Raw genomic sequence first — 115,343 nt, forward strand, 5'->3', positions numbered from 1 at the left:
GGGCGGGCGGCCCCGGCTGCTGGTGCTGTCGGTCGCCGACGACCCGACCGGCACCGTGGCCCCGCCCGAGTTGCTGCACCAGGTGGTGGAGGCCGCCGCAGGCGAGGGCCTGCACCTGGTCAGCGACGAGACCTGGCGGGACACCCTGCACCCCGCCGACGACGCCGACGATGCCGACGAGACCGGCGCGTCCGCCCCCGTCCTGCTCAGCCCCGCCGAGATGCTGCCCGAGCGGGTCACCGTCGTCACCGATCTGGCCGGGGCGCTGCTGCCGCCCGCCTGGCCCGCCGCCGTCGCCCGCTTCCCCACCGGGCCCGACGGTACGGTCCTGCACGCGCGCGTCCTCGACGTGCTGACCGCGCTGGGCGCCCCACCGGCCGGCCCGGTCGCCGCCGCCGCGGGCTACGCGCTCAGCGAGCCCGCCCCGGTCACCGCCCGCGTCGCCGCCGCCGCCCGACTGCACGCGCGCGTGGCACGGGCCCTGCACGGCACCCTGGTGGACGCCGGGGCCCTGGCCCTGCCCCCGCGCGCGGGGCGCCAGCTCTACGCCGACCTGGGCCCGCTGCGGCCCGCGCTCGCCGCCCGGGGCGTCGGGGACGCCCAGGACCTGGAGGACCATCTCACCCACCGGCTCGGCATGCCCGCGCCGGGCGGCCACCGCTTCGGCGACGACCTCGGCGCGCTCCGGGTCCGGCTGGCCACCGGACCGCTGCTCGGCACGACCGACGCCGAACGCACGGAATGCCTCGCGTCCCCCGAGCCGTTGGAACTGCCCCAAGTGCACCGGGCGTTGAGCGATCTGAGAGCGGTCCTCGACGAACTCCGCAGCCCTCCCGGCGAGGATCTCCGTGACGACGGCGCCCGGCGAAGGGAGTCCCCTCGATGACGCAGCAGTCCGAGTCCGCCGCGGGCGCGAGCACGGCCCCGAGGTCCCCCGGCGCGGGCCCGGCGCCCTGGCCGCCGCTGGCCGAACCCCGCCCGCTGGCCGAGCACCGGGTGTGGCCGCGCGCCTTCCACGACCGGCTGACCGCGCCCCTGCCCGGCATCAGGGCCATGACCCGCTTCGCCCGCGAGGGCGCCGTCCGCCCCGGCCGCGAGGGCCTCGCCGGCATCCCCCGGCTGCCGTACGCCCCCGGCCCGCTGCCCCGGGCCGACGCCCGCACCCTCGCCGTCACCTGGGCCGGGCACGCCAGTTGGGTGCTGAGCGTCGGCGGGCTGACCGTGCTCACCGACCCGGTCTGGTCCCGCCGGATCCTCGGCACACCCGCGCGGATCACCCCGGTCGGGGTGGCCTGGGAGGCCCTGCCGCCGGTCGACGCGGTCGTCATCAGCCACAACCACTACGACCACCTCGACGCCCCCACCCTGCGCCGCCTCCCGCGCGCCACCCCCGTGTTCGCCCCCGCCGGGCTCGCCCCCTGGTTCCGCCGCCGGGGCTTCACCACCGTCACCGAGCTGGACTGGTGGGAGGCGTCCGAACTGCGCGGCGTCCGCTTCGACTTCGTCCCCGCCCACCACTGGTCCAAGCGCTCCCTGACCGACACCTGCCGCACCCTGTGGGGCGGCTGGGTCCTCACCGCCCCCGACGGCCACCGCGTCTACTTCGCCGGTGACACCGGCTACGGCCACTGGTTCACCCGCATCGGCCGCCGCTACCCCGGGATCGACCTCGCCCTGCTCCCGATCGGCGCCTACGCCCCGCGCTGGTGGCTCAGCGATGTCCACTGCGACCCGGAGGAGGCGGTACGCGCGGCCCAGGACGTGGGCGCGACCCGCATGGCCCCCATGCACTGGGCCACCTTCATCCTCTCCGCGGAACCGGTCCTGGAGCCGCTGACCCGCGTGAGAGCCGCCTGGCGGACAGCGGGCCTCCCCAGAGAGAACCTCTGGGACCTCCCGGTAGGAGCCTCAAGAGCCGTGCACGACGAACGCGGGTGACTGCACGCCCTCAGGGGCGCTGGGGAACCCCCTCCGGGGGAGGAACCGCGCGCCCGGCCCCCACCGAACCCGCACAGGCCCTCGAACCGTCACCGCCCCCGAACCCGCCGCCAAACCCCCGGCACCGCACTGATCGCCAACGTCAACCCCACCGCCGCCGCCACCCCCTCCCACGGCTCACTGAACAACGACCCCCCGGCCACCCCGATCAACCCGTACGTCACCGCCCACGCCAGACACGCCGGCACATCCCCCCGCGCGAACCTCCGCAACGGCCACTCCGCCAGCAGACACGCCAGCATCACCGGCAACCGCCCCGCGGGCACCAGCCGGGACAGCACCAGCACCGCCACCCCGTGCTCCCGGAGCTTGGTCTGCGCCTGTTCCAGCCGGTCCTCCGGCGCCCGCGCCCGTATCGCCTCCAGCCAGCGCGACCCGTTGCGGGAGCCCATCCCGCGCCGCCCCAGCCAGTACAGCGCCAGATCACCGAGGAACGCCGCCAGCGACGCCGTCACGAACACCAGCGCCATCGAGAACGGCGCCGTCTGATGGAACGCCACCACCGCCGCCGAACTCACCAGCGCCCCGGTCGGCACCACCGGCACCAGCGCCCCCAGCAGCACCAGCACGAACAGCGTGGGATAGCCGATCGCCTGCTGGGTGCTCTCCGGCGGCACACTGTCCGCAGCCGCCGCCAGCCAGTTCACCGGGCGACCTCCGGCCGCACCCGCTCGCCGTGCCCCAGCTTGTGCACCGCCGCCCCGGGTGCCCGCTCCGCCGCCAGCCGCACGAACTCGTCACCCGGCGCGTGGAATTCATGCGGGCGCACGGCGTCCATACCGATCGGCCAGAACGTGCCGTAGTGCACCGGCACCGCGCTGTGCGCCCCCAGCCGGGCCAGCGCCTCGGCCGCCCGCCCCGCGTCGAGATGCTCCTCGCCGAGATACGGGCCCCAGCCGCCGACCGGCAGCAGCGCCACATCGACCGGCCCGACCTCCTCGGCCATGGACGCGAACAGCCCGGTGTCCCCGGCGAAGTACGTCCGCGCCTCGCCCTCCACCACATAGCCGAGCGCGGGCGCCCGGTGCGGACCGACCGGCAGCCGCCGCCCGTCGTGCCGCGCGGGCACCGCCCGCACCACGACCTCCCCGACCCGGACCGTGTCGCCCGGCGCGACCTCCTCGATCCGCAGCCCGGACAGCCGCCGCAGACCCGGCACGGCCCGCCGCGCGCCCCGGGGCACCAGCACCCGCGTGCCCGGCGCCAGGGCGGCCAGGGAGGGCACATGGAGATGGTCGGCATGCAGATGCGAGACCAGGGCGACCTCCGCGCGCCGGGCGTCGTCCGGGGGTACGTCACCGCGCCGGCGGCGCAGATGCGCGAGCCGGCGGGCGAACAGGGGATCGGTGAGGACGCGTACGTCCGAATCCTCGACCGTGCAGGTGGCGTGACCCCACCAGGTGATCTCCACCGGCACCCCTTTGCCTCCTTCGCGCGACTCCCCCGAAGCGTACGCGCAGCGGTAGGGTCGGCGGCGAAACCCGGAGGTGAGGGGAGCTCCATGGGAGAGCAGAGCGGTGCCTCCGGCACGCGGGTCACGACGATCGCCAGTCTGACGCCGCTGGAGGAGCTGGACACCGATCCGTTCCTCGTGGACGCGCGCAGCCAGCACGCCATGTGCGCCCGCTGGGCGGCGGAGCGCGGATACGTCGTCACCCGGCAGTTACTGGTCTCCGGTCTGCGTCCGGACCACGGCATCCTGTGGGACGACGTCCGGCCGGGGCACGATGTGTTCGTCGCGCCGAGCAGAAGGGTCCTGGAGAGCGCGCTGGCCTCCGTCGAGGAGTTCACCGAGGAGTGCGCGCGGCGCGGGGTGCGGGTGGAGACCGTCGGCCGCGAGGAGCCCTCGTACGACGCCGGGATGAAGGCCCGGGTCCATCGCCGGCTCTCGATGCCGACGGCCGGGTACGACGGGCGGTGACCGCCGCCCGGTACCGCTCGGTGACCGGCCGATATCTCACGGTGACGAATCGATTCCCCCCGGCGTTGTGACAGGGTGGAGGGCAGGCCCGTGTCCGGAACCGCGGGCCGGGACGTGAGGTGCGGGGAACGTGCGCGGTGGTCGCCTGCGAACAGTGCTGAGCCAACTGGGGCGGAGCGCCACGGTATGGGCGGTCAGCACGCTCACCATGCTGATCCTCGCCGGTGCCCTGCCCGACTTCCAGCTCCAGTCCGCCGACGGCGACAGCGCCACCCGGATCGCGATCACCGCCGCCCTCGGCGCGGGCGGCTTCGGCCTCCTCTCGGCGCTGGTCTGGCCGCTGATGGTGCGCTTCCTGCTGCTGGTCCCCGCCCTCGTCCTCGGCCTCCTGGTGTTCTTCCTCAACGGGGCCCTGCTGCTCATCGCGCTCCGGCTGAACCCGGCCGCCCGCGGCGACGCCTCCCCGGAGACCGCCGTGGTCGTCGCCGCCGTGATGTCCGCCGTGGCCTCCGCGACCGGCGCCGCCCTCGCCGTACGGGACGACGACGCCTACCGCCGCCGTCTCTACCGGCTCGCCGACCGCCGCCGCCGCGCCCCGCTGCCCGGCCCGGTCACCCACGGCACCCTCTTCCTCCAGCTCGACGGCGTCGGCCACGACGTGCTGGAGCGGGCCGTCCGCAAGGGCCTGATGCCCACCGTCGCCCGCTGGCTCGCCGCCGGGGAGGATGCCCCCCGGGGAGGCACGGTCCGGGGAGACGACCCCCGGGGAGGCACGGCCCGGGGAGGCACGGCCCGTGGCGGCATGGGCCGGGGTGGCATGGGCCGGGGCGACCGGGAGCCCACCCATCGGCTCACCCCCTGGCGCACCGACTGGTCCAGCCAGACCGGCGCCAGCCAGCTCGGCATCCTGCACGGCTCCACCTTCGACGTCCCCGCCTTCCGCTGGTACGAGAAGGACCAGCGCGAGGTCATGGTCAGCAACCGCCCCACCAGCGCCGCCGAACTCCAGCGCCGGGCCGTCGAGCGCACCGGCGACGGCGGACTGCTCACCGCCGACGGCGCCAGCCGGGGCAATCTCTTCAGCGGTGGCGCCGACGAGCAGGCGCTGGTGCTGTCCATCGCCACCAAGCGCCGCTCCCGCGAGAACCGCTCCCGCGCCGGGTACTTCGCCTACTTCTCCGACCCCGCCAACGCCGTCCGCACCGCCCTGTCCTTCGTCGCCGAGGCAGGCCGGGAGATCGGCCAGTCCACCCGGGCCCGGCTGCGCGGCGACCGCCCCCGGGTCTCCCGAGGCGGCCTCTACCCCCTGATCCGCGCCTTCGCCACCGTCGTCGAGCGCGATGTCGTGGTGGCCGCCGTGATGGGCGACATCCTCGCCGGACGCACCTCCGTCTATGCCGACCTGGTCGCCTACGACGAGGTCGCCCACCACTCCGGACCGCACAGCCGGGACGCCGAGAAGGTGCTCGCCCGGCTCGACCGCTCGCTCGCGCTGATCGAGAAGTGCGCCGAGCACGCGCCCCGCCCCTACCGGATCGTGGTCCTCTCCGACCACGGGCAGAGCCCCGGCGAGACCTTCCGCGCCCGCTACGGGCTCACCCTGGGCGATCTGGTGCGGGCCGGATGCGGGCTGCCCGTGCCGCGCCGCGCCGGGCGTACCCGCAGCGGCGCCGAGGCCCGCGCGGCGGTCCGGGCCGCGCTGCGCCGCCCGGTCGAGGAGAGCGGCGAGCAGCACCGCCCCGACCGCCGCTCCGAGCCCATCGTCCTCGCCTCCGGCAACCTCGGCCTGGTCTCCTTCCCGGACGTCGGGCACCGGATGTCCAAGGAGGAGATCGACGCCCGCCACCCCGCCCTGCTGCCGACCCTCGCCAACCATCCCGGCATCGGCTTCCTGCTGGTGCGCAGCGAGGAGCACGGGGGAGTGGTGCTGGGCGCCTACGGGGCCGAGATCCCGGTCGCCGAACTGGCCGACGGGGCCCGCGGGCCGCTCGCCCCGTTCGGTCCCGGCGCCGCCGACGCCGTACGCCGCACGCACTCCTTCCCGCACACCGCGGACATCATGGTCAACTCCTTCCACGATCCGGCGGACGGGGAGGTGCTGGCGTTCGAGGAGCAGATCGGGTCGCACGGGGGGCTCGGCGGCTGCCAGGGCAAGCCGTTCCTGCTGTCGCCCCTCGACCTGTCCGAGCCGGTCGCCGACGGCGGTGCCCTGGTGGGCGCGGAGCGGGTGCACCGGGTGCTGCGGCGCTGGCTGCGCGAGTGCCACGGCCCGCAGGTGCCGGTCGGGACGACGGAGCGCGCGGACGACGCCGGGGAGGGCACGGCGGCGGTCGACGCGCCGCGATAGCCCACGCCGGGCGGGGGCGGCGCAGCGGGCGGTAAATGGGCTGCGCCGCCACCCGTACCGCCCGCAGACTGGGGCGCACCGGAACGCGTTCGGCGTCCCCGCCTTCCCGCCTTCCCGCCTTCCTCCCTCCCCCCTCTCAGCCAGGAGCCCCTTCTTGCAGGCAGCCGTCACCGTCACGCCCGCCCGGATACCCGAACTCCTCCTCGGTCTGGCGACCGTACGGCCGGTGTTCCTGTGGGGGGCGCCCGGCATCGGGAAGTCGTCCCTGGTGCGGGAGTTCGCCGAATCGCTGGGTCTGGAGTGCGTCTCCCTGCTCGGTACGCAGCTCGCGCCCGAGGACCTGATCGGCGTGCCGCAGATCCGCGACGGCCGCTCGGTGTTCTGCCCGCCCGAGGCCATCGCCCGCGACGAGCCCTACTGCCTTTTCCTGGACGAGCTGAACGCGGCCACCCCCGACGTCCAGAAGGCGTTCTACTCCCTGATCCTGGACCGCCGCATCGGCGACTACGAGCTGCCCGCCGGGTCGATCGTGATCGGCGCCGGGAACCGCGCCACCGACAACGCGCTCGCCCGCCCCATCGCCTCCGCCCTGGTCAACCGGCTCGCCCATGTCCATCTGGAGGCGTCCCCCAAGGACTGGCTGGACTGGGCCGGGGCCAACGGCATCCACCCCTGGATCCAGGACCACCTCACCGACCGGCCCGACCACCTCTGGTCCAAGCCGCCCAAGACCGAGGAGCCCTTCTCCACCCCCCGCTCCTGGCACATGCTCTCCGACGCCCTGCACTCCTTCGGCCCGGACCTGGACGAGGAGACCCTGCGGGTGCTCGCCCACGGCATGCTCACCCCGGTCCACGCCACCGCGTTCTGCGGCTACGTCAAGATCGTGCGCAGCCGGTTCGGCATCGAGGCGATCGTCAAGGGCGACGCCCGCTGGCCGCACCGGATCGAGGACCGCGATCTGCTGTACTACCTCGCCGACTCGTTCCGCGGCCGGCTCGTCAAGGAACTGCCCGTCAGCAAGGAGCACATGTCGGCGGCCGGGCGGCAGACCGCGTACCGGGCCAAGTCGCTGCTGGTGCAGTTGGCCGAGATCTCCGTGGAGGTCGCGCAGACCGTCATCGCCGCCGACGCCGACGGCCACCCCGTGCTGCCCTCGTGGTTCCTGATCGAGGCGGCCCGGGACATGCCCCGGCTGGTGGAGGCCCGCAAGTGAGCCGGGGCCGCAGCCCCGCGCAGCGCAAACGGGAGCTGGCCGGGGAGGCGTTCGCCGAGGGCATGCGGCTGGTCGCGGCCAACCCCGCGCTGCGCGCCCTCGACTTCGGCACCTGCCGCGACGAGCGCTGCGACCTCGCCCCCCGCGACGGACTGATCAGCGTCGACTCCGCGGGCTGTCTGCACTCCCACCCCGACCGGCTCGCCGACCCCGAGGACTGGGCCTGGGCCATCGCCCACGCCGCCATCCATCTCGGCTTCGGCCATGTGCCCGCCGCCCAGGGGGAGCGCGAGCAGCCCGACCGGGCGGACCTCGCCGCCCGCTGCGCGGTCGTCAACCGCTTCCTGCTCACCTTCCCGGTCGGCCGCACCCCCGGGGAACTCCCCGCCGCCTACCCCGACGGCGACGAGGAGCGCATCGCGGCCCGCTGGCGCCGCGACGGCGTCCCGCACGCCTACGAGCGGCTCGGCACCGCGGGCCCCGCCCCGGACCAGGTGCTGGTCGGCTGGAACTCCTGGCTCGGACAGCCCCCCGACTGGCAGCTCGCCTTCGCCGACGCCCTCACCCGCACCATGTCCGCCGCCCTGGACCTCGCCGGTGGCCGCCGCTCCGCCCTGGACGGCGAACTCGCCCCGCAGCGGCCCTGGGAACGCGCCCTGAGCTGGTTCGTCTCCTCCTACCCGCTGCTCGGCGGCATCGCCTCCGGCATCAAGCTGATCGCCGACCCCGAACTGGCCCGCGCCCACGGCATCTCCGTCGCCGCCGTCAACGCCGAGGCGGGCGAGATCTACCTCAATCCGTTCCAGCGACTGGACGACGAGGAGTGGCGGTTCGTCCTCGCCCACGAGATGCTGCACGCCGCCCTGCGCCACGGCGACCGCTGCGGCACCCGCGACCCGTACCTCTTCAACGTCGCCGCCGACTACGTCATCAACGGCTGGCTCGCCGAGATGCAGGTCGGCGCCATGCCCGAGGGCCTGCTCCACGACCCGGCGCTCGCCGGGCTGTCCGCCGAGGAGGTCTACGACCGGATCGCCGGGGACCTGCGCCGGATGCGGCGGCTGTCCACCCTGCGCGGCAAGGGCACCGGTGACATCCTCGGCGGCCCGCTGGGCGCGCCCGGCGCCTATGCCGACCTCGACGCGTTCTACCGGCGCGGCCTCACCCAGGGCCTGGAACTGCACGGCGTCCAGGACCGCGGCTTCCTGCCCGGCGGCCTGATCGAGGAGATCCGCGCCCTCAGCCAGCCCCCGCTGCCCTGGGACGCCCGGCTCGCCCGCTGGTTCGACGAGTTCGTGCCCCGCCCCGAACCGCTCCGCTCCTACGCCCGCCCCTCCCGCCGCCAGGCCGCCACCCCCGACATTCCCCGCGCCGGCCGGTACTTCCCGCCCGAGGAGATCCCCCGCTGCACCTTCGGGGTGGTCCTGGACACCTCCGGCTCCATGGACCGCACCCTGCTCGGCAAGGCCCTCGGCGCCATCGCCTCCTACGCCGCCGCCCGGGACGTCCCGGCCGCCCGGGTCGTCTTCTGCGACGCCGCCCCGCACGATGCCGGATACCTCCCCGTCACCGAGATCGCCGGCCGCGTGAAGGTCCGGGGCCGCGGCGGTACGGTCCTCCAGCCCGGGATCGATCTGCTGCACCGCGCCGACGACTTCCCGCCGGGCGCGCCGGTCCTGGTGATCACGGACGGCTGGTGCGATGTCCTGCGGGTGCGGCGCGAGCACGCCTATCTGATCCCGCAGGGCGCCCGCCTGCCCTTCGGTGCACGGGGGCCGGTGTTCCACGTGCGATGAGCCGGAATGTGATCGGATAGGGGGCGCGTACGCGCAGTCGGCGTATCGCGCGCAGTCTTTGTTGTGAGTACCTGCGACTCGTATCGCGAAAGGAAACACCGTGGCCACCACGCGCTCCGCACACACTGTCTGGGAAGGCAACCTCCTCCAGGGCAGCGGCGTCGTCACCTTCGACTCCTCCGGCATCGGCACGCAGCCGGTGTCGTGGCCGTCGCGCGCCGAGGCGGCGAACGGCAAGACCAGCCCGGAGGAGCTGATCGCCGCCGCCCATTCGAGCTGCTTCTCCATGGCCCTCTCGCACGGCCTGACCGGGGCCGGCACCCCGCCCACCCGTCTCACCACCTCGGCGGACGTCACCTTCCAGCCGGGTACCGGTATCACCGGGATCCATCTGACCGTCGAGGGCGAGGTGCCCGGCCTGGACGAGGCGGCGTTCGTCTCCGCGGCGGAGGACGCCAAGGCGAACTGCCCGGTCAGCCAGGCGCTGGCGGGGACGACGATCACGCTGTCGGCGAAACTGGGCTGACGTGACCCGTCCGGGGGGTTAGGCGGTGCCGCATCTCTGTGATGGGGGGTGCGGCACTGTTGTTCGCGGGGGAGGGGGTGGGGGGTGGGGTTGTGTGCCGGGTGCGGGTGGGGGGTGGCTGGGTGCGCAGTTCCCCGCGCCCCTTGAGGGCGTTGTCGTGGGCGGGGTTCTAGTGGTGGGTGCGGTATTTGTGGAGGATTTGCTTGGTTCGGGTGGCTGACGCGGCGTGTGCGGTCAGGTTGTCCAGTACCTCCAGGTGTGCGGACACCTCGTCGCGCGAGTCCAGATAGAGCGCCCCGGTCAGATACTCCGTGAACACCATGTCCGGCAGCTCCGGCTCCGCGAACCGGAACAGGGAGAACGGGGCGTAGGTCGCCGGATGCGGGCCCGCCTCGAACTCGGCGACCTGGAGCGTGATCCGCTCCGAATCGGCGTGCGCCAGCAGCCGGTCGATCTGCTCCCGCATCACCCCGGGATCCGCGGCCACCGGCCGCGCCAGCACCGTCTCGTCCATGATCACCCACAGATGGGGCGGACTCGGCTCCTGGAGCAGCTTCTGCCGGGTCATCCGCAGCGCCACATGCCGCTCCACGCTCTCCGGACCGCTCTGCCCTATCGTGCCTGCGTCCAGCACCGAACGGGCGTAGTCCTCGGTCTGGAGCAGCCCCGGCACGAAATGCGGCTCATAGGCGCGGATCATCCGGGCCGCGCCCTCCAGGCTGACGTACAGACTGAACCAGTCCGGCAGCACATCGTGGAACCGCTGCCACCAGCCCGGCTTGTTCGCCTCCTCGGCCAGTGCCACGAACGCCGCGGCCTCGCCCGCCGGTACCCCGTACGCCTCCAGCAGGATCTGGACGTACGGGATCCGCAGTGAGACCTCGGCCATCTCCATCCGGCGTACGGTCGCCGGGGCCACCCGCAGAATCCGGGCCGCCTCCTCGCGCCGCAGACCGGCCGCCTCCCGCAGTTCCTGAAGCCGTTTGCCGAGCACCACCTGGCCGACGGTCGGCGCGGGCCGCCGCTCACTCACGCCACGCCTCCCCTACGCGCCGAAAGAACGCGAGCAGTCTGTCATGTCCCGGTGGCCGAATCACCAGTGCGGCAGGAGATGCTCGCCACCTTCTGCGGGTCAAGCGAGGCTGCGGTCAAGGCCGTTGCCCCGCCCATTACCTCTCGCGTAATCGACCCCTGACCCGGGGCGGGCGATCGTAGGGGCACCGGGTTCCGGGGCGGCGCACTCCGCTCCGGAACCCGGGGTTCCCACCGCCCCCGCACCGCCTCCACCTCGACGAAGGGTGACCAGCCATGTCCGCGACCACACTCGCCGCGCTCGCCCGCACCTCCGACCCCAACCCCATGCTGCGCCGCTTCCTCGCCCTCGACGCGCTGGTCACCGGCGCCAACGGCGTCGCCTACCTGGCCGCCGCCGGACCCCTCGGCCGGTTCCTCGGCGCCGGTTCCGGGCTGCTGCTCACCCTTGGCGCGATCCTGACGGCCTACGGCGCCGTGGTCGGGGTACTCGCCACCCGGCCCCGCCCGGCGGTGCTGCCCGTCAGGGCCGTCGTGGAGATCAACCTCGCCTGGACCGCGCTCAGTTTCGTCGCCCTGGCGCTCTGGCTGACCCCGACCACCGCCGGAGCCGTCTGGACCGTCCTCCAGGCGTTCGCCGTCGGCGGCTTCGCCACCCTCCAGTGGGCGGCCCTGCGCCACCGTCAGGCCATCAGCGAGTGAAGGTACTTGACCGTCGCCGGGTCGGCCGGGAGCAGCGTCTCGATGGCCAGCTCGGCGACCGTCACATCCATCGGCGTGTTGAACGTCGAGATCGACGACACGAACGACAGGGTGTGCCCCGCGTGCTCCAGCACCATCGGCAGCGCGATGTACGGCACCGGGGCCCGCTCCTCGGGGTGGTACGCGGGGGCGTCCGGCACCGGATAGGCCGCGACCTCCTCGTACAGCTTCCGCAGCTCCGGCGAGCGGCGCAGCGCGATCTGGCCCCGCATCTGGTGCAGCAGATGCCCCCGCCACTCCGCCAGATTCCGGATCCGCGGCGCGAGCCCCTCCGGGTGCAGGGTGATCCGTACGGCGTTCACGGGCGGGGTCAGCAGATGCTCCGGCAGCCCGTCCAGGATCATCGCGATGCCCCGGTTGGCCGCCACCACCGTGTAGTGCGCGTCCACCACCAGCGCCGGATACGGCTCGAACCCCTGGATCAGCCGCTCGATGCCCTCCCGCAGCGGGCCCATCGCCGGGTCGTCGAGCGGGGTCTCCGGGAAACGGGGCGCGTAACCGGCGGCCAGCAGCAGCGCGTTGCGCTCCCGCATCGGCACGTCCAGATGCTCCGCCAGCCGCAGCACCATCTCCTCGCTCGGCCGGGACCGCCCCGTCTCGATGAAGCTGATGTGCCGCGCCGACGAGTCCGCCCGCAGCGACAGCTCCAACTGGCTCACCCGCCGCTCCTCCCGCCAGGCCCGCAGCAGCGGACCGACGCCCTGACCTGCGGGGGTGACGGGCGGGGGTGCGGGGGCGCGGGTGCTCATGTCCCCGACGGTAACCGAGGCGGCGCCGAGGGACGAACGACTATGCGCTCGACCGCGTACGGACTGCCGGACTGCCGACCGCTGGGGCGGTGCCGGGCATCGGTCGCCGCGGCGTGGCACGCTGAAGTGGAGAGAGCCTTTCCCCGGAGGGAGTCCCCGTCATGGGCGCTGAAGCGCTGTCACCGCAGGACGTCGAGGCGCGGCTCGCCGCGCTGCCGGGCTGGACCCTGGACGGCGACCGCATCGGCCGCACCTACCGGCTCGCCTCGCATCCGGCCGCGACCGCGCTGGTCGTGCACATCGCCCAGGTGCAGGAGGAGCTGAACCACCACTCCGACCTCGCCCTCGGCTACAACACCGTGACCCTCACCGTGCACACCCACAGCGCGGGCGGCGCGCTCACCGCGAAGGACTTCGAGCTGGCCGCCCGGGTCCAGGCCCTGGCCCCCGCGCACGGCGCCGAGTGAGCCCGCCGTGCTCGACTACCGGCAGGAGGCGGCCCGCTACGACGCCCTGCGCGGCGGCGAGCCCCGGGCCGAGGCGGCGGCCGAGGGCGTACTGAGCCTGATACCGCCGGACGCGCGCGGGCTGCTCGACGTGGCCTGCGGCACCGGGATCGTCACCCGGCGGCTCGCCGCCGCCCGCCCCGCGACACGGGTGACCGGCGCCGACCTCACCCCCGAGATGGCCCGGCACGCCGTCGCCCGGCTGCCCGGCGCGGTGGTCCTCGCCGACAGCGGGCGACTGCCGTTCCGGGACGGCGCCTTCGACGCGGTGAGCAGTGTCTGGCTGCTGCATCTGCTGGGCGGCCCGGCGGAGGTCGCCGCGGTCGTCGCCGAGTGCGCGCGGGTGCTGCGGCCCGGCGGGGTGTATGTCACGACGGTCGACAAGGCGGCCTCCCACAACGTCGGCAGCGACATCGACGCCGTGCTGGCCACCCGGCCGCGCAGTCCCGCCCACGACGCCTCGGACGCGGTCGCCGGGCACGCGGCCGGGGCGGGGCTGGTCCCGGCGGGCCGCACCCGCTTCGCCGGTCGCGGCCAGGGCCGCAGCCCCCGGCGGGCGGTCACCGATCTGCGCCGGGGGTGGTTCATGACGCTCCCTCCGGGCGACCCGCGCGCGGACGGCTACGCGACCCGGCTCGCGGCCCTGCCGGACCAGGACCGGGACCGGCCGGAGCCGTGGTTCACGCTGCGGGCGTTTCGGAAGGTGGGGCAGGACGTCCGGTGACGGGGCGCGGCCGAAGGGGGTGCGCGACCCGGCTGGTTTGCCGGTACGGCAAAGGTATTTGCTTGCCCATGCGGCACGGGGCACGCTGACAGCATCCCGAGGCGAGGAGAGACGGCCCCATGGCGCACGGCGACCACGGCAACGGCCACGGCAAGGACGGCCACCATCACGGAGACGGGCACGGGCACGGGCATGGAGAGGGGCACGGGCACGGGCACAGCGACAGTGACATCGACTGGTCCGCCATGGCCCCGCACCTGGAGGCGCAGGCAGAGCTGTTCGCGCCGCTCAACGAGCGGGCCGTGGCCTGGCTCGGCAAACGGCAGACCGCGCCGGGACTGATCGTCGACGCGGGCAGCGGACCCGGCGTCATCTCCTGTCTGTTCGCCGAGACGTTCCCCGGCGCCCGGGTGGTCGCCGTCGACGGGGCCGCACCCCTGCTGGAGCGGGCGCGGGCGCGGGCGGCGCGGCTCGGGGTGGCCGACCGGTTCAGCACCCTGACGGGAGAGCTGCCGGACGCGCTGGCCGACCTCGACTACCCCGTCGACCTCCTCTGGGCCAGCCGCAGCCTGCATCACCTCGGCGACCAGCGGGCGGCGCTCGCCGCGTTCGCCCGGCACCTCGCGCCGGGCGGCACCCTGGCGCTGATGGAGGGCGGCCTTTCGGCCCGCTTCCTCCCCCGTGACCTCGGTATCGGCCGCCCCGGTCTCCAGGCCCGGCTGGACGCGCTGCACGAGGAGCGGTTCGCCGAGATGCGCGCGACACTGCCGGGCGCGGTCCACGAGGCCGAGGACTGGCAGGCGCCGCTGACCGCCGCCGGGCTGAAGCCGACCGGCACCCGCAGCTTCCTCCTGGACCTGCCCGCCCCGGCCCCCGACCGGGCGCGCGCCTATGTCGCCCAGACCCTCGGCCGGCTGCGCGAGGGCTTCGCCGACCAGCTCGACACCACCGACCGCGCCACCCTCGACCGTCTCCTCGACCCCGAGGACCCGGCGGGCGTCCACCGCCGCCCGGACGTCTTCCTCCTGGAGGCACAGACCGTCCACACGGCGACCCGCACGCTGGAGCCGTAGGCAGGCGTCCGGCATCCGCCGCCCCCGACCCCCGCCCGCCGACATCCCTCAACGCCCCCTCAACACCCCCCCACCCGCACGAACAACACCACCCGCACCCCCCGCAACTCCCACTCCCCGCACGGCTCGAAAGCCGTCGCCAGGATCTCCCGTTTGGCGCGTTCCGTCGGGGTCCGGTCCAGGGGCTGGTCCGCCGGGTCGCCCACGGCGAGGACGCGGGGGGTGGCGAGCAGACGGGCGCGGAGGGTGGCGGGGTCCGTCTCCGTGCCGTAGAGGGTGCGGGAGTCGGCCGGGGCGGCGGACAGGGCGAGATCCCGCAGGCCCGCCACCGAGGACGGGTCGGCCAGCGTCCAGACCCGGCGCCGCCCGGGGAGGTACACCACACCGTCCGCCGTCCGGCCCGCCGCGCGGAGGGTCTCGGAGATCGCCGTCACATCGTCCAGACGGCTGTCCGGGGTCCGCAGATGCAGTGAGTAGGGCACCAGCGCCAGCACCGCCGCCCCGGCCACCAGCAGCACCCGGGGCCGGGCCCGGCCCAGGACCGTGCCGATCAGCAGGGCCGCGCCCGCCTGGGAGTACAGCACGTACCGGTCCACGTACAGCGGCTTGGCCAGGGACGCGAGCAGCAGCACCGCGGGCGGGACCACGAGCAGGGCGAGGGACAGGGCCGGGAGGCGGCCGGGGGAGGGGTGTCCCCGGCGCAGCAGCGCCGCGCAGAGCAGCCCCGTCGCCGACATGCCGACGAAGCCCGCCACCGCGCTGCCCTCGATCCCCCCGATCCACGCCACCTGCCCCGACTGCCCCATGCTCAGCAGCACCAGCGGGCTCAGGAGCGCGCACACCGGCAGCGCGGCCGTCAGCCAGGCCCGGCGGGCGGACGCCGGGACCGCCACCGCGTGCGCCAGGAGCACCAGCACCGCGAACTCGTGCAGCAGACAGGCCGTCAGGAGCACCGCCCCGTAACCGGCCCAGATCCGGCGGGACGCTGTGTCCACCGCCCGGACCAGGAGATACGTCGCCCAGATCACCAGCGCGCAGACCAGCGCGTACGACCTGCCCTCCTGGGCGTAGCGCTGGACCGGGGGCAGGAGGGCGAAGACGAGACCGGCCGCCAGGGCCGCCCGGGGGCCCGCGAGGCGCAGGGCGAGCAGGGCGAGGGTGCCGCAGGCGACGGCGGTCGCCAGGACCGACGGCAGCCGCATCACCAGCAGCGGGTCACCGCCGTCGCCGGTCAGCCGGAACAGGGCGTGCATCAGCAGGTAGTACAGGCCGTGCACCGCGTCCGCCCCGCCGAGCGTGCCCCACAGGTCCGGCAGCGCCCGCCGGGCCATGTCGTAGGTCACCGCCTCGTCCCGCCACAGGCTGCCGCCCCGCCGGACGCCCCACAGGCCGAGGGCGAGGGAGACGGCGGCCGGGACGAGGACCGCCACCCGGGCGGCGGCCCGGGACCGGCCCCGGGCGGGCGGGACGGGGCGGGTGCCGGTGGTGGCGCGGGGGTGCTGAAGCGTGGCGATGAGGGGCTCCGGTGCGAGGCGTCGGCAGGGACAGATGCCGAGTCCAGGCGCCGGACGATTGATGGGCAGCCCCCTTCCGGAGCGCCGATCAATCGGCGGGGGCGGATTGCTAGCGTGGGAACCGCTGGTGAGGGGGAGGGACAGGGGCCGTCCGGCGGAGCCGAGTCGCTCCCCGGGGGGATCCGCTGGTGAGGGGGATGAGGGGCCGTCGGGTGGAGCCGAGACCGCTGGTGAGGGGGATGAGGGGCCGTCGGGTGGAGCCGAGACCGCTGGTGAGGGGGACGAGGGGCCGTCCGGTGGAGCCGAGACCGCTGGTGTGACGGGGGACGAGGGGCCGTCGGGTGGAGCTGAGCCGTTCCCCCCCGGGGGGAACCGCTGGTGACGGGGGATGAGGGAGATGGGCCGCAAGGAGAAACCGCTCGATCCGGCCGCGGGCGCCGTCCAGCGCTTCGCCTTCGAGCTGCGCAAGCTGCGCGAGGAGGCGGGCGCCCCGACCTACCGGGCGATGGCCGCCCGCGCGGGCTACTCCGGCCCGACCCTGTCCGCCGCCGCGGCCGGGGAACGGCTGCCGACCCTGCCGGTGCTCCTCGCCTACGTCCGCGCCTGCGGCGGCGACGCGGCCGACGAGGCCGACTGGACCGCGCGCCTGCTGGCCGCCGTCGCCGAGTCCGCCGAACCGGCCGCCCCCGACGGCAGCGACAGCGCCGACAGCCCCTACCCCGGCCTCGCCCGCTTCGAGACCGGCGACGGCGACCACTTCCACGGCCGGGACGACCTGATCGCCGAACTCCTCGCCCTCACCGCCCGCCGCCGCGTCCTGGCGGTGGTCGGCGCCTCCGGCAGCGGCAAGTCCTCGCTGCTGCGCGCCGGACTCGTCCCCGCCCTGCGCGGCCCCCGCACCCCGGACGGGCCCGCCGCCATCCGGGTCGTCACCCCCGGAGCCCACCCCGCCCGCACCCACGCCGAGCGCTTCGCCCCGCATCCCGGTGCCGGTGACGGGGACACCCTCGTCGTGGTCGACCAGTTCGAGGAGACCTTCGCGCTGTGCCGGGACCCGGCCGAGCGGGAGCGGTTCATCGCGCTGCTGCTGTCCGCCCTGGACCCCGCGAACCGGCTGCGCGTCCTGATCGCCGTACGCGCCGACTTCTACGGGCGGTGCGCCGAGCACGGGCCGCTCGCGGCGGCGCTGCGCGACTCCACCCTCCTGGTCGGCCCGATGGCGGCACCGCGGTTGCGGGAGGCCGTGGTCCGGCCGGCGGGCGCCCGGCGGCTGATCGTCGAACGCGCCCTCACCGCCCGGATCGTGGCCGATGTCGAGGGGCAGCCCGGCGGACTGCCGCTGATGGCGCACGCCCTGCGCGAGGTCTGGCGCCGCCGCACCGGCAAGACCCTCACCCTGACCGCCTACGAGGCCATCGGCGGCGTCGACGGGGCCGTCGCGCACACCGCCGAGACCCTCTACGCCCGGCTCGGGCCCGCCGAGCGGACCGCCCTGCGCCGGCTGCTGCTGCGGCTGGTCACCCCGGGCGACGGCACCGCCGACACCCGCCGCCCCGCCGACCGGTCCGAACTCGGCGCCGACCCCGTCACCGCCGAGGTCCTGGAACACCTGGTGCGGGCCCGGCTGCTGACCGTCGACGGCGACACCGTCGACCTCGCCCATGAGGCGCTGCTCGTCGCCTGGCCCCGGCTCGGCGGCTGGCTCACCGAGGACCGGGAACGGCTGCGCGCCCACCGCAGGCTCACCCAGGCCGCCGAGGCGTGGCACGCACTCGGCCGCGACGACGGCGCCCTGTACCGGGGCGTCCGGCTCGCCGAGGCCCGGGAGCTGTTCGGGGCACCGGCCGGTGCCGGGCCCGCCGAGCTGACCGGGCCGGAGGCCGCGTTCCTCACCGCCAGCACCGCCGCCGCCGACCGCGCCCGGCGCGCCGCGACCCGGGCCGCGCGCCGCACCCGCGCCCTGCTGGCCGGGCTCGCCGCCCTGCTCTGCCTGGCCGCCGTCGCCGGACTGACCGCCTGGCGGCAGAACGAGGTCGGCGACCGCCGCGCGCGGGAGACCGAGGCCCGCCGCATCGCCGCCCTCGCCGAGACCCTGCGCACCGGTGAGCCCCGTACCGCGATGCGGCTCGCCCTCGCCGCCTGGCACACCGCCGATCTGCCCGAGACCCGGCGCGCCCTGCGCTCGGCGGCGGCCCAGAGCGACCAGGACGCGTTCACCCGGCCGGAGGGCGGATCGCCCTACGCCAACGAGCCGAGCTGGCTCAGCCGGGACGGGCGGACCCTGACCTATGTGGCGTACGACGACCGGGTGGTGCGCTGGAATGTGCCCAGCGGACGGCGGTTGGGGGAGACCGTTCTGCCGGGGGTCACCGAGGGCGTGTTCGGGGTCGGCCCCGACGGGCGGCTCCTCGCCCACCGGGGCGCGAACGGCAGGGAACTGCTGATCACCGACCTCGCCGCGGGCACCACCCGGAGCATCACCACCGACACCGGCGCGGACACGGATGTGGAGTTCGGCCCCGACGGGGATTCCCTGCTGCTGCGCCGGACCCTGCCGGGCACGGAGGGGCGGGCCGAGCTGGAGGTGTGGGACCTGACCCGGCGGCGGCTCGTGCTGCGCCACCACAACGCCGAGGGGAGCGGGCCGGGTCCGGTGCTGGGGCCGGGTGACAGGCGGCTGGCCTGGTGCGCGCACGACGATCAGCGACTGCGGGTGCTCGATCTGACGACCGGACGGATCCTGCCCCAGGACATGCCCCGCGCGACCGAGAGACTGCTGTGCGCGGCGGACGAACGGGTCTTCACCCCCGACGGCCACGCGCTCGCCGCGGCCACCGCCGAGGGCGTGGTCACCTGGGACCTCGACGCCCGGCGCGAACGGCCCCGCCTGCCGGTCGAGGGCGGGGCGCTGGAGGTGACCTTCGCCGGGCCCTACGCCCTGACCTCGCGGACCGGGGAGCTGGCCCTGTGGCGCACCGACACCCCCGCCCCGCCGGACGGCGCCCCGCGCGAACCGGTGTTCACCCAGCCCCTCGCCGGGGCGGCGGTCGGCGATCTCCGGCTGGACCTGCCCGGCGGGGTGCTGCGCCATCGCGCCGGGGGCCAGACCGAGGTGATCCGGACGGTCTCCCTCCAGGGGCTGACGGGATCGTCCTGGCACCCGGAGCGCGCGGAGCCCGAGCAGCCCGGGGAGGTGGTCGCCGTCCAGCCCGGCACCGGCCGCGAACTCACCCCCGAGGGCGATCTCGTGGGCGGCGGCATCGACGTCCCCCGGCGGGTGGTCTCCGGTGAGGATCTGCTGGAGACGGGCGCCTTCAGCGCCGATGGGGGACTGCTCGCGGTCAGTGACATCCAGGGGCGGCTGACGCTGTGGGACATCTCCAACGGGCGGCGGCTCGCCGTGCTCCGGATCATGGACAGCCGCAATCTGTACCGCCGGGCCCTGGCGTTCTCCCCGGACGGCGCTCTGCTCGCGGCGAGCGCGGCCGACGGGTCCGTCCTGGTGTGGGAGACCGCCTCACCCGAGCTGGCCCCGGCCGTGCTCCCGGTCGGCGACGGCCCGGTCCGCGCGCTGCGCGTCGACCGGCACGGCCGGCTGACCGTCGACACCCCCCATCTCACCGCCCGCACCCGGGAACTGACCCCCGAACGCGCCGCCGCCCGCCTCTGCACCCGGGCCGGGGGCGGCCCCGACCAGACCGAGTGGTCGGAGTACCTCCCCGGCTCGGGACCCCACCGGGACCTCTGCGCGGACGCGGAAGCGGAAGCGGGCGGTGGCTGAGGTGACCCTCGGGCCTGGCGTCAGCCGACGTTGAACGTCGACGGGTCGGCGCCCGTGCGGCGGTCCTCGTTGAGGGCGCTGATCGCCGCCAGGTCCTCGGTGTCCAGGGTGAAGTCGAAGACGTCGATGTTCTCCCGGATCCGGGACGGGGTCACGGACTTGGGGATGACCACATGGCCCAGTTGGAGGTGCCAGCGCAGCACGATCTGGGCCGGGGTGCGGTTGTGCTTCTGCCCGATCGCCACCAGCGCCGGGACCTCCAGCAGGCCCTTGCCGGAGCCGAGCGGCGACCACGCCTCCGTGGCGATGCCCTGCTCCGCGTGGTACTCGCGGGCCGCGCGCTGCTGGAGCCGCGGGTGCAGTTCGATCTGGTCGACGGCGGGGATGACCGAGGTCTCGGTGATCAGCCGCTCCAGGTGCTCCGGCTCGAAGTTGGACACGCCGATCGCCTTCACCCGGCCGTCGGCGTACAGCTTCTCGAACGCCCGGTAGGTGTCCAGGTAGCGGTCCTTGGCGGGGGCCGGCCAGTGGATCAGATACAGGTCCACATAGTCCAGGCCCAGCTTGGCCAGCGAGGTGTCGAACGCCCGGAGGGTGGTGTCGTAGCCCTGGTCGCTGTTCCAGAGCTTGGTGGTGACGAAGAGTTCCTCGCGGGGGATGCCGGAGGCGGCGACGGCCCGGCCGGTGCCCTCCTCGTTGCCGTAGATCGCGGCGGTGTCGATGCTGCGGTAGCCGGCCTCCAGCGCGGTGGCCACGGCCCGCTCGGCCTCCGCGTCCGGCACCTGCCACACGCCGAAACCGAGCTGGGGCATCTCGACGCCGTTGTTGAGGATGATCGGGGGGACCTTGCTGCTCACGCGCTCTCGATCCTTCGAAGTCGTTGTCCGGTGATCTCCCATCGTCAACGATCGAAGGCGGTCCCGCATTCCTGACGTCACAAACCGGCCGCCGACTGACCGGCGCACGCCCCTTAGCGGGCCGTCACGACCGGTACAGCGCCTCCACCTCGTCGGCGTAGACGCGCATGATCGCCCTGCGCTTCGGCTTCAGCGACGGTGTGAGCAGGCCCTGTTCCTCGGTGAACGGGCGGGCGAGGATGCGGAAGGCGCGGATCGACTCGGCCTGCGAGACCAGGGTGTTGGCGGCCAGCACCGCGCGCCGCACCTCCGCCTCCAGCTCCGCGTCCCGCACCAGCCGCTCCGGCCCCGGCTGCGGTCTGCCGCGGAGCTGGAGCCAGTGCGCGACCGCCTCCGGGTCCAGGGTGATCAGGGCGGCGACGAACGGCCGGTCGTCACCGACCACCAGGCACTGGCTGACCAGCGGATGGTCCCGGACCCGGGCCTCCAGCGGCGCCGGTGACAGGCTCTTGCCGCCGGCCGTCACCACGATCTCCTTCTTGCGGCCGGTCAGGGTGAGATAGCCGTCGTCGTCCAGCGTGCCCAGATCGCCGGTGGCGAGCCAGCCGTCACGCAGGGCCTCCCGGGTGGCCTCGGGGTCGTTGAGATAGCCCCGGAAGACGGTGCCGCCGCGCAGCCAGACCTCGCCGTCGTCGGCGATGCGCACGGCGACGCCGGGGATGGGGCGGCCGACCGTGCCGTAGCGGGTGCGGCCGGGCGGGTTGGCGGTGGCGGCGGCGGTCGACTCGGTCAGCCCGTAGCCCTCGTAGATCCGGACGCCCGCGCCCGCGAAGAACAGGCCCAGGCGGCGGTTCATGGCGGCGCCGCCGGACATGGCGGTGCGCAGCCGCCCGCCCAGCGCCGCGCGCACCTTGGCGTACACCAGCCGGTCGAAGACCTGGTGCTGCATCCGCAGTGCCGCCGAGGGGCCCGGTCCGGTGCCCCAGGCGCGGGCCTCCACCGCGTCGGCGTGGCGCACCGCCACCTCCACGGCCCGCTCGAACGGCCCCGCGCGACCCTCGCGCTCCGCCTTGCGGCGGGCCGCCTGGAACACCTTCTCGAAGACGTACGGCACGGCCAGCACGAACGTCGGCCGGAACACCGCCAGGTCGGGCAGCAGGGCGGTGGCGGTCAGCTCCGGCTGGTGCCCGAACCGCACCCCGTGCCGGACCGCGGCGACCTGCACCATCCGCCCGAAGACATGCGCCAGGGGAAGGAACAGCAGGGTGGCCGCCTCCTCGCCCCGGCGGGAGCTGAACACCGGATCCCAGTGCGCGGTGAGCGTGTCCGCCTCGTGCATGAAGTTGCCGTGGGTGAGGACACAGCCCTTGGGGCGGCCGGTGGTGCCGGAGGTGTAGAGGACGGTGGCGACCGTGTCGGGGGTGACGGCCCACCGGTGGCGGTGCACCACGTCGTCGTCGATCGCCGCGCCCGCGTCGGACAGTTCGCGCACCGCGCCGAGGTCGAGCTGCCACAGATGGCGCAGCGCCGGGAGCCGGCCGATGACGGTGGCGAGGGTCATCGCGTGGTCCTCGTGCTCGACGACCACCGCGCTCACCTCGGCGTCGGAGAGTATCCAGGAGCACTGCTCGGCCGACGAGGTGGGGTAGACGGGCACCACCTGGGCGCCGATCGTCCACAGGGCGTAGTCGAAGAGGGTCCACTCGTAGCGGGTGCGGGACATCAGCGCGACCCGGTCGCCGAACCGGACGCCCTCGGCGAGGAGCCCCTTGGCGAGGGCGAGGACCTCGTCGCGGAAGACGGCGGCGGTGACGTCGTACCACCGCCCGTCGGCGTCCTTGCGGCCCAGCGTGCGGTGCCCGGGATCGTCCAGGGCGCGCTGGAAGACCGTGTCGGCCAGACCGCCCACCTGCGGTGCCGACGCGAGCGAAGGATTGGTGAACTCGCGCAAACCCGCTCCCTGATGACCGTGCCGCTCCTCACAGGGCGTGAAAGTTACCCCACAGTCGGGACAGGGGGGAGGGGGGTGCGCGGCGCGGAATGCGCTGGACGGGGTGGGGTGAATCGTGTGCAAGGGGAGATGTCGGGCGCATATCTGACGGCGGAGTAAGGTTCGGCTGCGTAATCTCCACCGAATCTGTACGCCCCGATGACCCGCTCAGGGCCGCGGGGACGGGCCGCGGTGCAGTCCGGCGCCCGCCGCCAGGATCGCCCCGGCCAGCGCGTCGGCGGCGCCCGCCGAGGCGGGCGCGCGGCGCCCATGCACCACCACGAAGTCCACCGGCCCCAGTTCCGGCAGTCCGGCCCGGTCCGGCACCCGGACCAGCCCCGGCGGGATGAAGCTCCGGGAGTGGGCCATCACGCCCAGGCCCGCGCGGGCCGCCGCGATCAGCCCGTTGAGGCTGCCGCTGGTGCACACGATCCGCCACTCCCGCCCCTGCCGCTCCAGCGCCCGGAGCGCGAGCGCCCGGGTGAGGCCGGGCGGCGGGTACACGATCAGCGGGACGGCCCGCTCGGGGTCCAGCCGCAGCCGCTCCGCGCCGATCCACACCAGCCGGTCGTGCCAGACCAGCTCGCCCTGGGTGTCGCCGCGCCGCCGCTTGGCGAGCACCAGGTCCAGCTTTCCGGCGGCCAGCATCTCGTGCAGGGTGCCGGAGAGTTCGACGGTCAGCTCCAGATCGACCTCGGGGTGGTCGTGCCGGAAGCCCTCCAGGATCTCCGGCAGCCGGGTCAGCACGAAGTCCTCCGAGGCGCCGAACCGCAGCCGGCCGCGCACCCGGGTGCCGGTGAAGAACGCGGTCGCCTGCTCGTGCACCTCCAGCAGCCGACGGGCGAAGCCGAGCATGGCCTCGCCGTCCTCGGTCAGTTCCACCGAATGGGTGTCCCGGGTGAACAGCGGGCGCCCGGCCGCCTCCTCCAGCCGCCGCACATGCTGGCTCACCGTCGACTGGCGCAGCCCGAGCCGCCGCGCGGCCTGCGTGAAGCTCAGCGTCTGCGACACCGCGAGGAACGTCCGCAACTGCGTCGGGTCGTACATACCCGTGAGGTTAGCCCAGCTCATCACGGATCGTGATGACAGTGAGAGTGGTATGCGGGATTCCCGATCAAGGAAGGGAGGAGCACAATCGGGCGGGGGGCCCGCGGGCTCCGCACCGAGGAGCAGCAGCACCACCGACAGACCGAAGCAAGTGGAGCACCGTGAGACGCCTGCGATGGCCCGCCTGGATGCCGATCGACCCCTACATCCTGCTGATGCTGGCCACCGTGGGGTTCGCCGCGCTGCTGCCCGCCCGCGGGGTGGCCGCGGACGCCGTGGAGGGCGCCTCGACCGGCGCCATCGCCCTGCTCTTCTTCCTCTACGGCACCCGGCTGTCCACCCGGGAGGCGCTCGACGGACTCAAGCACTGGCGGCTCCACCTCACCGTCCTGGCCTGCACCTTCGTCCTCTTCCCGCTGCTCGGGCTCGCGGCCCGGGGACTGGTCCCGGTGCTGCTGACCGACCCGCTCTACCAGGGCCTGCTCTTCCTCACCCTGGTGCCCTCCACCATCCAGTCGTCCATCGCCTTCACCTCGATCGCCCGCGGGAACGTGGCCGCCGCGATCTGCGCCGGGTCCTTCTCCTCCCTGCTCGGCATCGTCGTCACCCCGCTGCTCGCGGCGTCGCTGCTGGGCGGGAGCGCGGGCGGGTTCGCGGCCGGGTCGGTGCTGGAGATCGTGCTGATGCTGCTGGTGCCGTTCCTCGCCGGGCAACTGCTGCGGCGCTGGATCGGCCCCTTCGTCACCCGGCACAAGAAGGTGCTCGGACTGATCGACCGCGGCTCGATCCTGCTGGTCGTCTACGCCGCCTTCAGCGAGGGCATGGTGCACGGCATCTGGAGCCGGATCAGCCCCGCCGAACTCGCCGGGCTGCTGGTCGTCGAGGCGGCGCTGCTGGCCGTGCTGCTCTCGGTCACCTGGTACGGGGCCAAGGCGCTGCGGTTCGGCCGCGAGGACCGGATCGCGATCCAGTTCGCCGGGTCCAAGAAGTCCCTGGCCGCCGGACTGCCCATGGCCAGTGTGCTGTTCGGGCCGCAGGCCGCGCTCGCCGTGGTGCCGCTGATGCTGTTCCACCAGATGCAGCTCATGGTCTGCGCGGTCATCGCCAAGCGCCGGGCGCGCGATCCCTTGCCGCCGGTCACCGCTCAGGCGCCAGCCGCAGTGTCACGAACCGCGGCCGGTACAGCGACACATTCCCGTTGAGCTGCGCCGCGGCGCCCGTGGGCTCCGGCCAGTTGATGTCATAGCTGAGCACCAGCCGTCCGTCCCCGCCGCCCGCCTCGGGATGGACCTGCGGGTTGTAGGCGGCGACCCCGGGGCGCGGCAACGCCGGGGCGAACCCCTCGCCGGGGCCGTGCCAGGGCCCGGTGGGGGAGCAGGACCAGTACGAGGTCACCGTCGACAGGCCCGCCGTGCCCGCCGCCATGGTGAACAGGACATAGCCGCCCCCGTCGCGCACCACGGAGAAGGCGCTGCCCACCCCGGTCTCCCGCTCGTCCCCCAGCACCGGGCGCGGCCCGTCCCGCGCGCTCCACCCCGACCCGGTCCAGAACCGCCACGCCGCCGGATCCCCGAGCCGCCCCTCGGGCACCCGCGCCACATACGCCGAGGAGACCGGCCGGGACACCGCCTGCCCGTCGTCCCCGCCGTAGACGTACGTCCAGTTGTCCTCCTCGATCAGGGTGGTGCCGAAGAGCACCCGGCGGGACGGGTCCGGCAGCAGGCTCTGGTCGAAGACCGTGGTGATCGACTCCACCCGCAGCCCGGGCAGGGTGAGGGTGGCGACCTCGGTGGCGGTGGGCACCCCGTAGATCCAGGGCGGCTGTCCGGCCGTCCGTACCCAGAGCAGGACCCGGACCACCTGTTCGGCGGAGCCGGACGCGCGGGGTTCGACCCGGGCGGCGACCGGCCAGCGCCAGCGGTCCGGGGCCGGGTCGGGGAAGAGCGGGGCGGCGAGGGTGGTGTCCAGTCGGTCGCCGGTCATCACCACGGCCGAGTTGCGCACCATCGGGGCGGCCGGGTCCCGCCAGGTGTGCGACTCGCCCGCCGGGTTGGGCGGGCCGTACACCCGGCCGAGGAAGGTGTCCGAGAACAGCCACAGCAGCCGGCCGTCCGGCAGTCGCACCGAGTGGGTGCCGTCCCCGCCGGTCCAGTCGTCGGTGCGGGCCGGGTCGTCGCCGTAGCGGGCGAACTCGCCGGTGAGCCCCTCGTCCTGGGACCAGTCGGTGACGGTGAGGGGGGCGCACGCCCCGGCGTCGGGGTGCGGGCCGCCGTCGTCGGGCTGGGCGCTGAGCAGCACGGCGGCGAGCACCAGGGCCAGCAGCACCCCGCAGGCCCCGGCACCCCCGCGGCGGCGGCGCACTCGGTCGTCGGGCACGCTCCGGGACGTTAGCCGCCCGCGATGATCCGGTCCATGGGCAGATGCAGCACCGGAGTGGCGTACGGCGCGACCCCGGTCAGCCGCAACGCCGTCAGCTCCCCGTCGGTGAGCGCCTTGTCGTACACCCGGACGTCGTCCAGGGCGCCGGTGAAGTAGGCGCGGCTGTCCATCCGCTGGCCGATGTGCACCCCGAAGGGGGAGTTGCGGCTGACCGAGCCGAGGACATCGGTGGTGGTGACCTGCTCGCCGTCCAGGAACAGGGTGAGTTCCCCGCCGCCGCGGCGCAGGGCCAGATGGTGCCAGACACCGTCGTTGCGGGCGCCGGAGGCGGACAGGGACGCCGAGTGCCAGGCGGTGGCGCCGGTCCGGGTGGTGATCAGGGCGCGCACCCGGTCGTTCGCTGGTTCGCCGCGCAGCCACACCTGCGGCTGGTTGACCCCGGTGCCGCCCATCCACAGCATCGGCTGCTCTCCGGTGGTCGCGGTGTAGCGGAACCACAGGGAGGCGGTGAAGTCCTTGGCGCCGAGCGGCAGCCGGGCGTCGTAGGGCAGCCGTACGGCGTCGTCCACGCCGTCCAGGGCGAGGGCGTTGCCGCGGACGCCGGGGGTGGTGGCGGCGCCGCCGAGGACCGCGGCGGGCGGCGCGGACGGGGCCAGGTCGGCGGTGGTGGGGTCGGGGCCGCGGCGCGGGGCGAGCCAGTCCTCGGTGAACCGGGCGAAGCGGATCTCGTCCCGGGCGTCGACCGCGCCGCCCTCGTAGAGCAGGCCCACGGTGGACGAGCCGAGGTCGGCGAGGTCGGAGTAGCCCGCCCAGTCGCGGCTGACGACCGTGCCCCGGTCGACGCTGTCCCAGGTGCGCCCGCCGTCGTAGGAGGAGCGGACCATCATCGTGCGGCGGCGGTCCGGGTCGGCCGGGCAGGCCAGCAGCATCCGGTCGCCGAGCCGCAGCAGCGCGCCCTGCACCTGCGGGGCGTAGAGGTCGGGGACCTTCTGGAAGGGGGTGTCGAAGCTGCTGCCGCCGCTGGTGCTGACGGCCTGGCTGCGGTGGCCGAGGTCGGTGCCGTCCTGCTCGCGGGCGCTGATCAGCAGACTGCCGTCGGCCTGCGCCTCCACGGTGACCTCGGAGGGCTTCTGGCCGAAGGTGCCGTCGGCGGCGATCGGCCAGGAGTCGGTGGCGCCGACCCGCCAGGTGGTGCCGCCGTCGTCGCTGATGATCAGGGCGGCGTCGTTGGCGGTGACCCGCTGGCCGTCCCAGGTCTCGGCGTTCACCCCGAGGACCAGCCGCCCGGCGTGGGCGCCCGCGTCGATCTGCACGCCGTGCACCGGGCCGGTCGCGTACCAGGAGTTCCAGTGCGCGGGCTGGACCTGGGCGCTCAGATCGCGCGGCGCGGACCAGGTGCGGCCGTCGTCGTCGCTGTACTGGAGGTGGGGCGTGCGCGGGCAGGGGATCTCGCAGCTCGCGCTGTCGGTGCGGCCGGGGTTGCGGGTCTGCACCAGCAGGATCCGCCCGGTCTCCCGGTCCACCAGCGGCGAGGGGTTGCCATGGGTGTCGCCGTTGCCCTCGCTGACCACCTGGAGCGGACCCCAGGTGCGCCCGCCGTCGGTGGAGCGCTTGACGACGAGGTCGATGTCGGTGGCGTCGCCGCAGTTCAGGACGCGGCCCTCGGCGAACGCCAGCAGGGTGCCCCGGGTGGTGCGGACGATCGCCGGGATGCGGAAGCAGGCGTAGCCGGGGTCCTGGGACGCCTTGAACAGCACGCTCTGCTGGAAGTCACCGGCGGCGGGACGGCCGGACCGGGAGGACCCGGCCCCGGACGGGCCGGACTCGTCGGACGGGACGGCCCCGGACGGGACGGCCCCGGTCGGGCCCGACTCGGATGCCGTGCCGGTCGTCGCCGGGGTCACGGCCGCCACAAGGGAGGCGACGACGGTGACGAGGACGGTTCTCAGAGGGGCGTGAAGGCCACGGGGCATGGACACCGTCCTCCGTAATCGTGGGGAATCCCACCAAGATCGTGGGAGGTACCAATGATTAACACACGATCATAGGAAAGTCCAACAACTTCAGGTTAGTCTGAGGCCATGGCCGATGCATCCGCGCCCGCGATCCGCTCGCTGCCGAGCTGGCTGCTGGGCCGGGCCGCCGCGCGCGGCCGGGCACTGGTCGCCGAGGCCCTCGCCGTCGAGGGTATGCGCACCTGGCACCATCTGGTGCTCTCCGCCGTCCGCGACCTCGGCCCGGTCGCCCAGGCGGACGTGGGCCGGGGCGTCGGCCTCGACCCCAAGGACGTCGTCGGGATACTGAACGAACTCCAGTCCGCCGGGTTCGTCGTCCGCGAGCCCGACCCCCGCGACCGCCGGAAGAACGCCGTGTCCCTCACCGGCAAGGGCGATCTGCTGCTGCGCCGCTGCGAGCGGCTCGCCCGCGAGGCCAACGACGTCCTGCTCGCGCCGCTCAGCACGACGGAGCGGGAGCAGTTCGTCCGGCTGCTCGGCCGGGTCGCCGCCGACGACCGCTGACCGACCGTTGAGGCGAGCGGGCTGAGGCGGGGCCCCTGCGGCGCAGGGGGCGCTCCCCGCCGGTCGGGGCCCCGCCGCCGTGTCGCGGTGAGCCGGGCTCAGCCCCGCGCGGCCGGGGCCCGCAGGGCGATCCGGTGCTCACCCGCGTACACGTTCATGGAACCGCCCCGCAGAAAGCCCACCAGCGTCAGCCCCGTCTCCGCCGCCAGATCCACCGCCAGCGACGACGGCGCCGACACCGCCGCCAGCACCGGAATCCCCGCCATCACCGCCTTCTGCGCCAGCTCGAACGACGCCCGCCCCGACACCAGCAGGATCACCCGCGACAACGGCAGCCCCCCGCTCTGCAACGCCCGGCCGACCAGCTTGTCGACGGCGTTGTGCCGCCCCACGTCCTCCCGGACGTCCAGCAGCTCGCCCGCCTCGCTGAACAGCGCCGCCGCGTGCAGGCCCCCGGTCCGGTCGAACACCCGCTGCGCCGCCCGCAGCCGGTCGGGGAGGCCGGCGAGCAGTTCGGGCGCCACCCGGACCGGGGGAGTGTCGGAGACCGGCCAGCGCGCGGTGGTGCGCACGGCGTCCAGGCTGGCCTTGCCGCACAGACCGCACGACGAGGTGGTGTACACGTTCCGCTCCAGCGTGATGTCCGGGATCACCACCCCCGGGCCTGTCCGCACATCCACCACGTTGTAGGTGTTCGAGCCGTCGGCCGTGGCCCCCGCGCAGTAGACGATGTTCTGGAGGTCCGCCCGCTCGGCGAGGACGCCCTCGCTGACCAGGAACCCGGCGGCGAGCGCGAAATCGTCCCCCGGGGTGCGCATGGTGATCGCGAGCGGCTTGCCGTTGAGCCGGATCTCCATCGGTTCCTCGGCGACCAGCGTGTCCGGGCGGGACGAGACCGCCCCGTCCCGGATGCGGATCACCTTGCGTCGTTCCGTGACTCGTCCCATGCCCTGTCGTCCCGTTCAGTCCCGGTTCTGTACGTGCTGGTAGCCGAAGCGTCCCTTGATACAGAGGTTGCCGTGGGTCACCGGATTGTCATGCGGAGAGGTGACCTTCACGATCTCATTGTCCTGCACATGGAGCGTGAGATTGCAGCCCACGCCGCAGTACGCGCACACCGTGGTGGTCTCCGACTGCCGCTCCTCGTCCCAGGTGCCGGCCGCCCGCATGTCGAACTCCGACCTGAAGGACAGCGCCCCCGTCGGGCACACCTCGATGCAGTTCCCGCAGTACACACATGCCGAGTCGGTCAGCGGGGCGTCGTGCTCCACCGCGATCCGGGCGTCGAAACCCCGGCCCGCGACCGAGATCGCGAAGGTGTTCTGCCACTGGTCGCCGCAGGCGTCGACGCACTTGTAGCAGAGGATGCACTTGTCGTAGTCCCGGACGTACAGGTCGTTGTCGACCCTCGGATCCTCGCCGAGCCGGGCCGCGTCCGGGCCGAACCGGTCCGGCTCCGCCCCGTACTCCTTGATCCATCCGGCGACCTGCGGGGTGGTCGACAGATCGACCGAGGACGCCAGCAGCTCGATCACGATCTTCCGGCTGTGCCGGGCCCGCTCGGTGCCGGTACGGACCTCCATGCCCGGCTCCGCCTTCCGCGAGCAGGCCGGGACCAGCGTCCGCGACCCCTCCACCTCCACCACACACACCCGGCAGGCGTTCTTCGGGGTGAGGGTGTCGCCGTGGCACAGGGTCGGGATGTCCTTCCCGGCGGCCCGGCAGGCGTCGAGGATCGTCGCCCCCTCCTGCGCCCGCACCGGCTCCCCGTCGAGGGTGAACTCCAGCAGCCTGCGCGGGATGCCCAGTTCGGTCACGGTCATGAGTGCGCTCCCCGAGAGTGGTTGACGCCCGCCCCGAGGGCGGGATTCCTGGCGGCGGTGGCCGTCCTGAGGGCGGGATTCCTGGCGGTGGCGGCCGTCCCGTGGTCGGGATTCCTGGTGACGGCGGCCCTCATTCGTACGCCCCCAGCCGGTCGATGGCGGACTCCACGGCGTTCCACGCGGTCTGGCCCAGGCCGCAGATCGAGGCGTCCCGCATCGCCCGGCCCACCTCGCGCAGCAGCGCGATGTCCCCGGCCGCCTCGGCGCCGGTGCGCGCCACGATCCGGTGCAGCGCCTCCTCCTGCCGGACCGTCCCCACCCGGCACGGCACGCACTGCCCGCACGACTCGTCCCGGAAGAACTCGGCGATCCGCAGCAGCAGCCGGGGCAGCGGCACCGTGGAGTCGAAGGCCATCACCACCCCCGAGCCCAGCGTGGTCCCCGCCTCCCGGGTGCCCTCGAAGGTCAGCGGGATGTCCGTCTCGTCCGGCCGGACGAACCCGCCCGCCGCCCCGCCCAGCAGCACCGCCCGCAGCCCGTCCCGCACCCCGGCCAGCGCCAGCAGCTCACCCAGCGTCGCCCCGAACGGCAGCTCGTAGATCCCGGGCCGCGTCACACTGCCCGAGACGCAGAACAGCTTGGGGCCGGTGGACCGGCCGGTGCCGATCGCCGCGTACGCGGGCGCGCCCATGGTCAGGATCGGCAGGACGTTGACCAGTGTCTCGACGTTGTTCTCCACCGTCGGTTTGCCGAACAGGCCCTTCTCCACCGGGAACGGCGGCTTGGAGCGCGGCTCGCCCCGATAGCCCTCGATGGAGTTGAACAGCGCCGTCTCCTCACCGCAGATGTAGGCGCCCGCACCCCGCCGGATCTCGATGTCGAAGGCGTACCCCTGCCCGAGGACATCGTCCCCGAGCAGCCCCCGCGCCCGGCACTGCCCGATCGCGTGCTCCAGTCGGGCCAGCGCCCGGGGATACTCCCCGCGCAGATAGAGGTAGCCGAGCCGGGCCCCGGTCGCGTACCCGGCGATCGTCATGGACTCGATCAGCGCGTACGGATCGCCCTCCATGATCACCCGGTCCTTGAAAGTGCCGGGCTCCGATTCGTCGGCGTTGCACACCACATAGTGCGGACGGTCCGGCTGGGCCGCGGTGGCCCCCCACTTCCGCCCGGTCGGGAAGGCCGCCCCGCCCCGGCCCACCAGCCCCGAGTCGGTCACCTCCCGGATCACCCCGGCCGGACCCAGCCGGAACGCCTCCCGCAGCGCGATGTACCCGCCGTGCGCCCGGTACTCATCGAGCGACGACGGGTCCACCACCCCCACCCTCCGCAGCAGCATCAGTCCCGGCGCCCCCGCCTGCGGCACCGCGAGCGCCGCGGGCGGCTCCTCGGGCGCCGAGTCGGGCGCCGTCGCGGCGCGTACGGCCGTCTCCACGGTGGCCGGCGCGGAGACGGCCGTACGGACCGGATCGCCCGCGCGGATCGCGAGCGCGGCCGGGGCCCGTTCGCACAGCCCCAGGCAGGGGCTGCGCTGGACCCGGACGCCGGGACCGAGCCGGGACTCGATCCCTGCGCACAGCTCCGGCGCCCCGGCCGCCGCGCAGGCGAGGTCCGTGCAGACGTGCAGCACGGTCGCCGGGCGCGGTGTCACCGATAACAGGGCGTAGAAGGTGGCCACCCCGTACGCCTGTGCCGGGGGCACGGTCAGCCGGCGGCACAGATAGTCCAGCGCGCCGCCGCTGATCCAGCCGACCCGGTCGTTGAGCGCGTGCAGCCCCGGCAACAGCAGCTCACGGCGGTCCCGGGCCTCCCGCCCGCCGCGCGCCCACCGCAGATCGGCGTCGGAGCGGTCCGCCCCCTCCCAGGAGGACTCCGGCGGACCGAGCAGGGCGTCGACCGCCGCCCGCTCCTCGTCCGTCGGCTTGCTGTCACCGAAGTGCAGATCCACAGGTGGTCACCTCACGATGGTCGCGACGGGCAGCTTCTCGATCCGGATCGCCGACGCCTTGAACTCCGCCGTCCCCGCGATCGGGCAGTTGGCCTCGATCGTGAGCTGGTTGGTGTCCACCTCGTCGGGAAAGTGCATGGTCATAAAGGCCAGACCGGGCCGCAGCGCCGGATCCACCCAGACCGGCGCGACCACCGCACCGCGCCGCGAGGACACCTGGACCTCCTCGCCCACCGCCACCCCGTACCGCTCGGCGTCCTCCGGGCACAGCTCGATGTACTCCCCGCGCCGCAGCGGCGAGGCGAACCCGCCGGACTGCACCCCGGTGTTGTAGGAGTCCAGACGGCGGCCCGTGGTGAGCCGGATCGGGAAGTCCTCGTCGGTGAGATCGACCGGCGGATCGTGCTGGACCAGCCCGAACGGCGCCAGCCGCCCGCGCTCGGCCGGGTCGTCCGCCCACAGCCGCCCGTGCAGATAGGTCGGTTCGAGACGGTCGGTGGACGGGCATGGCCACTGGATGCCCTGCTCCTCGGCCAGCCGCGCGTACGTCATCCCGTAGTGGTCCGGGGACACCGAGCGCAGCTCGTTCCAGACCGCCTCCGCGTCCGCGTACGTCCAGTCGTGGCCGAGCCGGGACGCCAGCGCGCACAGGATGCCGATGTCCTCGCGGGCCTCGCCGGGCGGGGTCACCGCGCGCCGCACCCGCTGCACCCGGCGCTCGCTGTTGGTGGTGGTGCCGTCGGTCTCCGCCCACCCGGCGGTCGCGGGCAGCACCACATCGGCGAGCTGCGCGGTCCGGGTGAGGAAGATGTCCTGGACGACCAGGAAGTCCAGCATCCCCAGCCGCCGCACCGCCTGCTCGCTGTCCGCCTCGGACTGGGCCGGGTTCTCGCCGATGCAGTAGACCGCCCGGAGCGAGCCCTCCTCCATCGCCTCGAACATCTCGGTCAGCGTCAGCCCGTAGTGCGGCTGGATCACCGTGTCCCAGGCGCTCTCGAACCTCAGCCGGGCGTCCGGGTCCAGGATGTCCTGGAAGCCGGGCAGCCGGTTGGGGATCGCCCCCATGTCCCCGCCGCCCTGGACGTTGTTCTGCCCGCGCAGCGGCTGGAGCCCCGAGCCGAACCGGCCGACGTGCCCGGTCAGCAGCGACAGATTGATCAGCGCCCGGACGTTGTCGGTGCCGTTGTGGTGCTCGGTGATGCCCAGCGTCCAGCACAACTGGGCGCGCTCGGCGCGGGCGTAGGCGTGCGCCAGCTCCCGGATCGCCCGCGCGGGCACCCCGGTCACCTTCTCGGCCAGCGACAGCGTCCACGGCTCGACCAGCGCCCGGTACTCCTCGAAGCCGGACGTGGCCCGCGCGATGAACGCCTCGTTGGCCAGGCCCGCGTGGATGATCTCCCGCCCGATCGCGTGCGCCATCGGGATGTCGGTGCCGACATTCAGCCCGAGCCAGCCCTCCGCCCACTCGGCGGTGGAGGTGCGGCGCGGATCGACCGCGTACATCCGGGCGCCGTTCCGGATCCCGCGCAGCACGTGCTGGAAGAAGATCGGGTGCGCGAAGCGGGCGTTGGACCCCCACATCACGACGACATCGGTGTGCTCGATCTCCTCGTACGACGAGGTCCCGCCGCCGGAGCCGAACGCCGCCGACAGCCCGGCCACGCTCGGCGCGTGACAGGTGCGGTTGCAGGAGTCGACGTTGTTGGTGCCCATCACCACCCGGGTGAACTTCTGCGCCACATAGTTCATCTCGTTGGTGGCACGGGCGCAGGAGAACATGCCGAAGGCGCCCCGGTTGCGCTCGAAGCCCCGGGCGGCGCGCTCCAGCGCCTCCTCCCAGGTCGCCCGCCGGAACGGCTCGTCGCGGGAGTCGCGGACGAGGGGGTGGGTGAGGCGGGTGTAGGTCCTGGGGGTGCGGTCCCTGCGCGGACCGTCGCCGGGTTTCCTCATGCGGCGCTCCTCAGCGCGAGCAGGTCCGAGATGGCGTGCACGGTGCGCAGGGTCGGCACCTGGACGCCGGTGATCTCCGCCAGCTCCACGACGGCCGCGAGCAGCACGTCCAGTTCCAGCGGCTTGCCGCGCTCCAGGTCCTGGAGCGTGGAGGTGCGGTGGTCGCCGACCTTCTCCGCGCCGGCGAGCCGGCGTTCGATGGACACCCCGACCTCGCAGCCGAGGGCCTCGGCGACCGAGAGCGTCTCGGTCATCATGATCTCGATGACCCTGCGGGTGCCCCCGTGCAGACACATCTGCCGCATGGTGGCGCGGGCCAGCGCGCTGATCGGGTTGAAGGAGATGTTGCCGAGCAGCTTGAGCCAGATGTCGTTGCGCAGCTCGGGCTCGACCGGGCACTTCAGCCCGCCGGTCACCATGGCCTCGCTGAACGCGGCACAGCGCGGCGAGACACTGCGGTCGGGCTCCCCGATCGAGAACCGGGTGCCCTCCAGATGGCGGACGACGCCGGGGCCCTCCAGTTCGGTGGCCGCGTACACCACACAGCCGATGGCCCGCTCGGGGGCCAGCACCGCACTGACCGCGCCCCCCGGGTCGACGCTCTCGATCCGGTGGCCGTCGTACAGTCCGCCGTGGCGGTGGAAGTACCACCAGGGAATGCCGTTCTGGGCGGCGATCACCGCCGTCCGGTCGTGCAGCAGCGGCTCGATCAGCGGCCCGCACGCCGCGTACGAGTTGGCCTTCAGGCCGAGGAAGACGTAGTCGACCGGGCCGATCGAGGCCGGGTCGTCGGTGGCGTGGGGCCGGGCGACGAAGTCACCGCGCGGACTGAGCACCCGGACGCCGTGCTGCCTCATGGCCGCGAGATGCGGTCCACGGGCGACGAGATGGACGTCCGCACCCGCGCGGTGGAGCGCGGCACCCACATAGGCGCCGATCGCACCGGCGCCGAGAACTGCGACTTTCACGGGGACAACTCCGTTCGGTTTGAGGGATACCGCGGAGGTGGTCGGGGGGTCGGGGGGCATCGGGAGGATGTCGAGCGGCCCTGGAGCGCGAGAGGCCGGCCGCGCGAGCACGTCGACGGAATATTGTCTACAGTATGGAAGTTGGGTCGACAAGGGTCCGCGCAACCACCGTTCCCGGCGCGACCGTTCGGCGCGCGGTGCATACCGCTCATCGCATACGGTTGACCGTCGGCTTTCCAACGCCCGCGGCCCTGCCTACGGTTCCGGATCATGAGTCCCCCCATCGCTCCCGTGGGCTGGAGCCGCTGGCTCGTTCCCCCCGCAGCACTGTCCGTCCATCTCTCCATCGGCCAGGCGTACGCCTGGAGCGTGTTCAAGCCACCGCTCGAATCGGCGCTCGGTCTCAGCGGCACCCAGAGCGCGCTGCCCTTCCAGCTCGGCATCGTGATGCTCGGCCTGTCCGCCGCGTTCGGCGGCACCCTGGTCGAACGCCGGGGCCCCCGCTGGGCGATGACCGTCGCCCTGGTCTGCTTCTCCTCCGGCTTCCTGATCTCCGCCCTCGGCGCGGCCACCGAGCGGTACTGGCTGATCGTCCTCGGCTACGGCTTCGTCGGCGGCATCGGCCTGGGCATCGGCTACATCTCACCGGTCTCCACCTTGATCAAATGGTTCCCGGACCGCCCCGGCATGGCCACCGGCATCGCCATCATGGGCTTCGGCGGCGGGGCCCTGATCGCGTCCCCCTGGTCGGCGCGGATGCTCGACTCCTTCGGCGCGGACAGCGACGGAATCGCCCTGGCGTTCCTGGTCCACGGCCTGACCTACGCGGCCTTCATGACACTGGGTGTCCTGCTGGTCAGGGTCCCCCCGACGCCCCTCCCAGGGGCGCGGGACGCGTCCCCAGGCGGCTCCGCCGCGCCGGCCCGCCCGGCCCCCACCGGCCCGCAGGTGTCCGCGCGCCAGGCCCTCCGCACCCCCCAGTTCTGGTGCCTGTGGATCGTCCTGTGCATGAATGTCACCGCGGGCATCGGCATCCTCGAAAAGGCCGCCCCGATGATCACCGACTTCTTCGAGGACACCCCCGCCCCGGTCTCGGCGGCGGCAGCGGCCGGCTTCGTCGCCCTCCTGTCCGCCGCGAACATGGCCGGACGCATCGGCTGGTCCGCCACCTCCGACCTCGTCGGCCGCAAGAACATCTACCGCCTCTACCTCGGCGCCGGCGCCCTGATGTACGGCCTCATCGCCCTCTACGGCGACTCCTCGAAACCCCTGTTCGTGCTGTGCGCCCTGGTCGTCCTCTCCTTCTACGGCGGCGGCTTCGCCACCGTCCCCGCCTATCTGAAGGACCTGTTCGGCACCTACCAGGTCGGCGCCATCCACGGCCGGCTGCTCACCGCCTGGTCCACCGCCGGGGTGCTCGGCCCGCTGATCGTCAACTGGATCGCCGACCGGCAGGAGAGCGCGGGGAGGACCGGCGCCGAGCTGTACGGACTGTCCTTCCTCATCATGATCGGACTGCTGGCCGTCGGCTTCGTCGCCAATGAGCTGGTCCGGCCCGTCCACCCCCGCCACCACCATGTCCCCGAGGAGGCCGCCGATGTCCGGCGAGCGCAGCCAGAGTCCGCCTGACCGCCGTCCGCTGACCGTGTTCGCCTGGCTCTGGGTCGGGCTGCCGCTGGCGTACGGAATGTATGAGCTGGTGCGGAAGGCGACCCAGTTGTTCACCGGGTGAGAGGTGAGAGGTGAGAGGTGCCTCGCGGGCCCGGGGATGCCTTCCGGGGCGCGTCGGTGCTGATAGAAACCGACAACTCGGGCGGGTGAATCCTGTGGCATCCCGTGCCGCCGTACCCGCGAGTCACTCATCAGACTGGTGGATCCCGGACCCGGAACCCTAGGGGGCCCACCCGTATGAACGGCTCGCGTATCGCCGCTGTCGGCCACTACCAGCCCGCCCGCGTGCTCACCAACGAGGATGTGGCGGGCCTGGTCGACACCAGTGACGAGTGGATCCGCAGCCGGGTCGGCATCCGTACCCGGCACATCGCGGGCCCCGACGAGCCGGTGGACGAGCTGGCCGCGCACGCCGCCGCCAAGGCGCTCGCCGCGGCCGGGCTCGGCCCGGACGCCATCGATCTGGTGCTGGTCGCCACCTCCACCGCCATCGACCGCTCGCCCAACATGGCCGCCCGGGTCGCCGCCCGGCTCGGCATTCCCTCCCCGGCCGCGATGGACGTCAACGTGGTCTGCGCGGGCTTCACCCACGCCCTCGCCACCGCCGACCACACCCTGCGCGCCGGGGCCGCGACCCGGGCCCTGGTGATCGGCGCCGACAAGATGTCCGACGTCGCCGACTGGACCGACCGCACCACCTGCGTCCTGGTCGGCGACGGCGCCGGAGCGGCCGTGGTCGAGGGCATGGAGGTGCCGGACGGAGGGGCGCCCGGGATCGGCCCGGTGCTGTGGGGCTCGGTGCCGGAGATGGGCCACGCCGTCCGGATCGAGGGCTCACCGGCCCGGTTCGCCCAGGAGGGCCAGACCGTCTACCGCTGGGCCACCACCCAGCTCCCGCCGCTCGCCCGCGCCGCCTGCGAACGCGCCGGGCTGGCCCCGGCCGACCTCGCCGCCGTCGTCCTGCACCAGGCCAATCTGCGGATCATCGAACCGCTCGCCGGGAAGATCGGCGCGGTCAACGCGGTTGTCGCCCGCGATGTCACCGTCTCCGGCAACACCTCCGCCGCGAGCATCCCGATGGCTCTGTCCAAGCTGGTCGAGCGCGGCGAGATCGCCTCCGGCGACCCGGTGCTGCTGTTCGGCTTCGGCGGCAACCTTTCGTACGCGGGACAGGTCGTCCGCTGCCCCTGAGGGGCGCCGGCTGCCGCTGGGGGGGGGGTGCCCGGTGCCGCTGGGGCTGGACGGGCCGTCCGTGCCCTTGAGCGGGTGCCCGCTGCCACTGGGGCGGGCGGGGCCGTCCGCTGCCGCTGGGTGGGGAGGGGCATCTGCGGCCCCTGGGCGGGCCGCCCGCGGCCCTGAGGGAGTGGGGCGTCGGTGCCTCGGCGGGTCCGTGAACCCCGGTGTCCCGGCGGGTCCGGGACCCCCGACCCTCTCTTGCCCCTTCGGGCAGACCCCGGTCGGCAAGGGGTGCGTTCGGTGTGATGTGCCCAACTGTCCGATTTCCCGGAACCGGTGCGCCGTAGACTGTAGACGAAAGACAATCGATACTGACTTTGCCCGGTCATTACGGTTGTCGTGGAGTAATGCCCGCAGTACCTGCCGAGGAGGGGGACCGCGATGCTGTCGACAGGACTGCCGCAGGGGGCCGTGCCCAGGCTGGAGCGTCCCGGCCCGCTGCGCGACCGCGTCTACGAGGCGCTGCTGGAACTCATCACCACCCGTGCGCTCCAGCCCGGCCAGCATCTGGTCGAGAGTGAACTCGCCGGGCATCTCGGGGTCTCCCGCCAGCCGGTGCGCGAGGCGCTCCAGCGGCTGAACACCGAGGGCTGGGTCGATCTGCGCCCCGCCCAGGGTGCGTTCGTCCACGAGCCCACCGAGGAGGAGGCGGACCAGCTCCTGACCGTCCGCACCCTGCTGGAGGCCGAGGCCGCCCGGCTCGCCGCCGCCAACGCCGGCACGGCCGGGGTCACCGCGCTGGAGGAGCTGTGCGCGGAGGGCGAAGAGGCCGTCGCCGCCGATGACGTGGACGCGGCGGTGCTGCTCAACGCCCGCTTCCACGCCAAGGTGATGGAGCTGGCGGGGAACGCGGTGCTGGCGGAACTCGCCCGCCAGGTCGACCGCCGGGTGCGGTGGTACTACGCGCCGGTGGCCCGGCAGCGGGGGCACCAGTCCTGGATCGAGCACCGGGAGCTGATCGCCGCGATCACCGCCCGCGACGAACCCCGGGCCACCCAGATCATGCGCGACCACACCGAGCACACCCGCAAGTCCTACCACGCCCGTTCGCGCGGCTAGGGCGCGCTCGCCTCCCCGCTTCCCAGTCCGTAGTGGGGCAATTCCGGCCTTTCGCGCCTCCAAAGTCCCCCCAAGGTCCACCCCTGACCCTCGCTTTGTCCTGTCAGTGGAAGAAGTCGACGGCAATCTCTGCGCAAGTTCTTCCCCATCGCGGCAGCCACTGCTACGTTCCCCTCGAAAGCCACACGGAGACAGCCGATATGAGGCGGGGAGGGGCTCGTGAGACGTATGACCGCACGACCCGCTAACGCCCATCAGGCCCGGCTGCTGAAGCTCTTGCGCGACGGCGGCCCCAACTCCCGTGCCCAGCTCGGCGACCAGATCGACCTCTCCCGGTCGAAACTGGCGGTCGAGGTGGACCGGTTGCTGGAAACGGGACTGGTGGTCGCCGACGGACTCGCCGCCTCGCGCGGGGGGCGCCGCTCCCACAACATCCGGCTCAATCCGGGGCTGCGCTTTCTCGGCGTCGACATCGGCGCCACCTCCATAGATGTCGCCGTCACCAACGCCGAACTGGAGATCCTCGGGCACATCAACCAGCCCATGGAGGTCCGCGAGGGACCCGTCGCGGTCTTCGAGCAGGCCCTCTCCATGGCCGCCAAACTCAAGGCGTCCGGGCTGGTCGAGGGGTTCGACGGGGCCGGGATCGGGGTACCGGGACCGGTCCGCTTCCCGGAGGGCGTCCCCGTGGCGCCGCCGATCATGCCCGGCTGGGACGGCTTCCCCGTGCGGGAGGCGCTCAGCCAGGAACTCGGCTGCCCGGTGATGGTCGACAACGATGTGAACCTGATGGCGATGGGGGAGCAGCACGCGGGCGTCGCCCGTTCCGTGGGCGACTTCCTCTGCGTCAAGATCGGTACCGGTATCGGCTGCGGGATCGTCGTCGGCGGAGAGGTCCACCGCGGGACGACGGGCAGCGCGGGCGACATCGGGCACATTCAGGCCGTGCCCGACGGACGGCCGTGCGCCTGTGGCAACCGGGGGTGCCTGGAGGCCCACTTCAGCGGTGCCGCGCTCGCGCGGGACGCGCTGGAGGCGGTCCAGCAGGGACGCTCACCGGAACTCGCGGCCCGGCTGGAGGCGACCGGCACGCTCAGCGCCGTCGATGTCGCCGCCGCGGCCTCCGCGGGGGACGCCACCGCCCTCGATCTGATCCGTGAGGGCGGCAACCATGTCGGCCAGGTCATCGCCGGCCTGGTCAGCTTCTTCAACCCGGGACTCGTGGTGATCGGCGGTGGAGTGACCGGCCTCGGCCACAATCTGCTCGCCGCGATCCGCACCCAGGTCTACCGTCAGTCGCTGCCCCTGGCGACCGGCAATCTGCCCATCGTGCTCGGTGAACTCGGCCCCACCGCCGGGGTCATCGGCGCGGCCCGGCTGATCAGCGATCACCTGTACTCACCCGCGTAGCCCGTCGTCCGCGCAAGCGGGCACCTGTGCCAGCAGTCATCCGCGTCGTCAGCAGCCACTCGCGTCAGCGGTCATCCGCGCAACTCCTTCGCAAGCAACGTCCAGCGTTCCACGGCGGTCGCGTCCGATGCGGCTGCCGGTCGATCCCTGCCCGTCAGTCACTCGTGTCAGCGGCCTGCCCTGCCTGGTCCACGCGCTCTCGGCACCACGGTCCCTCTTGCTGGTGATCTTCCGCTATATGCCCTTTTTTGCAGACGCTCCTCCACCCCCTTATGCCCTCTCACACCCTCTCCTGCCCTGACACCCGGCCCGCCCGCCGCCGAGGGGAACCCACATGGCATCAGAACCACCGCTGCTCAGCATGTCCGGCATCACCAAGTCGTTCCCCGGCGTTCGGGCCCTCGACGGCGTCGACCTCGATGTGCAGGCCGGTGAAGTGCACTGTCTGCTCGGCCAGAACGGAGCCGGCAAGTCCACCCTGATCAAGGTGCTGGCAGGCGCCCACCAGCCCGACGGCGGCACCATCCGCTGGCTCGGCGAGGACGTCACCCTGCGCTCGCCCATCGCCGCCATGCGCCTCGGCATCGCCACCATCTACCAGGAACTCGACCTGGTGGAGCATCTGTCCGTCGCCGAGAACGTCCACCTGGGCCATGAGCCGACCGCCGCCGGATTCGTCGTGAAGCGCGGCACCGCGCGGGCCTCCACCGCGGCCCTGCTCAAACGGCTCGGGCACCCCGAGATCGATCCGGCCCGGCTGGTGGGGGAGTTGTCGGCCGCCCAACAGCAGATCGTGTCCATGGCACGGGCGCTCTCCCACCATGTCCGCCTGATCGTGATGGACGAGCCGTCCGCCGCCCTCGACCCCGACGAGGTCGACAACCTCTTCCGGATCGTGGCCGATCTGACCGCCGACGGGGTCGCCGTCGTCTACATCTCGCACCGGCTGGAGGAGATCCGCCGGATCGGGGACCGGGTGACCGTCCTCAAGGACGGCCGGGCGGTGGCCGGCGGACTGCCCGCCGAATCCACCCCCACCAAGGATGTCGTGGCCCTGATGACCGGCCGCAACGTCGAGTACGTCTTCCCGGAGCGGCCCACCGCGCCACAGCCGCGCGATCCGCTGCTGGAGGTGCGCGGACTGGCCCGGGACGGCGAGTTCGAGTCCTTCGACCTGACCGTGCGGCCCGGGGAGATCGTCGGTTTCGCCGGACTGGTCGGCTCCGGCCGCTCCGAGATCCTGGAGACCATCTACGGGGCCCGCAAGCCGACGGCCGGTCAGGTCTTCGTCGACGGGCAGCCGTTGCGGCCCGGCAGCGTCCGCGCCGCCGTGCGCGCCGGGCTCGGGCTCGCCCCCGAGGAGCGCAAGGCGCAGGGCCTGCTGATGCTGGAGTCCGTCACCAACAATGTGTCGGTCTCCTCCATGTCCCGCTTCGCCCGCCTCGGCTGGATCGACCGGGGCGCCGAACTGGGGGCGGCCCGCGCCACCACCCGCGAGCTGTCCCTGCGGCCCGACAACCCGGCCGTCCCGATCCGCACCCTGTCCGGCGGCAACCAGCAGAAAGCCGTCCTCGCCCGCTGGCTGCTGCGCGGCTGCCGGGTCCTGCTGCTCGACGAACCCACCCGCGGTGTGGACGTCGGCGCCCGCGCCGAGCTGTACGCCGTCGTCCGGCGTCTCGCCGACGAGGGCCTCGCCGTCCTGCTGGTCTCCAGCGAGGTGCCCGAGGTGCTCGGCCTCGCCGACCGCGTCCTGGTCCTGCGCGAGGGCCGGGTCGTGCACACCGCACCGGCCCAGGAACTGGACGAACACCGCGTCCTCGACCTTGTGATGGAAGGAAGCCCGGCGTCATGACGCAGCCCGTCTCCCCGCCGCGGGACACCACCGACAAGGCGCCGCCGGTGAGCGGGCCGCCCGCCTGGCGCGCCACGCTGTTCCGCACCGACGTACGCACCCTGTCCCTGCTCGGCGTGCTCGCCGCGCTGATCGTGATCGGCGGCATCACCAAGCCCGACCAGTTCCTGGACACCCGCAATCTGCAACTCGTCCTCACCCAGGCGTCGATCATCGGGGTCGTCGTCGTCGGGATGACCTTCGTCATCATCTCCGGCGGCATCGATCTCTCCGTCGGCGCGATCGTGGCCCTCGCCTCGGTCTGGGCGACGACGGTGGCGACCCAGGAGTACGGCTTCTTCGGCATCCTGTTCACCGCGGTGGTCGTCGGCGTGGCCTGCGGACTGGTCAACGGGGTGCTGATCGCCTACGGCGGGATGGTGCCGTTCATCGCCACGCTCGCCATGCTGGCCTCGGCCCGCGGGCTCGCCCTCCAGATCACCGACGGCAAGACGCAGATCGTCACCGTCCCCAGCGTCCTCGACCTCGGGGAGCGCGACGCCTACATCCTGGGCATCCCGCCGCTGGTCCTGGTCTTCGCGGCGGTCACCGTCGTCGGCTGGCTGCTGCTCAACCGCACCACCTTCGGGCGCCGTTCGGTCGCCGTCGGCGGCAACGCCGAGGCCGCCCGGCTGGCCGGGATCGATGTCCGCCGCCAGCGCCTGTATCTGTATCTGCTCTCCGGGCTGTGCTGCGGCATCGCCGCCTTCCTGCTGATCATCCTGTCCGGCTCGGGCCAGAACACCAACGGCAACCTCTACGAACTCGACGCCATCGCCGCGGCGATCATCGGCGGCACGCTGCTCAGCGGCGGCCGGGGCACGATCGTCGGCTCGGTGCTCGGCGTCCTGATCTTCACCACGATCACCAACATCTTCGCCCTGAACAACCTACAGAGCGACGTCCAGCAGATCGCCAAGGGCGCGATCATCGTCGCCGCCGTGCTGGTCCAGCGCCGTACCGCGAGCACGACTTGAGGAAAGGGTTCACCGCCATGCCACAGCTTCCCAGCCGCAGAGGAATGCTCTTCGGGACCGCCGCCGTCGGCGCCGGTGTCTTCCTCGCCGGATGTACCAGCAACGAGTCCTCCGCGGACGACGAGCCGGCCACCAACGAGCAGCCGGCCGCCTCGGACACCCCCGGCAAGCCGGTCACCATCGGCTTCGCCGGCCCCCAGGCCGACCACGGCTGGCTCAACGCGATCAACGAGAACGCCAAGAACCGCGCCGGGACGTACGAGGACGTGACGCTGGAGATCACCGAGGGCTCCAACGACACCGCCGCCCAGATCGGCCAGATCGAGACACTGATCAACAAGAAGGTCGACGTCCTGGTCATCCTGCCCGCCGACGGCAAGGCCCTCACCCAGGTCGGGCTGAAGGCCATGCGGGCCGGGATCCCGGTGGTCAACCTGGACCGGATCTTCAACTCCCCGCAGGCGTACCGCTGCTGGATCGGCGGCGACAACTACGGCATGGGCCTCAACGCCGGGCACTACATCGGCGAGCGGCTCAAGGACAAGCAGAACGCCAAGGTGATCGAGCTGGCCGGGGTGGACGCGCTGGAGCTGACCCGGCAGCGTACCCAGGGCTTCGACGACGCCCTGAAGAACTACCCGAACATCGAGAAGGTGGCCCGTCAGGCGGCGGACTTCACCGTCGAGTCGGGGCAGGCCAAGATGGCCCAGATGCTCCAGGCCCAGTCGCAGTTCGACGCGCTGTGGAACCACGACGACGACCAGGGCGTGGGCGCGCTGCGCGCCATCGAGCAGGCCGGGCGCGACGACTTCCTGATGGTCGGCGGCGCGGGCGCGCTCTCCGCGTTCCAGGCCATCAAGCAGGACAACGGCGTCCTCAAGGCGACGGTCCTGTATCCGCCGACCATGGCCGCCTCCGCGATCGACCTCGCCCGCGCCCTCGGCCAGGGCAAGGGCGTCGGCGGGATGGCCGAGTTCGAGATCCCCGCGTCGGTGACGCTGTACTCGGCCGTCGTCGACAAGACCAACGTCGACCAGTACATGCCCACCGGCTTCAAGTAGGGGCACCGAGACCGGGCCCGCCCGCACATGAGGGGTGGGCGGGCCCAGGGTCCGGTGTTCCGCTCCGGGCGGCGGCGCCACCGTCGTGGCCGGCCGGGACCGGGGGCCCGGGAGTTCTCCCGGTCCCGGTCCGGCCGCGCGGCGGCGACGCCCGGACGGTCCGGCCGGGGTACCTGAACCCGGAGAACCGCGCGTTCCGGCACCGCGAGAGCCGGAACGCGAGGGGATCCGGGGTGCGGGGCGCGGCAGTGCACGCCGGGACCAGGGGTCCGGCGGGCACTGCGGCCCCGCACCGCCCCGGCACCGCGCCGGTCGGCCGCACGGGAGACACCACCGGGACCCTCCGGGGGGTGACTCCGGGACGACCGCACCGCGGGGGCCGCCTGGCGCCGCCGGGCGGCCGGTCACCGGTCGGTCACCGGGCCGTCCTCGGCCGGTGGCCGGTCGGTGGCCGGGCCGTCCTCGGCGGGTGGCCGGTCGGTGGCCGGTCGGTCCCTGGTCGGTAGCCGACCGTTCGCCGGTCGGTCCCCGGTCGGTCACCGAGAGGCTGTCGGCGGGTCGTTGGCGGGCCTTCGGCGGGCCACTGGTGGGTTGCTGGTGGGTCTCTGGTGGGCCACCGGTAGGGCGTGGCCCTATCGGGACCCCGACGGGACCCCACCGGGTACCCGACCGGACCCGACCGGGACCCCGACGGGACCCCACCGGGAACCCGACGGGACCCGACCGGGACCCCGATGGGGACTTGGCGGTGATCCGCCAGGGACTCGCCGGGGGCCGCCTCGGACTCGCCGGGTTCCGTCCGGCGGGAACGTCCGGCGGAACCGGCGGCGACTCGTCCGGCGGTTCGGCCGCGACCGGTGCACGGTCCGCAGGGGTGACCCGATCCCCGTGACCCCGCGGACCGTGCACCGGGGCCGACGCCCTGACCGGGTACCGGCAACCGGCCTTGACGCCGGGGGCGTGGGCCGGGCTCTGTGCCCGGACCGCGTTGCCGGGGCGGATGCCGTGACTGCGATCGGGGCGGATGCCCGGACCGTGGTTGGGGCGGATGCCCGGATCGTGTTCGGGGCGGATGCCCGGACGGCGGTAGGGGTTGACGCCCTGACCGCGATCGGGCGGATGCCCTGACTGTGATCGGGGCCGACGCCCTGACCGCGTTCAGGGCCGACGCCCGGACCGCGATCAGGGCCCGCGCCCCGACCGCGCCCCCGCGCCGAGCCCGACCCGCCCACCGGCGTCGACCCGGACCGCGCCCCGGCGCCGACCCGGACCGCGTACCGGCAGGACACCCCGGCACCGCGTACCGGACCCGATACCCGGACCGCGTACCCGGGGCGGACGCCCGGACCGTGCGGCCTGGGCGGACGCCCGGACCCTGTCGCCAGGCCGGACGGCCCACCCCGTCGCCCGGACGGAACACCGGACCCGACCCCCCACCGCGCCACCACGACGAGAGGACTGATCCATGGGACAGCCGCAGCAGCCCGCAGGGGCAGCGGCCACGACGCCGGGAACGAGTGACGCCGGCGGGCAGCAGCAGGCGGACGAGGCCGGGGCGGCGGAGTCGGACCGGACCGCCGTCTCCGGTACCGGCACCACCGACCCGGCAGCCAGACCCGCGCTGCGGATCGGCATGGTGGGCTACGCCTTCATGGGCGCCGCCCACTCCCAGGGCTGGCGGACCGTGGGCCGCGTCTTCGATCTGCCGCTGCGCCCGGAGATGTCCGTGATCTGCGGCCGGGACGCACAGGCCGTGCGCGCCGCCGCCGACCGGCACGGCTGGGCCGCCGCCGAGACCGACTGGCGCGCGCTGATCGCCCGCGACGACGTCGACCTCGTCGACATCTGCACCCCCGGCGACAGCCATGCCGAGATCGCCCTCGCCGCGCTGGCCGCGGGCAAGCACGTACTGTGCGAGAAGCCGCTGGCCAACACCGTGGAGGAGGCGGTGGCGATGGCCGAGGCGGCCGAGGCCGCCGAGGCCCGGGGCCAGCTCGCCATGGTCGGCTTCAACTACCGCCGGGTGCCCGCCACCGCCCTGGCCCGCAAGATGGTCGCCGAGGGCCGGATCGGCACCCTGCGCCATGTCCGGGTCACCTACCTCCAGGACTGGCTGGCCGATCCGGCGGCGCCGCTGACCTGGCGGCTGCGCAAGGACCAGGCCGGTTCCGGCTCGCTCGGCGACCTGGGCGCCCACATCATCGACCTGGCCCAGTATCTGGCGGGGGAGAGGCTGGCCGGGGTCTCCGCGATCACCGAGACCTTCGTACGGCACCGGCCGCTGCCCGGCGCGGCCAGTGGGCTGTCGGCCGCGGCGGCGGAGGGCACCGGCGAGGTCACCGTGGACGACGCCGCCCTGTTCACCGCCCGTTTCCCGTCCGGCGCCCTGGCCTCCTTCGAGGCCACCCGGTACGCCACCGGCCGCAAGAACGCCCTGCGGCTGGAACTGAACGGCGAGCGCGGCTCGCTCTCCTTCGACCTGGAGCGGCTGAACGAACTCTGGTACCACGACGCCACCGAGCCCGACGAGCACAACGGCTTCCGCCGCATCCTCGTCACCGAGCCCGGCCATCCCTATCTGGAGGCGTGGTGGCCGCCCGGCCACGGCCTCGGCTACGAGCACACCTTCGTCCACCAGGCCCGCGACCTGGTGCACGCGCTCGCCGAGGGCCGCGCCCCCACCCCCTCCTTCGCCGACGGGCTCCAGGTCCAGCGGGTCCTGGCCGCCGTCGAGGAGAGCGCCGAGAAGAACTCCGTCTACACCCCGATCGCGGTCTAGGAGGCCACGTCAGATGCCGCGTACCTTCACCCTCTTCACCGGTCAGTGGGCCGACCTCCCCCTGGAGGAGGTCTGCCGGCTCGCCCGTGACTTCGGTTACGACGGACTGGAACTCGCCTGCTGGGGCGACCACTTCGAGGTCGACAAGGCCCTCGCCGACCCCGACTACGTCAAGGGCCGCCACCAGCTCCTGGCGAAGTACGGCCTGAAGTGCCTGGCCATCTCCAACCATCTGGTCGGGCAGGCCGTCTGCGACGCCATCATCGACGAACGCCATCAGGGCATCCTCCCGGCGCGGATCTGGGGCGACGGCGACGCGGAGGGCGTCCGGCAGCGGGCCGCCGCCGAGATCGCCGACACCGCGCGCGCCGCGGCGGCCCTCGGCGTGGACACCGTCATAGGCTTCACCGGCTCCGCGATCTGGCATCTGGTCGCGATGTTCCCGCCCGCCCCCGAATCGATGATCGAACGGGGCTACCAGGACTTCGCCGACCGCTGGAACCCGATCCTGGACGTCTTCGACGCCGAGGGCGTGCGCTTCGCCCACGAGGTGCACCCCAGCGAGATCGCCTACGACTACTGGACCACCCAGCGGGCCCTGGCGGCGGTGGACCACCGCCCCGCCTTCGGCCTGAACTTCGACCCCTCGCACTTCGTCTGGCAGGACCTCGACCCGGTGGGGTTCCTGTGGGACTTCCGCGACCGGATCTACCACGTCGACTGCAAGGAGGCCCGTAAACGCCTCGACGGCCGCAACGGACGGCTCGGCTCCCATCTGCCCTGGGGCGATCCGCGCCGCGGCTGGGACTTCGTCTCCGCCGGTCACGGGGACGTGCCCTGGGAGGACGTGTTCCGGATGCTCCGCTCGATCGAGTACCGGGGGCCGATCTCGGTGGAGTGGGAGGACGCCGGGATGGACCGGCTCCAGGGCGCCCCCGAGGCGCTCACCCGCCTCAAGGCGTTCGACTTCGACCCGCCCAGCGCGTCCTTCGACGCCGCCTTCAACCGCTGATCCCACGCTCCTGACAGGAGGTCGGGGACGGGCCCGGAGCAACCGCCCGTCCCCCCTCCGACCTGCCCGAATCCTGCTTTGTCCCGTGATGGGAAAAAGTCGGACCGATCCTGACGCAAGGGCTGTTCGCCCCGCACAGAGGCGGTTACCGTCCCTGAAGTGTTCAGGACCGCGTTCAGGACACACAGACCTCCGGGGTGACGGCGTACCCCGGCGCCCGCACCCACGCCTACACACCCCCACGGCAACCCACCCCCCACACCCCCGCACCCCCCCCGCAGAGGCACCCACCCCGTACGGCCCACCCCCGTTCCCGGAGGGAATTCGTGCACAGAACCAGACTGAGAACCGACCGCCTCCTCAGGCGCCCCCGACTGCGCACCGCCGTCGCCCTGTTCACCGGCCTGCTGCTGGCCGTGGGCACCCCGGCGACCGTGGCCGGAGCCCACCCCGGGCACCCGGAGCACGAGGAGCCGGCCGTCGCCGAGGAGCAGTTCCAGCAGGTGCCGCTCGCCAAGGGCGAGCCCGAGATGGGCGAGCCGATGTCCCTGGCCGTCCTCCCGGACCGCAGCGTCCTGCACACCTCCCGCGACGGCACCCTGCGCCTGACCGACCAGTCCGGTGTCACCAAGGTGGCCGGCAAGGTCCCCGTCTACACCCATGACGAGGAGGGCCTCCAGGGCGTCGGCATCGACCCCGACTTCACCACCAACCGGGCGATCTACCTCTACTACGCCCCGCCGCTCAACACCCCCGCGGGCGACGCCCCGGAGACCGGCACCGCCGCCGACTTCGCCAAGTTCGACGGCGTCAACCGCCTCTCCCGGTTCACCCTGAACCCCAACGGCACCCTGGACCTGGCCAGCGAGAAGAAGGTCCTGGACGTCGCGGCCTCCCGCGGCATCTGCTGCCACGTCGGCGGCGACATCGACTTCGACGCGGACGGCAACCTCTATCTGTCGACCGGCGACGACACCAACCCCTTCGCCTCCGACGGCTACACGCCGATCGACCAGCGCGCCAACCGCAACCCGGCCTTCGACGCCCGCCGCAGCTCCGGCAACACCAACGACCTGCGCGGCAAGATCCTGCGCATCAAGGTCGCCGACGACGGCTCGTACACCGTCCCGGACGGCAACCTCTTCGCCCCCGGCACGGACAAGACCCGTCCCGAGATCTACGCGATGGGCTTCCGCAACCCGTTCCGGATGAGCGTCGACGAGCAGACCGGCATCGTCTACGTCGGCGACTACGGCCCCGACGCAGGCTCCGCCAACCCGAACCGGGGCCCGGCCGGCATGGTCGAGTTCGCCAAGGTCACCCAGGCCGCGAACTTCGGCTGGCCGTTCTGCGTCGGCAACAACGAGCCGTATGTGGACTACGACTTCGGCACCGGCACCTCCGGCGCCAAGTTCGACTGCGCCAACCTCAAGAACACCTCGCCGCACAACACCGGCCTGGTCGACCTGCCGCCCGCGCAGGCCGCCTGGATCCCGTACGACGGCGGGTCCGTGCCCGAGTTCGGCAGCGGCTCCGAGTCCCCGATGGCGGGCCCGGTCTACCGCTACGACCCGAACCTCCAGTCCAGCGTCAAGTTCCCCGAGGCGTACGACGGCGACTTCTTCGCCGGTGAGTTCGGCCGCCGCTGGATCAAGCGGATCGAGCAGAACGGGGACGGCTCCGTCGCCTCCATCAACAGCTTCCCGTGGACCGGCACCCAGATCATGGACATGGACTTCGGGCCCGACGGCGCCCTCTACGTCCTCGACTACGGTGTCTCCTGGTTCCAGGGCGACGAGCACTCCGCGCTGTACCGCATCGAGTACGCCCAGGACGGGTTCTCCCCGCTCGCCGAGGCCAAGGCCGACAAGACCTCCGGCGCCGCCGGCCTCAAGGTCGCCTTCACCGGCTCCGCCACCGACGCCGACTCGCCCGAGCTGACCTACGCCTGGGACTTCGGCGACGGCACCAAGGGCGAGGGCCTCAACCCCACCCACAAGTACAAGAAGGTCGGCACCTACACCGCGACCTTCACCGCCACCGACCCCGAGGGCAACACCGGCAACGCCAGCGTCCGGATCGTCGTCGGCAACACCGAACCCAAGGTGAAGATCGACCTCCCGGGCAACGGCACCCTGGCCGAGTTCGGCAAGCCGGTCCCGTTCAAGGTGACCGTCACCGACCCCGAGGAGAACATCGACTGCTCCAAGGTCAAGGTCTCCTACAGCCTCGGCCACGACTCCCACGCCCATGAGCTGACCAGCGAGCAGGGCTGCACCGGCACCCTCAACCCGCCGCCCGGTGACGGCGGCCACGACCCCAACGCCAACATCTACGGTGTCGTCGGCGCCAGCTACACCGACGGTGGCGCGAACGGCCAGGAGGCCCTCACCGGCACCGCCCGGACCGTTCTCCAGCCGCTGCACCGCCAGGCCGAGCACTTCGGCAACCAGTCCGGCATCCGCACCTACGACAAGCCCGCCGCCAACGGCGGCAAGACCGTCGGCGACATCGACGACGGCGACTGGATCTCCTTCACGCCCTACAAGTTCGACGGGCAGAAGAAGATGACCGTACGGGCCTCCTCCGGCGGCGCCGGCGGCTTCATCGAGCTGCGCACCGGCTCCCCCGACGGCCCCCTGCACGGCTCGGCGTACATCCCGCCGACCGGGAGCTGGGAGACCTTCCAGGACGTCGACGTACCCCTGCGCTCGCTCCCCAAGAAGACCACCGAGATCTTCCTGGTCTTCAAGGGCGGCCCCGGCGCGCTCTACGACATCGACGACTTCGAGTTCTCCACGGAGCCGTTCAAGGGCGGCAAGAAGGTCCTGGTCTTCTCCAAGACCGCGGGCTTCCGCCACGACTCCATCCCGGCCGGAGTCGCGGCCCTGAAGGAGCTGGGCGGCCCGGCCGGCATCTCCGTCACCGCCACCGAGGAGGCCGGCCAGTTCACCACGGCCAACCTCGCCAAGTACGACGCCGTCGCCTTCCTCTCCACCACCGGTGACGTGCTGAACGCGGCCCAGCAGACCGCGTTCGAGAACTACGTCAAGAACGGCGGCGGCTACATCGGCATCCACGCCGCCGCCGACACCGAGTACGACTGGGAGTTCTACGGCGGCCTCGTCGGCGCCTACTTCGACTCCCACCCGCAGATCCAGAAGGCCACCGTCCGCGTCGAGGACCACGACCACCCGTCCACCGCGCACCTCGGCGAGACCTGGGAGCGCACCGACGAGTGGTACAACTACCGCACCAACCCGCGTGAGCAGGCCAAGGTCCTCGCCACCCTGGACGAGACCACCTACTCCGGCGGCAATATGAAGGGCGACCACCCGATCGCCTGGTGCCAGTCCTACGGCGGCGGCCGGTCCTTCTACACCGGCGGCGGCCACACCAAGGAGTCCTACACCGAGGAAGCCTTCCGGGCCCATCTGCTCGGCGGCATGCAGTACGCCACCGGCCAGGTCAAGGCCGACTGCAAGCCGGACAAGGACTACCGGAAGATCTTCAACGGCCAGACCCTGGACGGCTGGAAGCAGGCCGGCCCCGGCAAGTTCAACGTCAGCAACGGCACCCTGGTCTCCGAGGGCGGCATGGGCCTGCTCTGGTACCAGGCCAAGGAGCTGAAGTCGTACTCGCTCAAGCTGGACTGGAAGATGCGCGGCGACGACAACTCCGGGATCTTCGTGGGCTTCCCGGCCTCCGACGACCCCTGGTCCGCCGTCACCAAGGGCTACGAGATCCAGATCGACGCGACGGACGCGCCCGACCGCACCACCGGCTCGGTCTACTCCTTCAAGTCGGCCAACATCAAGGCCCGTGACCAGGTTCTGCGGCCCCCCGGCCAGTGGAACTCCTACGAGATCAAGGTCCAGGGCGAACGCCTCCAGGTGTTCCTCAACGGAGTCAAGATCAACGACTTCACCAACAAGGACCCCCAGCGGAGCCTGGCCGACGGCTACATCGGCCTCCAGAACCATGGCGCCAATGACCAGGTCTCCTTCCGCAACATCCAGGTGAAGGAACTGCCCGTCTCCGGGTAACCGAACGGCGGCGGGCGGGGGACGCCGGACCCCCGCCCGCCGTCTCTTCTTCCGGGGGTTCGCCTTCGGGGGTTCCCTTCCGGGGGTTTCCCTCCGGAGTCTTCTCCGGGGTTTCCCTCCGGGGCCAGAGGTCAGGGCCAGGGGTCAGGGATCCGGGGTCCGGGGTCCTGGGCCTTGGGTTCTGGGGCTTGGGTTCTGGAGCTTGGGTTCTGGAGCTTGGGTCCGGGCTTGGGCTCCGGGGCTTGGGTTCTGGAGTTCCGGGGAGTTGCCTTCCGGGGTGGTCTCGGGGGTTCCGGGCCGTGCCCTTCGGGGAGGAACCGGGGGTTCCGGGCCGTTCCGTCCGGGGACGGTGCGGGTTTCCGGGGCGTTCCCCTGCGGGGTGGTCCCAGGGATTCCGGGTCGTTCCCTGCGGGATGGTCCCGGGGTTTCCGGGCCGTTCCCTCCGGGGTCGGTCCCGGGTTTTCGGGGCCTTCCCTCCGGGGTCGGCTCCGGGTCATCCCGGCCCCTCCGGGCCTATTGGGATTCGCGCACGACAAGGAGGCTGCCCATGTCCGCGTCCCTCTCCCGACCGCGTGTCGGGGTGTGGCTGATCGGAGCCCGAGGCTCCGTCGCCACCACCGTCGTCACGGGGTGCGCCGCGGTCACCGCGGGACTGCACCCGCCCACCGGCATGGTGACCGAGACACCCCCGTTCACCGACAGCGCTCTGCCCGCCCTGTCCGATCTGGTCTTCGGCGGCCATGACACCGTCGACTGCCCCCTGCCCAAACGCGCCGAGGCCCTCACCGCGGGCGGCGTCCTGCCCCCCGGTCTGACCACCGCCGTCGCCGCCGAACTGACCGCCGCCGACCGTGAGATCCGCCCCGGCGGCCCCACCCCCGGCGACACCCGCACCGAGGCCGAGCTGATCGCCGCCTTCACCGCGGACATCCGCGACTTCGTCCACCGCCACGACCTGGCCCGGACAGTCGTCGTCAACGTCGCCTCCACCGAACCGGCGTCCACCGGCGGCACCCTCCCGCCCTCCACCCTCTACGCCCTCGCCGCCCTGCGCGCGGGCTGCCCCTACATCAACTTCACCCCCTCCGAAGGGCTGCACCACCCCGTCGCCGCCCGCGAGGCCCTCGCCCGAGGACTGCCCTACGCCGGCCGCGACGGCAAGACCGGGCAGACCCTGCTCCGCTCGGTCCTCGGCCCGATGTTCGCCCAGCGCGCGCTGAACGTCCGCGCCTGGTCCGGGGCGAACCTGCTCGGCGGCGGAGACGGCGCCGCCCTCGCCGACCCGGCCGCCGCCGCGGCCAAGAACGCCGGCAAGGAACGCGTCCTCGCCGACACACTGGGCGCTGCCCCCGAGGGCGAGGTCCACATCGACGACGTCCCCGCCCTCGGCGACTGGAAGACCGCCTGGGACCACATCGCCTTCGACGGCTTCCTCGGCACCCGCATGATCATGCAGACCATCTGGCAGGGCTGCGACTCCGCGCTGGCCGCTCCGCTGGTCCTGGACCTGGCCCGGCTGACCGCCCGCGCCCACGAGGCCGGCCTCACCGGTCCCCTCTCCGAACTGGGCTTCTACTTCAAGGACCCGGTGGGCCACGGCCCGGCGGCGCTGGGGGACCAGTACCGGGAACTGGTGGGGCTGGGGGAGCGGTTGCGGGCGGTGGAGGGCGAGACCCGGGGGGCCCCGGGCCCACGCACCGAGGCGACACCCCCGACGACCGACGGCGGGGACCCGGCATGAGGACCCGGGCACTGACCACAGGGCTCGCCGTGCTGCTACCGGTGGGCGTCCTGATCGCAGCCCGGCTGGGGGCCGGGGCGGGGGGTGGGGCGGGGGCGGATGGCTCGGGGGGCTCTGAGGGCTCCGGGGGCTCCGGGGGCTCGGGTTCTTCGGCTTCCGGTTCGGGGTCGGCTTCCGGTTCGGGCTCGGCTTCGGGTTCCGGCTCGGCTTGGGGTTCGGGCTCGGGTCCGGCTTTGGATTCCGGCTCGGATTCGGGCTCGGGTCCGGGGTCGGGTCCGGGTCCGGGTCCGGGGCCGGCTTCGGGGTCCGGCTCGGCCTCGGGCTCTGGTCCGGGTCCGGGCTCGGATTGGGGCACGGGCTCGGCTTCAGGTTCCGCGCGCCCCCGCGCCTCGGTCCGGGAGGGGGCGCCGAGCGTGCCCGGTGCGCCGGGGCGGCCGACATCCCGGACACCGTCGACACCCTCCCGTGCCGCATCCCTCGGCGCCGCGATCCTCGGGCTGCGCCGCCGCCCCTCATCCTCCGCCGACGGCGGCTGGGGCGAGGACGACGACCTCGACATCGACGCCGACGAGCCGAGCGCCGGGCCGGACGCCCTGCGCTCGCGGGGCACCCGCGACCGGGGTACGGGCGCCCGGGCTACGGGTGACCGGAGCAACCACGACCTCGGCACCCCGGACGGAAAACCGCTCCCTCTCCCGGCCCGTACCCGCGCCTGGGCCGAACTCCTCCGGCTGCCCGCCCTGTTCACCGTCCCCGGCGACGCCCTCGCCGGAGTCGCCGCGACCGGCGTCCGCCCCACCTCCCGCACACTCCTCGCCATCGGTTCCTCTCTCTGTCTCTACGAGGCCGGTATGGCCCTCAACGACTGGGCCGACCGCGACGAGGACGCCGCCGAACGGCCCCACCGCCCCCTCCCCTCCGGCCGGATCCGCCCCGCCGAGGCCCTCGCCGCGGCCGGTGTCCTCACCCTCGCCGGTCTCGCCCTCGCCGCCCGCGCCGGACGCCCCGCCCTCACCGTCGCCGCCCCGCTGGCGGCCACCGTCTGGGCCTACGACCTCGGTCTCAAGCACACCCCGGCCGGTCCCGTCGCCATGGCCGGCGCCCGCGCCCTGGACCTGCTGCTCGGCGCGGCGGCCACCACCGGGCAGACCCGGACCGCCCTCCCGTCCGCCGCACTCCTCGGCACCCACACCCTCGCCGTCACCACCGTCTCCCGCAACGAGACCCAGGGCGGCGCCCCCCTCGTCCCGCTCGCCGCCCTCGCCGCCACCGCACTGCTGTCCCACCTCACCACCCGACCCCCGGCAGGCCCCGGCGATGCAGCCACCCGGGGCCTGCCGGGCACCACGCCCCCTCCACAGCCCACGCCCGTCCCACCGCACCTCGGCAACCACCCTTCACCTGGCTCTTTCCGGGCGCGCTTCGGCACCCGCCCTTCATCCGGCCCCTTCCCGCCGGACCTCGGCGGCGGCCCTTCACCTGGCCTTCTCCTGTCGCGCTTCGGGACCCGGCCTTCACCCGGCTCTCTCCCGCCGGGCCCCGGCACCCGCCCCTCACCCGGCCGCTTCCCGCCGGACCCCGGCAACGGCCCCTCACCCGCCCCCTTCCCACCCGTCCTCCCCGCCACCACCCGCGCCCCCTCCGCGCCCATCCCACCCGGCATCACCTTCCGCCCCCCGTCCACCTCCGTCCCGCCCGGCACCAACCTGCCCACCACCCTGCGCACCGCCCTAGCCCTCCTCTACGCCTCCACCGCGGCCCGCCCCTACTTCCACGCCGCCCTCAACCCCTCACCTCCGCTCACCCAACGGGCCGTAGGCGGTGGCATCCGTGCCACGATCCCGCTCCAGGCCGCCCTGTCCGCCCGCTCCGGCGCCCCCGTCACCGCGCTGGCCATCGCCGCCCTGGGCCCCCTCGCGGCCCGCTTCGCGAAGAAGGTGAGCGTCACATGACCCCCGAGCCACAGGGCGAGCCGACGCGGCAGCAGTGGACGACGGGTACAGGGCGGACACCCGTGACCCCCGAGCCACAGGGCGAGCCGACGCGGCAGCAGTCGACGACCGGTACTGGGCGGACACCCGCCGCGCCCCGAACGCCGGGACGCGCCGACACCCCCGGCGCACCCGACCCCCACCCCCACCCCCACCCCCTCCGCTTCGGCTACGGCACCAACGGCCTCGCCGATCTCCGCCTGGACGATGCCCTCCACCTCCTCGCCGACCTCGGCTACGACGGCCTCGGTCTCACCCTCGACCACATGCATCTCGACCCCTTCGCCCCGGACATCGCCGCCCGGACCCGCAGGACGGCCGACCTCCTGGACAAGCTGGGCCTGGAGGTCACCGTCGAGACCGGTGCCCGCTATGTCCTCGACCCCCGCCGCAAGCACGGCCCCTCGCTCCTCGACCCGGACCCCGAGGACCGCGCCCGCCGGGTGGACCTGCTGCTGCGCGCGGTGACGATCGCCGCCGACCTCGGCGCCCACGCCGTGCACTGCTTCAGCGGCACCCTCCCGCCCGGCACCGACCCGGACACCGCCTGGGCCCGTCTCGCCGACACCCTCACCCCCGTCCTGGACGCCGCCACCACCGCCGGCATCCCCCTCGCCGTCGAACCCGAACCCGGTCACCTCCTCGCCACCCTCGCCGACTTCCACCGGCTGCGCCGCGCCCTCGGCGACCCCGAGCACCTCGGCCTCACCCTGGACATCGGCCACTGCCAGTGCCTGGAACCGCTCCCGCCCGCCGACTGCGTCCGCGCCGCCGCACCCTGGCTGCGCCATGTCCAGATCGAGGACATGTGCCGCGGCGTCCACGAGCACCTCCCGCTCGGCGAGGGCGAGATCGACTTCCCCGAGGTGCTCGGCGCCCTCGCCGCCACCGGCTACCGGGGACTGACCGTCGTGGAACTGCCCCGTCACTCCCACGCGGGCCCGTACTACGCGGAACTCTCCCTCCCGTTCCTCCGCCATGCCGCGCCATCCCCACAAGGGAGCCCCCGATGAACCACCCCGGCAGCCCCGCCCTCCAGCCCACCGGCACCCCCCTGGGCGACCTGCGCACGCTGCTGACCACCCGGCTCGACGAGTCCGCCGCCAACTGGCTGGACCGCGCCCTGGAGGAGGCCGCCGAGAACCCCGGCACCCATGGCCCGATCTCCGTGTGGGAGCTGCGGCTCGCCGAGGCCGGCCGCCGCTGCGGCCCCGATCACGCCGACGCCGCCCGCGTGCTGATCCTGCACGCCGCCCGCGCCGACGCCGCCGCCCTCGACCGGGTCTACTCCCAGGGCACCGCCGCCGAACGCCGCGCCGTCCTGCACGCCCTCACCCATCTCGTCCCGGGCCCGGAGGCCCTCCCGCTGGTCGAGGACGCCCTGCGCACCAACGACACCACCCTGGTCGCCGCCGCCCTCGGCCCCTACGGAGCCACCCATCTCACCCCTCACTCCTGGCGCCACGCGGTGCTGAAGTGCCTGTTCACCGGTGTGCCCGTCGCCGAGGTCACGGACCTCGCCCGGCGCGCCGCAGGAGACGGCGAACTGGCCCGGATGCTCGCCGATTACGCCGCCGAACGCACCGCCGCCGGCCGCGACGTCCCCGGGGACCTGCACCGGGTGCTGACCCTGACCACGTCCGGCCCCCCGTCCGGTCTCCTGCCCGGCCCCCCGACCGGCCGGGAGAGCGGCACGGCCGACCCCCATGGCAAGGAGTCCTGATGCGCATCTTCGATCCCCACATCCACATGACCTCCAGGACCACCGACGACTACGAGGCCATGTACGCGGCAGGCGTCCGCGCGGTCGTCGAACCCGCCTTCTGGCTCGGCCAGCCCCGCACCTCGCCCGCCAGCTTCTTCGACTACTTCGACTCCCTCCTCGGCTGGGAACCCTTCCGCGCCGCCCAGTACGGCATCGCCCACCACTGCACCATCGCCCTCAACCCCAAGGAGGCCAACGACCCGCGCTGCCTGCCCGTCCTGGACGCGCTGCCCCGCTATCTCGTCAAGGACCAGGTCGTCGCCGTCGGCGAGATCGGCTACGACTCCATGACCCCGGCCGAGGACACCGCCCTGTCCGCCCAGCTCCAGCTCGCCGCCGACCACGGGCTGCCCGCCCTGGTGCACACCCCGCACCGCGACAAGCTGACCGGACTGCGCCGCACCGTCGACGTGGTCCGCGAGTCCGCGCTGCCCCTGGACCGCGTCCTGATCGACCACCTCAACGAGACCACCGTGAAGGAGGCCAAGGACAGCGGCTGCTGGCTCGGCTTCTCCGTCTACCCCGACACCAAGATGGACGAGGCCCGGATGGTCGCCGTCCTGCGCGAGTACGGCCCCGAGCGGGTGCTCGTGAACTCCGCCGCCGACTGGGGCCGCAGCGACCCCCTGAAGACCCGCAGGGTCGCCGACCTCATGCTGGCCGAGGGCTTCACCGACGACGACGTCGACCGGGTGCTGTGGCGCAACCCCATCGCCTTCTACGGGCTGAGCGGACGCCTCACCGTCGACACCCTCGATGTCACCGCCACCGAAGCCACCCACGAGGGCAACTCCATCCTGCGCGGCGGGGAGTGAGCGATGCGCTTCCGCCACCCCGACGGCTCCACCGTCCACCTCGCCTACTGCACCAATGTGCACCCGGCGGAGACCTTCGACGGAGTCCTCGCCCAGCTCCGCGACCACTGCGAACCCGTCCGCCGCCGCCTCGGCCGCGACCGCCTCGGCATCGGCCTCTGGCTCGCCAAGGACGCCGCCGGCACCCTGGTCTCCGACCCCTCCGCGCTGCGCACCCTGCGCACCGAACTCGACCAGCGCGGCCTGGAGGTCGTCACCCTCAACGGCTTCCCCTACGAGGGCTTCGGCGCCGAACAGGTCAAGTACCGCGTCTACCGGCCCGACTGGGCCGACCCCGAGCGGCTGGAGTACACCACCGCCCTCGCCCGGCTGCTCGCCGGACTCCTCCCCGACGATGTCTCCGAGGGCAGCATCTCCACCCTCCCCCTCGCCTGGCGCACCGCCGCCGATCCCGAGCGCCTCGACACGGCCCGCACCGCCCTGCGCACCCTCGCCGAACGCCTGGACGCCCTGGAAGAACTCACCGGCCGCTCCCTGCGCGTCGGCCTGGAGCCGGAACCCGGCTGTGTCGTCGAGACCACCGCCGACGCCCTCGCCCCGCTCACCGGCATCGGCCATCCCCGCATCGGCGTCTGTGTCGACACCTGTCATCTCGCCACCTCCTTCGAAGATCCGCACACCGCCCTCGACGCCCTCACCGCCCACGGCGTCCCCGTCGTCAAAACCCAGCTCTCGGCCGCCCTGCACGCCGAACAGCCCCACCTCCCCGAGGTCCGCGAGGCCCTCGCCGCCTTCGACGAACCCCGCTTCCTGCACCAGACCCGCACCGCCACCGCCGCCGGCCTGCGCGGCACCGACGACCTCGGCGAGGCCCTGACCGGCGACCACCTCCCCGACGCCGCCCCCTGGCGCTCCCACTTCCATGTCCCCCTGCACGCGGCCCCCGCCGCACCCCTCACCTCCACGCTCCCCGTCCTGCGCACCACCCTGACCCACCTCGTCGGCGGCCCCGTCCCCCTCACCCGCCATCTGGAGGTCGAGACCTACACCTGGCAGGCCCTCCCGCCCGAGCTGCGGCCCCGCGCCCGCAACCAGCTCGCCGACGGCATCGCCGCCGAACTCACCCTCGCCCGCGATCTGCTGACCGACCTCGGACTCAAGGAGCTGCCGTGACCCCGCCTCCGCATCCCCCGGCCGCCTCCGGGGACAGCGGCCCCACCCCCCTCCTGGTCCTCGACGTCGTCGGTCTCACCCCCCGTCTGCTCGACCACATGCCCCACCTCAAGGCCGTCGCAGGGGCCGGCTCCCGCGCCCCGCTCGGCACCGTCCTGCCCGCCGTCACCTGCTCCGTGCAATCCACCTTCCTCACCGGCACCACCCCCTCCGAACACGGTGTCGTCGGCAACGGCTGGTATTTCCGGGACCTCGGCGAGGTCCTGCTGTGGCGCCAGCACAACGCCCTGGTCGGCGGCGACAAGATCTGGGACGCCGCCCGCCGCGCCCACCCCGGCTACACCGTCGCCAACGTCGGCTGGTGGTACGCCATGGGCGCCGACACCGACTACACCATCACCCCCCGTCCCGTGTACTACGCCGACGGCCGCAAGGAACCCGACTGCTACACCCGGCCCCCCGCCCTGCACGACGAACTCACCGCGAAACTCGGCACTTTCCCCCTCTTCCACTACTGGGGCCCCACCGCCGATCTGGTCTCGAGCCAGTGGCTGATCGACGCCACCCGCCATCTCAACCGCACTCGCCACCCCGATCTCACCCTGTGCTACCTCCCGCACCTGGACTACGACCTCCAGCGCTTCGGCCCCGACGACCCCCGCGCCCACCGGGCCGCCGCCGACCTCGACACGGCCCTCGCCCCGCTCCTGGACGACGCCCGCGCCGAGGGCCGTACCGTCGTCGCCCTGTCCGAGTACGGCATCACCCCGGTGAACCGGCCCGTCGACATCAACCGGGCCCTGCGCCGCGCCGGACTCCTCGACGTGCACACCCAGGCCGGCATGGAGTACCTGGACCCGATGGCCTCCCGCGCCTTCGCGGTCGCCGACCACCAGATCGCCCATGTCTATGTCCGCCGCCCCGAGGACCTCGACGCCACCCGCGCCGCCCTCGACGGCCTGCCCGGCATCGAGCAGCTCCTGGACGACGAGGGCAAGAAGGCCCAGGGTCTGGACCATCCGCGCGCAGGGGAACTCGTGGCCGTCGCGGAACCCGACGCCTGGTTCACGTACTACTACTGGCTCGACGACGACCGCGCGCCCGACTTCGCGCAGCTCGTCGAGATCCACCGCAAACCCGGCTACGACCCGGTCGAGCTGTTCATGGATCCCCAGGATCCCTATGTGAAGGTCAAGGCGGCGACCGCGCTGGCCCGCAAGAAGCTCGGCATGCGCTACCGCATGGCGGTCGTGCCTCTGGATCCCTCACCCGTACGAGGCAGCCACGGCCGCCTGCCCTTGAGCGACGACGACGGTCCGCTCATCATCTGCTCCACCCCCCGCGCTGTCGGAGACCGCGTAGCGGCCACCGATGTCAAGTCACTCCTGCTCCATCTCGCCGGCCTCGGCCGGCCCGTCGGACCCGGCGATCCGACGCCATCCCAGCGGTGAGCGCCCGCTGACTGCTCATCAGTAGTTCTCACTGGTCATCAGTGAAGCACTCACCACTGACAACGCCCCGCGATCACAAGGAGTTCCCATGAGCCGCACGTCCCGCACCAGCAAGGCGAACGACCCCGAACTGTCCCACCGCCTCAGCAGAAGAGGCATGCTCGGCGTGGCCGCCGGTGCCTCCGCCGCCGCGCTGGTGGGTGCCGCCGCCCCGGCGCAGGCCGCCGCCGACAGCCGCGGTGGCCGGGGCCGTCCCGTGCTGCCCCCCGGGCGCCTCGGCATCCAGCTCTACAGCCTCCGCGACAAGATCTCCACCCTCGGCTTCGCCCCCGTCTTCGCCGAGCTGGAGCGCTACGGCTACGACGAGATAGAGCTGGCCGGCTACAGCCAGGGCGCGGCCGGCCCGATCACCCTCGCCCAGCTCAAGCGGCTGGCGAAGAGCCACGGCCTCAACCCCATCGGCAGCCACGTCGGCTACTACTCCAGCGACCCCAACGCCTACACCTTCGCGCAGAACCTCACCAAGGTCCTGGACGACGCCCAGGCTCTCGGCCTCAAGCACATCGGCACCGCCTCGGGCCCGTTCCGCTACGGCTCCACCGTCGACGCCTGGAAGCGCGCCGCCGAGGAGTTCAACACCTACGGCGCCGCCGCCCGCAAGCGGGGCATGAAGTTCTACCAGCACAACCACTCCGAGGAGTTCTCCTTCGCCACCGACAACCCCAAGGTCCGGCTCTACGACGTGCTGCTCGCCGAGACCGACCCCGACCTCGTCTACCTGGAGATGGACATCTACTGGGCGTTCGTCGGCCAGCACCGCTTCTCCAAGCGCCCCGACGGCACCCCGGCCCCCTTCGACCCGGTGCGCTACGTCCTCAAGCAGCCCGACCGCTACCCCCTGTTCCACGTCAAGGACGGCGAGTACGACCCGTCGACCGCCTACGGCTACAACATGACCGATGTCGGCGACGGTGACATCGACTACCAGAAGTTCATCTCGGCGGTCACCCGGCTGCGCGGCCAGCGCCAGTACCACCACTGGCAGGCCGAGCACGACAACCCGGGCGACTCCTTCCGCTTCGCCCGCCGCTCCAGCGAGCACCTGCACTCACTGCGCGAGAAGTGCTGACCGCACGGCCCACGCACGGATGAGAAGGCCCTCCCCGGTGACCGGGGAGGGCCTCCTCCGTGGCGCGGCGGGACCCTGCGGCTCAGCCCGCCGACTGCGGCTGCGGTCCGGTCGGCGCGACCCGGCCACCGGTCGCGCCGCGCCCAGGCCCGCGCAGCGGTGGCGCGACGGCCGCGGCGACCATCGCGAGCCACGCCGGGTACACCATGATCGTGCGGGAATGGCCGAGGAGATCGCGGTCGGTCGGTCTCACCGATGTGGTGGAGCCGGCCGCGCGCGTCGGACATTTCGCGGTGGGGGACGGTGTGCGGCGTCGGACGACGACGTGCTCTTCTGTTCTGTGCCGGCTACGGATCTGCCGTCATGTCACGCGGATTCCTCGCCGAGCGGTTGGGGATTGGGGGTGATGCGCTTGTCGTTGTCGCGTCCCGGTGGCTGGAGGAACAGGGCCATGCAGCCGGCGAACAGCGAAATGGAACCGGCCAGGATGAACGCCCCGGAATGCCCCCAGGCGCCGACGACCACGGCGCCCATGCCCGCGCCGAGACCGGAGACCAGCTTGGCGCTGTAGACCATGCCGTAGTTGGACGCGTTGTTGTTCTCACCGAAGTAGTCCGCGGTGAGCGCGGCGAACATCGGGAAGATGGCGCCGCCGCCGAATCCGGAGATCGAGGAGAACACCAGGAACAGCGGCAGGTTCTGGATCTCCGCCGACCAGAGAATGCCGTACTGGGAGAGCCCCAGGATCACACAGACCACCAGCAGGCAGCGCTTGCGGCCGTACAGATCGGAGAGCCAGCCGATGACACCGCGGCCGGTGCCGTTGACGATGGCCTTCAATGACATCGCCGTGGCCACGATGCCGCCCGCGAATCCGGCTTCCTCACCGATGTCCACCTGGAAGGCGATACCGAAGATGTTCACACCGGACGTGCAGGCCAGACAGAACCACATCAGCGCCACCCGGCCGGTCTTCCACGCCTCCTTCGGCGTGTACTGGTGCACCGCCGGGGGATTCATCCGCAGCGAACGCGCCGCGCGCGGATCCTTCGGCGGGTTCAGCGGGTCGATATCGGCGGGCCACCAGTTCTTCGGCGGGTCCCGGAAGAAGAACCCGGCGAACGCCACGATACCGGCCAGGAACACACCCACCGAGACCAGCACCCAGCGGAAGTTGGTGATGTCCATGTAGCCGGTGAAGAGGAACACGAAGGGCACCGAACCATAGGCGAAACCGCCGTTGACGAATCCGGTCTTGCCGCCCTTGCGCTCCGGATACCATTTGCCGACCATATTGACGCAGGTGGCGTACACCATGCCCGCGCCCATACCGCTGAACATGCCGAAGCCGATATAGGCGACGATGACATGCGGCGCGTAGGCCAGCGACACATAACCCGCCAAGGTGCCCGCCGCGCCGAGCATCATTGCCCAGCGGGCCGGCAGTTTGCCGCTCTCCCGCAGCTTTCCGGCGGGGAAGGCCACGGCCGCCTGGAAGAAGATCCAGACGGTCATCATCCAGAAGATGTGCAGACTGTTCCAACTGTGCGCGATGTGCAGCGTGTCCTCCGCCGACGCGAACGCGTACTCGGCGGACGAGATGCCCATCATGCCGATCCACGGCAGGATGACCATCCACTTGCGCTTGCGTCCCATGACGTCGATGTCGGACTCGCCGACGCGGTAGACGCGTCCGTTCTTGTCGGTCACCTCGCGGTACGAGGCCACCTGTGGAACGTCGGTGGTAGTCATGATTCCTTGCACCCCTTGCGTCGAAAGTTCTGGCCAGCGCCCCCTGTCCATGCCTTTCGTGTGCACTCGCGTGCGCGCTCGGGCCCGGGGCCGGCCGGCGGCCACCGCCCGGCCGGCCCCCGCTCCCTCAGCTCATGAACCGCCCCCCAACAGGCCCGCCGCCCGCGCCCAGCGGTACTTGGCGCCCAGCACGGCTACGGGCTGCTCGGTGGTGTACGGATACGCCACGACGCCCCGCTCGAAGAGGTACTGGCACGCCTCCTCGACCTCGACGTCCCCGGCCAGCGAGGCCACCACGGGCTTCGCTATGCCGCGCTCCCGGAACTCGGCCACCACGCGCGCGGTCAACTCCGCGAAGACCATGGGAGGCGTGACGATGGTGTGCCAGTAGCCGAGGACCAGCGCATGGATCCGGGGATCCTCCAGCCCGAGCCGGATCGTCGCCTCGTACGTCGACGGCGGCTCGCCCCCGGTGATGTCCACCGGGTTGCCCGCGGCCCCGAAGGGCGGGATGAAGGCGCGGAACGCGGCGTCCAGGTCGTCCGGTATCTCCATCAGCGACAGACCGTTGTCGGTGACCGCGTCGGAGAGCAGCACCCCGCTGCCGCCCGCCCCGGTGATGATCACGACGTTGTCGCCCCGAGGGGCCGGGAGCACCGGCAACGCGCGCGCGTACTCCAGCATGTCGTTCAGGCCCGGTGCCCGGATGACGCCCGCCTGCCGCAGGATGTCGTCGTACACCGCGTCGTCGCCCGCCAGGGCGCCGGTGTGCGAACCGGCCGCCCTGGCGCCCGCCGCCGTACGGCCCGCCTTGAGGACGACGACCGGCTTCCTGGGCACCGTCTCGCGAGCGGCCCGCACAAAGGCGCGGCCGTCCTTGAGGTCCTCCAGATGCATGGCGATGCACTCGGTGTGCGGGTCCTCGCCGAACCAGGTCAGCAGGTCGTCCTCGTCCAGGTCCGATTTGTTGCCCAGGCCCACGATGGCCGACACGCCGGTCCTGGTGGTGCGGGCGAAGCCCAGGATGGCCATCCCGATGCCGCCCGACTGCGAGGTCAGCGCGACCCCGCCCTTGACGTCGTAGGGCGTGCAGAACGTGGCGCACAGGTCCTGCCAGGTCGAGTAGTAGCCGTAGATGTTCGGGCCCAGGAGCCGGATGCCGTGCCGCTCGGCGATGGCCACGATCTCGTCCTGCAACTCCTGCTCACCGGTCTCGGCGAACCCGGAGGGGATCAGCACCGCGTTGGGGATCCTCTTGCGGCCGACCTCCTCCAGCGCCGCCGCCACGAACTGGGCGGGAATGGCGAACACGGCCACATCCACCTCACCGGGAACGTCCGTGACACTCTTGTACGCCTTGCGGCCGAGGATGTCGTCGGACCTGGGGTTCACCGGGTGGATCTCGCCCGCGAAACCGCCGTCGACCAGGTTGCGCATGACCGAGTTGCCGATCTTGCCCTGCTCGTTCGACGCGCCGATGACCGCCACCGAGGACGGCTGCATCAGGCGCCGCATCGAGGTGAGGATCTCCGCGCGCGTGTACTGCCGCCGCTGCTTGACGGGGGCGTCGGAGAGGATCACCCGGATATCGGCCGCCAGGGCGCCGTCCGGGGTGGCGATCACCGGGTTGAGGTCGACCTCGGCGATCTCCGGGAAGTCCGTCACCAGCTCGGAGACCCGGCGGATCTGCTCGGCGACGGCCCACCGGTCCACGGCCGGCGCGCCGCGCACCCCGTGCAGGATCTCCGCCGCCCGGATCGAGTCCAGCATCGACAGCGCCTCGTCGCCGCTGACCGGCGCCAGCCGGAACGTGATGTCCTTGAGGACCTCCACGAGGACCCCGCCCAGGCCGAACGCCACCACCTTGCCGAACGTCGGGTCGGTGACCGCGCCGACGATCACCTCCTGCCCCTGAGGCAGCAACTCCTGCACCTGCACGCCCTCGATCCGGGCACCGGCGTCGTACGCGCGCGCGTTGTCCACGATCCGGTGGAACGCGGCCCGCACATCGGCCGCGCCCTCCACCCCGACGACGACACCACCGGCATCGGTCTTGTGGAGGATGTCCGGGGACACGATCTTCATCACGACGGGTCCGTCGAACCGCGCCGCGTACGCCACGGCCTCGTCGACGTCCGTCGCCAGTTCCTCGCCCGGTACGGCGATCGCGTAGGCGTCGGCGACGATCTTGCCCTCGGGTGCCGTCAGCGCGGTCCGCCCCTCGGCCCGCACCGCGTCGAGGAGGGTACGCACCCTCAGCACCCGGTCTTCCGCCATCACGTCAGATCACTCCGTTCGACTTGAGCAGGCTCAGTTCCTCGTCACCGAGGCCCAGTTCGCCGACGTAGACCGCCTCGTTGTGCTCGCCCAGCAGCGGGGAGGCGACCACGTCGACGGGGGAGTCGGACAGCTTCAGCGGGCTGCCGACGGTGACGTACTCGCCGCGCTGCGGGTGCGGGACCGTCACGACCATCTCGTTGGTGGCCAGCGAGGCGTCCTCGATGATCTCCCGGGTGGAGAGGATCGGCCCGCACGGGACGTTGTGCGCGTTGAGCTTCTCCAGCACCTCCCACTTGGGCAGCGTCGCGGACCACTCCTCGATGAGCTGGAACATCTTGCCGAGCTTGGGCAGCCGGGCCTCCGGGGTCGCCCACTCGGGGTCCTCGGCCAGCTCGGGACGGCCGATCAGCTCGGTGATGGGCGCCCAGCCGACGGGCTGGACGATCACATACACATAGTCGTTCGGGCCGCCCGGCGCGCACTTCACGGCCCAGCCGGGCTGGCCGCCGCCGGACGCGTTGCCGGAGCGGGGAACCTCGTCGCCGAAGTCCTCGTTGGGATATTCGGCGAGAGGACCATGGGCCAGGCGCTGCTGGTCGCGCAGCTTCACCCGGCAGAGGTTGAGCACCGCGTGCTGCATGGCCACGTTCACCCGCTGCCCGCGCCCGGTGTGCTCCCGCTGGTAGAGCGCCGCGAGGATGCCCGCCACGGCGTGCACACCGGTTCCCGAGTCACCGATCTGGGCCCCCGTCGCCAGCGGCGGCCCGTCCTCGAACCCGGTGGTCGACATCGACCCGCCCATGGCCTGCGCGACGACCTCGTACGCCTTGAAGTTGGTGTACGGGCCCTCGCCGAACCCCTTGATGGAGGCATAGACGATACGGGGATTGATCTCCTGGATGCGGTCCCAGGTGAAGCCCATGCGGTCGACCGCGCCCGGTCCGAAGTTCTCGACCATGACGTCGGAGCGCCGGATCAGCTCGGTGAGGATCTCCTTGCCGCGTTCGGTCTTGGTGTTGAGGGTGATGCTGCGTTTGTTGCTGTTCAGCATCGTGAAGTAGAGCGAGTCCACATCGGGCAGATCACGCAACTGCTTGCGCGTGATGTCACCGGACGGGGCCTCCAGTTTGACCACGTCCGCGCCGAGCCAGGCGAGCAACTGGGTCGCGGAGGGCCCGGACTGGACATGGGTCATGTCCAGGACGCGGATGCCTTCGAGTGCCTTGGCGGTCACCGGATCACCTCACTTGTACATGGTCTGGTTCATGGTTCCGGGGGCGTACGCGTCCGGGTCGACCCAGACGTTGATGAGCGACGGCTTGCCGGACTCGCGGGCGCGGCGCAGCGCCGGGCCGATGTCGGCCGGGTCGCGGACCTCCTCGCCGTACCCGCCGAGCATCTGGGCGAACTTGTCGTAGTGGACGTCGCCGAGGGTGTTGCCGACCCGCTCGCGCTCCTTGCCGTATTTGGCGGCCTGGCCGTAGCGGATCTGGTTCATGGAGGAGTTGTTGCCGACGATCCCGACGAAGGGGAGGTTGTAGCGGACCAGGGTCTCGAAGTCCCAGCCGGTCAGGGAGAAGGCGCCGTCGCCGAAGAGCGCGACGACCTCCTTGTCGGGCCGGGCCTGCTTGGCCGCGAGGACGAACGGGACCCCGACGCCGAGGGTGCCGAGCGGCCCGGGGTCCATCCAGTGCCCCGGGGACTTCGGCTGGACGACCTGGCCGGAGAAGGTGACGATGTCGCCGCCGTCGCCGATGTAGATGGAGTCCTCGGTGAGGAAGTCGTTGATCTCGCTGACCAGCCGGTAGGGGTGGATGGGCGAGGCGTCCGACCTGAGGCTGGGCAGCCGCTTCTCCAGGGCGGTCTGCTCGGCGGCGCGCAGCTCGTCCAGCCACTCCTTGCGCTGGGAGGCACCGCCGTTGAGCCGCCCGGTGGCGGCCTCGGCGACGGACTTCAGCACCAGTCCGGCGTCACCGACGATGCCGAGGTCGATGTCGCGGTTCTTGCCGACGGTGCGGTAGTCCAGGTCGATCTGGACGACGGTGGCGTCGGCGGAGAGCCGCTTGCCGTAGCCCATCCGGAAGTCGAAGGGGGTGCCGACGATCACGATGACATCGGCGTGGGAGAAGGCGTAGCGGCGGGAGAGCTGGAAGTGGTGCGGGTCGCCCGGCGGCAGGGTGCCGCGGCCGGCGCCGTTCATGTAGGCGGGGATGTTCAGGCTCCGGACCAGTTCGATGGCGGCCTCGGTGCCGCGGGTGGTCCAGACCTGGCTGCCGAGCAGGATGGCCGGCTTCTCGGCGTGCGCCAGCAGGTCGGCGAGCCTCTCGATGGCCTCGGGGTCACCGGCCGAGCGGGTCGAGGCCCGGTAGGCGCCGGCCTGCGGTACGCGCGCTTTCTCGACCGGGACCTTGGCGTCGAGGACATCGCGCGGGATCTCCAGGAAGGAGGGTCCGGGGGCGCCGTGGAAGCACTCCCGAAACGCCATCGACACCATGTCCGCCGCGCGGGCCGTGTCCGGCACGGTCGCCGCGAACTTGGTGATCGGGTTCATCATGTCGACATGCGGGAGGTCCTGGAGGGACCCCATCTTGTGCTGGGTGAGCGCCCCCTGGCCGCCGATGAGCAGCATGGGTGACTCGGCGCGGAAGGCGTTGGCGACCCCGGTGACGGCGTCGGTGGTGCCGGGCCCCGCGGTGACCACGGCACAGCCGGGCTTGCCGGTGATCCGGGCGTAGCCGTCGGCGGCATGGGCGGCGACCTGCTCGTGGCGGACGTCGACGACCTCGATGCCTTCGTCGACGCAGCCGTCGTAGATGTCGATGATGTGGCCGCCGCACAGGGTGTAGATGACCTCCACACCTTCCGCCTTGAGGGCCTTGGCGACGAGGTGCCCACCCGAGATGAGCTGCTCGTTCCGGTCGCGGCTGTCGTCAGGCATGGCGAAGTCCTGTCCCTTCGTAGGGGGTTGGAACGGTCTCGCGGTACATTGCATACAGTCGACGAATACTGTATGAAGCTTGTTATCCCGCATCCGGTGGGTGGTGTCCAGGGGGCGTGCGACACTTTCAGTCAGGAGCCGAGATGGACCTGTACGAACACCAGGCAAGGGAACTCTTCGAAGAGCACGGCATCGTGGTGCCGCGGGCCGAGGTCACCGACTCGGCCAAGGAGGCCCGCGAGATCGCCCGCCGACTGGGCGGCAGGGTCGTGGTGAAGGCCCAGGTCAAGACGGGCGGGCGGGGCAAGGCGGGCGGTGTCAAGCTCGCCGCCGACCCGGCCGCCGCCGAACTGACAGCCCGTCAGATCCTCGGGATGGACATCAAGGGCCACACGGTCCGCACGGTGATGCTGGCCCAGCCCGTGGACATCGCGAGCGAGTACTACGTCTCCTACGTCCTTGATCGCGCCGCAGGTCAGTTCCTGGCCATCGCCTCGGCCGAGGGCGGTATGGACATCGAGGAGGTCGCCGCAACTCGGCCGGAAGCGGTGGCCCGCATTCCGATCGACCCGGCGACCGGCGTCACCTCCGCCAAGGCGGGCGAGATCGCCCTGGCCGCCAAACTCCCCCCGCAGACCGTGGACGTCCTGGTCCGCCTCTGGGACGTACTGATCCGCGAGGACGCCCTCCTCGTCGAGGTCAACCCCCTGGTCCGCACCGCCCAGGGCAGGATCCTCGCCCTCGACGGCAAGGTCACCCTCGACGACAACGCGAGCTTCCGTCAGGCCCGCTGGGGCGCCGAGGCCACCGAGCACGACGACCCGCTGGAGGCCGTCGCCGCCGAACGGGGCCTCAACTACGTCAAGCTCGACGGCGAGGTCGGCATCATCGGCAACGGCGCCGGACTCGTCATGTCCACCCTCGACGTGGTCGCCGGCTGCGGCGCCCGCCCCGCCAACTTCCTGGACATCGGCGGCGGCGCCTCCGCGCAGATCATGGCCGACGGACTCTCCGTCATCCTCTCCGACCCCGATGTGAAGTCCGTCTTCGTCAATGTCTTCGGCGGCATCACCGCCTGCGACGCCGTCGCCGACGGCATCGTCCAGGCCCTGGACACCGTCACCCTCACCAAACCCCTCGTCGTCCGGCTCGACGGCAACAACGCCGTCCGGGGCCGCACCATCCTCGACGCGCACGCGCACCCCTTGCTCCGCCAGTCGTCCACCATGGACGACGCCGCCCGCACCGCCGCCGAACTCGCCCACGCCGCATCCTGAGGAGCCGGACATGGCCATCTACCTGACCAAGGAGAGCAAGGTCCTCGTCCAGGGCATGACCGGCGGCGAGGGCATGAAGCACACCCGGCGGATGCTCGCCGCCGGCACCCAGGTGGTCGGCGGCGTCAACCCCCGCAAGGCCGGCCGCAGCATCGACTTCGACGACCGCGCGGTCCCGGTCTTCGGCACCGTCCACGAGGGCATGGAGGCCACCGGCGCCGATGCCACCGTCGTCTTCGTGCCGCCCGCCTTCGCCAGGGCCGCCGTCACCGAGGCCGCCGACGCCGGGATCGCCCTCGCCGTCGTCATCACCGAGGGCATCCCCGTCCACGACTCCGTCGCCTTCACCGCCTACGCCCGCCGGCGCGGCACCCGCATCATCGGCCCCAACTGCCCCGGCCTGATCACCCCCGGCCAGTCCAACGCCGGCATCATCCCCGCCGACATCACCAAGCCCGGCCGCATCGGCCTGGTCTCCAAATCCGGCACCCTCACCTACCAGTTGATGTACGAACTGCGCGACATCGGCTTCTCCACCTGTGTCGGCATCGGCGGCGACCCCGTCGTCGGCACCACCCACATCGACTGCCTCGCCGCCTTCCAGGACGACCCCGACACCGAACTGATCGTCCTCATCGGCGAGATCGGCGGCGACGCCGAGGAGCGGGCCGCCGCCCACATCCGCGAGCATGTCACCAAGCCGGTCGTCGGCTACATCGCCGGATTCACCGCTCCCGAGGGCAAGACCATGGGCCACGCCGGAGCCATCGTCTCCGGCTCCTCCGGCACCGCCCAGGCCAAGAAGGAGGCCCTCGAAGCGGTCGGCGTCCGGGTGGGCGGCACCCCGACGGAGACGGCCCGCCTGGTGATCGCCGCGCTGGACCGGTAGGGGCCGCGCCCCGCTCCCGTGCACGGCGGTGCGCGCGCCGTGCACGGGAGCCCCCGTACGTCCCCTTCCGCAGAGCCCGGCGTCGGCGACCCCCTCACCCTCAGTCCCCGGCGCCGCGACCTGCTGCCGACCCCTCCCGCACGACCCTCGCACCCTCCCGCCCCGACTGTGCACCGAGAGCGGAGTCCACCGATGGCACCCACCCCTACCCTCACCCTGAAATCCGGTACCTCCTGGGCCGACGCCTGGCAGCGGTGTCTGGCCGTGGCCCCCGAGTCCTTCCGGGACGACCGCGTCCTCAACCTTTGGAACGCCGTCTGGCAGCCCGACGGCCGCACCCTGCCCGCCACCAGCCCCGTCGACGGCAGCCCCATCGCCGGCCCGCCCCGCCTCGACCGCGCCACCGCCCGGAACGCCGTACGCGCCTCCCTCGACCAGCACCGCGCCTGGCGCCACCTCCCGCTCGCCGAGCGCCGCGCCCGGGTCGCAGCCACCCTGGACGCCCTCACCGAGCACCGCGAACTGCTCGCCCTGCTCCTGGTCTGGGAGATCGGCAAGCCCTGGCGGCTGGCCACCGCCGACGTCGACCGGGCCATCGACGGCGTGCGCTGGTACGTCGACGGCATCGAACCCATGCTGGCGGACCGGGCCCCGCTGGACGGACCGGTCTCCAACATCGCGAGCTGGAACTATCCGATGAGCGTGCTCGTTCACGCCATGCTGGTCCAATCACTGGCAGGCAATGCGGTCATCGCCAAGACCCCGACCGACGGCGGTGTCGCCTGTCTCACCCTGGCCGCCGCGCTCGCCGCCCGCGAGGGCATCCCCGTCACCCTCGTCAGTGGCAGCGGAGGCGAGCTGTCGGAGGCGCTGGTGCGGGCGCCCGAGATCGGCTGTGTCTCCTTCGTCGGCGGCCGGGACACCGGCGCCGCCGTCGCCACCGCGGTCGCCGACCTGGGCAAACGCCACATCCTCGAACAGGAGGGACTCAACACCTGGGGCATCTGGAACCACTCGGACTGGGACGCCCTCACCGCGGTCGTCCCCAAGCTCTTCGACTACGGCAAACAGCGCTGCACCGCGTACCCGCGCTTCGTGGTCCAGCGGACCCTCTTCGACGACTTCCTCGCGGCCTACCTCCCGGCGGTCCGCACCCTCAGAGTCGGACACCCCCTCGCCGTGACCCACCCCGACGACCCCTACCCCGACCTGGACTTCGGGCCGGTGATCAACGCGGCCAAGGCCAAGGAACTCACCGACCAGGTCGCCGAGGCCGTCGACCGCGGCGCCGTCCCCCTGCACCGGGGGCGCCTCTCCGACGCCCGCTTCCTCCCCGGCCAGGACACCTCCGCCTACGTCCAGCCGGTCACCCTCCTCGGCCCCCCGCCCTCCTCCCCCCTCCACCACGCCGAACCCTTCGGCCCGGTCGACACCATCGTCCTGGTCGACACCGAGGCCGAACTGCTGGCCGCCATGAACGCCTCCAACGGCGCCCTGGTCGCCACCCTCTCCACCGACGACCCCGCGACCTACGACCGGCTCGCCCCGCAGATCCGCGCGTTCAAGGTGGGCCACGGCAGGCCCCGCTCCCGGGGTGACCGCGACGAGCTGTTCGGCGGCTTCGGCGCGTCCTGGCGCGGCGCCTTCGTCGGCGGCGACCTGCTGGTCCGCGCGGTGACCCGGGGACCTGCGGGGGAGCGGCTGCCGGGGAACTTCCGGGAGTACCACCTGATGCCTCCCACGTGACCCTGGTCACCCGAGGTGCCTCATTGGTCGCGGCGAGTGACGCCTCCCGACCCCGGCGCACCCCTGCCCCGCGGGGGTGTCCGGGCGACGGAAAACGCAGGTGAGAGGCGCTCCGAAACCTTGGTATGGTTGTCCACGTCGCTGCGGGGAAACCCCCGCGCCAAGCGGCGGACACCTTGTCCGGGTGGCGGAATGGCAGACGCGCTAGCTTGAGGTGCTAGTGCCCTTTATCGGGCGTGGGGGTTCAAGTCCCCCCTCGGACACCAGATAGGACCCCTGTTCATCAGGGGTTCTTTGGTTTTCCGGGCTGTGGTGTGACCAACCACGTGACCAACAGCCGAGCGAACTTCCTGGGCAGACCAGGGATGACAGGCCGAGACGGCTGGCGTTCGAAGCCGCCAGCTTCTTCGCTCCCTCAGCGCGACGCCTGCCGTACCGCGCCATGGTGTAGCCCGGCGAGTGGTGCCGGGCGTTGGCCGAGACCTCTACCGGGTTCTCGTGGTTGTCGAGATCGTTCGTGATCTTCGATGCCCGCCAGTCGTGCAGCCGGAAGTTCTCCGGCAGGTGCAGGCGGTTGCGTGCCGTGCGCCACCGAACCGACACCTTCTCGGGGTCCTGTGGTCCGCCTGCCTCGCCCCGGTTCAGCTTGAAGCCGTCACGGGCGAACACAAGGTCATGGTCCACCCAGAGATCCCCGAGCCGTTCCCGCTCCGCGTCCTGGCGTTCCTTCTGCCACTTGAGGACGTTCATCAGGGCTTGGCCTACGTAGATGATCGCGTTGTCGTCTCCGTCCTTGGTGAGCTTGCGCAGCCGGTAGGTGCTGCCTTCCTCCACCACGACCCAGGCCAGTTCGATGGCACACTCATCCCAGTGGATGAGCGACCACTTCCACCCCGGCACTTCGCTGCGGCGGCACGAGGTGGCCGCGTATGAGGTCCACAGCGGGGCGTCACGAAGGCAGTGGTGGGTCAGTCCGCCGTCGCACGCCCGGTTGCCGCACGGCTTCCATATCTCCCGGAGGAAGTGCGCGGTCTCGTGATCGTTGAGCGTAGGGAGTCCGGCGTAGCGGCCTTGATCTGCCGCTCGGTGCCGACTGCACGCGGGTGTTCTCGAAGAAGATCAGCACCCGTGTGAAGGAGCGGCCGGAACTGGAGAAGGCGCTGGCCCTGGCCCGGGAGTTCAAGGCAGCCGCCCCGAACCAGCCCGTCATCCTCACCGTGGTGGAGATGAAGCGCCTTGCCCGTAACGTGGCGGAACTCATCCCCCTCTCGTCCACGCTCCAGAAGGACGGCATCCAACTGGAACTCCTCTCCGGTCCCTTGCAGGGGGTGTACGACCCGAACGGGGCGGGAGCCATCGTGTTCGCCGTCCTGGCCGTGGCCGCAGAGGTGGAGCGGGAAGGCATCCGGGAGAAGACATTGGAGGGACTGGACACAGCGGCCCGCAAGGGCAACCACGGTGGGCGCCCCCTCCGTCGTGGACGACGACAAGCTGGCCGTAGCCCGTGCCCGGCACGCCAGGGGAGAGAGCGTCACCGCCATCGCCAAGGCTCTGGGGATCTCCCGGGCCACCTTGTACCGGCACATCGGTGAGAGCGCCTGAGACAGGCGCACGGGGGCGCAGTCAGACGCTCACCTCCGAGTGCACAGGGACGGGCGGGCGAACTCCAGTGAGCGTCTCCGCGCGGGCGACAAGGCGGGGCGCAAGGTCGGGATACCAGCCACGGGCGACGGCTTGCAGCATCTCGGCCAGGGCCGCGAGTTCCCCGATTCGGCCGGCGGGGGTGTCGAGGATCGGCGCGAACTCCTTGCGAATGCGGGCGGCCACGTCGGGAACAAGCAGGCTGTTGGCGTGGAGGAGTCCCGTGTCATAGCCGAAGGGCACCCGTCCCCACCGCTCCCAGTCCAGCAGGCACAGGGGCGCAGCGGTGAGATTGCCCCAGTGAAGGTCACCGTGACCGGTCACCCGCTCCACCTTGGCGGGGGCAGGGATGCCGAGGAACTGGGGGAAGGCTCGTTCGATCCACCCGTCCCGCACGGTTGCCTTCACTCCCTCCGCTTCAGCGAGGAGGGCAAGGGCTTGGCGAAGGTCCGCCCACCACACGTCAGGCAACCCCGGGTCGTGGTCGATGTCGGCCCGGTCCGGGGACACGATGGGTTGCGTGAGGTAGTCCAGGACCTCCGACTCGAAGGCCCACTCGCCGTCAGTCCAGTCATGCACCGCGTACAGGTGGGGCCGGGGCACACCGTCAGGCACCAGCCCCGAGGCGCCGACGATGCCTTCCCCCGCCTTCCTGCCCGCGTTCCTCTTCGCCGTCCGGCTCACCCGTAGCCACCGGTCCCCCGCTCGGCGCCCGAGGGTGACACCGAGGAAGCCCTACGCCAGCGGCCCCGTGCAGGTCAGGCCCAGTCCCTTGGCCGCCCGGTCGTGGGCGGCCTCCATCAGGGCCTGCACGTCCTCATTCACCGGCGAGTTCATCCGTCACCCTCCTGAGTTCCTGGGCCGTCAGCGGCGCAGCCAGTGCCTGGCCGCATCGTCCCAGTGCTCGCGGGTGCTCGCGGAGGTGAGGACGACATCGAGGCCAGGGCAGGAGCCAGCGGCCAGTAGGGCAGCGGCTGCGGCCGACAGGCCGGGGCGGATGCGGTTCACCAGTTCGGGCGTCATGGCGTCGAGGAGTTCGCCCCCGTGCAGAGGAGCGGAGCCGAAGGTGATCAGCCCCGCGTCCTTCGCCTGCACCAGTGGTCCGCTGCCATTCAGGGCCTGTGTGATCGGGGCATCCATGATCAGGCTGACGGGCATCTGCAAGGCCGTGAAGTGGTGCTCGGCGGAACCGGCCGCCTGCCGGGCGAGCGTGAGCAACTCGGGCACGCTGAGCGCCCCGGAGGCCAGGCCCGACCAGGTGGCAACGCCGTACCCGCCGATCCTGCCCGCGTGGGCGAACTCTTCCAGCGCCGTGAAGGCTTGCCGCACCCGCCCGTGCAGAGCGGCACGGTCAAGGCCGTGCCCGTGGTGCTCCGGGTTGTGCGCGAACACCAGGTCCACGCGCCCGAGCGCGGCCAACGACCGCTCCGTCTGCCAGCGGACGAAGCCCCGCTCAAGGCTGTGCCTACCGGCCGCCTCTTCCCGGGCGAGCACGCCCTCAGCCAGGGCGGCACGGCCCTGCTCCTCGGTGAAGAATCCCGTCTTCGTGGCTACCCGCACGGTCGGGTGCTCCCCGAGAACCGGGCGCAGTTCCTCATGCGCCCGACCACGGGCGTAGTGGGGTGCCGTGTCCACCCAGGGACTACCGGCCGCCAGGGCGGTGCGTGCCGCCCGACTGACGGCACGCACGCGGTATGTCCCCAGGCAGAGCGTGGCGGTCACAGCGCCGTCCCCACGACTGCGACGGCGTGGCCGTCGATGAGGACGGAGACCAGTTCGGCCACCTCCTTGACCCCAAGCCCAGCGGAGTCGGCGAGTTCGCCGAGCGTGGTCGGCTGGTTGGTCAGCAGCGTGCCCAGCGCGGGCGCGATGGACTCGGCGAAGTCCCAAGCCGTACCGGCCGCAGAGAAGGTGACCGTGCCCTGTTCGCGGTTCGCCGTCAGGCGGCCCCTCGGAGTGGTGAGCTTGACCGCGATCTCCCCCCGTGCGGGGAGTTCGCCCACGTAGGGCAGGGACGGAATCGTGTGGCCCAGGTCCGTCGTGTCGATCGACTCCGCCCACCGCTCCACGAGGCGGGGGTCCGCCATCATGTCGGCCACCTCACGGCGCACGGCGTCGATGAAGTCCGACTGTTCCGCCAGCGAGCCGAAGCGCGGGATGTCCCTGCGCAGCGCGAGGGACGCCCGGAGCTGATCGACGACCCACAGCATCAGGTCAGCCCCCGTGTGCGGGACCATGCCGAACGTCAGGTGAAGGGATTCCGTCCCCTGGTCAGCGGTGACCGCGTGCCACCAGCCGCGCGGCAGGTAGAGCACGTCGCCCGGGGACAGAACCAGGTCCGCCATCGGGTCGCCCTCCGGCTCCTCCGGCGACTCCACGTCCCGGAAGGTGGGCGCCTCACGGGTCATCCCCCACAGGCGCCACCGCTTCGAGCCGTGCAGTTGGACCACCACCACATCGTGGTCGTCCCAGTGTCGGCCGAAGCCCTCCCGCTCGGTCCACGAGGCGTACACGTTGGCCTGCACGGAAGTTCCGAGGAAGCGTTCCAGTGCCTCAGCAGCCGCCCCCACGGCGGAGTGGATCTTCTCCACCGCATCGAGCACCAGCGACGCCCCGTCTCTGAGCTGGGTGTGGAAGTCGGACGGCTGGATGCGGGACCAGGTGACCGCTCGGCGGTTCGTGGTGGGCATCGCGTAGCGGTGGAGCGGGACCATCTCGCCGTCGACCGACAGGCGCAGCCGGGGCGGCTCCAGCCGCTGCGTGGCGATGATCCGATTCAGGTCGTCCCAGGAGAACAAGCCCGCCGTGTCGGCGACCCCGGGGAAGTGCGCGTATGAGCGGTGGTACGTCTGGGCGAGGAACCTGTCCCCGCCCAGACGCCCCGCCCACGAGGCTGCATCAAGCAACGTGGGCGCTCCCGTCAGTCGTTGCCGTCGGAACGGCCACTGCTGACGTCAGACTCCTGCTCGGCACGGGTGCGCGCGGCCACGATCTTCCGCTTCGCGACGAGCAGGCCACCCCCCTCGGGGGCCACCGGACCGGTGTTCTCTTCCACCATCGGACTACCTCTCTTCTCGGGAACTCCCGCCGGGAATCCGGCGGGAAGCATCAAGGACAGCGGCCAATGCGGTTACCAAAGAGCCACGGCGAGAACCAGGCCACAGCCGCCGAGGATCGCGGCCAGGTAGAGCGGCCCCGAGTACCGGCCCAAGTGGCGCAGCACCCAGTGGCCCAAGCCACGCATCACGTCGCCTTCTGCTCCACCGTCACGGGGCGGAGAGCACTGGCAGGCAACGAACTGCCGCCCGTGCACCGAGGGCACCCGCGCCCTGTCACGAGCACACACCACCATCAGGGCCGAACGTCCACCGGTACTCCAGCCCCCGACCTACGCCGTAACGCACCCGCTCTTCGTTTCGCTCGGTCGCTGTCATGGGGGAAATCATTGGCCTAGAAAGCGGCGGCTGTGTAGTTCTTTCCCGTCATGGACTAAAGATCATGAACGGCCGGCGGCGGCCCACTCCGTCAACAAGGCTCGCGCTTCGGCCCCGAACAGCGCGTACCCCTCCAGTGCCGAGAACATTTCCACATGCATTTCGATGTCGCGTGGATCTCTAAGGATCACGACACCAGTGGTGTTCTCCACAGTGGCCAGGGTGTTGTCGTAGACAGTGAAGGTGTCCATCGGAGCCATGGGCTTATATCCCGCGATTGGGATGACACCGAGCTTCACATTCGGTAGGTGGGTCAGTGAGGACAGCCGGTCAATCTGCATCGCCATCGCGGCCGGGGGCAGGAGTGGCCACCTCACGGCCTGTTCGGTGAGGATGAAGGTGAACCGCTTCTTCATGTCGTAAAGAACCTCCTGCCGCTCCAGCTTCCTCGCGATCGTCTTAGTGACATCAGCCGGTGAATGGGCAAGGCTGGCCCGGATGTACTCAGGGGTGGACAGTAGTCCCGTAATCATCGAGAGCAGGAAGAAACGGAACTCGGTAGAGGAGGATTCGAGCGCGGCAAGTTCGGTCTGCTTCTTCTCCAGCCCCCGTCGCCGTAGCGAGCGCAGGTCTTGCCACTCGGTATTGGCCAGCCTCGCGAGGGCAATGACCTCCTCGATGACCTCAGGCGGAGCAACGACAGCCCGGAGGATTCTTTCCAGGTCGAGGAGGCTCGGTTGCGCTTTCCCGTTCTCGATCCGACTGATCTTCGATTGGGACATGTTGCAACGCCGAGCGAGCCGGTCCCCAGTGAGGCCGGCTCGCATACGTAGTTCTTTCAGCAGGGCGGCCAATTCTTGCTTCGGCTGCCCCAACTGTTCAGGGTCGAACGTCACCCGCTCACGTACTCCAGGAATGGAACCGACTCGGCAACGGCAATCCGCTTCCACTGCCGATACGGCTCAGGGTCATCCTCGTGCAGTTCACGGTTTATCTGCGTCCCGTCTTCCCGGTAGTTCATCAGGACCACCTTGGACTCATCGAACATCCAGAAGTCCTGATCCGGAAGCCCCGGGTTCTCTCGGTCGGTGAGGTCGAGAATGCGGATATCCTCGCCCGCCTTCACGTGGTGCCGGTAGTAGTACTCGAACTCAAACCGGAGGTAGTCCGAGAGCGGGCGAGTCACGACGTGCACCCTGCCGACGCTCTTCCCTTCCGAGGTCCATTGCCGAACCTCGTCCATCCAGGCCGACGTGTAATCGTCCGAGGATTTCTCCCCGGCGAGGAAGCGCTTCAGCTTCTCCGCTTCCTGGGGCATGGTGTAGACGGGCAGCGTTTCCAGCCGCCACGCCTCACGCTCCATGGAATCGAAGCAGCCATTCCACGCGTCACCATCCAAGTGCACGGAATGCCTCCCTGAGAACCGCCTCCGGGATTTCCACGAGCCCTTCCCCGGAGGACGGGGTGAAGGCGTTGGACACGTCGCCCTGCACGACGAACGATCCCGTGGCCGTGCGGTACACGTTCGGGCAGTCCTTCTCTCCGCACTCGCCGTTGCCGTTGCCCGTGAGCCGGGTGAGTGCCGAACGTTCGGACATGCCAAACCCCCATGCTCAGGCCCCGTTTGGGCCGCCTTCCCACCGACAGTAGAGGGGGTGGCGCTACGCGTCCATGCGCGAACGCGACTATGCATGTCCTTGCATAAACAGGTCCCGACCGCCCCAGCCATCCCCGGTACGTGGTCACGTACGCGCCCATGCAGACGGGTCGTAGCCCCGTGGCGCGGTCCGGGAAGCCTGACCAGGGACGGACGCCCCGGAGGAGGGTTGGTCACGTGACCAACGCATGACCAACAGGGGCCCGAGAGGGCCTGAAACAGCAGGAAAGAACAGGAGGAACGCCCGCCGAAATCAAGCCTGTCGACTGGCGTTTTCCCAGGTCGGCTAACTATCGGACTGGTGCCCGAGTGGAGAGGTCAAGTCCCCCCTCGGACACATCAAGCTGGAACCCCCGAGAAGTCGGGGGTTCTTCGCGTTTCCGGTGTGGTATTCGCTCCAGTACTCCCCCCGCGAACACGTCGTACAGCGGCAGGCTCTCCAGGTGGACGTAGCCGATGTGGCAGTCGCAGGTGGTGAGGGGGCAGGGGCGGGGGCCGAGGGACGGGCGGTAGGAGTCGTCGTACAGGTTGCCCAGGGGGGCGGGGACGAAGTGGCAGCGGCGGACCGTGCCCTCGCCGTCGACCGAGATCACCGACTCACCGGTGCGGCAGGGCAGGCCCGCGCTGGGGTGGGGGTGGCGGCTGTAGGGGAAGAGGGGGTCCAGGGCGGTCCAGTCGGCCGCCTCGGGGTCGGTGTAGGTGTGACCCTCGGCCGCGTTGATCCAGAGGTAGACATGGGCGGGGAGGTCGGTACGTAGTCGGCGGGCCTGGGCGAGGTGCTCGGGGAGGCCGACGACGCCGACGCTGTGGCGGACGCCCAGGCGGGCCAGTTCGTGGCACTTGGCGAGGAAACGGTCGTACGGGGTCTGGCCGGGGTGGAAGGTGCACCACAGGGCGAGGGTGTCCAGGTCGGCTTCGGCGAGCCAGTCGGTGCGGTAGCTGAGGTTGGTCTGGATCGCCACTCGGGCGATGTGCGGGAGGTGGCTCAGCTCCGTGAGGGTGCGGCGGTACCAGGAGCGGACCAGGCCCTCGCCCCAGGGGGTGAAGAGGAGCGAGAGGCGGTCCTCGCGCTGGGCGGTCGCCCAGTCGGCGAATCGCGCCAGCGCGGCGCGGTCCGCGGTGAGCTGGGCACGGCTGTCGCGGCGCTTGGCGAAGGGGCAGTACGGGCAGTCGTAGTCGCAGGAGGCCAGAGGGCCGCGGTAGAGGATCGTCAGGTCCATCGGGGGCATCGTCGCCGTCATCGTCACGGTCACCTCACTTCGGTTCGTATGCGGCCATGCGTGCGGTCACGGCCGGCGAGAAGAGTTCCGGGCCCACCGCATCCGAGTGCGCCAGGCCCTGCGGGGACAGCCGCAGGCGGTCGGGGGCGGCCGTGTCGTCCAGCCAGCCCCGGTCGTGGAAACGGGCCAGTTCGGCGGGGAAGTCGTCGGCGGGGGTGGTGGTGAAGCGGCTGCGGTAGTCGGGCACGTACAGCCCCTCGGACTGGAGCAGGGACTGGAGGAGGTGGCGGCGGCGGGACTCCTGGGGGGTCATCTCCCAGCCGTGGTCGGCGTGCGCGAAGGCGGCGGTGGAGCGGGTGGTGTAGGCGTCGATGATGCCCCGGATGCGGTGCATGTCGACGGCGTAGTCGAAGGAGTAGTGCAGCGCCGAGGTGTACGAGCGGGCGCCGCAGCCCAGGCCCACCATGCCGTCCGTCTGGCAGGCGTAGTCCCCGCCGCTGGTCGTCGGGGCGTCCGCGCGGCGGAACATGCGCATCGACACCTGCTCGTAGCCGTGGGCGAGGAGGTGGTCGCGGCCGTGGTGGTAGAGGCGCAGGCGGTGTACGTCCCAGGCCGCGTCGGCGTCCGGCGTGCCCTGGCGGTGGCGGTCCAGGCCGGTGAGGGGGCGGACGTATAGGGGGTACAGGTACAGCTCCTCCGGGCGCCAGGCGAGGGCCGCGTCCAGGGACTGGGTCCAGGTGCGTTCGGTCTGGCCCGTTATGCCGTAGATCAGGTCGATGTTCAGTACCGGTATCGCCGCCTCGCGGATCCGGGTGAGCGCCGCCTCCACGTCCGCGCGCCGCTGCGGCCGTACGGCCGTCCGCGCCTCCGCGTCGACGAAGCTCTGCACGCCCAGGCTGAGGCGGGTCGTGCCGCGCGCGGCCAGCACCGAGAGGCGGTCGGCGGTCGCCGTGGCCGGGGACGCCTCCACCGACAGCGGGATCGCGGCCAGATCGGCGCCCAGGCCCTGCTCCGCGAGATCGCACAGCCGCTCCAGCTCGGCCGCCGTGAGGAAGGTCGGCGTGCCGCCGCCGAACGCCGCGTTGGCGAACCCCGCCGGACCGCCGAGGGCCTCACGGGTCGCCGTCGCCTGACGCTGCAGGGCGTCCAGATAGGCCGTCGTCAGCTCGCCCGGCGCGCCGATGCGGGTGAAGAGGTTGCAGAAACCGCAGCGCACCTCGCAGAACGGGATGTGGAAGTAGAGGGAGAGCGCGGTCTTGGGCTCGTCCGCCCAGAGGTCGCGCAGGGCCGCCCGCTCACGGGGCAGTGGGCGGTACGCGGTCTTGTGCGGGTAGGCGTAGACGTACTGCTGGTACGGGCGGACGGCGGCGCCTAGGGCGGCGGCCGTGGTCTCGGTGAGGGTCATCGGGCCTCGTCGACGAAGAAGTGGGCATAGGGAACCGTCCAGACGACCTCATGGCCGACGCGGTGACCGGTGTAGCCGTCCTCGCCGTACGCGGTGCCGTGGTCGGAGCAGACGATGGCGAAGCACGGGCGGCGGCTCGCCATGGCGGCCAGCAGCCTGCCCATGTGCCGGTCCACGGCGACGAGGGCCGCCGCATGGGTCTCCCGGGTGTCGCCCGTCTCCCGGGTGGCGCCGGGCAGATGGAACCAGTTGGGCTGGTGCAGCGCCGACACGTTCAGGAAGAGGAACAGCCGCTGCGCGCGCGGGAGGCCCGCCACGACCTCCTCCGCCCGGGTCACCTGCGCCTCGAACGACGTCGGCGAGGTCACCCCGAACTCCGGCTCCCAGTGGCTCTCCTGGAACATCCCGGGCAGGACCGAGCCCAGGGGACCCCGCTTGTTGAAGAAGCCGACCCCGCCGATGCACACCGTGCGGTAGCCCGCCTCGGCCAGCCCGGACACCAGGTCGGGCGTGTCATAGACGAAGGTGCCCTCCGCCGTGCTCTCGCTCCCCGCGAAACGCGCCGCGAACAGCCGCGGATGCGGGCCCTGTCCGGCCGGGGTCGGCAGGAAACCGGCGAACATCGCCTGATGGGAGGCGTAGGTGAAGCTCCCGGGCGCGTGCCGCCGCTCCCAGGCGCCGCCCGGCAGATACCGCGCCAGGTGCGGCAGGCGGCCCGCCTCGGCCAGCTCCTGCGCCACGTCGTAGCGGAGCGTGTCGAGGGTGACGAACAGGATGTCGTGACGGCCCACGACGGCGTTCATGTCAGGGGATTCGGTGGTGGGGGCGGTTGTTGTGGGCGTGGTGGTCGTCATCGTCATGGTGGTGCTCCGTGCGGTGGTTCTCATGGGGCTCGGTACCGGGGGCCTGTGGTGGGTGGTTCGCGGGTGGCTTGCCCAGGGGGGTGGCACGAGGGCGGGTTCCTATGGAGCTGGTACGGGGGCGGCTCCCAGGTGGGTGCCGCGGCGATCTGGGTCGCGTAGGTGTCCAGGCCCTCGGCGCCGCTGCCGGGCAGGCCGGTCAGACGGGGCAGGAGGTCCCCGAAGGCGTTCACCTCGCCCACGGCGAAGCGGCGCCAGCCGGTGGCGGGCAGGATGTCCACCCCGACGCACAGCGTGCCCGGGAAGCACGCCGCCGCCCGCTCGGCGGTTCCCAGGACGTCGTCCAGGCGCCCGCCCGCCGCGCCGATGGCCTCCTCGGCCGCCGCCAGATCGCCCCGGGCGCCCCCGAGATGCAGATTGGTCATCGGGTGACGGCTGGTCCGTACGACGGCGTGGGTGGCGCGGCCCGCGACCACCACCACCCGTAGATCCGCCGCCCGGCCGCCCTGGGACGCCTTCGGCAGCCAGCGCTCGACATGGACGCCGTCCGGCACCAGGGCGTCGATCAGGGCCGCCACCTCGCGCTCCGAGGTGTAGTGCCGGACCTGGAGGGAGTTGTGGAGACGGCCGTCCGGGGTGGTCTCCACGGATGTCGTCGCCTTGACCCGCCCCGGCCCGGCGACCGACAGGGCCACGACACCGGACGCCGACGAACCGTGCGCCGGTTTCACGAACGCCCGGGACATGCCCGCCGCCCGCAGCCCCGCCCGGAGCGTGTCCCAGCCGTCCACGGGGATGCCCGTCAGGGCCGGGGGGACCGGGACGCCCGCCGCGTCGAGCCGGGCGTGGCAGAGCCGCTTGTCGAACAGCACCGCCACCTCCTCCGGGTCGGCCGAGACCACCGCGCCCGCGCGGCGCGCCGTCGCCGCCACCTCCCGCAGGGCGCCCGTGAAACGCCGGTACCACAGGGCCGTGCCCTCCACCCGGGTCGGCTCCTCGGCACCCCGCAGCAGCCGGTCCACCTCCGCGTTCTCCCCGGGGGAGTCGATACGGACGAACTCGCCCGGGGCGAACGCGTACGGCGTGCCGCTCAGTACGTCCCGCCACGCGAGCACGCGCGCGGGTGCGTGACCGGCGGCGCGGACGGCGTCCAGGAACAGGGTGGTACGGCGGTTCTCCGGGTTGCCGACAACGGTGAGGAGGAGGCGGGGGCCAGGGGTGGCTGATCCTCCTATGGGGCGGGTGGGGGCGGGGTCCCGGGGGGTGTCCCGTTTCCCAGCGGCGGGGGCGGGGGCGGGGTGCCGGGGCCTTGTGTCACTCGGAGACGGCCACATAGCGCCTCTCCCGGCTCCGCCGACGCGGCGAGCCCTGCTGGTCGGACAGGTCCACCTCGGTCCCGGCCGGGGTGAGCGCGGCCCGGATCCGGGCGGTCATGGCGTCGCTGAGGAAATGGTGGTGCAGATCCAGCCGCTTCAGATGGGTCAGCGGCTGACCCCCGAGCAGCGCCTCCGCCCCCGTGTCGCCGAGGGTGCCCATGGCCAGGCTCAGCGACTCCAGTTGGGCCACCATCGGTGCCGTGGCGACCGCCGCCGCGATCTCGTCCTGCACCTCGCTGTCCTCCAGGCCCAGATGCCGCAACGCCGGGAGACGTCCCCCGGACAGCAGCGGCGCCAGGTCCGCCACCGTGGTGTCACCGCCGTAGTGGGAGACGCCCAGCCACAGGTCCAGCCGCTCCAGGGCGGGCAGATCGCTGGCGCCGACCGCGCGCACCACGGGCGCGGGCAGCCCGCCCGACTCGAACCTCAGGACCCGCAGTGCCTCGTGCCGTACCGGGCGCAGGGACAGCGGTTCCTCGCCCATGCCCTGGGAGTCGCCGCCGCGCACACCCAGTTCCTCCAGCAGCGGGAAGCGCTCCAGGACGGGGGTGATGTCGGTGAGCATGAGCCAGGAGATCTCGCACTCCTCGCCCGACACATCGGCCAGGAACAGGGCACGCAGCGCCGGGAAGCGGTCGGCGTCGGCGAGCAGCAGCTCCAGGGCGGGGCGCAGATCCGAGTAGTCGTCGTCGTGCCACCACGGGCCGATGACCAGCGACCGCACCTCTTCGGTCGCTACCCGCCGTGTGAAATACCGCCACAGGTCGGTGAAGGGTGTCTCGCCGGCGCAGTCCAGCCGCCAGGTCACCTCGCCCGCGGGCGGGAGGCTCTGGGTGTCGTCGGTGAGGGACAGGGTGAAGGTCTCCCTGCCGTGGCAGGTTTCGAGGAGGTCCATGATGATCGGGTCGGTCCTCTCATTCCGCGACGGCGGTGAAGCGGTGGATCTCGCCGTCGTCGTCCCATTCGCGGCCCGTGCCGGACAGTTCGACCTCGACGCCGTGCGGCTCCAGTGCCGCCTGTATGCGCTGGGCCACCGGGTCGGTGATGAAGTTGTGATCGAGGTCGAGGCTGGTCAGGTGGGTGAGCGGCTGGCCGTCCAGCAGCGCCATCGCGCCCGCGTCGGTCAGCACCCCCATCGACAGATCCAGGGAGGTCAACTGGGCCACGACCGGGGCCGCGGCGACCGCGGCGGCGATCTCGTCCTGGATCTCGCTGTTGCGCAGGCCCAGATGGCGCAGCGCCGGGAAACGCCCCCCGGCCAGCACCGGCGCCAGATCGGCCACCGTCGCGTCACCGCCGTACCCGTTCACACCGAGCCAGATGTCGAGGTGCTCCAGCGCGGGCAGCTCGCTGGCGGCGATCCCGCGCACGACCTGGCCGGGCAGCCCGCCGGCCTCGAACGTCAGGGTACGCAGGGCGCGGTGGGCCAGGGCGGGGAAGCGCAGCCCGGTGCCGCCGCGCACCCCGAACTCCTCCAGCAGCGGATAGGCGGCGAGGACCGGCGTCACATCGGACTGCTCGATCCAGGAGATCTCCGCCTCCTCCATCACCAGGTCGCCCAGGAACACCGCGCGCAGCCCGGTCAGCTCCTTGTGGGCGTCCACCAGGCGCCGCACGATGTCGCTGGAGTCGTGGTCGTACACCTCGCCCCACGGCCCCACCACGATCGCCCGGACCCCGGCCGGGTCCACCGTGTCCAGGAACCGCTCCCAGCAGTCGCCGAACTCCTCGTCCGAGTCCCCATAGGGGTCGATGGACAGCCGCCAGGCGACCGTGCCCACCTCCGGCAGCCGTGCGTTCTCCTCGTTGGGGTAGGGGAGATCGAAGACCGGGAGGCCGTAGAACTCGGTCAGATGCTCGACGTAGGGCATGGTGCTGGCCTCCTGGGACCGGACGCGGCGGGTGGTTGCGAGATTTCTACCAACCCGCACTGACAATGCGCCGACCGGGAGGGTGGGTTGCCGCCCCGGACGGCTCCGTCCACCGCTCGGAATTGGTGAAGTGCCAGGTCAGAGCGGATTGTCAGTGCCGCCCCGTAGCGTTGTGGTCATGGGTCGGCGAGGTGCCGACGGCGAAGGGAGACAGGTATGTACCGGCAGGGCGACGTCCTGATCGTGCCCGTCCGGGCGGAGGCCGTGCCGCCGGGCACCGACCGGCTGCCCCAGCAGCCGAGGGATGTACGGGGCCGGCTGGTGCTGGCTCTCGGCGAGGTCACCGGCCACGCCCACGCCGTCGTCGGACCGGGGACGCTGGTCCGCGAGACCGGCCCGTTCGGCGTCGCCTACCTCCATCTCCCGGACGGCGGACGGGTGGTGCACGAGGAGCACGCGGCGATACCTCTCCCCAAGGGCTGGTACCGGGTGATCCGGCAGCGCGAGTACGCCCCCGGCGCGGTGCGGGTGGTGGCGGACTGACCCGGCGGACGGCCGGAGGGAGAAGGGCGGAGGGGGAAGGGCGATATAGGCGGTATGGGGAGTGAGGGGGGTAGTGCGGCGATGACGACGGGGGCGACACGGATGGCGGCGGCGAGGGTGGAGAACGGAATGTCGGAGGACGGGATGACGGTGGGGGCAGCGACGGTGGACGGCGGGGCGGCAGCAGGGACCGATGGGGTCATGGGGACCATGGGGGCCGACTTGGTGTCGGAGGAGTGGACGGACGTGACGGCCGAGTGGCGTGAGGTCGTGGCGGCGACCGGGCCCGCCGACCGCACGGCGGCCGAGGACGGGGTGCGTCTGGCGTACCGGCTCGCGGGTCTGGCCGAGCCGGAGACCGTCGTCTGGGTGGGTTCCCCGCGGGCCGGTGTACTCACCGCCGCCCGGCTGACGGCGGACGGGACGGCCGGTCCGAGCGTGCGGGACGCGGTCCGCACCCGGCCCTGGGCCGCCGCCCGGCAGCAGGTCTTCGACCGCCTCGGGCCGGCCGGCTGGGCCGAGCACTGGGCGCTGACCGGCGCCGCCCTGTGGGACGGCACGGCGCTGCTGGCCGAGCGGGTGCGGACCGGGATCATCGAGACCGTGGCCGAGTCGGCGGCGGGCGGCGAGCAGGCGGTGCGGCTGACACTGCTGGACGCGGTGCTCGGCCAGCACGACGCGGCCTGGCTGGCCGCCTTCGACGGGCAGGAGGGCGCCGAACCATTGGCCGGGGTCCTCGCGGTCGCCCGCGCTGCGGGCTGGTGGTGGCCGTACGAGCGGACGGCGATCGTCTGCGAACGGCCACTGGAGCTGCACCGGGACGAGGCGGGCCGGCTCGACCGGGGCGACGGCCCGGCGCTCGCCTACTCGGACGGATTCGCCCTGCACGCGTGGCGCGGGATGCCGGTCCCCGCCGAGTTCCTCGCCGGGCTCGACGGGCTCACCCCGCAGCGGATCCGCGAGGAGGAGAACGCGGAGCTGCGCCGGGTGATGCTGGAGCACTACGGCTACGAACGGTATCTGGAGGAGTCCGGCGCCGAGCCCGTGCAGCGCGACGAGGCGGGGGTGCTGTGGCGGATCGAACTGGTCGGGGACGAGCCGCTGGTGATGGTCGAGGTGGTCAACTCCACCCCGGAGCCGGACGGCACGCACAAGACGTACTGGCTGCGCGTGCCGCCTCGGATCCGGACCGCGAAGGAGGGCGTGGCCTGGACGTTCGGGCTGGACGAGGGGGAGTACACGCCGGAGCGGGAGACATGAGCAGCCGGAGGCCGGTCGTGCCTGCGGAGGCCGGTGGGGTTGGTAGCGGCAGTGTGGTGTGTGGGGCGGGTGTCGCCGGGGGTGTTCAGTCCACGTGCTCCGGGCGCAGGCCCAGTCCGATGAAGCGGGCCGTCCAGTGGCGCAGGAACGGGAACCGGCGCACGGCCCGGAAGGCGAGCGGGGGCCTGCCGTACGTTCCGGGTTCCATCCCCGTCCCTGTTTCCGCCCCCGCCGCTGCCCCCATTTCCGTTCCCGTCCCCGTCCCCGTCCCCGTTCCTACCCCTGTCCCCGTCCCGGTTCCTGTTCCCGCTCCTGTCGGGTACAGGTCCCTCATCAGTCGGACCTGGACGAGCTGCACCGCCCGTACCGGCAGCGAGCGGCGGCGCTGGACGGCGGCCAGTTGGCGTGCGGCGGGGGTGCGCCCGGCCCTGAGGGTGGGGCCGAGCATCCGGGCGGCGGCGACCGCGTCCTGCACGGCGAGGTTGATGCCGACCCCGCCCGCCGGGGACATCGCGTGCGCCGCGTCCCCGATGCACAGCAGGCCCGGCCGCCACCAGGTGCGCAGCCGGTCGACGCGTACGTTGAGGAGCTTCAGGTCGTCCCAGTCGGTGATCTCCCGCTCCAGACGGTCCGCGAACGCGCCGCGCACGGAGGCGATCCGCTCGCGCAGCCGCGCCAGACCCTCGGCGCGCACGGTGGCATAGCCGCCGGACGGGATGACGAAGGCCGTCTGCCAGTAGTCGCCGCGGTCGATGGTGATGAGGAGATGGCCGGGGCCGGTGCGCAGAAAGCCCATGGTCTCGCCGGGCTCGCGGCTCAGCCGGAACCACAGCACATCCATCGGGGCCTCGCTCACCGACAGCGGCAGCCCGGCCGCGCGGCGCACCGCCGAGTGCCGTCCGTCGGCGGCGAGCACCAGATCGCTGTGGACCTCCAGCGGGCCGTCCGCCGTCCGGGCCAGCACCCCCAGCACCCGGCCGTCCGCCCGGACGAGGTCCGTCGCCTCGGCCGTGAGGACCAGTCGGAACGACGGCAGCTCCCGCGCCTTGCGGGCGAGGAAGTCCAGGAGGTCCCACTGCGGCATGAAGGCGATGTACCGGTACTTGCCGGGGAGCCGGGAGAAGTCGGCGAGTTCGAGGGACCCGGCCGGGGTCTCCACGGAGAGGGTGCGCACCTCGCTGTGCCGGATCCGCAGGAACTCCTCGATCAGCCCCAGCTCGTCCAGGACCTGGAGGGTCGAGGGGTGCACGGTGTCGCCGCGGAAGTCGCGCAGGAAGTCGCCGTGCTTCTCCAGCACGGTCACGTCCACGCCCTGCCGGGCCAGCAGCAGGCCCGCCATCAGGCCGGCGGGGCCGCCGCCGACGACACAGCAGCGGGTGGTGAGGGTTCGGGTCGGGGTCTGCACGGTCGTCCGCTCCTGTCGGTTTCCGGGGGCCGTCCTCCTGGAGTACCGGGTGGGCCGGGCCGCGTCCACGACCGGGACGGCGCGGGACGGAAAAGAGGAGGCCGTCCGGAGTAGTGGCTGTGCATCATGACGGTTCGCCACCGCCCGTCCGGGCGGGCGGCGCGTTCGGCACCAGGGGGGTACCACAGGCATGACCACGACGGACGGGAGCAATGCGACGGGCGGGGACGGTATGGCGGCGGGGAGCACGGGGGCGACCGCTACCGCGACCGCGACGGCGACGGCGACGGCGACGGTGGGGGTGGCCGGGGGGTCGGCGGAGGCGGTGGGAGGGCGGCATCTTCTGCTCTCCGGGATCGTCGGCTCCACCGCCTATGGGCTCGCCCACCAGGACTCCGACATCGACCGGCTCGGTCTCTTCGCCGCCCCGACCGAGGAACTGCACGGTCTGCGCCCGCCTCAGCAGTCGTATGTCACCACCCACCCCGACCGCACCCTGCACGAGGCGGCCAAGTGGTGCCGGCTGGCCCTCGCCGGAAATCCGACGGTGATGGAACTGGTCTGGCTGCCGGAGGAGTTGTACGAGGTGAGGACCGAGCCGGGGGACGAGCTGATCGGCATCCGCACCCGCTTCCTGAGCGCCCGCCGGGTCCGGGACGCGTATCTCGGGTACGCCGTCCAGCAGTTCCGCAGGCTGGAGCAGCGCGGCGACGGTCCCCTGTCCGCCGGCGCCCGCACCCGCGTCGCCAAACACGCCCGCCATCTCAAACGGCTCTGCCACCAGGGCTATGAGCTGTACCGCACCGGGCGGCTGACGGTGCGGCTGGACGACCCGGAGGCGTTCCGCCGGTTCGGTGAACAGGTCGCCGACGACCCGGAGGCGGCGCGCCCGCTGCTGCGCCGGTTCGAGGAGGCGTTCGACGCCCACCCCGGAGTGCTGCCCGGGGAGCCGGACGAGCGGGCGGTGGAGGCGTGGCTGCGGGGGGTGCGGAGACGGTTCTACGGGGTGGGGGTGGGGGGTTGATCAGTGGGGTGGGTTGATAAATGGCGTGCCCGGTGGGGGCGCCGGTCCCTACACTCGGCGTGCCGACGAGAGCAGACGAGACGAGGGGACCGGCCGTGCGTGACCGTACCGCTGTGGTCGTTTCCCCTTCCCGTGCCCGGTACCAGGTGATCCTGGTGTCCTTGGGCGTCCGGTGCCCGCTGCGCGGCCGGTACCGGATGCCCGTGACGGGCCACTGAGGCGACGGGCGACGGCTCTTCCGACGCCGCCGCCGCCCTTGGCCTCGTACACCGTTCCGCAGCTCCTGCGGTCCGCTCGTCCGGGAATCGCGCCGCCCCTGTCAGGATCACCTGAAAGGCCACCGGGCCGTGCGCAACCACCAGCACCTCATCAATATCAATGACAGCACCGGCATCGACACCGTGCGCAACCTCGGCATCCTCGCCCATGTCGACGCCGGCAAGACCACCGTCACCGAGCGGATCCTGTTCGCGGCCGGGGTCACCCACAAGCGGGGTGAGGTCCACGACGGCACCACCGTCACCGACTTCGACCCGCAGGAGCGGGACCGGGGGATCACCATCTTCGCCGCGGCTGTGAGCTGCGCGTGGGACGGGCATCGGCTCAATCTGATCGACACCCCTGGGCACGTCGACTTCGCCGACGAGGTGGAGCGGGCGCTGCGCGTGCTCGACGGCGCGGTCGCGGTGTTCGACGCGGTGGCCGGGGTGGAGCCGCAGAGCGAGTCCGTGTGGCGGCAGGCCGACCGGTACGGCGTACCCCGGATCGCCTTCGTCAACAAGCTGGACCGCGCGGGCGCCGACCTCGACACCGCCGTGGCCTCGATCCGGGCGCGGCTGCACCCGGCCCCGCTGGTGGTGCAGATGCCGATCGGCGCGGAGGACGACTTCCGGGGCGTCGTCGATCTGGTGCGCGGGCGGGCACTGGTGTGGACCGACGGCCGGCTCGCCGACGGGCCCGTTCCGCAGGAACTGCGGGCGGAGGCCGGGCGGCGGCGCCGGGCGCTGGAGGAGGCGGTGGCGGAGCTGCATCCGGGCGCGCTGGAGGAGTTCTGTGCCGAGGGCACGCTCACGGACGCCACCCTGCGCACCGCCCTGCGCGACCTCACCCGCAGTGGGGAGGGCGTCGTCGTGCTGTGCGGGTCGGCGTACCGGGACCGGGGCGTGGAGCCGCTGCTCGACGCGGTGGTGGCGTATCTGCCGTCGCCGTCGGACGTACCGCCCGTGCGGGGTCCGGGCGGCGGGGGGACGGAGGAGGAGCGCGCCGCCGATGCCGGTGCGCCGCTCGCCGCCCTGGCGTTCAAGGTGAGCGCCACGGCGACCGGCCGGCTGACCTATGTACGGCTGTACTCGGGCACGATCGGGAAGGGGGACACCGTGTGGGACGCGACGGCGGGCCGGGCGGAGCGGATCGGCCGGATCCTGCGGGTGCAGGCCGACCGGCACGAGCCGCTGGAGCGGGCTGTCGCCGGGGACATCGTGGCCGTGATCGGGCTGAAGTCGGCCCGCGCGGGCAGCACCCTGTGCGCGCCGGACGCTCCGCTGCTGCTGGAGCCTCCCGGCATCGCCGAGCCGGTGGTGTCGGTGGCGGTCGAGGCGCGCCGGTCCACCGACACCGGACGGCTCGCCGGGGCGCTGGCGCGGCTGACCGAGGAGGATCCGTCGCTGGTGGTCCGTACCGACCCGGAGACCGGGCAGACACTGCTGTCGGGCAGGGGGGAACTCCATCTGGACGTGGCGGTGGAGAAGCTCCGCCGGGACCCGGCTGGCAGGGGCGACGGTGGCGGCGGGGGCCTCGGGGGCGGGGTCGATCTTGTGGTCGGGCGCCCTCGGGTGGCGTACCGGGAGACCGTGCGGCGGGGGGTGACCGGGTTGGTGTACCGGCATGTCAAGCAGGACGGCGGGGCCGGGCAGTTCGCGCAGATCGTGCTCGATGTGGCGCCGGGGGAGGAGGGGTCGTTCGTGTTCGAGTCGGCCGTGGTCGGCGGGCGGGTGCCCCGGGAGTTCGTCCGGGCGGTCGAGGCGGGCTGCCGGGACGCGCTGGCCGAGGGGCCGCTCGGCGGGCACCCGGTGACGGGGGTGCGGGTCACGCTCACGGACGGGGCGACGCATGTGAAGGACTCGTCGGAGGCGGCGTTCCGTGCGGCGGGGCGGTTCGCTCTGCGGGAGGCGTTGCGGCGGAGTGTGATGGTGCTGCTGGAGCCGGTGGTCGAGGTGGAGGTGTCCTTGCCGGGTGGGTTTGGTGGGGGCGTGCCGGGTGACTCCGCTGGAGGCTTGCCGGGTGACTTCGTCGGGGCGGTCCTCGGGGATCTCGGGGGGATGCGTGCTCGGGTGGCCGGGACCGAGGTGCGGGGTGGGGTGACCGTGGTCCGTGCGGTGGTGCCGTTGGCGGAGTTGTTCGGGTATGCGACTCGGTTGCGGGGGCGGACGCGGGGGAGGGGGGCGTTTGTGGGGCGGGGGGTGAGTTATGCGGAGGTGGGTTGAGGGTGGGGGTGGGGGTGGGGTGGGGTAGGTGACGTTGGGGTTTGTTGAGGGGTGAGGGGGTTGGGGTGGGGTGGGGGCGGTTGCTTTCGTCTGCGGGTGTGCGGGGGCTGGTCGCGCAGTTCCCCGCGCCCCTGAGGGGGTGGTGGTCACCGGAGTTCCTCCGTGCCGCTCCTGAGGGGGTTGTGGTCACGGGCGTCCGCTCCGTGCCGTCTCTGGCGGCGTTGCGGTCACCGGCGTTCGCCCCGTGCCGCTCCTGAGGGCGATGTGGTCCCGGCGACTTCACCCCACCCCGCATACAGCCCCCGCCCCTTCACAACCCAAACACCCGCCACCGCTTCCACCCCGGCCCGCCCTCATCTCCCGCGGGGGATCGGCCCGCCACCGCTTCCACCCCGGCCCGCCCTCATCTCCCGTGGGGGATCGACCCGCCACCGCTTCCACCCGGCCCCGCCCTCATCTCCCGCCGGGAAACGCCCCGCCACCGTCTCCACTCCGCCCCACCCGCCCCCATCTCCCCCGGCGAATGGCCCCCCACCGCCTCCACCCCGCCCCGCCCCCATCTCCCGCCGGGAAACGCCCCCACCATCTCCACCCCACCCCACCCCCACCCCCGTCAAGAAACGCCCCCCACCCCCCTGTCCAATCCCTTGACGCCGTCCGCTGCAACGGTTTAACTCACGTCCTAAATTAAGCCATGATGGCCTCCCTGAAGGGACACCCCTGCATGCGCAGCATCCGAGTCGCGGCCGTGGGCGCCGTCACCCTGTCACTCGCGCTGGCCGCCTCCGCCTGTGGGGGTGGGTCCGCGACCGACGGCGGGGGGTCCAACGACTCCCCGAAGACCCTCACCTACTGGGCCTCGAACCAGGGCGCCAGCATCGAGGTCGACAAGGAGGTGCTCCAGCCCGAGCTGGACAAGTTCGAGGAGCAGACCGGCATCAAGGTCGAGCTGGAGGTCGTCCCCTGGTCGGATCTGCTGAACCGGATCCTCACCGCCACCACCTCCGGCCAGGGCCCGGACGTGCTGAACATCGGCAACACCTGGAGCGCCTCCCTCCAGGCCACCGGCGCGCTGCTGCCCTGGGACCAGGCGGCCCTCGACAAGATCGGCGGCAAGGACCGCTTCGTCGACTCCGCGCTCGGCTCGACCGGCGCCGCGGGCCAGGCCCCGGCCGCCGTCCCGCTGTACTCGATGGCGTACGCGCTCTACTACAACAAGCAGTTGTTCGCGGACGCCGGGATCACCGAGCCGCCCACCACCTGGGACGAGCTGATCGCCGACGGCAAGAAGCTGAGCGGGGACGGGAAGTGGGGCCTCGCGGTCGAGGGCTCCAATCCGGCCGAGAACATCCATCACGCCGTCGTCTTCGTGAAGCAGCACGGGGGCGACTTCTTCACCGCCGACGGCAAGCCCGACTTCACCTCCGACGCCGCCGTCACCGGGGTCAAGCAGTTCGTGGACCTGATGGCCGAGGACAAGATCGTCGCCCCCGGCAACGCCGAGTACGCGCAGAACCAGTCCGTCAGCGACTTCGCCAAGGGCAAGACCGCCATGCTGCTCTGGCAGTCCGCCTCGGCCAACCTCACCTCGCAGGGGATGAGTGAGGAGGCTTATGGGGTCGCGCCCGTGCCCGTCCAGTCCGGGGCCCCGGGTACCGGCACCGGCGTCAACTCCATGGTCATGGGCATCAACCTGGCCGTCTTCAAGAACAGCGACAACCTCGACGGCGCCACCGAGTTCGTGAAGTTCATGACCAGCGACGCCGAGCAGAAGATCCTCAACACGGCCTACAGCTCCATCCCGCCGGTCAAGGGCGCCCAGGCCGACGCCGCCTTCACCACCGACGCCAACGCCGTCCTCAAGGACACCCTCGCGGGCAGCGCCGTCGCCGCGCCGCAGGTGCCCGACGAGTCCCAGTTCGAGACCGCCGTCGGCACCGCCATCAAGGACCTGTTCGCCGAGGCTGCCGCCGGGCGCCCGGTGACCGAGGACTCGGTGCGGGCGGCACTGGAGAAGGCCCAGCAGCAGATGCCGGCGGCGTGAGCGCAGCCGACGTGACCACCACCAGCCCCGCGGCTCCGGCCGGCGAGAGCGCGGTGCGCAAGTCCCCGCCCGGAACGGCGCCCCGCCCGCGCCGCTCCGGGCGGCTCCGGCGCGTCTCCCTGCCGTATCTGCTCCTGCTGCCCGCCCTGCTCCTGGAACTGCTCGTCCATCTGGTGCCGATGGTCATCGGCATCGTGATGAGCTTCAAGGAACTCACCCAGTTCTACATCCGCGACTGGGGCACCGCCCCCTGGACCGGCCTCGGCAACTACACGATGGCGGTGGACTTCGACGCCCCCGTCGGCGAGGCCCTGCTCCGCTCCTTCCTCACCACCTGTCTCTTCACCGTCCTCTCGGTCGGCCTGTGCTGGCTGATCGGCACCGCCGCCGCCGTCTTCATGCAGGACACCTTCCGCGGCCGGGGCCTGCTGCGCGCCCTGTTCCTGGTGCCGTACGCGCTGCCCGTCTACGCGGCCGTCATCACCTGGGTGTTCATGTTCCAGCACGACAACGGGCTGGTGAACCATGTCCTGCACGACCAGCTCGGCATCACCGGCACCCCGTCCTTCTGGCTGATCGGCGACAACAGCTTCTACGCCCTGCTGACCGTCTCGGTGTGGAAGGGCTGGCCGTTCGCGTTCCTGATCGTGATGGCCGGGCTCCAGAACATCCCGCGCGATCTGTACGAGGCCGCCGCGCTGGACGGCGCCGGGATGTGGCAGCAGCTCCGCCGGATCACCCTGCCCTCGCTGCGCCCGGTCAACCAGGTGCTGGTGCTGGTGCTGTTCCTGTGGACGTTCAACGATTTCAACACGCCCTATGTGATGTTCGGCAAGTCCGCGCCCGAGGCCGCCGATCTCATCTCCGTCCACATCTACCAGGCGTCCTTCGTCACCTGGAACTTCGGCACCGGCTCCGCCATGTCCGTACTCCTGCTGCTCTTCCTGCTCCTGGTGACCGGCGTCTACCTCTGGTTCACCTCGCGCGGACGGAGGAACACCGCCGATGTCTGACGCACCCGGCAACGCCCCGGGGACCCGGCCCAGCACCCCGGAGGCGGCTCAGCCCCGTTCCCCGGAGGCGGCCCGCTCCCACTCCCCGGCGCCCCCGAGCCGCTCCCCGAGGGCGGCCCGACCCGGCTCCCCGGGGATCCGGACCCGCTCTCCGGGGATCCGGCCCCGCGCCCCGATGGCCCCGCCCCGCTCCTTCCTCTGGTCCCGGCGGATCTTCCTCACCCTGCTCACCGGCTTCGTGCTGCTGCCCGTCTATGTGATGGTCTCCAGCTCGCTCAAGCCGCTCGCCGACGTCACCGGACAGTTCCGCTGGCTGCCCAGCGAGCTGACGATCCGCCCCTACATCGACATCTGGTCGACCGTCCCGCTCGCCAAGTACTTCCTCAACTCGCTGATCGTGGCGGGCGCGGCCACCGTCTGCTCGGTCGTCATCGCGGTGTTCGCCGCCTACGCCGTCAGCCGCCACCGCTTCCGGGGCCGGCGGATCTTCACGGTCACCGTGCTGTCCACCCAGATGTTCCCCGGCATCCTCTTCCTCCTCCCGCTCTTCCTGATCTACGTCAATATCGGCAACGCCACCGGGATCGCCCTGTTCGGCTCGCGCGGCGGGCTGATCCTGACCTACCTCACCTTCTCGCTGCCGTTCTCGATCTGGATGCTCATCGGCTACTTCGACTCGGTGCCCCGCGATCTGGACGAGGCGGCCCTCGTCGACGGCTGCGGGCCGCTCGGCGCGCTGTTCCGGGTCGTCGTCCCGGCCGCCGTGCCCGGCATCGTCGCGGTCGCCGTCTACGCCTTCATGACCGCCTGGGGCGAAGTGCTGTTCGCCTCGGTCATGACCAACGACACCACCCGCACCCTGGCCGTCGGCCTCCAGGGCTACTCCACCCTCAACGACGTCTACTGGAACCAGATCATGGCCGCGTCACTGGTGGTGAGCGTGCCCGTGGTCGCCGGATTCCTGCTCCTCCAGCGCTATCTCGTCGCCGGTCTCACCGCCGGCGCCGTCAAGTGAGGCGCCGTCAAGTGACCGGAACTCCCGCCCACCCCGAAAGGACTCCCGTGTCGGAACGCTTCGACCGCATCGACCTCGCCGCACTCCCCGACGACTTCCTCTGGGGCACGGCCACCTCGGCCTACCAGATCGAGGGCGCCGTGGCCGAGGACGGCAGGTCGCCGTCGATCTGGGACACCTTCTCGCACACCCCCGGGAAGATCGACAATGACGACCACGGGGACCTCGCCTGCGACCACTACCACCGCCGCGACCAGGACATCGACCTGATGCGGCGGCTCGGCACCAACGCCTACCGGCTGTCCGTCGCCTGGCCCCGGGTGGTGCCCGGCGGCGACGGCCCGGTCAACGCCAAGGGCCTCGCCTTCTACGACGAGCTGATCGACGGGCTGCTCGCCGCCGGGATCACCCCCTCCGTCACCCTCTACCACTGGGACCTGCCACAGGTGCTCCAGGACCGCGGCGGCTGGCCCGAGCGCGCCACCGCCGAGCACTTCGCCGCGTACGCCTCCGTCGTCGCCGAGCGGCTCGGGGACCGGGTCACCCACTGGACCACCCTCAACGAACCCCTCTGCTCCGCCTGGATCGGGCACCTGGAAGGGAAGATGGCGCCCGGCTGGACCGACCTCACCGCCGCCGTCCGCGCCTCCTTCCACCTCCTCCTCGGCCACGGCCTCGCCGCCCGGGCCATCCGCGCCGCCGTGCCCGGCGCCCAGGTCGGCATCGTCAACAACCTCTCCACCGTCCACCCCGCCTCCGACCGCCCCGAGGACCTCGCCGCCGCCCGCCGCATGGACGGCCACACCAACCGCTGGTGGCTCGACCCGGTGCACGGCCGCGGCTTCCCGGCCGACATGCGCGAGGTCTACGGCGTCGACCTGCCCGAACGCCCCGGCGACCTGGACACCATCGCCCAGCCCCTGGACTGGCTGGGCCTGAACTACTACTTCCCGCAGACCGTCGCCGACGCCCCCGGCGCCCCCGCCCCCCATGTCGACACCGTCCGCCGCGGCGGCGTCCCGCGCACCGGCATGGACTGGGAGGTCGACGCAGGCGGCATCGAGACCCTGCTGCTCCGCCTCACCGAGGAGTACGGCGCCCGCAGGCTGTACGTCACCGAGAACGGCTCGGCCTACCCCGACGTGATCCGCCCCGACGGCACCATCGACGACCCCGAGCGCCAGGAGTACCTGGTCCGGCATCTCGCCGCCTGCGCCTCCGCCGCCCGCAAGGGCGCCCCGCTGGCCGGCTACTTCGCCTGGTCGCTGCTCGACAACTTCGAGTGGGCCTACGGCTACGCCAAGCGCTTCGGCCTGGTCCATGTCGACTACGCCACCCAGCGCCGGACGATCAAGGGCTCCGGCCACCGCTACGCCGACCTCATCCGCGCCCACCGGGGACGCGCCGCCGAGGCGGCGTAGCCCTCCGGGCGGGGCACACCTTTCGGGCGGGGCGCACCCTCCGGGCGGAGCACACCCTCCCGGCGGGGCACATCCTCCGGGCGGAGCACACCCCCCGGCGGGCTGCACCCTCCGCGCCGGGGCGCACCCTTCCGGCCCGGCGCGGAGGGTGCAGGTCGGGGCGGAGACCCTCCGGAGGGTGCGCCCCTCCGCCCGTGGCGGCGCCCCGCCCCCTCCCCATGCGACCCCCCGATCTGCCCCTTTTGCCTCTTGCGTACGATGTGCAGGTGTGTGAGTTCATCATCAGGACGGCGGGGCCGCAGGACGTGGACGGTGCGCGGGCGGTCATGCTCGACACCGTGTACCGCGACTTCGGCTCCGGATACGTGCCCCGCTGGCACGCGGACATCATCGATCCGGCCGCCGCCTACCTCACCCCCGACCGCCACACCCTCCTCGTCGCGCTGGACGCCGACGGCGAGGTGATCGGCACCGGGGCGCTGGACTCCCGCGGCCCCCTGCACCCGCCCAACCCGGCGCACCTCGCCGCCCGCTACCCGTCCGGCCCGACCGCGCAACTGCGCCGGATCTACGTCCGCCCCGGGCACCGGCGCCGCGGCATCGCCCGCACCTTGGTCGCCGCGCTCCTCGACTTCGCGGCCGGACACGACTACCGGGCGGTGTATCTGCACACCGACCCGGCCGTGCCCGGCGCCGAGGCGTTCTGGCGCTCGCTCGGCAAGGCCGTGCACGACGAACGGGACGACCCCGGCGGCGGACAGGGCATCATCCACTTCGAGATACCGATCGGCCGGTAGTCACCCCCATGCGTCACCCGTTCGCCCTCCCCTCGTTCCGCCCCCGGCTGCTCGCCCCGCTGCTGATCACCCCCCTGCTGGCCGGCTGCTTCTCCGCCGGTCCCGGTGAGGACACCTCCGGCGACCGTGCCGAAGACGGCTCCCGGCTGCGCGTCGCGCTCGCCTTCCCGCCCGCCGAGAGGCTCTCCCCGTACGGCGCCGACGCCACCATCCTCAGCCGCCTCGGTGTCACCGAGGGCCTGACCGCGCTGGACGCCGACGGCACCGCCGTCCCCGCGCTGGCCACCGGCTGGACCCGGGAGGACGACCGCACCTGGGAGTTCACCCTGCGCGAGGCCGTCTTCCAGGACGGCGGCGAGGTCACCCCGGCCGCCGTCGCCGCCGCCCTCGGCCACGCCTCCCGGGCCGAGCCGCAGCCCGCCGCCCTGACCGGCGTCACCCTCACCGCCACCGCCGAGGGCCCCCGTACGGTACGGATCACCACCGGCGCCCCCGACCCCGTCCTCCCGCTCCGGCTGGCCAGCCCCAACCTCGGGATCCTCTCGGCGAACGCGTACACCGGCGACTCCGTCGACCCGGTCAACACCGCCACCGGCCCCTTCGCCCTGACCGAGGTGTCCGGCGCCGCCTCCGCCACCCTCCGGCGCCACGACGACCACTGGGGCGACCCCGCCCGCGCCGCCGGGATCGACGTCCGCTTCATCGCCGACGGCACCGCCCGCACCGCCGCCCTGCGCACCGGGCAGGTCGACATCGCCGAGGCGATCCCGGTCTCCCAGGCCGCCACCCTGGACGAGGCCACGGTCCGCGAGACCGCCACCACCCGCACCACCAACCTGCTCCTCAACAGCACCACCGGCGCCTTCCGCGACCCGGCCCTGCGGGCCGCCGCCCGCGCCGCCGTCGACACCGCCGCCCTCGCCGACGGTGTCTACGAGGGCCATGCCGACCCCGGCGTCGGCGTCTACGGGCCCGCCGTGAGCTGGGCCGGGGAGCGGCGGCAGCAGCCCACCGGACGGGCCGACGCCGAGGACCCCGACGGCACCGCCATCACCCTGGCCACCTACGACAACCGGCCCGAGCTGCCCGAGGCCGCCCAGGTCCTCAAGCAGCAGTTGGAGAAGGCCGGGTTCCGGGTCACCCTCGACGTCCGCGAGTACTCACGCATCGAGAGCGACGCCCTCGCCGGGAAGTTCGACGCGTTCGTCCTCGCCCGCAACAGCCTGGTCGACACCGGCGACCCGGTCGCCATCCTCGCCTCCGACTACTCCTGCGACGGCGGCTACAACCTCGCCCACCTCTGCGACCGGGGCGTGGACCGCCTCATCGCCGAGGCCGAGGGCATCGCCGACACCGAGCGGCGCCGGGACGCCGCCCTGACCGCCGAGGCCCGCCTCATGGCCACCGACGCCGTGATCCCCCTCGTCCACCAGCGGATCATCACCGGCGTCGGGGAGAGCGTGCGCGAGGTCCGCCTCGACCCCTACGAGCGCACCCTCGTCACCCCCGCCACCCGGCGCTGACGGGGCCCGCCCGTGCGACGTACGGCCGGTCCGCTGCTCTGGCGTGCCCTGCTGGCCGCGCTGCTGGTCGCCCTGGTCGGCCTGCTGCCCTGGCTCGCCCGCACCGACCCCGCCCGCACGGTGCTGAGGGCCCGCGCCGGTGACCGCGACCCCACCCCCGAGGCGCTGGCCGCCGTCCGGGCGGAACTGGGTCTGGACCGGGGCCCGCTGCGACTGCTCGGCGACTGGCTCGCCGGGCTGCCCCGCGGCGACGCCGGACGCTCCTGGATCTCCGGCGCCGAGGTCGCCCCCACCGTCCTCCAGGCGCTCGGCGTCTCCCTGCTGCTGACCGCCGTCGCCCTGGCCGTCGCCGCGCTCACCGCCGCCCTGGTCTGCGCCCGCACCCTGCGCACCGGAGGCCGGGGCCGACCCGGCGGCAGCGGATCGGCGGTGCTCGCCGCGCTGCCCGAGTTCCTCACCGCGTCCGTGCTCGCCACCGTCGTCGGCGTCCACCTCGGCTGGCTGCCCGCCCTCGGCTGGTACGGCCCCCAGTACACCCTGCTGCCCGGCCTCGCCCTCGGCCTGTCCGCCGGGGCGGTCCTCGGGCGGCTCCTGGACGACCTGCTGCCCGGCGCCTTCGCCGAACCCTGGGCGCGGGCCGCCGCCGCCCGGGGCATACCGGCGCGGCGCGTCGCCCGCCAGGCGGTCCGCCGCACCCTGCCCGCGCTGCTGCCCAACGCCGGGCTCTTCGTCGTCGGCATGACGGGCGGCGCGGTCGCCGTGGAGCAGATCTTCGACATCCCCGGCCTCGGCCGGACCACGCTCCGGGCGGCCCTCGCCCAGGACCTCCCGGTGCTCCAGGCCGGCACCCTCGCCCTCGTCCTGCTCGCCGCCTGCGCGACGGGCGCCGCCCATCTCCTGGCCCGCCTCCTCATCGGCCCCGCCCTCGCCGACGGCGCCCTGCCCACCCTGCACCGCCGCACCCCGGCGCCCCGTACCGTCCTGCCCTGGGCCCTCACCGCCGTACTGCTGACCGTGATCGCCGCCGGGCTGCCCCGCGACCCCCTCGCCCTCGACACCGGACAGCGGCTGCGGCCCCCCTCCCGGTCCCACCCGTTCGGCACCGACGCCCTCGGCCGCGATCTGCTCGCCCGGGTCGCCCACGGCGCCGTCGACACCCTGCTCCTCGCCCTCGCCCTCACCGCCGCCACCCTGGTCGCCGGGGTCGCCCTCGGACTGCTGCCCCGCCTCTCCGGCCCGATCGCCGACACCGTCAACGCCGTACCGCCCGTCCTCGGCGCCCTCCTCGTCACCGCGCTCGCCGGACGCGGCCCCGGCACCCCCGCCCTCGCCGTGGCCGCCGTCGCCTGGGCACCGCTGGCCACCCACACCTCCGCCCTCCTCGCCCAGGAACGCGCCGCCCTCCACCTCACCGCCACCCGCGCCCTCGGCGCCGGCCCCTGGTATCTGCTCCGCCACGAACTGCTCCCCGCGATCGTCCCGCCGGTCACCCGCCACGCCCTGCTCCGCCTCCCCGGCATCGCCCTCACCCTCGCCTCCCTCGCCTTCCTCGGCCTCGGCGCCCAGCCGCCGCACCCCGAATGGGGCCTGCTCCTCGCCGAGAACCAGCCCTACGCCGAACGCGCCCCCTGGTCCGTCCTCGCCCCCGCCACCGTCCTCGCCCTGCTCGGCGCCCTGGCGGTGAGCACGGCGGGCGGGATCGGGTGGCCTCGGGGGCTTCGGCGTGGGGGCTGGTGAGGGGGACGGTGCTTCGGCGTGGGGGTCGGTGAGGGGGATGGCGTTTCGGCGTGGGGGTCGGTGAACGAGAGGGCGTTTCGGCGCGGGGCCTGACGGGAGGGACAGCACCCCGGCGCCGGACCGGATGACCGGGACGGCGCCCTGGCGCGGGGCCCGGGAAGAGGGACAGCGCCCCGGCGCCGGATCCGAGGAGAGGGACAGCCCGGCCGGGATCCCTGTCACCCCTCCTGCGGGGCCGCTGCCCGGCGTCAGCGCTGCTCCGCGGGGAGCCGCCCCCGTGGCCGAGGGGACCGGCGGGGCGGCGGGACTGCACCCGCGTGACCCGACGGGACGTCAGCCCGCCACCGGCTCCAGCACCACCACCCCACCCTCCTCCACCCCGATCCGCACCACCACCGGCGTCACCCGCAGGGCCCGCCGGGACGTCCGCCACAGCCACCGCACATCCCGCCCGAACGACCACACCAGCAGCGCCAGCGCCAGGGCCACGACCCCCGCGTTCACCGCCCACGGCAGCATCCGCGCCCCCGCCACCAGCAGCAGCACCCCTTGCAGCGCGGCCACCGTCTTGCGGGCCGTGCTCGGCGGCAGCGGCGCGGTCAGCCACGGCCACCGCCACGCCGCGGCCACGAACACGTACCGCATCCCGCCGATCAGCAGCACCCACGGCCCCAGCGACAGCGACACATACACACTCAGCACCAGGATCAGGAACGCGTCGACCTCCATGTCGAAGCGGGCGCCCAGCGCCGACGAGGTGCCGGTGCGGCGCGCCACCCTGCCGTCGACCCCGTCCAGGATCAGCGCCACCGCCGTCAGACCGACCAGCAGCGTGACCGGCGGCGCCGACCGGAACGAGTCCGCGACCAGCGCCGTCACCCCGCCGACCAGGGTGGCGCGGCCCAGGGTGACCCGGTTGGCCGGACCGAACCGGCTCAGCCGCGAGCGGCGGACCGCCGCCGACAGCACCGCCCACAGGGCGACCGCGAAGACCAGCCCGCTCAGCCAGCCCGCGGGCCCCAGCCCGATCGCCGCGCCGAGCAGCGCCAGCAGCAGAAGCTGCGCCCCCGCGCCGACAGCGGGTTCCCGGAGAACCGGCCGGGTCCCGGGACAGGTCCCGGCTCCAAGGGTGTTGTTCAGGGCCACCGCGCATCCTCCGGCCGTGTGACAGAGTCGTCCGTCGCCGCGTACTGTGCGCGGCCTGTGCACACCAGGTACGTGAACACCTTCCCGATGGTTCAGGGGGACCCGGATGAACCGCTCCGCGTACGCGTTCTGGCTCGCCCGGCCGGGTGAGGGCGAGATCCGCCCGGTCACCCTCCCGGAACCGGGCCCCGGCGAGGTCGTCGTCCGGGCCCGCTACTCCGGGATCAGCCGCGGCACCGAGACCCTGGTCTTCCGCGGCGGCGTCCCGGCCAGTCAGCACACCACCATGCGCGCCCCGTTCCAGGAGGGCGACTTCCCCGCCCCGGTCAAGTACGGCTACCTCAGCGTCGGCACGGTCGAGGAGGGCCCGGACACCCTGGTCGGCCGGACCGTCTTCTGCCTCTACCCGCACCAGACGCGCTACGTCGTCCCCGCCGCCGCCGTCACCCCCGTACCGGAGTCGGTGCCCGCCGCGCGGGCCGTGCTCGCCGGGACCGTGGAGACCGCCGTGAACGCGCTGTGGGACGCGGCGCCGCTGATCGGCGACCGGGTCACGGTGGTCGGCGGCGGCATGGTCGGCTGCTCGGTCGCCGCCCTGCTGGCCCGCTTCCCCGGCGTCCAGGTGCAGCTCGTCGACGCCGACCCGGCGCGCGCGGCCACCGCCGCCGCCCTCGGCGTGGAGTTCGCCGCCCCCGAGGACGCCCTCGGCGACCGCGATCTCGTCGTCCACGCCAGCGCCACCGAGCACGGACTGACCCGCGCCCTGGAACTCCTCACCCCCGAGGGCACCGTCCTCGAACTGAGCTGGTACGGCGACCGCCGGGTGAGCCTGCCGCTCGGCGAGTCCTTCCACTCCCGCCGCCTGGTCATTCGCGGCAGCCAGGTCGGCACTGTCTCCCCGGCCCGCCGCGCCGGCCGGAGCCACGCCGACCGTCTCGCCCTCGCCCTCGATCTGCTCACCGATCCGGCTCTGGACGCGCTGATCACCGGGGAGTGCGCCTTCGAGGAACTCCCCGTGGTCATGCCGCTGCTGGCCGACGGCCGCACCCCGGCCCTGTGCCACCGGGTCCGCCACCCCGCGGTGACCTGACCCGGGAGACGTCGACCCGTACGGCGGTGAACGGTCGGTGCCGGACAGCCGTATTACCGGGTGTCCGGGTCCCGTCACCCGGATGGATCCCGTGTCCGGTACCAGGAGGGTCGCCCGTTGTTCAGTGTCACCGTCCGTGATCACATCATGATCGCCCACAGCTTCCGCGGCGAGGTGTTCGGCCCGGCGCAGCGCCTGCACGGAGCGACCTTCCTGGTGGACGCCACCTTCCGGCGGGAGCAGTTGGACGACGACAACATCGTCGTCGACATGGGCCTCGCCGCCCGCGAACTCGGCGCCGTCACCGGCGAGCTGAACTACCGCAACCTCGACAACGAACCCGGCTTCGCGGGCGTCAACACCTCCACCGAGTTCCTGGCGAAGGTGATCGCCGACCGGCTCGCCGAACGCGTCCACCGGGGCGCCCTGGGCGAGGGCGCCCGCGGCCTCACCGCCCTCTCCGTCACCCTGCACGAGTCGCATGTCGCCTGGGCGAGCTACGAGCGTGCCCTGTGACCGACACGACACTCCTCCCCACCCCGGCGGTCCCGGCCGCCCCGGCCGCCCTCTCCGCCCCGGTCGTCCCGGTTGCCCAGGCCGCTCCGGTCACCCCGCCCGCTCCGACCGCTCCGGTCACCCCGGCCGTCCCTGTCATCCCGGCCGCCCCGACCGCTCCGGTCATCCCAGCCACCTTGGCCGTCCCGGTCATCCCCGCTACCTCAGACCTCCCGGTCACGCCAGCCACCTCGGCCGTCCCGGTCATCCCAGCCACCTTGGCCGCTCCGGTCGCCCCACCCGCCCCAGTCACCCCGGCTGCCCCCGCCGCTCTCCGCGACGGCGGGATCATCCCCATGTCCCTGCGCACCGTGCACTTCGTGATGCCGGCCGGGGTCGACGACCCGGCCGCCCCGAGCGGCGGCAACGCCTACGACCGCCGGATCTGCCTCGACCTGCCCGGCTTCGGCTGGCGGGTACGGCGCCACCTGGCCGCCGGAGCCTGGCCGCGCCCCGGCCGGGACGCCCGCGCCGCCCTCGCCGGGCTCCTCGCCGCCCTCCCCGACGGCGCGGTCGTCCTGCTGGACGGCCTGGTCGCCTGCGGCGTCCCCGACGCGGTCCTCCCCGAAGCCGGCCGACTCCGCCTCGCCGTCCTGGTCCATCTCCCGCTCGCCGACGAGACGGGCCTCACCCCCGGGGCCGCCCAGGAACTCGACACCCGTGAACGCGCCCTGCTGCGCGGCGTCCCCGCCGTCATCGCCACCAGCGACTGGGCCGCCCGCCGCCTCGTCGCCCGCCACGGCCTCGCCCCCGACCGCGTCCATGTCGCCACCCCCGGCGCCGACATCGCCCCCCTGGCCCCCGGCACCGACGGCGTCTCCCGCCTCCTGTGCGTGGCCGCCGTGACCCCCCGCAAGGGCCAGCACCGGCTGGTGGAGGCCCTCGCCCGGGTCGCCGAACCGCCCTGGACCTGCGTCTGCGCGGGCGCGCTCACCCAGGACCCGGCCTACGCCGACCGTCTCCGCGCCCTCATCGCCCGGCACGGCCTCACCGACCGCGTCGACCTCACCGGCCCCCGCACCGGCCCCGCCCTCGACGCCGCCTACGCCACCGCCGACCTGATGGTCCTCCCCTCCCGCGCCGAGACCTACGGCATGGCCGTCACGGAGGCGCTCGCGCGCGGTGTCCCGGTGCTGGCGACCGAGGTCGGCGGCCTCCCGGAGGCGCTCGGACGGGCCCCCGACGGCAGGGTCCCCGGCATCCTCGTCCCGCCGGACGACCCGGCCGCCCTCGCCGCCGCACTGCGCGGCTGGTTCGGCGAGCCGGATCTCCGCCGCCGCCTCAAGTCCGCCGCCCGGGGCCGCCGGGCCGCCCTGGACGGCTGGGCCTCCACCGCCCAGTCCCTGGCGGGCGTCCTCAGCAGGCTCCCCGGCGACCCCGGGAGGCCGGCATGACCGACACGGACACCACCCTGCCGGGCGCGGGCCCCGACGACTCCCCGCGCTACGCCCCCGAATGGCTGGAACTGCGCGAGCCCGCCGACGCCGCCGCCCGCGCCACGGATCTGCTGGACCCGCTGCGCGCCCGGCTCGGCCCGGCCACCGGGCTGGTCGTCCACGACCTGGGCTGCGGCACCGGCTCCATGGGCCGCTGGCTCGCCCCCCGCCTCGACGGCCCCCAGCACTGGGTCCTGCACGACCGCGACCCCTCCCTCCTCCACTTCGCCGCCACCCACGCCCCTCGCTCCGCCGCCGACGGCAGCGCGGTGACGGTCGAGACCCGCCGGGGAGAGGTGGCCCGACTCACCCCGGACGCCCTCGACGGGGCGTCCCTCGTCACCGCCTCGGCCCTGCTGGACGTCCTCACCGCCGACGAGATCGACACCCTCGCCGCCGCCTGCGCCGGCGCCGGCTGCCCGGCCCTGCTCACCCTCACCGTCGTGGGCCGCGTCGACCTCACCCCGGCCCACCCCCTGGACGGCGCGCTCACCGAGGCGTTCAACGCCCACCAGCGCCGCACCGGCCTGCTCGGCCCGGACGCGGTCACCGCGGCGTGCGAGGCGTTCTCCCGCCGGGGCGCCACGGTCCACCTCCGCCCGAGCCCCTGGCACCTGGGCCCCACCCGGCCCGCCCTGACGACCCAATGGCTCCGGGGCTGGGTGACAGCGGCAGTGGAACAAGCCCCGCACCTCGAACCCCGGGCAACCCCCTACCTCCACACCCACCTCACCCACCCACCCCAAACAACCGTCCACCACACCGACCTCCTGGCCCTCCCATGACAAACCAACCAACACCCCCCACCTCTCAGGGGCGCGGGGAACTGCGCGAACACCCCCCACCCACCCGCACATCCCCACCCACCTCTCAGGGGCGCGGGGAACTGCGCAAAAACCCCCCACCCACCCGCACCCTCCCCACCACCCTCACCCCCACCCTCAAAAAACACCTCGGCACAGCCACCGGCACAGCCACCCTCACCCTCCTCACCCTCCACCTCGGCACCTCCGCCATCACCGACGGCCTCCACCGCATCACCACCCCCACCCTCACCACCGCCCTGGCCCTGGGCGCCCTCACCACCCTCCTCAGCGCCTACCGCTGGCACCTGGTGGCCCGCGCCCTCACCCTCCACCTCCCCCTGGCCCCGGCCGTCGCCGACTACTACCGCGCCCTGTTCCTCAACGCGGCCCTCCCCGGCGGCGTCCTCGGCGATGTCGACCGCGCCGTCCGTCACGGCCGCACCCAGGGCGACCTGGCCCGCGGCGTCCGCTCCGTCGTTCTGGAGCGCACCGCCGGTCAACTCGCCCTCGCCGTCGCCGCAACCGCCGTCCTCCTCACCCTCCCGTCCCCCGTCCAGCAGCAGACCCGCCACCTGGGCCCGCTCCTCCTGATCGGCGCCGCGGGCACCACCGCCGTCCTCCTCACCCTCCGCGGACACCGCCCCCACCCCTGGCTCACCGAGGCCCGCACCGCCCTCCTCTCCCGCCGCACCGGCCCCGGAGTGGCCGTCTCCTCACTCCTGGTCCTGGCGGGCCACACCGCCCTGTTCGTCGTCGCGGCCCGCGTCGCCGGAGTCACCGCACCCGTCCTGACCCTGCTGCCGCTGGCGATGCTCGCCCTGCTCGCGATGAGCGTCCCGCTGAACGTCGGCGGCTGGGGCCCCCGCGAGGGCGTCACCGCCTGGGCCTTCTCCGCGGCCGGCCTCGGCGCGGGCAGCGGTCTGACGACGGCGGTGGTGTACGGAGTCCTCAGCTTCGCCGCGAGCCTCCCCGGCGCCCTGGTCCTCCTGACCCGCACCACGAAAACCCTGCGCACCCGAGCACGCACCCGAACCCGCACCCGCACCCGCACCCGCACGGAACCCCGCACCCCCACCCGCACCCCACCCCCACTCACCCACGGCGGCAAGCAGGCCGCCCCCTACCCCTCGCCCCCAAGCAGCGCCACATACGCCCCGAACGAGTCCGTGAGGCTCGCCAGCAGTTCCTTCCCCTTTTCCGCGGACCCCAGGGAAGGACGGCCGATGACCCCCGAATCGGTATAGCCGGACATACCGAGAGTCAGCAGATGCCGCCGGTCGTCCCGGACGAAATCGGCACTCTCATATCCGGACCCGACCATCTCCGGATGAGCGTGCAGAAGAAGGGAGGTCTCTATTTCCCCCGCGTGCATATCGGTGAGCAGCGAGGTCTCCACCCCCGCCCGCTCCAGCGCCCGTTCCCAGTCCTCGACGGCGGGGAAGAGCGCCATCCGCTCCCCGCGCGCGGAGGCTTCCTGCACCACATTGCCGAGGACATAGTTCCCCCCGTGGCCGTTCACCACCACCAGGGCGTCGACCCCCGAGCGCCGCAGCGAGTCGGCGATGTCCCGGACGACCGCGTGCAGGGTCACGGCCGAGATGCTCACCGTCCCCGGCCAGGCGGCGTGCTCGTGGGAGCAGGAGATCGTCACCGGAGGAAGGAGGTGCACCGGGTACGCGGCGGCGAGTTCACGGGCCACGGCACAGGCGACCAGGGTGTCGGTCGCCAGCGGCAGAAAGCGGCCGTGCTGCTCGAAACTCCCCACCGGCAGCACCGCGATCCGGGCCGCCCCGGCGGCGCCCCGGCGCCGGACGTCCTCGGTGGTGTCCACCGGCAGCGGCCAGGCCGGCGCCCCGTCGGCCCCACCTCTTCCCGATCCCGAATCACCCATCTCTTTCCGGCCTTTCGTCTGGCTCAGTCACCACCCAGGAATCCTTAGGAACCAGATCATGACAGAGAACATCGGCGTACTCGGCAAGAAGTCCCCGCAGCGGACCGGCGTGGAACGCATGGTGAATGCCCCGCTGCCCACGGTGTACGGGAAATTCCAGGCGTTCGGCTATCTCGACCACGACCGGGGCGAGGAGCAGGTGGCCCTGGTGCACGGCGACCCGGGCGCCGAGAACGTCCTCACCCGGCTGCACTCGGAGTGCCTGACCGGAGACGCCTTCGGCTCGCAGCACTGCGAGTGCGGCGACCAGCTCTCCTCGGCGCTGCGCGCGGTCGTCGTCGCGGGCGGGGGAGTGGTCGTCTATCTGAGAGGCCATGAGGGCCGGGGCATAGGGCTGCTGGGCAAGCTGCGGGCGATGGCGCTCCAGGCGGAGGGCCTGGACACCGTGGAGGCCAATCTCGCCCTCGGGCTGCCGGTCGACGCCCGGGACTACGGGGTGGCCGCCGAGATCCTGCGCGATCTCGGCGTCCGCTCGGTACGGCTGCTGTCCAACAACCCGCGCAAGCGCGAGGCGCTCGTCCGGCACGACATCCGGGTCACCGAGCAGGTCCCGCTGCTGATCCCGCCGTGCGAGAGCAACATCACCTATCTCCGCACCAAGCGGGAGCGGCTGGACCACCATCTCCCGCACCTGGACACGGTGGCCCACTGGTCATGACGCCCAGGGATGGCCCACTGACCATGACGCCCAACAGTGCCCCACTGGCCAAGACCTCCCCACCCTCACCCCACCACCGCCTCATGCACCAGCCGCTTCAGGTCCGGGAAGATCGTGTGGGAGGCGCGCGGCCGGAGCTGGGTGTAGAACTGCACGGTCAGATCGCGGCCCGGGTCGACGAAGAACGTCGTGGTGGCCGCCCCGGTCCAGCCGTACGTCCCCGGCCCGGCGGGGGCCCGGGTGCGGGCCGGGTCGATCACCACGGAGACGCCCAGACCGAAGCCGAGACCCTCGTTGCCGGGTTCGTCATGGGCGGGGCGGCTGCCGAAGGCGCGCAGATCGGCGCCGCCGGGAAGGTGGTTGGCGGTCATCAGCTCCACCGTCGCGGGCGACAGCAGCCGTACGCCGTCCAACTCGCCCCGGCGGCGCAGCAGTTCCATGAACCGGTGGATGTCGGGGGCGCCCGCCACCATGCCGCCGCTGCCGGACAGGAACCGGGGGCGGCCCTTGAGGGGCAGCCCGGCGATCGGCTCGATGCCGTCGCCGTCGGCGCGGTCGCCGTACAGCTCCGCGAGGCGGACCGCCTGCTCGGGGTCGACCTCGAACCCGGCGTCGGTCATCCCCAGCGGGCGGAACAGCCGCTCGGCGAGGAAGACATCGAGGGGCTGACCGGACACCACCTCGATGACCCGGCCGAGGACATTGCTGGCGACCGAGTAGTTCCACTGGGTGCCCGGCTCGAACTGGAGGGGCAGCCCGGCGTAGATGTCGACGGTCTCCTCCAGGGTGGCGCCCGGCGGCACGGACGACTCCAGACCGGCGGCGAGATAGAGCGCGTCGACGGGGTGGGTGCGGTAGAAGGCGAAGGTCAGACCGGCGGTGTGGGTGAGGAGATGCCGGAGCAGAATCGGTTGCTCGGGAGGGCGGGTCCGGAGGGTGTCCCCCGACCCGCCCGCGTAGACCCGGGTACCGGCGAAGACGGGCAGATGGCGGGCGACCGGGTCGTCCAGGGACAGCCGGCCCTCCTCCATCAGCATCAGCACGGCGACGGCGGTGACCGGCTTGGTCATGGAGTAGATCCGCCACAGGGTGTCGGGCTCGACCGGCAGTCCGGCCGCGAGGTCCCGGCTGCCGTGCGCGGTGAGATGGGCGACCCGGCCGCCCCGGGCGACGGACACCAGGAACCCGGGCAGCCGCCTCTCGTCCACGAGATGCGCGAAATGCTGGTCGAGCCGGTCCAGTGCCTTCGCGTCCAGCCCCACCTCGACCGGGTCCACCTCTTGCCGCAGTCCTGCCATCGCGCGCTCCTCAGCTTCCTTACGACGGAGTGCGGGTCGATATACCCCCGCCTCCGCGAACTCAGCCCTCATCGTCGCGCAGAACCGCATGTGGGGGCGGGTGGAAGGACCGGATCCGGAGTGTGGCGCCGGTTACTGCCGTGGCAGCGGCGGCCGTTGCGGTGAATCCGGCGCGATCCGGGAATGGCCTTCCCCCCGCCCCCCGTTGCACCGCACATGACCGATGAGACGGAACAGACGGACCAGACGGACCAGACGGACCAGACGGAACGCACGCACCGGACGGAGCAGGACGGGACGACGACCGGCGCGCTGCACCGCCTGCTCGCCGAGGAGCGCGGCGGGGTGCTGGTCACCCTCAAGCGCGACGGCCGGCCCCAGCTCTCCAATGTGGTGCACGCCTACGACCCCGAGGAAGGCGTCATCCGGATCTCGGTCACCGACGACCGGGCGAAGACCCGCAACGCCCGCCGCGACCCCCGGGTCTCCTACCACGTCACCAGCGCCGACCGCTGGGCCTACGCCGTCGCCGAGGGCACCGCCGACCTCACCCCGGTCGCCGCGGACCCCGGTGACGCCACGGTCGAGGAACTCGTCCGCCTCTACCGGACCATCTCCGGGGAACACCCCGACTGGGACGACTACCGGGCGGCGATGGTCCGCGACCGGCGGCTGGTCCTGCGCATCCCGGTAGAGCGCGTCTACGGCATGCCCCGCCCCTGAGAAGCCCCCCGTCCCTGACGAGCCCCCCGTCCCTGACGAGCCCCCCCGCCCACGAGAAGCCCCCCTCGGTCAGGGCCGGTTGACGATCCGCGCCACGCCCGCGACGACCGTCGACGCCAGCACCCAGCCGGCCAGGACCAGGACATAGGACAGCTTCTGGTACCAGCCGTCGGGGGTGAACGCGGACTCCTGGCCGAAGGAGATCACCGGCAGCAGCAGATCGAGGGTGTAGAAGACGGGGTCGAAGCCGGGGGCCTCGGCGGGTTTCAGCGGGCGCGGCGGGTGCAGTCCGAAGACCAGGGAGCCGACCGCGACCAGGGAGAGCAGCCAGCCACCGGCCCGCAGCGGCCGGAAGCCGTACCCGACGGTGATGTCCTGGACCGTCCCCCACGCCCGGCCGTACCAGGACAGGGTGGTGCGGCGGCGGCGCTGCTTGGCGAGCTGCACCCGCCGGGCCGCGTCCTCGTCGCCGATCCGGCGGTAGGCGGCGGTGAGCTGCTCGTAGGCGTAGGGGACATAGCCGTCGCCGTCGCGCTCCAGCAGCGGCAGCCGGCGGGCGGCGGGTTCGTTGGGGATCAGGGATGTGTAGACCAGGCTCTCCAGATGGACCGTGCCCGGCAGTTTGTCCGGCTCCAGGAACAGCACGTCGACCTGGGTGTGCCGGAGGCTGACCCGGCCGTCGACCGGCGGCCCGGCGCGCAGCCAGAGCTGCCCGATCACCGCGCTCGCCGCCCGCAGCACGGTGTCCCCGGGGTGCGCGAGGTCGATGTACGACAGATCCAGGCGGCCGGTGATCCGCGCGCCGCGCAGTCCGATCCAGCCGCGCACCCGGGCCCGTTTGACGACCAGATCCCCGTCGACGGTGACCTTCTGGGCGTCCAGGGCGAGTCCCGCGGGTGGTTCGAGGCGGGCCTCGGAGAGGTCGATGCCGCCGCCGATGGTGGCCCCGTTGAGCCGTATCTCACCGGTCGCGCGCAGTCCCGGCGCCCACAGGTCCTCGCCGATGGTGGCCTGGTTGAGCCGGAGGGCGGGCTTGGCGGGATCCGGGGAGGTGAGGGACGCCCGCGCGAGGAAGAGCGCCCCGCCGATCTGCGCGCCCACCAACTGGATCCGCCCGCGCATCCGGCACTCCGACAACTGGAGCAGCCCCTCGACCCGCACACCGCCGAGGTCGAGCGCGGGCAGCGAGGAGCCGCGCAGGCTCAGCCGCCGCAACTGGGCGCCGTAGAGGTCGGGCGGGTCGGTGAAGTGGCAGTGGCTCAGCCGGACCGGGGTGTCCAGCACCGCGTGCGTCAGATCCAGCGGGCCGGTGATCCGGGCCCCGGACACCCGCAGCGCCGGGACCTCGCCCTCCTCTTCCGGCCCGCTCACCAGCAGTGCCTTCAGCACCGAGGCCCGCAGGGTCCGCCCCGGGCCCCAGCAGGCGCCGTCCTCGGCGTCCTCGTCCGGCGCGGTCCGGAAGTCCACGCTCGCGCCCCGGGGGAAGGCCCGCCACACCCGCTGTTCGGCCGCCGTCAGATCGTTGATCTCCATCGCAGGCCGACTCTGTCCCGGGGGCGCGGAGCTGTCAACCGGCGCCAACCGGCGTCGGCCGAGGCGGGGTTGAGCGACACGGACCCCACCCCGGTGCCGCTACCGCTCCGGCGTCCCGCCCTTGGACTCCACCGCGTGGCCGCCGAACTGGTTGCGCAGCGCGGCGATCATCTTCATCTGCGGGGAGTCGTCCTGCCGGGAGGCGAACCGGGCGAACAGCGACGCGGTGATCGCCGGGAGGGGTACGGCGTGGTCGATCGCCGCCTCCACGGTCCAGCGGCCCTCCCCGGAGTCCTCGGCGTAGCCGCGCAGCTTGTCCAGATGCTCATCGGCGTCGAGGGCGTTGACGGCGAGGTCCAGCAGCCAGGAGCGGATGACCGTACCGTCCTGCCAGGAGCGGAACACCTCCCGGACGTTGTCCACCGAATCGACGCTCTCCAGCAGCTCCCAGCCCTCGGCGTAGGCCTGCATCATGGCGTACTCGATGCCGTTGTGGACCATCTTGGAGAAGTGCCCGGCGCCCACCTTGCCCGCGTGGACATAGCCGTACGGCCCGTCCGGCTTGAGTGCCTCGAAGATCGGCTGGAGCCGCTCGACGTGCTCCTTGTCGCCGCCGACCATCAGGGCGTAGCCGTTCTCCAGGCCCCACACCCCGCCGGAGACCCCGGCGTCCACGAAGCCGATGCCCCGGGCGCCCAGCTCGGCGGCGTGCTTCTCGTCGTCCGTCCAGCGGGAGTTCCCGCCGTCGACCACCACGTCCCCGGGCTCCAGCAGCCCGGCCAGCTCGTCGACGGTCGACTGGGTGGCGGCCCCCGCCGGGACCATCACCCACACCGTGCGCGGCGCATCCAGGGCCCCGACCAGCTCGGCGAGGCTGCTGACATCGGTGACGTCGGGGTTGCG

At 72.7% G+C, this 115,343-nt stretch carries 93 protein-coding genes, 1 tRNA gene and 2 pseudogenes (2 of these 96 cut by a window edge); 57 read left to right on the forward strand and 39 right to left on the reverse strand.

The window, feature by feature from the left end; genetic code table 11:
• Together AB0O01_RS30765 and AB0O01_RS30770 are read left to right on the forward strand one after the other, a co-directional pair.
• On the forward strand, positions 1 to 886 hold the 3' portion of the coding sequence (locus AB0O01_RS30765) for an aminotransferase class I/II-fold pyridoxal phosphate-dependent enzyme (RefSeq protein ID WP_365318483.1). The gene continues 422 nt to the left of window position 1, outside the view; 886 of the gene's 1,308 nt are visible here — the last part of the coding sequence; its start codon lies beyond the left edge, outside the window; it ends in the stop codon at positions 884 to 886.
• A complete protein-coding gene (locus AB0O01_RS30770) occupies positions 883 to 1,938 on the forward strand; it encodes an MBL fold metallo-hydrolase (protein ID WP_365318485.1) in 1,056 nt (351 codons plus the stop codon). The genes AB0O01_RS30765 and AB0O01_RS30770 overlap by 4 nt, the downstream gene beginning before the upstream one ends.
• An 89-nt stretch (positions 1,939 to 2,027) precedes the next feature.
• Here the strand turns inward: AB0O01_RS30770 and AB0O01_RS30775 are convergent, their stop codons facing one another.
• Positions 2,028 to 2,645 carry a VTT domain-containing protein gene (locus tag AB0O01_RS30775; protein WP_365318487.1) on the reverse strand — a complete coding sequence of 206 codons (618 nt, stop codon included), beginning with the start codon at positions 2,643 to 2,645 and terminating at the stop codon, positions 2,028 to 2,030.
• On the reverse strand, positions 2,642 to 3,415 hold the full coding sequence (locus tag AB0O01_RS30780; protein WP_365318489.1) for an MBL fold metallo-hydrolase: 774 nt from the start codon (positions 3,413 to 3,415) through the stop codon (positions 2,642 to 2,644). The genes AB0O01_RS30775 and AB0O01_RS30780 overlap by 4 nt, the downstream gene beginning before the upstream one ends.
• Before the next feature lie 84 nt (positions 3,416 to 3,499).
• Here AB0O01_RS30780 and AB0O01_RS30785 point away from each other — a divergent pair, with 84 nt between their 5' ends.
• The 5 genes from AB0O01_RS30785 (at position 3,500) to AB0O01_RS30805 (ending at position 9,804) form a co-directional block, all read left to right on the forward strand.
• Positions 3,500 to 3,919 carry a hypothetical protein gene (locus tag AB0O01_RS30785; RefSeq protein ID WP_365318491.1) on the forward strand — a complete coding sequence of 140 codons (420 nt, stop codon included), beginning with the start codon at positions 3,500 to 3,502 and terminating at the stop codon, positions 3,917 to 3,919.
• A gap of 130 nt (positions 3,920 to 4,049) precedes the next feature.
• The gene (locus AB0O01_RS30790; RefSeq protein ID WP_365318492.1) at positions 4,050 to 6,266 is read left to right on the forward strand and encodes a phage holin family protein; all 2,217 of its coding nucleotides are present in this window, start codon (positions 4,050 to 4,052) and stop codon (positions 6,264 to 6,266) included.
• Between the two features lie 154 nt (positions 6,267 to 6,420).
• Positions 6,421 to 7,482, forward strand: coding sequence for a MoxR family ATPase (locus tag AB0O01_RS30795; protein WP_365318494.1), 1,062 nt, complete (start codon positions 6,421 to 6,423; stop codon positions 7,480 to 7,482).
• A 62-nt stretch (positions 7,483 to 7,544) separates the two neighbouring features.
• The gene (locus AB0O01_RS30800) at positions 7,545 to 9,278 is read left to right on the forward strand and encodes a hypothetical protein (protein ID WP_365318678.1); all 1,734 of its coding nucleotides are present in this window, start codon (positions 7,545 to 7,547) and stop codon (positions 9,276 to 9,278) included.
• Between the two features lie 100 nt (positions 9,279 to 9,378).
• A complete protein-coding gene (locus tag AB0O01_RS30805; protein ID WP_365318496.1) occupies positions 9,379 to 9,804 on the forward strand; it encodes an OsmC family protein in 426 nt (141 codons plus the stop codon).
• A 169-nt stretch (positions 9,805 to 9,973) separates the two neighbouring features.
• Here AB0O01_RS30805 and AB0O01_RS30810 read toward each other — a convergent pair whose 3' ends face one another.
• Positions 9,974 to 10,837 (reverse strand): helix-turn-helix transcriptional regulator, encoded by an 864-nt coding sequence (locus AB0O01_RS30810; RefSeq protein ID WP_365318498.1) that lies wholly within the window; start codon positions 10,835 to 10,837, stop codon positions 9,974 to 9,976.
• A gap of 275 nt (positions 10,838 to 11,112) precedes the next feature.
• On the opposite strand from AB0O01_RS30810, the gene AB0O01_RS30815 reads away from it, so the two are divergent.
• Positions 11,113 to 11,538, forward strand: a complete 426-nt coding sequence (locus tag AB0O01_RS30815) for a hypothetical protein (protein ID WP_365318500.1) — start codon at positions 11,113 to 11,115, stop codon at positions 11,536 to 11,538.
• Here the strand turns inward: AB0O01_RS30815 and AB0O01_RS30820 are convergent.
• Entirely contained in the window at positions 11,520 to 12,347 is an 828-nt protein-coding gene (locus tag AB0O01_RS30820) for a helix-turn-helix transcriptional regulator (RefSeq protein WP_365318501.1), read from the reverse strand. The genes AB0O01_RS30815 and AB0O01_RS30820 overlap by 19 nt on opposite strands.
• A 161-nt stretch (positions 12,348 to 12,508) precedes the next feature.
• Between AB0O01_RS30820 and AB0O01_RS30825 the strand changes: the two genes are divergently transcribed.
• The 3 genes from AB0O01_RS30825 to AB0O01_RS30835 all read left to right on the forward strand — a co-directional run bounded on the left by AB0O01_RS30825 (position 12,509) and on the right by AB0O01_RS30835 (position 14,650).
• Positions 12,509 to 12,814, forward strand: a complete 306-nt coding sequence (locus tag AB0O01_RS30825) for a 4a-hydroxytetrahydrobiopterin dehydratase (RefSeq protein WP_365318503.1) — start codon at positions 12,509 to 12,511, stop codon at positions 12,812 to 12,814.
• A 7-nt stretch (positions 12,815 to 12,821) separates the two neighbouring features.
• The gene (locus tag AB0O01_RS30830; RefSeq protein ID WP_365318505.1) at positions 12,822 to 13,577 is read left to right on the forward strand and encodes a class I SAM-dependent methyltransferase; all 756 of its coding nucleotides are present in this window, start codon (positions 12,822 to 12,824) and stop codon (positions 13,575 to 13,577) included.
• Between the two features lie 119 nt (positions 13,578 to 13,696).
• The gene (locus tag AB0O01_RS30835) at positions 13,697 to 14,650 is read left to right on the forward strand and encodes a class I SAM-dependent methyltransferase (protein ID WP_365318507.1); all 954 of its coding nucleotides are present in this window, start codon (positions 13,697 to 13,699) and stop codon (positions 14,648 to 14,650) included.
• A 59-nt stretch (positions 14,651 to 14,709) separates the two neighbouring features.
• Here AB0O01_RS30835 and AB0O01_RS30840 read toward each other — a convergent pair whose 3' ends face one another.
• Positions 14,710 to 16,080 carry a glycosyltransferase family 39 protein gene (locus tag AB0O01_RS30840; protein WP_365318509.1) on the reverse strand — a complete coding sequence of 457 codons (1,371 nt, stop codon included), beginning with the start codon at positions 16,078 to 16,080 and terminating at the stop codon, positions 14,710 to 14,712.
• A gap of 481 nt (positions 16,081 to 16,561) precedes the next feature.
• On the opposite strand from AB0O01_RS30840, the gene AB0O01_RS30845 reads away from it, so the two are divergent.
• Positions 16,562 to 19,945 (forward strand): hypothetical protein, encoded by a 3,384-nt coding sequence (locus tag AB0O01_RS30845; protein ID WP_365318510.1) that lies wholly within the window; start codon positions 16,562 to 16,564, stop codon positions 19,943 to 19,945.
• A 20-nt stretch (positions 19,946 to 19,965) separates the two neighbouring features.
• On the opposite strand, the gene AB0O01_RS30850 is transcribed toward AB0O01_RS30845, so the two are convergent.
• From AB0O01_RS30850 to AB0O01_RS30860, 3 genes are all read right to left on the reverse strand, one after another.
• Complete coding sequence (locus tag AB0O01_RS30850; protein ID WP_365318512.1) at positions 19,966 to 20,802, reverse strand: aldo/keto reductase; 837 nt, start codon at positions 20,800 to 20,802, stop codon at positions 19,966 to 19,968.
• Positions 20,803 to 20,926: 124 nt separating this feature from the next.
• Positions 20,927 to 22,753, reverse strand: coding sequence for an AMP-dependent synthetase/ligase (locus AB0O01_RS30855; protein WP_365318514.1), 1,827 nt, complete (start codon positions 22,751 to 22,753; stop codon positions 20,927 to 20,929).
• A 207-nt stretch (positions 22,754 to 22,960) separates the two neighbouring features.
• Positions 22,961 to 23,839 carry a LysR substrate-binding domain-containing protein gene (locus AB0O01_RS30860; protein ID WP_365318515.1) on the reverse strand — a complete coding sequence of 293 codons (879 nt, stop codon included), beginning with the start codon at positions 23,837 to 23,839 and terminating at the stop codon, positions 22,961 to 22,963.
• Positions 23,840 to 24,027: 188 nt separating this feature from the next.
• Between AB0O01_RS30860 and AB0O01_RS30865 the strand changes: the two genes are divergently transcribed.
• Positions 24,028 to 25,041, forward strand: a complete 1,014-nt coding sequence (locus AB0O01_RS30865) for a bile acid:sodium symporter family protein (protein WP_365318680.1) — start codon at positions 24,028 to 24,030, stop codon at positions 25,039 to 25,041.
• Here the strand turns inward: AB0O01_RS30865 and AB0O01_RS30870 are convergent.
• Positions 24,977 to 26,215: a DUF4185 domain-containing protein gene (locus AB0O01_RS30870; protein WP_365318516.1), complete on the reverse strand. Its 1,239-nt coding sequence runs from the start codon at positions 26,213 to 26,215 to the stop codon at positions 24,977 to 24,979. The two genes, AB0O01_RS30865 and AB0O01_RS30870, sit on opposite strands and share 65 nt — an antisense overlap.
• An 11-nt stretch (positions 26,216 to 26,226) precedes the next feature.
• The gene (locus tag AB0O01_RS30875; RefSeq protein WP_365318518.1) at positions 26,227 to 28,191 is read right to left on the reverse strand and encodes a sialidase family protein; all 1,965 of its coding nucleotides are present in this window, start codon (positions 28,189 to 28,191) and stop codon (positions 26,227 to 26,229) included.
• Between the two features lie 108 nt (positions 28,192 to 28,299).
• On the opposite strand from AB0O01_RS30875, the gene AB0O01_RS30880 reads away from it, so the two are divergent.
• Entirely contained in the window at positions 28,300 to 28,737 is a 438-nt protein-coding gene (locus AB0O01_RS30880) for a MarR family winged helix-turn-helix transcriptional regulator (protein WP_365318520.1), read from the forward strand.
• Between the two features lie 98 nt (positions 28,738 to 28,835).
• Here the strand turns inward: AB0O01_RS30880 and fdhD are convergent, their stop codons facing one another.
• The 5 genes from fdhD to AB0O01_RS30905 form a co-directional block, all read right to left on the reverse strand.
• Complete coding sequence (gene fdhD, locus AB0O01_RS30885; RefSeq protein ID WP_365318521.1) at positions 28,836 to 29,684, reverse strand: formate dehydrogenase accessory sulfurtransferase FdhD; 849 nt, start codon at positions 29,682 to 29,684, stop codon at positions 28,836 to 28,838.
• 15 nt (positions 29,685 to 29,699) lie between these two features.
• Positions 29,700 to 30,560, reverse strand: a complete 861-nt coding sequence (locus AB0O01_RS30890; RefSeq protein WP_365318523.1) for a 2Fe-2S iron-sulfur cluster-binding protein — start codon at positions 30,558 to 30,560, stop codon at positions 29,700 to 29,702.
• A gap of 130 nt (positions 30,561 to 30,690) precedes the next feature.
• Complete coding sequence (locus tag AB0O01_RS30895; RefSeq protein ID WP_365318524.1) at positions 30,691 to 32,508, reverse strand: NADH-ubiquinone oxidoreductase-F iron-sulfur binding region domain-containing protein; 1,818 nt, start codon at positions 32,506 to 32,508, stop codon at positions 30,691 to 30,693.
• A 6-nt stretch (positions 32,509 to 32,514) separates the two neighbouring features.
• Entirely contained in the window at positions 32,515 to 34,458 is a 1,944-nt protein-coding gene (locus AB0O01_RS30900) for a molybdopterin-dependent oxidoreductase (protein WP_365318526.1), read from the reverse strand.
• Complete coding sequence (locus tag AB0O01_RS30905; protein WP_365318527.1) at positions 34,455 to 35,426, reverse strand: 2-dehydropantoate 2-reductase; 972 nt, start codon at positions 35,424 to 35,426, stop codon at positions 34,455 to 34,457. Before AB0O01_RS30905 ends, AB0O01_RS30900 begins: the two co-directional genes overlap by 4 nt.
• 270 nt (positions 35,427 to 35,696) lie before the next feature.
• Here AB0O01_RS30905 and AB0O01_RS30910 point away from each other — a divergent pair, with 270 nt between their 5' ends.
• The 19 genes from AB0O01_RS30910 (at position 35,697) to AB0O01_RS31000 (ending at position 62,633) form a co-directional block, all read left to right on the forward strand.
• Positions 35,697 to 37,055 carry an OFA family MFS transporter gene (locus AB0O01_RS30910; RefSeq protein ID WP_365318529.1) on the forward strand — a complete coding sequence of 453 codons (1,359 nt, stop codon included), beginning with the start codon at positions 35,697 to 35,699 and terminating at the stop codon, positions 37,053 to 37,055.
• Positions 37,024 to 37,158, forward strand: a complete 135-nt coding sequence (locus AB0O01_RS30915; protein WP_365318530.1) for a hypothetical protein — start codon at positions 37,024 to 37,026, stop codon at positions 37,156 to 37,158. The genes AB0O01_RS30910 and AB0O01_RS30915 overlap by 32 nt, the downstream gene beginning before the upstream one ends.
• A gap of 176 nt (positions 37,159 to 37,334) precedes the next feature.
• On the forward strand, positions 37,335 to 38,288 hold the full coding sequence (locus AB0O01_RS30920; protein WP_365318532.1) for a beta-ketoacyl-ACP synthase III: 954 nt from the start codon (positions 37,335 to 37,337) through the stop codon (positions 38,286 to 38,288).
• A gap of 426 nt (positions 38,289 to 38,714) precedes the next feature.
• Positions 38,715 to 39,392 (forward strand): GntR family transcriptional regulator, encoded by a 678-nt coding sequence (locus AB0O01_RS30925; RefSeq protein ID WP_365318534.1) that lies wholly within the window; start codon positions 38,715 to 38,717, stop codon positions 39,390 to 39,392.
• A gap of 228 nt (positions 39,393 to 39,620) precedes the next feature.
• Positions 39,621 to 40,802, forward strand: a complete 1,182-nt coding sequence (locus AB0O01_RS30930; RefSeq protein ID WP_365318536.1) for an ROK family transcriptional regulator — start codon at positions 39,621 to 39,623, stop codon at positions 40,800 to 40,802.
• 334 nt (positions 40,803 to 41,136) lie between these two features.
• The gene (locus AB0O01_RS30935; RefSeq protein WP_365318537.1) at positions 41,137 to 42,654 is read left to right on the forward strand and encodes a sugar ABC transporter ATP-binding protein; all 1,518 of its coding nucleotides are present in this window, start codon (positions 41,137 to 41,139) and stop codon (positions 42,652 to 42,654) included.
• Entirely contained in the window at positions 42,651 to 43,670 is a 1,020-nt protein-coding gene (locus tag AB0O01_RS30940) for an ABC transporter permease (protein ID WP_365318539.1), read from the forward strand. The genes AB0O01_RS30935 and AB0O01_RS30940 overlap by 4 nt, the downstream gene beginning before the upstream one ends.
• A gap of 17 nt (positions 43,671 to 43,687) precedes the next feature.
• The gene (locus tag AB0O01_RS30945; protein WP_365318540.1) at positions 43,688 to 44,731 is read left to right on the forward strand and encodes a substrate-binding domain-containing protein; all 1,044 of its coding nucleotides are present in this window, start codon (positions 43,688 to 43,690) and stop codon (positions 44,729 to 44,731) included.
• A 1,465-nt stretch (positions 44,732 to 46,196) separates the two neighbouring features.
• Complete coding sequence (locus AB0O01_RS30950; RefSeq protein ID WP_365318541.1) at positions 46,197 to 47,510, forward strand: Gfo/Idh/MocA family oxidoreductase; 1,314 nt, start codon at positions 46,197 to 46,199, stop codon at positions 47,508 to 47,510.
• Between the two features lie 13 nt (positions 47,511 to 47,523).
• Positions 47,524 to 48,522 (forward strand): sugar phosphate isomerase/epimerase family protein, encoded by a 999-nt coding sequence (locus AB0O01_RS30955; protein WP_365318543.1) that lies wholly within the window; start codon positions 47,524 to 47,526, stop codon positions 48,520 to 48,522.
• Positions 48,523 to 48,848: 326 nt separating this feature from the next.
• Positions 48,849 to 52,568 carry a ThuA domain-containing protein gene (locus AB0O01_RS30960; RefSeq protein WP_365318545.1) on the forward strand — a complete coding sequence of 1,240 codons (3,720 nt, stop codon included), beginning with the start codon at positions 48,849 to 48,851 and terminating at the stop codon, positions 52,566 to 52,568.
• A gap of 547 nt (positions 52,569 to 53,115) precedes the next feature.
• Positions 53,116 to 54,309 carry an inositol-3-phosphate synthase gene (locus tag AB0O01_RS30965; protein WP_365318547.1) on the forward strand — a complete coding sequence of 398 codons (1,194 nt, stop codon included), beginning with the start codon at positions 53,116 to 53,118 and terminating at the stop codon, positions 54,307 to 54,309.
• Between the two features lie 413 nt (positions 54,310 to 54,722).
• A complete protein-coding gene (locus tag AB0O01_RS30970) occupies positions 54,723 to 56,261 on the forward strand; it encodes an SCO3242 family prenyltransferase (protein WP_365318548.1) in 1,539 nt (512 codons plus the stop codon).
• Positions 56,258 to 57,313, forward strand: coding sequence for a sugar phosphate isomerase/epimerase family protein (locus tag AB0O01_RS30975; RefSeq protein ID WP_365318550.1), 1,056 nt, complete (start codon positions 56,258 to 56,260; stop codon positions 57,311 to 57,313). The genes AB0O01_RS30970 and AB0O01_RS30975 overlap by 4 nt, the downstream gene beginning before the upstream one ends.
• Complete coding sequence (locus AB0O01_RS30980) at positions 57,310 to 58,023, forward strand: EboA domain-containing protein (protein WP_365318551.1); 714 nt, start codon at positions 57,310 to 57,312, stop codon at positions 58,021 to 58,023. Before AB0O01_RS30975 ends, AB0O01_RS30980 begins: the two co-directional genes overlap by 4 nt.
• Positions 58,023 to 58,880 carry a TatD family hydrolase gene (locus AB0O01_RS30985; RefSeq protein ID WP_365318553.1) on the forward strand — a complete coding sequence of 286 codons (858 nt, stop codon included), beginning with the start codon at positions 58,023 to 58,025 and terminating at the stop codon, positions 58,878 to 58,880. The genes AB0O01_RS30980 and AB0O01_RS30985 overlap by 1 nt, the downstream gene beginning before the upstream one ends.
• 3 nt (positions 58,881 to 58,883) lie before the next feature.
• Complete coding sequence (gene eboE / locus AB0O01_RS30990) at positions 58,884 to 60,053, forward strand: metabolite traffic protein EboE (protein ID WP_365318555.1); 1,170 nt, start codon at positions 58,884 to 58,886, stop codon at positions 60,051 to 60,053.
• Entirely contained in the window at positions 60,050 to 61,504 is a 1,455-nt protein-coding gene (locus AB0O01_RS30995) for a nucleotide pyrophosphatase/phosphodiesterase family protein (RefSeq protein WP_365318556.1), read from the forward strand. Before eboE ends, AB0O01_RS30995 begins: the two co-directional genes overlap by 4 nt.
• An 88-nt stretch (positions 61,505 to 61,592) precedes the next feature.
• Positions 61,593 to 62,633: a sugar phosphate isomerase/epimerase gene (locus tag AB0O01_RS31000; RefSeq protein WP_365318558.1), complete on the forward strand. Its 1,041-nt coding sequence runs from the start codon at positions 61,593 to 61,595 to the stop codon at positions 62,631 to 62,633.
• Positions 62,634 to 62,715: 82 nt separating this feature from the next.
• Here AB0O01_RS31000 and AB0O01_RS31005 read toward each other — a convergent pair whose 3' ends face one another.
• From AB0O01_RS31005 to AB0O01_RS31025, 5 genes are all read right to left on the reverse strand, one after another.
• Positions 62,716 to 62,886 carry a hypothetical protein gene (locus AB0O01_RS31005; RefSeq protein WP_365318559.1) on the reverse strand — a complete coding sequence of 57 codons (171 nt, stop codon included), beginning with the start codon at positions 62,884 to 62,886 and terminating at the stop codon, positions 62,716 to 62,718.
• A 113-nt stretch (positions 62,887 to 62,999) separates the two neighbouring features.
• On the reverse strand, positions 63,000 to 64,385 hold the full coding sequence (locus AB0O01_RS31010) for an OFA family MFS transporter (RefSeq protein WP_365318561.1): 1,386 nt from the start codon (positions 64,383 to 64,385) through the stop codon (positions 63,000 to 63,002).
• A 132-nt stretch (positions 64,386 to 64,517) separates the two neighbouring features.
• On the reverse strand, positions 64,518 to 66,662 hold the full coding sequence (locus tag AB0O01_RS31015; RefSeq protein ID WP_365318681.1) for an acetate--CoA ligase family protein: 2,145 nt from the start codon (positions 66,660 to 66,662) through the stop codon (positions 64,518 to 64,520).
• A 4-nt stretch (positions 66,663 to 66,666) separates the two neighbouring features.
• Positions 66,667 to 67,899 carry a formyl-CoA transferase gene (frc, locus tag AB0O01_RS31020; protein WP_365318563.1) on the reverse strand — a complete coding sequence of 411 codons (1,233 nt, stop codon included), beginning with the start codon at positions 67,897 to 67,899 and terminating at the stop codon, positions 66,667 to 66,669.
• Positions 67,900 to 67,908: 9 nt separating this feature from the next.
• Positions 67,909 to 69,603, reverse strand: a complete 1,695-nt coding sequence (locus AB0O01_RS31025; protein WP_365318564.1) for a thiamine pyrophosphate-binding protein — start codon at positions 69,601 to 69,603, stop codon at positions 67,909 to 67,911.
• A gap of 143 nt (positions 69,604 to 69,746) precedes the next feature.
• Between AB0O01_RS31025 and sucC the strand changes: the two genes are divergently transcribed.
• From sucC to AB0O01_RS31055, 6 genes and pseudogenes are all read left to right on the forward strand, one after another.
• Positions 69,747 to 70,880 carry an ADP-forming succinate--CoA ligase subunit beta gene (gene sucC, locus AB0O01_RS31030; protein WP_365318565.1) on the forward strand — a complete coding sequence of 378 codons (1,134 nt, stop codon included), beginning with the start codon at positions 69,747 to 69,749 and terminating at the stop codon, positions 70,878 to 70,880.
• A gap of 10 nt (positions 70,881 to 70,890) precedes the next feature.
• Positions 70,891 to 71,769 carry a succinate--CoA ligase subunit alpha gene (gene sucD / locus AB0O01_RS31035; RefSeq protein ID WP_365318567.1) on the forward strand — a complete coding sequence of 293 codons (879 nt, stop codon included), beginning with the start codon at positions 70,891 to 70,893 and terminating at the stop codon, positions 71,767 to 71,769.
• A 192-nt stretch (positions 71,770 to 71,961) separates the two neighbouring features.
• Entirely contained in the window at positions 71,962 to 73,515 is a 1,554-nt protein-coding gene (locus tag AB0O01_RS31040) for an aldehyde dehydrogenase family protein (RefSeq protein WP_365318569.1), read from the forward strand.
• Between the two features lie 178 nt (positions 73,516 to 73,693).
• A tRNA-Leu gene (locus AB0O01_RS31045) sits at positions 73,694 to 73,781 on the forward strand.
• An 864-nt stretch (positions 73,782 to 74,645) separates the two neighbouring features.
• A pseudogene (locus AB0O01_RS31050) lies at positions 74,646 to 74,909 on the forward strand (recombinase family protein); the annotation flags it as partial.
• A gap of 82 nt (positions 74,910 to 74,991) precedes the next feature.
• The gene (locus AB0O01_RS31055; RefSeq protein WP_365318571.1) at positions 74,992 to 75,117 is read left to right on the forward strand and encodes a helix-turn-helix domain-containing protein; all 126 of its coding nucleotides are present in this window, start codon (positions 74,992 to 74,994) and stop codon (positions 75,115 to 75,117) included.
• 21 nt (positions 75,118 to 75,138) lie between these two features.
• Here AB0O01_RS31055 and AB0O01_RS31060 read toward each other — a convergent pair whose 3' ends face one another.
• From AB0O01_RS31060 to AB0O01_RS31120, 13 genes are all read right to left on the reverse strand, one after another.
• On the reverse strand, positions 75,139 to 75,840 hold the full coding sequence (locus AB0O01_RS31060; protein ID WP_365318573.1) for a hypothetical protein: 702 nt from the start codon (positions 75,838 to 75,840) through the stop codon (positions 75,139 to 75,141).
• A 180-nt stretch (positions 75,841 to 76,020) separates the two neighbouring features.
• A complete protein-coding gene (locus tag AB0O01_RS31065) occupies positions 76,021 to 76,878 on the reverse strand; it encodes an aldo/keto reductase (RefSeq protein ID WP_365318574.1) in 858 nt (285 codons plus the stop codon).
• The gene (locus AB0O01_RS31070) at positions 76,875 to 78,062 is read right to left on the reverse strand and encodes a cupin domain-containing protein (protein ID WP_365318576.1); all 1,188 of its coding nucleotides are present in this window, start codon (positions 78,060 to 78,062) and stop codon (positions 76,875 to 76,877) included. The genes AB0O01_RS31065 and AB0O01_RS31070 overlap by 4 nt, the downstream gene beginning before the upstream one ends.
• Before the next feature lie 14 nt (positions 78,063 to 78,076).
• A complete protein-coding gene (locus AB0O01_RS31075; protein WP_365318578.1) occupies positions 78,077 to 78,214 on the reverse strand; it encodes a hypothetical protein in 138 nt (45 codons plus the stop codon).
• Positions 78,215 to 78,652: 438 nt separating this feature from the next.
• Positions 78,653 to 79,486, reverse strand: a complete 834-nt coding sequence (locus tag AB0O01_RS31080) for a helix-turn-helix transcriptional regulator (RefSeq protein WP_365318580.1) — start codon at positions 79,484 to 79,486, stop codon at positions 78,653 to 78,655.
• Positions 79,483 to 79,995 carry a DUF6879 family protein gene (locus tag AB0O01_RS31085; RefSeq protein WP_365318582.1) on the reverse strand — a complete coding sequence of 171 codons (513 nt, stop codon included), beginning with the start codon at positions 79,993 to 79,995 and terminating at the stop codon, positions 79,483 to 79,485. The genes AB0O01_RS31080 and AB0O01_RS31085 overlap by 4 nt, the downstream gene beginning before the upstream one ends.
• Entirely contained in the window at positions 79,979 to 80,188 is a 210-nt protein-coding gene (locus tag AB0O01_RS31090) for a hypothetical protein (RefSeq protein ID WP_365318583.1), read from the reverse strand. The genes AB0O01_RS31085 and AB0O01_RS31090 overlap by 17 nt, the downstream gene beginning before the upstream one ends.
• A 349-nt stretch (positions 80,189 to 80,537) precedes the next feature.
• Positions 80,538 to 81,467 (reverse strand): STM4011 family radical SAM protein, encoded by a 930-nt coding sequence (locus AB0O01_RS31095; RefSeq protein WP_365318584.1) that lies wholly within the window; start codon positions 81,465 to 81,467, stop codon positions 80,538 to 80,540.
• A gap of 34 nt (positions 81,468 to 81,501) precedes the next feature.
• Positions 81,502 to 82,872, reverse strand: coding sequence for an STM4012 family radical SAM protein (locus AB0O01_RS31100; RefSeq protein WP_365318585.1), 1,371 nt, complete (start codon positions 82,870 to 82,872; stop codon positions 81,502 to 81,504).
• On the reverse strand, positions 82,869 to 83,675 hold the full coding sequence (locus tag AB0O01_RS31105; RefSeq protein WP_365318683.1) for an STM4013/SEN3800 family hydrolase: 807 nt from the start codon (positions 83,673 to 83,675) through the stop codon (positions 82,869 to 82,871). The genes AB0O01_RS31100 and AB0O01_RS31105 overlap by 4 nt, the downstream gene beginning before the upstream one ends.
• An 80-nt stretch (positions 83,676 to 83,755) precedes the next feature.
• The gene (locus AB0O01_RS31110) at positions 83,756 to 84,967 is read right to left on the reverse strand and encodes an STM4014 family protein (RefSeq protein ID WP_365318685.1); all 1,212 of its coding nucleotides are present in this window, start codon (positions 84,965 to 84,967) and stop codon (positions 83,756 to 83,758) included.
• A gap of 79 nt (positions 84,968 to 85,046) precedes the next feature.
• Positions 85,047 to 86,003 (reverse strand): STM4015 family protein, encoded by a 957-nt coding sequence (locus tag AB0O01_RS31115; RefSeq protein WP_365318587.1) that lies wholly within the window; start codon positions 86,001 to 86,003, stop codon positions 85,047 to 85,049.
• 19 nt (positions 86,004 to 86,022) lie between these two features.
• Positions 86,023 to 86,979: an STM4015 family protein gene (locus tag AB0O01_RS31120; RefSeq protein ID WP_365318588.1), complete on the reverse strand. Its 957-nt coding sequence runs from the start codon at positions 86,977 to 86,979 to the stop codon at positions 86,023 to 86,025.
• 216 nt (positions 86,980 to 87,195) lie between these two features.
• Between AB0O01_RS31120 and AB0O01_RS31125 the strand changes: the two genes are divergently transcribed.
• Together AB0O01_RS31125 and AB0O01_RS31130 are read left to right on the forward strand one after the other, a co-directional pair.
• A complete protein-coding gene (locus tag AB0O01_RS31125) occupies positions 87,196 to 87,522 on the forward strand; it encodes a hypothetical protein (protein ID WP_365318590.1) in 327 nt (108 codons plus the stop codon).
• Between the two features lie 201 nt (positions 87,523 to 87,723).
• Positions 87,724 to 88,782: a DUF6745 domain-containing protein gene (locus tag AB0O01_RS31130; protein ID WP_365318687.1), complete on the forward strand. Its 1,059-nt coding sequence runs from the start codon at positions 87,724 to 87,726 to the stop codon at positions 88,780 to 88,782.
• Between the two features lie 85 nt (positions 88,783 to 88,867).
• Here the strand turns inward: AB0O01_RS31130 and AB0O01_RS31135 are convergent, their stop codons facing one another.
• Positions 88,868 to 90,187, reverse strand: a complete 1,320-nt coding sequence (locus AB0O01_RS31135) for an FAD-dependent oxidoreductase (RefSeq protein ID WP_365318591.1) — start codon at positions 90,185 to 90,187, stop codon at positions 88,868 to 88,870.
• A 325-nt stretch (positions 90,188 to 90,512) separates the two neighbouring features.
• Between AB0O01_RS31135 and AB0O01_RS31140 the strand changes: the two genes are divergently transcribed.
• The 9 genes from AB0O01_RS31140 to AB0O01_RS31180 all read left to right on the forward strand — a co-directional run bounded on the left by AB0O01_RS31140 (position 90,513) and on the right by AB0O01_RS31180 (position 103,244).
• Positions 90,513 to 91,211: a nucleotidyltransferase domain-containing protein gene (locus AB0O01_RS31140; RefSeq protein WP_365318689.1), complete on the forward strand. Its 699-nt coding sequence runs from the start codon at positions 90,513 to 90,515 to the stop codon at positions 91,209 to 91,211.
• A 347-nt stretch (positions 91,212 to 91,558) separates the two neighbouring features.
• The gene (gene fusA, locus AB0O01_RS31145; RefSeq protein ID WP_365318593.1) at positions 91,559 to 93,694 is read left to right on the forward strand and encodes an elongation factor G; all 2,136 of its coding nucleotides are present in this window, start codon (positions 91,559 to 91,561) and stop codon (positions 93,692 to 93,694) included.
• A 724-nt stretch (positions 93,695 to 94,418) separates the two neighbouring features.
• Positions 94,419 to 95,738, forward strand: coding sequence for a sugar ABC transporter substrate-binding protein (locus AB0O01_RS31150; protein WP_365318594.1), 1,320 nt, complete (start codon positions 94,419 to 94,421; stop codon positions 95,736 to 95,738).
• A gap of 11 nt (positions 95,739 to 95,749) precedes the next feature.
• Entirely contained in the window at positions 95,750 to 96,751 is a 1,002-nt protein-coding gene (locus AB0O01_RS31155; RefSeq protein ID WP_365318691.1) for a sugar ABC transporter permease, read from the forward strand.
• A 175-nt stretch (positions 96,752 to 96,926) separates the two neighbouring features.
• Complete coding sequence (locus tag AB0O01_RS31160; protein ID WP_365318693.1) at positions 96,927 to 97,766, forward strand: carbohydrate ABC transporter permease; 840 nt, start codon at positions 96,927 to 96,929, stop codon at positions 97,764 to 97,766.
• Positions 97,767 to 97,777: 11 nt separating this feature from the next.
• On the forward strand, positions 97,778 to 99,187 hold the full coding sequence (locus AB0O01_RS31165) for a GH1 family beta-glucosidase (protein ID WP_365318596.1): 1,410 nt from the start codon (positions 97,778 to 97,780) through the stop codon (positions 99,185 to 99,187).
• 266 nt (positions 99,188 to 99,453) lie between these two features.
• Entirely contained in the window at positions 99,454 to 99,984 is a 531-nt protein-coding gene (locus tag AB0O01_RS31170) for a GNAT family N-acetyltransferase (protein ID WP_365318598.1), read from the forward strand.
• 8 nt (positions 99,985 to 99,992) lie between these two features.
• A complete protein-coding gene (locus tag AB0O01_RS31175; RefSeq protein WP_365318599.1) occupies positions 99,993 to 101,507 on the forward strand; it encodes an ABC transporter substrate-binding protein in 1,515 nt (504 codons plus the stop codon).
• A 12-nt stretch (positions 101,508 to 101,519) separates the two neighbouring features.
• Positions 101,520 to 103,244 carry an ABC transporter permease subunit gene (locus AB0O01_RS31180; RefSeq protein WP_365318601.1) on the forward strand — a complete coding sequence of 575 codons (1,725 nt, stop codon included), beginning with the start codon at positions 101,520 to 101,522 and terminating at the stop codon, positions 103,242 to 103,244.
• 333 nt (positions 103,245 to 103,577) lie between these two features.
• Here AB0O01_RS31180 and AB0O01_RS31185 read toward each other — a convergent pair whose 3' ends face one another.
• Entirely contained in the window at positions 103,578 to 104,390 is an 813-nt protein-coding gene (locus AB0O01_RS31185) for a CDP-alcohol phosphatidyltransferase family protein (RefSeq protein WP_365318602.1), read from the reverse strand.
• A gap of 106 nt (positions 104,391 to 104,496) precedes the next feature.
• Here AB0O01_RS31185 and AB0O01_RS31190 point away from each other — a divergent pair, with 106 nt between their 5' ends.
• The 5 genes and pseudogenes from AB0O01_RS31190 to AB0O01_RS31210 all read left to right on the forward strand — a co-directional run.
• Positions 104,497 to 105,480: a zinc-binding alcohol dehydrogenase gene (locus AB0O01_RS31190; protein ID WP_365318604.1), complete on the forward strand. Its 984-nt coding sequence runs from the start codon at positions 104,497 to 104,499 to the stop codon at positions 105,478 to 105,480.
• 117 nt (positions 105,481 to 105,597) lie between these two features.
• On the forward strand, positions 105,598 to 105,996 hold the full coding sequence (locus AB0O01_RS31195; RefSeq protein ID WP_365318606.1) for a 6-carboxytetrahydropterin synthase: 399 nt from the start codon (positions 105,598 to 105,600) through the stop codon (positions 105,994 to 105,996).
• Positions 105,997 to 106,253: 257 nt separating this feature from the next.
• Entirely contained in the window at positions 106,254 to 107,429 is a 1,176-nt protein-coding gene (locus AB0O01_RS31200; protein ID WP_365318695.1) for a glycosyltransferase family 4 protein, read from the forward strand.
• Entirely contained in the window at positions 107,426 to 108,256 is an 831-nt protein-coding gene (locus AB0O01_RS31205) for a class I SAM-dependent methyltransferase (RefSeq protein ID WP_365318608.1), read from the forward strand. Before AB0O01_RS31200 ends, AB0O01_RS31205 begins: the two co-directional genes overlap by 4 nt.
• Positions 108,253 to 109,185: pseudogene (locus tag AB0O01_RS31210) on the forward strand (lysylphosphatidylglycerol synthase transmembrane domain-containing protein); the annotation flags it as partial. The gene AB0O01_RS31205 and the pseudogene AB0O01_RS31210, both read left to right, overlap by 4 nt.
• A gap of 212 nt (positions 109,186 to 109,397) precedes the next feature.
• On the opposite strand, the gene AB0O01_RS31215 reads toward AB0O01_RS31210, so the two are convergent.
• Positions 109,398 to 110,168 carry a creatininase family protein gene (locus tag AB0O01_RS31215; protein ID WP_365318610.1) on the reverse strand — a complete coding sequence of 257 codons (771 nt, stop codon included), beginning with the start codon at positions 110,166 to 110,168 and terminating at the stop codon, positions 109,398 to 109,400.
• Positions 110,169 to 110,226: 58 nt separating this feature from the next.
• Here AB0O01_RS31215 and ribA point away from each other — a divergent pair, with 58 nt between their 5' ends.
• Complete coding sequence (gene ribA / locus AB0O01_RS31220; protein WP_365318612.1) at positions 110,227 to 110,886, forward strand: GTP cyclohydrolase II; 660 nt, start codon at positions 110,227 to 110,229, stop codon at positions 110,884 to 110,886.
• Positions 110,887 to 110,951: 65 nt separating this feature from the next.
• Here ribA and AB0O01_RS31225 read toward each other — a convergent pair whose 3' ends face one another.
• Complete coding sequence (locus AB0O01_RS31225; RefSeq protein ID WP_365318614.1) at positions 110,952 to 112,184, reverse strand: serine hydrolase domain-containing protein; 1,233 nt, start codon at positions 112,182 to 112,184, stop codon at positions 110,952 to 110,954.
• Between the two features lie 216 nt (positions 112,185 to 112,400).
• Here AB0O01_RS31225 and AB0O01_RS31230 point away from each other — a divergent pair, with 216 nt between their 5' ends.
• On the forward strand, positions 112,401 to 112,907 hold the full coding sequence (locus tag AB0O01_RS31230) for a PPOX class F420-dependent oxidoreductase (RefSeq protein WP_365318615.1): 507 nt from the start codon (positions 112,401 to 112,403) through the stop codon (positions 112,905 to 112,907).
• A 69-nt stretch (positions 112,908 to 112,976) separates the two neighbouring features.
• On the opposite strand, the gene AB0O01_RS31235 is transcribed toward AB0O01_RS31230, so the two are convergent.
• A complete protein-coding gene (locus tag AB0O01_RS31235) occupies positions 112,977 to 114,440 on the reverse strand; it encodes a membrane-associated oxidoreductase (protein ID WP_365318617.1) in 1,464 nt (487 codons plus the stop codon).
• A 99-nt stretch (positions 114,441 to 114,539) separates the two neighbouring features.
• Positions 114,540 to 115,343, reverse strand: the 3' portion of a protein-coding gene (gene gnd / locus AB0O01_RS31240; protein WP_365318619.1) for a phosphogluconate dehydrogenase (NAD(+)-dependent, decarboxylating). It continues 90 nt past the right edge of the window; the window shows 804 of its 894 coding nt (coding positions 91–894); the start codon falls outside the window, past its right edge; it ends in the stop codon at positions 114,540 to 114,542.

It is taken from the genome of Streptomyces sp. NPDC093252, from assembly GCF_040683675.1.
GTDB lineage: Bacteria > Actinomycetota > Actinomycetes > Streptomycetales > Streptomycetaceae > Streptomyces.

Coding starts and splice junctions, on each gene's coding strand:
- AB0O01_RS30770 (WP_365318485.1), top strand. CDS start 883: ATGACGCAGCAGTCCGAGTCCGCCGCGGGCGCGAGCACGGCCCCGAGG.
- AB0O01_RS30785 (WP_365318491.1), top strand. CDS start 3,500: ATGGGAGAGCAGAGCGGTGCCTCCGGCACGCGGGTCACGACGATCGCC.
- AB0O01_RS30800 (WP_365318678.1), top strand. CDS start 7,545: ATGCGGCTGGTCGCGGCCAACCCCGCGCTGCGCGCCCTCGACTTCGGC.
- AB0O01_RS30815 (WP_365318500.1), top strand. CDS start 11,113: ATGTCCGCGACCACACTCGCCGCGCTCGCCCGCACCTCCGACCCCAAC.
- AB0O01_RS30820 (WP_365318501.1), bottom strand. CDS start 12,347: ATGAGCACCCGCGCCCCCGCACCCCCGCCCGTCACCCCCGCAGGTCAG.
- AB0O01_RS30825 (WP_365318503.1), top strand. CDS start 12,509: ATGGGCGCTGAAGCGCTGTCACCGCAGGACGTCGAGGCGCGGCTCGCC.
- AB0O01_RS30835 (WP_365318507.1), top strand. CDS start 13,697: ATGGCGCACGGCGACCACGGCAACGGCCACGGCAAGGACGGCCACCAT.
- AB0O01_RS30845 (WP_365318510.1), top strand. CDS start 16,562: ATGGGCCGCAAGGAGAAACCGCTCGATCCGGCCGCGGGCGCCGTCCAG.
- AB0O01_RS30860 (WP_365318515.1), bottom strand. CDS start 23,839: ATGTACGACCCGACGCAGTTGCGGACGTTCCTCGCGGTGTCGCAGACG.
- AB0O01_RS30865 (WP_365318680.1), top strand. CDS start 24,028: ATGCCGATCGACCCCTACATCCTGCTGATGCTGGCCACCGTGGGGTTC.
- AB0O01_RS30875 (WP_365318518.1), bottom strand. CDS start 28,191: ATGCCCCGTGGCCTTCACGCCCCTCTGAGAACCGTCCTCGTCACCGTC.
- AB0O01_RS30880 (WP_365318520.1), top strand. CDS start 28,300: ATGGCCGATGCATCCGCGCCCGCGATCCGCTCGCTGCCGAGCTGGCTG.
- fdhD (WP_365318521.1), bottom strand. CDS start 29,684: ATGGGACGAGTCACGGAACGACGCAAGGTGATCCGCATCCGGGACGGG.
- AB0O01_RS30890 (WP_365318523.1), bottom strand. CDS start 30,560: ATGACCGTGACCGAACTGGGCATCCCGCGCAGGCTGCTGGAGTTCACC.
- AB0O01_RS30900 (WP_365318526.1), bottom strand. CDS start 34,458: ATGAGGAAACCCGGCGACGGTCCGCGCAGGGACCGCACCCCCAGGACC.
- AB0O01_RS30910 (WP_365318529.1), top strand. CDS start 35,697: ATGAGTCCCCCCATCGCTCCCGTGGGCTGGAGCCGCTGGCTCGTTCCC.
- AB0O01_RS30915 (WP_365318530.1), top strand. CDS start 37,024: ATGTCCGGCGAGCGCAGCCAGAGTCCGCCTGACCGCCGTCCGCTGACC.
- AB0O01_RS30920 (WP_365318532.1), top strand. CDS start 37,335: ATGAACGGCTCGCGTATCGCCGCTGTCGGCCACTACCAGCCCGCCCGC.
- AB0O01_RS30925 (WP_365318534.1), top strand. CDS start 38,715: ATGCTGTCGACAGGACTGCCGCAGGGGGCCGTGCCCAGGCTGGAGCGT.
- AB0O01_RS30930 (WP_365318536.1), top strand. CDS start 39,621: ATGACCGCACGACCCGCTAACGCCCATCAGGCCCGGCTGCTGAAGCTC.
- AB0O01_RS30935 (WP_365318537.1), top strand. CDS start 41,137: ATGGCATCAGAACCACCGCTGCTCAGCATGTCCGGCATCACCAAGTCG.
- AB0O01_RS30940 (WP_365318539.1), top strand. CDS start 42,651: ATGACGCAGCCCGTCTCCCCGCCGCGGGACACCACCGACAAGGCGCCG.
- AB0O01_RS30945 (WP_365318540.1), top strand. CDS start 43,688: ATGCCACAGCTTCCCAGCCGCAGAGGAATGCTCTTCGGGACCGCCGCC.
- AB0O01_RS30950 (WP_365318541.1), top strand. CDS start 46,197: ATGGGACAGCCGCAGCAGCCCGCAGGGGCAGCGGCCACGACGCCGGGA.
- AB0O01_RS30955 (WP_365318543.1), top strand. CDS start 47,524: ATGCCGCGTACCTTCACCCTCTTCACCGGTCAGTGGGCCGACCTCCCC.
- AB0O01_RS30965 (WP_365318547.1), top strand. CDS start 53,116: ATGTCCGCGTCCCTCTCCCGACCGCGTGTCGGGGTGTGGCTGATCGGA.
- AB0O01_RS30975 (WP_365318550.1), top strand. CDS start 56,258: ATGACCCCCGAGCCACAGGGCGAGCCGACGCGGCAGCAGTGGACGACG.
- AB0O01_RS30980 (WP_365318551.1), top strand. CDS start 57,310: ATGAACCACCCCGGCAGCCCCGCCCTCCAGCCCACCGGCACCCCCCTG.
- AB0O01_RS30985 (WP_365318553.1), top strand. CDS start 58,023: ATGCGCATCTTCGATCCCCACATCCACATGACCTCCAGGACCACCGAC.
- eboE (WP_365318555.1), top strand. CDS start 58,884: ATGCGCTTCCGCCACCCCGACGGCTCCACCGTCCACCTCGCCTACTGC.
- AB0O01_RS31000 (WP_365318558.1), top strand. CDS start 61,593: ATGAGCCGCACGTCCCGCACCAGCAAGGCGAACGACCCCGAACTGTCC.
- AB0O01_RS31010 (WP_365318561.1), bottom strand. CDS start 64,385: ATGACTACCACCGACGTTCCACAGGTGGCCTCGTACCGCGAGGTGACC.
- AB0O01_RS31015 (WP_365318681.1), bottom strand. CDS start 66,662: ATGGCGGAAGACCGGGTGCTGAGGGTGCGTACCCTCCTCGACGCGGTG.
- AB0O01_RS31025 (WP_365318564.1), bottom strand. CDS start 69,603: ATGCCTGACGACAGCCGCGACCGGAACGAGCAGCTCATCTCGGGTGGG.
- sucC (WP_365318565.1), top strand. CDS start 69,747: ATGGACCTGTACGAACACCAGGCAAGGGAACTCTTCGAAGAGCACGGC.
- sucD (WP_365318567.1), top strand. CDS start 70,891: ATGGCCATCTACCTGACCAAGGAGAGCAAGGTCCTCGTCCAGGGCATG.
- AB0O01_RS31040 (WP_365318569.1), top strand. CDS start 71,962: ATGGCACCCACCCCTACCCTCACCCTGAAATCCGGTACCTCCTGGGCC.
- AB0O01_RS31075 (WP_365318578.1), bottom strand. CDS start 78,214: ATGGTGGAAGAGAACACCGGTCCGGTGGCCCCCGAGGGGGGTGGCCTG.
- AB0O01_RS31090 (WP_365318583.1), bottom strand. CDS start 80,188: ATGTCCGAACGTTCGGCACTCACCCGGCTCACGGGCAACGGCAACGGC.
- AB0O01_RS31095 (WP_365318584.1), bottom strand. CDS start 81,467: ATGGACCTGACGATCCTCTACCGCGGCCCTCTGGCCTCCTGCGACTAC.
- AB0O01_RS31100 (WP_365318585.1), bottom strand. CDS start 82,872: ATGACCCTCACCGAGACCACGGCCGCCGCCCTAGGCGCCGCCGTCCGC.
- AB0O01_RS31105 (WP_365318683.1), bottom strand. CDS start 83,675: ATGAACGCCGTCGTGGGCCGTCACGACATCCTGTTCGTCACCCTCGAC.
- AB0O01_RS31115 (WP_365318587.1), bottom strand. CDS start 86,003: ATGGACCTCCTCGAAACCTGCCACGGCAGGGAGACCTTCACCCTGTCC.
- AB0O01_RS31120 (WP_365318588.1), bottom strand. CDS start 86,979: ATGCCCTACGTCGAGCATCTGACCGAGTTCTACGGCCTCCCGGTCTTC.
- AB0O01_RS31125 (WP_365318590.1), top strand. CDS start 87,196: ATGTACCGGCAGGGCGACGTCCTGATCGTGCCCGTCCGGGCGGAGGCC.
- AB0O01_RS31130 (WP_365318687.1), top strand. CDS start 87,724: ATGGGGACCATGGGGGCCGACTTGGTGTCGGAGGAGTGGACGGACGTG.
- AB0O01_RS31150 (WP_365318594.1), top strand. CDS start 94,419: ATGCGCAGCATCCGAGTCGCGGCCGTGGGCGCCGTCACCCTGTCACTC.
- AB0O01_RS31160 (WP_365318693.1), top strand. CDS start 96,927: ATGGCCCCGCCCCGCTCCTTCCTCTGGTCCCGGCGGATCTTCCTCACC.
- AB0O01_RS31175 (WP_365318599.1), top strand. CDS start 99,993: ATGCGTCACCCGTTCGCCCTCCCCTCGTTCCGCCCCCGGCTGCTCGCC.
- AB0O01_RS31190 (WP_365318604.1), top strand. CDS start 104,497: ATGAACCGCTCCGCGTACGCGTTCTGGCTCGCCCGGCCGGGTGAGGGC.
- AB0O01_RS31205 (WP_365318608.1), top strand. CDS start 107,426: ATGACCGACACGGACACCACCCTGCCGGGCGCGGGCCCCGACGACTCC.
- AB0O01_RS31215 (WP_365318610.1), bottom strand. CDS start 110,168: ATGGGTGATTCGGGATCGGGAAGAGGTGGGGCCGACGGGGCGCCGGCC.
- ribA (WP_365318612.1), top strand. CDS start 110,227: ATGACAGAGAACATCGGCGTACTCGGCAAGAAGTCCCCGCAGCGGACC.
- AB0O01_RS31225 (WP_365318614.1), bottom strand. CDS start 112,184: ATGGCAGGACTGCGGCAAGAGGTGGACCCGGTCGAGGTGGGGCTGGAC.
- AB0O01_RS31230 (WP_365318615.1), top strand. CDS start 112,401: ATGACCGATGAGACGGAACAGACGGACCAGACGGACCAGACGGACCAG.
- AB0O01_RS31235 (WP_365318617.1), bottom strand. CDS start 114,440: ATGGAGATCAACGATCTGACGGCGGCCGAACAGCGGGTGTGGCGGGCC.